Raw genomic sequence first — 115,343 nt, forward strand, 5'->3', positions numbered from 1 at the left:
TCCATACCTTGCAGTAACTCAGCAATTCCAGCGCGATCCATTAACTCATCGTCCGAACGATATTGTTCGAAGCTTACCCGCTCCAATCCACCATATTGACTCAACAAACGCTTGTCTGCTTGCTGGGGAAGAATAACAAAATAACGATCATCATAGCGATACGTGTGCGGCACCTCATAGGGCGAAATCAGCACCTCATGCAGCTTTTCCCCACCACGTATACCAATTTCTTTCACTTTTAACTTAGGCTGTCCCGCCTGTTCTTTCATCACCTCTGCCAAATCCGCAATATTGCAACCCTTCATTTTCATGACTAGCGTCTCTCCACCAATCGCCGTAACAGAAGCCTTTAGCAGCAAGCCAATTGCCTCTCCGAGCGTGAGGAAGAAACGTGTCATATCTGGGCTCGTCAGCGTTAAATCCTGACCTTCCGCGATCTGGCGTTTGAACAGGGGCACGACACTTCCACTTGTCCCTAGCACATTGCCGCCGCGAATACACACAAAGCGAGTACGCTCACTTAAGGCGTTGGCGCGGATCATCATTCTTTCGCCAATCGCCTTCGTCATCCCATATACATTCACCGGGTCCACCGCCTTGTCTGTAGAAACATCAATGACCTTGGCGACTCCCTGCTCTATGCTGGCCCGAATCACATTTTCCGTACCATGTACGTTCGTCTTGAAAGCCTCTTCCGGCTGTTTCTCACACACAGGGACATGCTTTAATGCCGCCAAATGGAACACATAATCTACCCCGTGACAACCCTCCTGCAATGCCTGAAGGTCCCGAATATCTCCAATCATGAAATTCAGCCGGGGATCAGACTGAAATTGCCGCTGCATGGCAATCTGTGCAAATTCGCCGCGTGAGAAAATACGAATTTCCGTCGGTCCCTCCTTCAGCAATTCAGCCGTTAGGCGTTGCCCCCAAGACCCTGTTCCTCCGGTCACCAGCAGTTTTTTTCCTTTGAACAATATAATCTCCTCCTGACCGTTACGAATTGGCAATGCCTGTGCCCAAAAATTCAGCCAGCACCGCGTTCATTTCATTTTCTGAGAGTCGATCCTTTGCCGGCACCTTTTTCACCGAAGTATTGGCGGCATGAATGACATTCACATAGTTGCGAAGTGGAATCACCTCATGTGGCAGCTCCGTTACATATCCGTGTGTGCCTTTCCCAGGAATAACGACACGGTAATCATTCAGAAATTCCTCTACTTGATAGCGAAACACATAAAAGGAAGGCGAGCGGTGAAACACCGGTGCCATCTGTCCCTCAACCGCATCCCATAAGTACCCCATTTGATTTACCAGTGCAACTGTATCCGGTTGAAACTTGTAATCATGCAACTGCTGTACAAATGACTGGTGGTACAAATCGTCGGAATCAATTCTAGCAATAAGCAGTTCGTCCGCGCCTTCGATATACGCATTGATACGACGTTTACTTTCAATGCTCGTACCAAAACGGATGTGCTCGGGAATAGTTTCACGTTGGGCCAGTTCCTCTTCCACAATGTCGCTGCATCCACCCGCCAACTTGACGACAGATAAAAAATCCGCATTCGTCTGATTGAGCAGACTCCGCAGTGTAAAGGTTCTGAATATATCCAATCGCTCGCTAATCCACTCACGTGTCAGGCGGTTGGGATTCATCCCATAGTTATTAAAGTTAATTTCAATCACAATCTTGCGATTCATTGAACTTCCTCCCTTTCATCCGTCTTCTCTCAAGTTATGAAGACGCTCCTGAAACGGCACGTACAGATGCAACAACTCTTGCAAAAATAGGTAGAATCGAAAAAGAATAGCCGTTCATACAAAAACCTTTTTACTTTCGACATATGATAGAATACGAAGTTTTTGGCTCTATTTGAAAAGTCGAACAAGCAGGACTGACAGGGAGGAAACAAGATATGACATATCCAAAATATCTGGAGATTGACGAGGTATTGAAACGTTTGAAGCTAGCACTCGATCAGCACCAGCCCTTCTCACTCATACGTATTGGAGATGGCGAAAATTTGGTATTGGCTCAAGACACCGTCTGGCCGATGGAAAAGGTGTTACAGGAACGCTGGGCAATCAAAGCCAATCTCGGCCAAAAGGGACTATTTCTGCCGAATACGGAACTACGAGACGCAGTGGCAGAGGCAGTGAGCAAAGCCAGCATAGCTGGCATTTTGCCTTATGATGACGAATCTATTAAAGCACCATCCTATATGAAGCGGGAGCTGACCGATCAGGTCTTTGCTCACTATGATCTTTCTCCCGCGCTGACTTGCCATGCCTGCCTGAATCGATATTTGGCGGAGACACCCGCTTTCTGGAACATCCTGAGAAATCGACGCATTCTACTGGTGACCCGGACAGCTGCTGAAGTAAAGCCTGTTCTTGAAGCCGATCCGTATGGGCTGCATATCGCGCACACGATCGCATTTCATCAATATGAACAGATGCCGGAAACACTCGGGTGGATCGCAGCACACAAAGATGACTTTGATATTGCGCTGTTCTCTTGTGGTGTCAATGCAGTGGTATTGGCGCAAAAAACAGCAGAATTAACTAGCAAAGTAGGTATAGACTTCGGCAAGGCGATTAATATCGTCATGTTCGGCAAAGCTAATTAAATAATGAAAGTAATATCTGAAAAAAAATCAAATTCGGTAACTGTGCTCTGAATATCAAAAAAGCATCAGTAAAATGAAACCTGCTGGTGCTTTTTGCTATCCATTGCTGCCATAAAGTTCGTATTTGCTCAAAATCATTCATATAAAGCCTTAAACCCTGACTTCTTACAATAGAATTTGAGATTCCCTGTCACTTCTTTTACAATATTACAGAAACTAGCATTCATTCGAAATCATGAGGAGGATGTTGAGTATGTCGCATAACAAGAGATTGAAGACATATCCACTTGCAAAAGCAAAGCAAGTAAAGGTTCATGGCCGAACTACGCCAACACTTACACCTCTCACTCTATTTTGGACAGGCAGCGGCATTGAATTGAATATGAAAGGCTCAGAGCTATGGATTGAAATCGAAGCCGATTATCAGATCTATGAGTCTTGGATCAGTATTGTCGTCAATGGTGTCCCGATGAGTCGCCTGATGGTGACCGCTGGTCGGCATTGGATCTGTCTTTTGAGAGGTTCGAACTCTGACACGATCAAAAATGTTCGTATCGTCAAGGATGTCCAGCCTATGAGTTCGGACTCACGCTGCTTGTTGCAAATTCATGCCCTGAAGGTTGACGGAGAATTGCTGCCGGTCCCGGATAAACCTCTTAAGATAGAATTTATCGGTGACAGCATTACTTCAGGAGAAGGAACAATTGGAGCAAAGGAAGAGACAGACTGGGTTCCTATGCTGTTCACGGCCCTACGCAATTATACAGCCATAACAGCCGAGGCACTGAATGCGGATTACCGAGTGTTCTCACAAAGCGGATGGGGTGTGCTAACAAGCTGGGATAACAATCCACATGGGAATATACCGGCATATTATGAGCAGATATGTGGTGTACTCACCGGCGAGAGAAATGAAGCATTAGGGGCCTTTGCCGATCATGATTTTACCTCTTGGCAGCCGGACGTGGTCGTAGTGAATTTGGCGACTAATGACGGTGGGGCCTTTTATTCTCCAGCATGGACAGACCCGGTAAGTGGGAAAGTGTATAAGCAACGTTTGAATGAGGATGGCACGTTCAATGAAGAAGATTTACAAGCTTTTGAAAACGCTACCGAATATTTCCTTGTCAAGCTTCGGAGCTGCAATCCTACTGCCCATATTGTGTGGGCTTATGGAATGCTTGGTACTCCAATGATGCCAGCGATCTACCGGGCGGTAGACGCGTACAAGAAAAGAACGAAGGATCGGAAGGTGTCGGTATTCCAACTGCCTAACACGACAGAAGAAACGATAGGGTCTCGCAGCCATCCCGGACTTTCCGCCCATACTAAAGCAGCAGAAGAGTTGGCTGGGTATTTGCAAGAAATTTTAAAGAATTAAAAGCCGGGAAACACAATCAAACTTTATAGAATACACTTCGAGAGAAATCACAACAATCAGATCATTTGTGTTCTGAGTGTTGTGGTTAAAGATCATAGCCACAGCCTGCGGCAAATATCTGCCTCAGGCTGTGGCTGGTAGGCTTGAAGCGCAGCCGCCTAATCCAGGAAAACCATGAATAGGTAGCAAACCTGAACCAGGGAATACTTGTCTGATATATTTTACAAAAACGGAGTTGAAGCGATGCCCGTGAATACCTCAGGACCATTACGAACAGTGGTCGATACACCCGAAATATAAGAAGAATATACCGTTTGTATTGCCCAAGGAACGGACAAATCCTGTGCATTAAAAGCTTGCGTTTCATTTGATCCTGTCACGCCCAGCACCCCCTCGGCGCGGTAGACTACCTCGCTCGGATCATAGTCGGCTCCACGCACGATTTCAACCGCATACGTATCACCAAGCTCACCGATCAGACCAATCGAACCACTAAAAGACACAATCGGATTCGGCACAAGAAAGGTTCGCAGCGTAATCATACCGAATCGCTCTGGTACAGGACCCAATTGAATATCGGGACCCCCCCCTGTTTTTGATGAATTGGTGGAGCTTCTCATATCTAGAAAAAAACCCATACCTTATCCCTCCAATTGCAAGATACTCCATGCTATGCAAGCAATTTCTTAGACGTATTGGACAAATTAGCAATAAATCTATCAATTCAGCTCGAAAAAACCGATAGTAAATACATATGGTGTAAGCTTTTGAAATGAATATATAGATAGAAAGCAGGGGTTTGATGAAACAACTGAAACGACTGAAAACTTTAACACTACGCAAGAAATTGACAGCAGCATTCCTGCTGGTCATGCTTGTTCCTAGTATTATTGTGGGCTCTTTCTCTTATCAGGCAGCATATAACCAGACTGATCGCCAATTACAGGACAGTGCGACATCTAGCGTTACCGCATCTGATCGTGCAGTTACTCAAACGATTCAAGCCAAACTCGCCGATCTGGAATATTACTCTACAACGTTGACGGCTAGTGATGACAGCGCTGAGGCAGATGATGCCATTCTAAAAAGATTACAAGTGTATTTGAAAATGCATGCAGAAGTTGTTGATATGTTTGTAGGAACTCCCGAAGGTAAACTTATCATTGGCAAAGCCGTAGGCTCCACAAACGATCCTCGAGAGCGTCCGTGGTATAAACAGGCCATGGAGAAACCCGGTCAAACCGTAATCAGCCCTGTCGGGCTCAATACGGCCAAGGTCCCCGTTGTGTACATTTCACGTACACTTCCCGACAACAGCGGTGTTCTCGGTCTTTCTCTGAATTTGAATAATTTAAAAGAAATCACAAAGCTAAGAATCGGACAAAATGGATATATTGTGATATTTGATAGTACCAAACGTATCGTTACCCACCCGACAGAAGTCAGTGGGAGTACCGAAATGGGAGAAAAAACGCCTGAATTGTTTGCCTCCAAGGAAGGCAGCTTCGATCACAATGATGCTGGCGTAGCTAAACATCTGATCTTCAAAACCAATGAGCTGACAGGCTGGAAAATTGCCGGAACGATGGACAAATCAGAAACCCGTGCCTCCGCCCAACCGATTCTTCTCACGACAATCGTAGTGTTGGTCATTGCAGCCATCATCATTGGTGTGCTCGCAATGTGGCTAATCAGCAGCATCCTTAAACCTATCCATAGATTGCGTAACTCTATGGATGCCATCAGCCAAGGTAATCTATCGATTAACGTGGCTACGAACAGCACAGATGAAATTGGTGAACTATCAAGATACTTCCAGAAAATGGTGGATAATCTGCGTAACATCATTAGAGAAATTCAGGCAATGACAGGCAATTTGTCAGCATCCTCGCAAGAGCTTGCCGCAGGTGCAGAACAAACGACCCGTGCCATCGAGCATGTGACCATAGCCATTCAGGATGTCGCTGCCGGCAGCGAACGTCAGGTGGACAGTGCTAAAGATAATCAGGAACGAGTTAGCGGCATGTCTGCTGACATTACAGCTATGACCGACACCATGGCAGAAATGACCACTTATTCCGCACAAGCTATTCAGGCATCGGATGCAGGCAGTGAGCATATCGGCAATAGTGTCATCTCCATCGATGGTATTCGCACTACCGTAGAAGAGCTCGATACGATTATCAGCGCTTTGAGTGACCGGTCCGGACGAATCGGAACGATTGTCACCGTCATTACGGAAATTGCTAGCCAGACTAATCTGCTCGCACTGAACGCTTCTATTGAAGCAGCACGCGCAGGAGAGCACGGCAAAGGTTTTGCTGTCGTAGCAACAGAGGTTCGCAAGCTGGCTGAAAACTCAGCTTATTCCGCACAGCAAATTCGTGAACAAATTCAAGGGATACAGAGCGGTGTATCTGAAGCTCTAATCGCTATGGAATCTGCCAAGGAACGTGTAACTGAAGGCATCAATTCCATTGATCTATCCGGTCGTTCCTTCTCGCGCATCCGTAGAGCGGTAGCCAAATCAGCGAAGCAGCTCGATAACGTGGCCGCTTCTACCGCCGGAGTTGCTAATGGAACGAATGCAGTCGTTAGCAGCATGGAGGAAATTACACGCATCGCTGAAGAAGCAGCCTCTCATACAGAGACTGTGTCCGCAGCCGCCGAGGAACAGCTCGCCTCCATGGAAGAGATCGGCTCGTCTGCCGCAGATTTGACCCGTCTGGCAGAGCAGCTTCAAGATTTGCTGACACAATTCCAATTGGATGAAACAAAATAACCATTCCTACCGATAAATACAGAGAAAGCGAATTATCAAAATGAAGGAGGATGGGACATGGATATCGCAGCATTATCCACAGGTATGAGTCAGGCCAGCTTGGCTCAAGCCGTAAGTGTGAAGGTATTGGGTATGGCTAAGGATCAGGGTAGTGAACAAGGACAAGCTTTGGTACAGATGATGGAAAAAAGCGTACAACCACATCTTGGGGGTCAACTGGACATCCGGGCATAAGTACATCCTATTCATGATGAAAGACGATTCTACTCAGGTCTGTACAGACCCGGGCAGAATCGTTTTTTTATCTCCCTATTTTTCGTTCAGCATAAAACGTAGTAAACTAGACATATCGTCCACGACCTCGGTTCGGAGGATAGCGCAATATAAACACAATTTACATTTAAAAGGAGGATACATAGTTTATGAGTTATACTGAATATTTTGAAAAAGCCAGAGAACAACAACTGGGCGAACTACAGGAATGGCTATCCATTCCCAGTATCTCCGCATTATCGGAGCACAAAAAAGACATTAACCAAGCAGCCGAATGGCTAGCAGCCAAACTGACTGCTGCAGGCTTGGAAAACGTTGAAATTATTCCGACCAAAGGCCACCCGCTGGTGTACGCCGACCATTTGCATGCACCTGGCAAGCCAACCATCCTCGTGTATGGACACTATGATGTACAACCTGTAGACCCGCTTCACCTGTGGGAAACGCCACCGTTTGAGCCATCTATTCGCGATGGAAAATTGTATGCGCGCGGAGCGACAGACGATAAGGGGCAAGTTTTCTTGCACATTAAGGCGGTTGAGGCCATTTTGAAGCAGGAAGGCAAATTGCCGCTGAACATCAAATTCTGCATTGAAGGCGAGGAGGAAGTGTCCAGTCCGAACCTGCTTGAGTTTTTGCACACCGGCGCTGAACGTCTGGCAGCCGACGCTGTACTGGTGTCTGACACCTCTCTAATCGAAAAAGGGAAGCCTGCGATTTGCACAGGTTTGCGTGGACTGTGCTCACTGGAAGTCGCCATTCACACGGCGAACACGGATCTGCATTCCGGCTCCTTCGGTGGCGGAGTGCCGAATGCCCTGCATGCTCTGGTGTCCCTGCTGGCAACCCTGCATGACGATAAAGGCCGCGTTAGCGTCGAAGGATTCTACGACGATGTTGCTCCATTATCGGCAGACATGAAAGAAGAATTCGTGAAGCAAGGCTTCAATGAGAGCAAACTGCAACAAGATCTTGCACTTGATTCCCTCTATGGCGAAGAAGGATTCAGCTTCGTCGAGCGTGTTGGGGCTCGTCCTACACTGGAGCTGAACGGCGTATATGGCGGCTTCCAGGGTGAAGGTACAAAAACCGTCATTCCGAAGGAAGCTCATGCTAAGATCACCTGTCGCCTGGTAGCTAACCAGAATCCACAAGATATTCTGGACAAAATCGAGCGCCATTTACGCGCCCACGTTCAGGCAGGAGCTACCCTGGATATTCAACAAGGTGAGAAAGCGAACGCCTTTAACATCGACCCGTCACATGCGTTTTTACAAGCAGCAGCGGATGCCTTTGAGAAGGTATACGGTGTACGTGCCCTATTTACCAAGGATGGAGGCTCCATTCCGATCGTGGAAACCTTCTCCCGTGTACTGAGTGCTCCAGTTGTATTGATGGGCTTCGGCTTGCCGGATGAAAACCTGCATGCACCAAACGAGCATTTTAATTTGGAGAATTTCGATAAGGGTATGCTGACGATTGTGGAGTTTTTGAAATCTGTGTAAGCATATGACAACTTCTAATAGCTAAGTTACAATAGAGAGGGCGAAAGCCCTTTCTATTTTTTTAGAGGAGCGCTGCACAATATGATTATTCAGTTCATTCGTTTACGGTAATGTGAGGTACAGTTCATGATAACTCAACCATTTTTTTCGAGGATGGGTTGGGTTTATTTGGCTGTGCCTTTTTTCATTCACCCAATACGAATGAACGAGGTGCTTTTCTATGTCCAAATGGAATAAACACGAGATGAAGGCCAGCCTGATCGGGAAGCATCAACATCTTTTTAGTTGTCCTGTATGCTCTCAACCCATGTGTATGGTGGAAGGCAAAAGCCTCCTATGTACGAATCAGCATTGCTATGATCTTTCAAAACACGGGTATTTACATTTATCCGCCCGATCCCATAAAACCAAGTATGATAAACAACTATTTAACTCCAGAAGAATAATGTGCAATAACGGATTTTTCGATCCTTTAAATAAAGCCATAAGCTGCACGATGATGAAGTTGATGAAGCCACTGTTCGATCAAAAATCACATCTGTACTTGCTCGATGCAGGTTGAGGGGAAGGCTCCCATTCAACCCACATTCAGGACAAGCTTACCGGGAAGGGAATCACCGAGCTTACAAGCGTAGGTATGGATTTGTCTAAAGAAGGTATTGTGGCCGCAGCCAAAGCATATCCCCATGCTCTCTGGTGTGTTGCTGATCTGGCTCATTGCCCATTTGCAAATCAACAATTTGACAGTATACTCAATATTCTGTCCCCTTCTAATTATGCTGAATTTAAAAGGATTCTATCGGAGGACGGCTGCATCCTAAAGGTCATTCCCGAACAATATTATCTTGAGGAATTGAGATGCTTGTATGAACAGAAAAAGCCAGCTTATTCAAATGACAATATAGTAAGCCGATTTAAAGATCAATTTAATCTTCTATCCGCCGAACGAGTAACCTATCGCTTTATGCTAAATGCCGACCTCGTGGAGCCTTTGCTCCATATGACTCCCTTATCGTGGAGAGCTACGAAAGCAGACTGGCAGCGAATGCAGGCAATAGATTTACCGTATGTAACAGTAGATTTGCTCATCTTATGCGGTAAAAAATAACATACTAAAAAGCATTCACGGCATGTGATTATATATGCTTCGTGAATGCTTTTTTTCGTTAATGCTGTCGCTTAAGAAAAACGAGTGTAGCGCAACAGGTGAACCAGCCGATTTAACCGTTCTATCTCCCGATCCAACTCATGCAGCGGCTGTCCGGCCAAAGCAGCGTTCGCTCTCTGATCACGTAGCGGGTTTATTTTCCGACCCATGAGTTTCAGCACCGTGGCCTTTCCCAAGTTATTGACCACCACATATTGCGTTAGCGGATCAAGCTCAAGCCACAATACATGATGCTCTTGAAAAAATGACAGTAATTGCTTTTTTAACTTCTCCAGCTCAAGAGGCTCACCTACAATATGTGGATGATGATGAAAAGCCACATAGCCCATCACGCGCAGGTCACTTATGATTTGTTCCAAATGAAGCTTTTCGTTTATGTACACATGGTTCGTGCTCACGCGATTTCTTACACCATTCGTATGATGTTCCCGGATGATATTCACCACCTGACTATCGTTTATTTTAAGGTTTATCTTTCCCCTTGTTCACTATAGCGCAATCGGCTTTGAACAAAAAAACAACCGGCTTATACGCCAGTTGTTTCCCGTTCCACAAAATACTTATTGGTCATATAATGAGCCTTGCCTCTGGAAGTATCAACCATTCCCTTTTTATTATCGAGAAAAACAATCTCCCGGCATTTGGTACAGTACCACTTGGTCCGCTTAAAGGGGGATTCTGTTACATACGATGTACCACATTTGCAATCTACTTTAATTAAGGTTTCTGTTGATTTGTAAGCTTGAGATAGCTCTCTTAAGCCAGTATCCGGCTGTTGAATCGGGATAATGACCTCCTGATAGCTTGAATACTGATTGTGCACTTTAAAGTCAGCCACCAGTTCCGCATGCAGTCCAAAGTACTCTTTGCCAATCTCGGTTACAAATTTCTTGCCGATTCTGTAACACTCAAGCCATTCCTGTATCTGTTGATTAGACAAAGGCACCGTGCCCTTGATACCACTATTTAATGTGTAAGTCATGATGTATAAAGTATCATCTTGTCTATGTCCGTACATGAGAAGCCTCCTTATAATACACTTGATAATGTACTACAAAGCGTACAAAACATCAATTTTATTATTTGGCAAAAGATATAGTAGCATTTCCAGGTATGGATTTAATATATCGTGAAATGCACCAAAGATGCGTGCAAGTCTGTTAGAAAAGCAACTGACAATCCGTCAGTTGCTTTGTCTTTCTACATAGTATTTGTTGGTCATGTACCAGGCCTTGCCTATATTCGTATCCACCATGCCCTTTTTACGATCCAGGAACACAATATTGTTGCATTCCTTGCATGACCACTTGGTTCTCTTATGAGGTGATTCTTCTATATAGGAAGCACCACATTTACATTCTACCTGAATTAATGTTTTATACTGACTATACGCTTCTACCAGTGGGTCCAGATCTACAGCTTTGTGTTCCATTATAGGCTGTATCATGGATATGTGCTCTCTCTGCTCCGAGTATTCATTATGTACCTTGAAATCTGCTACCAACTCAGGGTTTAAACCAAAATATTGTTTGCCCACAACCGTTACAAATTTACTGCCAATTCGATATGCTTTAATCCATTCCTGCACCTGTTTACTGGTCAGGTCGACAGTTCCCTTTATACCGCTGTTCAGCGTATAAGTCATCAAGTGTTGGTTGGGTGTCATGTGTCTTATTGTTCACCTCCGATCAAGAATATACCACAGGTAGGCTCTAGGCAAAAACCTGATTCATCTTCCATCCTGTCGCCATGCTGAGTACTGCTTTTGTAGGAATTTATATTCTTAGACTATCACTAGATGCATTTCTATCTAAACATAACTTTGTGATACAGCTTTCCATCTCAATTATTCATATAATTTATTGGCAAACACATGGTATTTTCTTCCTTATCTATATAGTACACCACTTACACACAAATTCCCATATATTTCAGCGGTTTAATCGTTTTTTTCGTTATATATTCACCTTTGCTAGTTTAGATATATTGTGTCAGCTGATTTATCACAAAACAAAAGCCTTCCCGACCATCCTTCATTGTTGAAGGATCATTGAGAAGACTTTGTACCCCGCAAGGAACGAGAGGTCAGATTTTTAATTCGCCAAGCCTGATTAATTCTACGACCGCCTGTGAACGACCTTTTACGTTCAGTTTCTGCATTACGTTGGAAATATGGTTACGCACCGTCTTCTCACTAATAAATAGTTGTCCGGCGATGTCACGCGTCGTTTTGTCCTGCACGAGCAGTTCAAATACTTCACGTTCACGGTGAGTTAACAAAAACTTGTTTTTCTGGTCGTTACCCTTCGTCAATTTCACCCCTCCTTGCTCGGGTTTTGTGTGGTGTAACAAGGTTAAGGGATACAGTCAACACATTTTATGTCATGTGCTCAGGTATGGTTCAATGTGCGGATAAAAATGGGCATAGGCACCTTACTTGCAGCTTTAATGATGAGTTGAACTTTGTGTCTAAAATATGTATTGACAGGCATATAGGGCAGCCTTATGATAAGAAAAAATGCGACTGATAATCATTATCAAAAAATGATAATTCGATATAGAGATCGCGCTATAGACTATGGTTCAGGGCCAGTTTGGCCAGAAAGGGTGTTCATTAATTATGAAACTACGTTATGCCGTGCCGGCCGGAGTGCTGGTCTCTTCTATTCTGTTTACAGGTTGCGGACAAGCCGGAACTGCGGATCAGCAACCCGCTGCAACACCCAAAGATACAGGAGCAACAACACAGACCACGACTCCTGCGGCGACTGCTCCCAATTTTGATCAAGCGGTTGCGGCTTATCGTACCTATGCAACTGAGCAGTGCGATACGTTTGTGAAAAAGACAGAAGAATTCACGAACGCAGTCAAAGCTGGCGAGCTGGACAAAGCCAAGGCTTTGTATGCTCCAGCACGTATGTACTATGAACGAATTGAACCGATTGCGGAAGCACTAGGCGATCTGGATCCGAATATTGACGCTCGTGACGGTGATGTGGAGGCAGCGGATTGGCGCGGCTTTCACCGTATTGAGAAAACATTATGGGAAGAAAACACCACCAAAGGGTTGGACGAGTTTTCCGACCGCCTGCTGAGTGATGCCAAGCTGCTGCGTGCCAAAGTAGAAACAGTTAACATTGATGCCAGCTTAATGGTAACAGGTGCAGTCGAGTTGCTGAATGAAGTATCTACCTCAAAGGTAACGGGTGAAGAGGAGCGTTATTCTCATACAGACTTGTACGACTTTGCGGCCAATGTAGAAGGTGCTCAAAAGATTTATGACATTTTGAAAACAGATCTGAACCAAAAAGACGCGGCGTTGGAAAAACAAATTGGTGAGCGCTTTACAGCCTTACAGCAGGAGCTGGCTCCTTTCAAAGACGGCGAAGGCTATGTATCGTATACCAAACTGAAACCGGAAGAAATTAAAAAACTAAGCCAGAACCTCGATGCTTTGGCAGAACCGTTGTCCCAAATGGGGAAATTGTTAGGAGTGTAATGATATGAAAGGCTTTAAGCGGCAAAAAGGACAAGAAAAGCCGCAGTATGCGGAATCCCGTAATGAAGAGTCTGATCTGACAGAAAAGGATGCTCAGTCCGCGGATGATGAGCGATCAGGAAAAAGTAAATCCGTATCACGTCGTGATCTATTGAAGCTGGCCGGGGTAGGTGGATTAGGTCTACTGCTTGGCGGCGGTGGCGTGGGCGCTGTGCTGTCAGCCAGTCAACGCCTCGAAAGCATGATGACGGAGGCAGATACCAAGGATGTGGTTCCTTTTTACGGCAAACATCAGGCGGGCATTGTAACTCCGGCACAAGATTTTATCTGTTTCGCTGCTTTCGATCTGACGACTCGCGACAAGGAACAGGTGCGAAATCTCTTCAAGGCCTGGACGGAAGCAAGCGCTACAATGACTTCTGGTGTGCTGCTTGGCACTGATAATGAAAATCTCAACCTCCCTCCTTCCGATACGGGCGAGGCAGCAGGATTGTCTCCGTCCCGGACGACGATCACCTTTGGTGTGGGTCCATCCTTTTTTGATGGACGGTACGGCCTGGCAAGTCTCAAGCCTGCCGGGTTCCGTGAGCTGCCTCGTTTTCAAGGAGACGCCCTGGATGAGCAATGGTGCGGCGGTGATATCGGAGTGCAGGTATGTGCCAATGACTTGCAGGTAGCTTTCCATGCCCTGCGTAATTTGGCGCGTATCGCCAGAGGAACAGCGGTACTTCGTTGGACACAGGAAGGCTTCCAGCGGACGGCACAAGCTGATCCTGCAGGAAGCACCCCGCGCAATTTGCTTGGCTTCAAGGACGGCACGGGAAACCCGGACACGTCCAAGGCAGACGAAATGAACCGGTTGGTGTGGACACAGACCAATGACGGACCGGCATGGATGGGCAATGGTAGCTATATGGCTGTACGCCGTATTCGTATGCGGGTAGAGGTATGGGATCGTTCAACATTAGGTGACCAGGAGGATACCTTTGGACGCCATCGCAGCAGCGGTGCCCCACTGGGCAAAAGCAAAGAGTTTGACAAGCTGGATCTGGCGGCTACAAGTCCGGAAGGCAAGCCGCTTACGCCCCCTACCTCTCATGTGGCATTGGCTCATGGGAACGGGAGTATTAATATTTTGCGGAGGTCTTATTCCTATTCAAGCGGATTAGACAAGCAAACAGGACAGCTCGATGCCGGACTGCTGTTCATCAGCTACCAGCGTGATCTGTTTAAGCAGTTCGTTCACATTCAGGAGAAGCTTGCACGCAATGACAAGCTGAACGAATATATTGTTCACAAAGGCAGTGCGGTGTTCGCCTGCTTCCCAGGTGTATCGCAAGGCGGATACATCGGGGATACGTTATTTTAGCAGCAGGCAAGGAAGGGGATTTATATGAATCGGCGCAATAAAAGCTTGGGGTGGATGTTTGTACTGGTAGCAGCTCTGCTGCTGACAGTAACTCCCTTCATATCCGGCTCCGGGTCGGCCGCTTTCGCACAATCAAATGCTAAAGCTGTCTCTAATGATCAGCTAATGCCTGTGGTCGGCGGAGCACTGGTGGAGGCGGGACAAGACCAATGGACGGAAGCCTCCAAGGACCTAAAGGAATTCCGTGGTTTGTGGCAAGCCGCCAAAGCAAATGGCGGGGATTCAGCCCATATCGCGGCCGTAGATCAAGCTCTGACCGATGCGGAAGAGGCTCTTTCCCATGGCGGCGGGGATTCAGCAAAAGCTGCGTTATCCGTGCTAGCGCGCTCGGTCAATGAGTTCGTGACTGCTGCCGAAGGAAATAAACCGGCTCCAGCCGGAGCCAAAGCAGCGGAAAAGCTGCTTCCTATGGCGAAGGGCAGTCTGACTGCCATGCAAAAAGGCGATTGGGCTGCTGCGCGGGTGGATTACGACCGAATCGTTAAAGCCTGGTATCAGGTGGAGACACCGATTCGTCTGGATCATTTTTCAGTATACAGTTCGCTTGAAACGAAAATCAGCCTCATCCGCATCTCTATGCAAGCAGAGCCCATACGTCAAGCACAGGCTCTCAAGGAAATGCAGGAGTTAACGACGCTGTTGTCTGATTATAGTCAGGGCAAACTTAAGAACACAGATCAAGGAGCAGATGCAGGCAATGCCGCTGCCGGAGCGGCGAATGGTTCAACAGCTTCCCTGGGCGATGCAGTCACCCTGCTTGAATCCGCACGCCAAGATGTTGTAGCTAATCAGCCAGAGCAGGCCGCAGACAAGGTAGGACAGTTTATCGCTCTATGGCCTTCCGTCGAAGGACATGTACAAATTTCCGATCCGGCGTCTTACACTGCAATTGAAAATCAAATGACCGAGACTTCCGGATATCTGCTGTCTTCTCCACCGAATACGGATAAAGCCCTGCAGACTCTTGATCAGATGCTGGACAAGCTCCGTCCGTTGACCGAGGAACGTTCTTATACTGCATGGGATGCCGCACTGATTTTGCTGCGCGAGGGCCTGGAGGCCATTCTCGTGCTCGCAGCTCTGCTGGCGTATGCCAAAAAAAGCGGTGAAGTCGTGGCTGGACGCTGGATATGGGCAGGAGCTGGTACAGGACTGGTGCTAAGCGGAATACTGGCGGTGCTGTTCACCTCGCTGGTGGCAGCTGCTGCATCGGGCAGCATGCGTGAGCTGCTGGAAGGTGTCACCGGGCTGGTAGCTGTTGTGCTGATGCTAACTGTCGGTAACTGGCTGCATAGCAAATCCAATGCTGCTGCGTGGAACCGCTTTGTGGAAAACAGCGTAGGCAATGCACTGGCACGGGGTAGCCTATGGTCGCTCTTTGCGGTTTCTGCGCTCGCGATTCTACGTGAAGGGGCCGAGACAGCTATCTTTTATATCGGTATCGCTCCAGCCATCGAAACCTCGCAATTGCTGATCGGCATTGGCTCGGCAACGGTTATACTGGTCGTTCTTGCATTTGCAATCATCAAGTTCAGTGTACGGTTACCAATTCGCGCCTTTTTCCTGACCGCCACTGTACTGATTTACTATCTCGTATTTCGTTTTCTGGGTGAAAGTATTCATTCGCTTCAGGTGGCTGGCAAGCTTCCGGGACACACCGCGTCCTCGCTTCCATCCATTAGCTGGTTGGGAATGTATCCAACCTGGGAAACATTTATCCCACAAGCCCTTGTGCTGATCTTTATGGTATGGCAGCTTGTCCGTCAGGAAATTCGCAGTTCCAAATCACGTTAAATCGATACTATAATACTCAAAATGTAAAAAACGCCAAATCACAAGTTCGATTGATATCGACTCCCATGATTTTGGCGTTTTTACATACTTACATTACATCCTCAGGCAACGCAATCATGCGCTGATGATGCAGAAGGTCCGTGCGATCACCGTGTTCACGAATGATATGCACTTTCCCGCGATAATCGAGCAGTTCCGCCGGAGTAGCATGTCCCAAGAAATATAATGGGCTGTAGCTCAATCCATAGGCACCTGCATTCGGAAAAGCAATATAATCGCCCTCTTGAATCGGGGGCAGCTCCGCTTTTTTCACTATACAATCCTCGGGTGTACACAGCGGACCAACAATGCTTACCGTCTCCAGCTCCGTAGAAACCTCTGCTGATTGTCTGCGCATAATTCGCACAGGGTAATTGTCCCTTAAACGGCGTCCCCGAAAGGTAGCTGCGACGTAGTGGTTCATGCCGCCATCAGCTACGACAAACTTCTCTCCCTTGGATTCCTTGGTATACAACGCCCGGCAGACATACATGCCTGATTGAGCGACCAGATACCTACCGCTTTCGATGATCAGCCTAACCCCCGGCATGCGGGATCGGGTCTGCTCCGCGAGTGCATTAAGTCCATCAATGACGTGATCCATATCAAGCGGCTGCTCATGGGCAAAATAAGGTACACCAAACCCGCCGCCCAAATTGATCGTATGCATCGCCACACTATACTGAGCCTGCACCCGTTCTGCCAACTGCAAGGTATTCGCAAATGAAGCTAAAATCTGATCCGCTTTCAGCATTTGCGTACCTGTATATACTTGAATGCCTTGAAAATATACGTGCGGGCAATCTTCCAGCACCTTAAAAAAGTGATCCAGCTGCCCTTCATCGACTCCAAAAGGGCGCGGAACACCGCCCATTTTAATCGTTGCTCCCGACAGGTCATTATCGGGATTGATTCGAACCGCAGCCCTGACAAACACGCCCGTTTGGGCGGCAATGTCCTCCAGTAGGCGCAGCTCTCTCACCGATTCTACATGAATGCAGCCGATCCCACAGGTTATCGCCTCACGCAGCTCAGCTATTGTTTTCCCCGGTCCAGCGTACAGTACGTCCTCCGCAGCATACCCGGCCTCCATGGCGACGAACATTTCTCCAGCCGAAGCAATCTCGACACCGCAACCTAACGAGCGCAGCAACCCAGCCAAGGCTACGTTACCATTAGCCTTGAGCGCGTAATGTACACGCACGGCCGGGTGCAGCCGGGCCAGCAACGAGCTGACGTGAGCATGCAGCGCGTCTCCATCATAATAATAAAAGGGTGTCGGATGCTCGCCGAATCGCTCCAGTAAAACTTCGTCCTTTTGATCCATCTGCTGAATCCCCTCCTCTCTTTGCTTGGATATTCCGTATTTTGTATTATTCGAATCTCACCGATTGAAAACCACGACCATACTTATACTGCATAGATCGCCTCGCCTGAGCGCGCTGCTTTATGAATAGCTGCCAGCAGTCTGACGCGTTCAGCAGCCTCATGAAATGGAATAGGCTCCGTTTCACCCCGGATGATGCTGCAGAAGGCATCCAACTGATTGACATAATAGTTCATAGGCTCAAAAACTGTTTTAGTAGGCAAGGATGACTGTGATAACGCAGACCGTACTTCCACATCCGATATATTCACCGCGATATCCTTCTTTATTATTTCCGTCTTGAGTGTCATTTTATAGAAACCCAAATTCGCTCGAAAGCAATCCTTTAAGGTGACTACTGCCGAATCAAAGGTCAGTACATGAGCACAGCGATAAGGACGCTCAAATGAGAAGAGGGCAGATGCCTCTAGTCCGCTCGGGTAACGGGCTTGCGCATGAAATGTCCAGTCACAACCATGAGGGCCAGCGAAATCCGATTGACTGTGGAATTCCGCCTGCTCCAATCCAACAACGGCCTGAAGAAACTGGAGCCAGTACACACCCAAATCCCAAAAGCATCCCCCACCCTGCTCCGGACGGGATCGGTAATTGTCCGCATGCCCTTCTTTTGCCGGAATGCATAGACTCGTTTCTATGGAGCATAAGCGACCATAACGACCTGATTCTATGATTCTTCGCAGTTCACGCTGCCAAGGGTGATGCTGCACCATGACTCCCTCCAGCAGATAAGCGTTGCTCTGTTCGACGATAGCCGCCAAGGGAGCCAGATCAGCTGTATTCAGGCATAACGGTTTTTCCACCAGCACGTGCTTGTGAGCTTGTAAGGCTCTGCCAATCCACTCAGCATGTAAATCGTTGCTGAGCGCAATATATACAGCGTCGATGTCCGGGTCTTTAAGCATATCCTCAGCATGACCATAAACGACATTGACTTCATAACGCTCTGCCATTTCTTGGGCCTTGGCAACCGTACGATTCGCAAGCGCGGTCACGCGTGCTCCTGCAACATGTCGGATCGGTTCCAGCAACGCACGAGGGGCAATGGCAGAACAACCAATGATCCCGAAGCGAATATCTTGCATCGCAGGTTCTTGCGCAGCCGCGGCAGCGTTCATGATCCCTGCTCCATTCCTGATGGCACTTGAATGCTCTTCACATAGGATTCTATATAACGTGGCGTCCGACTGCGCAGCTCTACGATTCTCCGATGCATTTCCTCCAGGATCTGGGCACTGCCGCCATAGGTTTCTATCCATGTCTCGTAGCGCATACCTAACCCCAGACGTTCCCATAGATCCGCATTATGCTTCTCATGTACACCAAACGGCTCCAGCATAATCAGCGGAGTAGCTGTAGCGAACGAATCGGTCAGGCTGCCGCCACCGGGCTTGCTGACAATGGCCTGGGCATGACATGCTCGGTCCAGCATGCAATGGTAATCCGGTCCGATCTGATACACCGTTTCATCACCTATTTTCACCTCTCCGAAAGGTGGAAATGTATGCTCCCCGGCTTCATTTCGCTGCCATGTTCTCCACTGCGGGTCCATCCGAAAATAGCGTATACTGTCCCGCTCTTCATCTGGTTGATCCTGATCATACAACAACAGATCCAGTTCCCAGCCCGCTTCTTCTAACCGTCCAACCTTCTCACGGTAGGTGCCCATCCCCCAACCGCCGCCATGTACGAATAAACGGGCTTGCCGTGCTTCAAAAGGGATATGCTCCACTGCCGGGATGTCAATATAGTGATTGACTCTATTTTTATCATTTTCAAACAGGGTCGTTTCTTCACAGCCATCAGCAAAATGCGGGTTATGCTTGGCTAGATTTTTCCAGGAAGGAGAAGGTGTCGAATCCATATACACAATGTCCGCATGCACCGACTCCGACTCTCTGCGCTTGCGATACTCCTCCAGTACATACATCCAATGACCGGATAAGCATATAAAATACTGCCGATCCTCTTCTATCCATTGGTTCAGCAGTACTTCCATCGCTGCAGGGTCCAGTGAATTACGCATATCCTGCGGAACCTTCTGCGACATTAAGGCCACTGCAAAATTGTCATGGTAAGCTTTCCGGCTTTTGTCGACCTTGAGTCGGGCCGATTCCGGCAGTACATTTTCAAATACATGGATCGCCGTATCCATGCCCAGCCTGCGAAGACCCGCTTGCAGCAGCAAGCCAGGGGTATAAAAGCCCAATCCGAAACCGGAACACAAAATCGTTACCTTCAAAAGCTTCTCCGTACTCTTACGCATGCTTATACGCCTCCCGTTTAATTCAGCACTGTAAAATGTCGCTCTGCCAAAAAACGCTCCAGCTTTGTAGTCAATCGCATTTTTTCCTCATCATTCGCAGCAACCAGTTCCAAATAAAGCCGGCCTTTGCCTCGTGCCCGTTCATTTCCATCAGCTTCTTTTGTACCACTCAAGTCAGGCTGACCCATGCCGTTCCCTTCTGATCCGCCATCGCCGGCTCCAATCCCACTTATACGAACCTGCTTGGCAGATGATCTGCCTCCGCACCCGGTTGCATTTCTGCTTGGCACAGGGGTATGGCCTACAATCCTGTTCTCACCGTCACGTCCACCTGTGTTTACATATAACGTATTGGCTCCCAGAGGCATGACACCTTCCTCACGTTCACCTGTAAACAGCAATCCCTCGCCTTCTAGCCCTAACAGCAGTTCTTCATAAGATAGACTGCCATCATGGGAAAGCGAATAATTCGTCAACGTGCCACGCATATTTTTCCCAGCCAGATAGGTATCAAGCTGATGCTTAATCAAACTCATCGACTTTCTAGCATTAATTTCGATAATGGGCTCCAGCTTTCCACCACGAAGTGTCATGGAGTCTATGCATACATCGCCGTAATATCCATCCCGATACAATTGCTGTCCCACATCCTGCATTAAGCTAAAATAGCCGTCACGCTCCAGACGCTCCATAAAAGCCCTGTCCGGCGATAGGGATTCCCGATAGGCGAATTGAGTATTAGCCAGCCATTGCACAGATACGATGTCGACACGCCCATCATCGCCAATCGTAAATTGGCATGAAAAATCCTGCTCTTTCTCCAGAAAAGGCTCCAGCAAGAACAGTACCCGTTTGCCTTTGCGCTCCTGTCCACGCAAATACGATACGACCCGGTCCAGCATTTGTGTCGAAGTGATGTGCAGATTGCCTTTGCCCGATACGCCAAAATCATCCTTGATTAAAAAGCTTCCATCCCGCAGCAGTTTACGCCCTGCTTCAGCGACATCCGCAAACGAAGTCACAATATGACCAGGGTTGCGCAGACCAAGACTGCGTTTCAGCTCAGAGGAATAGGTTTTGGCATTTACCTTGCGAATCGTTTCCAGCGGCGGCTGATGCAATGTAATTCCCCAAGCACGCGCGGCCTCTTCCACATGCGGCAACCCCGCAAACGGGCTAAGCACACAGCCTTCCAGTTGAGGAAAACCTTCTCCAGTATCACTCTTGCGACTACTCAGCAGCTCGAAAACGGAAGCGGCCGACACATTGCCCGCCTGTTCCATTCCGTCGGTCAAATCCCGTTCGTTTACAGCCGGATGAAAGCCCAGCTGCGCAATATACTGACGATGTACGGGCGAAATGGCAAAACGTGTCAACAAGGCGTCTCCCGGCTGACAAAAGCTAAATAGCAATTCATCCATAGCCGCTACAATGGCAGAAGAAGCCCGGTCAGGCAGGGCGGGCAGGGAAGCTAGCTCGGTATCTCGCCAGTAAGCCTCCGCTTCAAATGTTCCCATATATAAATGACGCTGGTTCGGTATCGCATTCATATGATTCGCTTCCTTTCCTGCTTCATTATGAACCTACTACACGGTAGCGCTACTGGCTCGCGCTCGTATAATCACGTAGAGCAAACTGCCATATCAAGCGAATAATCGCCAGCAGCCAGAGAGGTGCGAGAAATGCCCATAGCATCAAACCGGGTTCCATTTTGCCGAGAATGAACATGGGCGGAAAATTACAGATGACAAACACCGGGAGCACAAACAAGCCAATACGCTGAATCAGGTTACTGTACACGGCCATTGGCACATAATTTGTCTCGAAAATGCTGTTGGATAGCTCTGTAACACCGTTCGTGCGAATAATCCAGAAGGCCAGCAATTGGGGCAGCAAAAACACGGAGTATGCCGTAAGCACTCCGCATCCGAGCAGCACGGAGAACCCTCCTACGGTTTCCAAATTAAATGGCAATCCGAGTCGATGCCAGCCGACCCCCGTCATAATTCCGCCGCCAATTACATTCGGCAAGGTATAGCCCAGCTCAAATTGACGCAGTGTCACCATAAATTGCAGCGATACGGGTTTGGTCATGAGCACGTCCAGTGAGCCGGTACGAATTTTGTCAGGCAGGCTTGTAAAATTACTGTAGAACAATCCACTATAAAAGCCGCTCATCATCGTAAACACGCCGATATATAACAACATGGCGTCAGGAGACCAGCCGTTAATGTCTGTCCCAGCGCGGTATGGAAGCGATGCGTACAGCAGCTTGATAAACAAATAAGCTGTTTCAACCAGACATGCACTTATAAAATTAGTGCGATATTCCATTTGCGACATGACGGAAAACTGGACAAATTTCCAGTACAGTCTAATGTAGCGCCTAATGTTTTGGAAAACATTTTTCATGTTAACCCCCCACCGAGACAAAGCGTTTGACCCCGGCTTGCCACACCCAGCGTGATACGGCCGCCAGCACTACAATCCAGAGCCATTGCACGCCAATGCCTTTAGCGGCTTCCAGCACAGTCAGCTTGCCCGTCAACGCATTCACCGGAAAAAATACGGTGTAGCTGAAAGGTAGCAGACTGAACAGACGGGCCAAAGCATCTCCAAAAATCGTCAGCGGAAACACGGTACCGCTAGCTACATAAATGACCAGCGACAGCGTATAAAAAAGTCCCGCCGATTCCGTCACCCAAAAGGCTATGCCGCTCAGCGCATAATAGACCACAAAATTAAGCACAAGTGCTCCCGGCAACGCCAATATGTAAAGCAGGATGTACGATAGCTCGAAGCTGATTTGTCCTTCCAGGCTAAGACATAACAGCAAAATAGCAGCCGCCAGCAGCACAACTGCGGACTGTATGACTTTGCCTCCAATAAACCGGCAAAAACGGTAAGCAAAATAATGCACAGGCTGTACCATGAATTTTGCCAGTCCACCTTCCTTGATATCTGTAGCAATTTCATATTCAAAGCCCGTCGCAATCAATTTTCCAGTTACTCCTGCCATGACCACATACACCAGCATTTCCGGCAGAGAATAGTCCACCACTCTTGCTTGTCCCGAAGAACCAAATACAGCTAGCCAGAGAAAAATTTGCGTCATGATCGGCAGCATAAATCCCGCCATTTGCAGCCAATAATTAGCCCGATACTCCATTTCGTTTTGCATGCCAAGCTGGAGTACCTTCACATATTTGTTATTTCGCATCAGCCAGCCTGCCCCCATCGTACAAATTGGCTATCCCCTCTTCCAGCGGGACGTCCTCAATCGTAAAATCAACGACAGGCAGTGCGTCCAAAATCTTTTTGGACCAAGCCAAGGTATCTTCTGCATCCAGCTCAAATACCGCCTCCAGCTCCGAGTTGGAGCGAAGTTTGCCGAGGCTCGCCAATGTTAGGTTGGATACGGGGTTCTCCAGTCGAACCTTAAGTAATTTACGGGCACCGATGACCTCATTCACCTTGTGTAAGTCTCCGTCATACACCAGTCTGCCCCCACTGATAATGATGGACCTAGTGCATAGATCCTCAATGTCCTTCATGTAGTGGCTTGTCAGCAAAATGGTCGTCCGGTGGGTGCGGTTATAGGCTTTGAAAAACTCTCGAATTCGCCGCTGAGAAACAAGGTCCAGTCCGATGGTCGGCTCATCCAGTAAAATGACCCGTGGACGATGCAGCAGCGCGGCGATCAGTTCCATTTTCATACGCTCGCCGAGCGATAGCCGCCGAACCTGCACATGAAGCTGCTCCTCCACCCCAAGCAAAGTGACCAGTTCATCCAGCGCCTCTTTATAACGATTATCATCGATTTCGTAGATAAGCTTGTTCAGCTCGAACGACTCGCTTGCGGGCAAATCCCACCAAAGCTGGTTTTTCTGTCCCATCACGATGGAAAACTGACGTTTAAACTCTTTTTGTCGCTTCCAGGGAGTAAAGCCGAGTACCGATGCCTCCCCGTCCGTGGGATGGAGAATGCCGGACAGCATTTTGAGCGTTGTTGTTTTGCCCGCCCCGTTGGGACCAAGAAATCCGACAATTTCTCCTTCCTCAATGCTAAAGCTAACATCCTGTACAGCCTTCTTGGTCAGCTGTTCACGCTTAAACAAATTTTGTAGCGATTTGCGCACGCCCGGCTCCTTTTTGTAGTACGTAAACGTTTTCGACAATTGGTTTAATGTAATGGACGGCAATGAATTCCCCTCCTCTTTCCTCTGTGCGTGATACCTGGATGAACGCGCCTGGTACAACTGAAGGCTTTTGACTACTCGGCTGCTTGCTCTGTCAAAATCATCAGTTCTTCCAGCATATGACGCTGTCTTTCAATCAAATGCAGAGCCCGTTCTGTAATCTCAGGCATCCGATGCTTGCGCAATTGGAGTCCTGTTTTGTAAATATGCAGATTAAGCTTGTGCCAATCCGCGTACAACGCCTGTGCCAATTCAATGATATGCTGTGCTTGCTGCCCCAGCGTAGCTTGATGCAGCAGGCAATAATCAGCTGTATAATCCGCCAAATGAAGAGCGCTACCCAATCGCAGATTGTAATAAATTTCATGGCAGTACGTCCGAAACTCCTGATCCTCCATGTCTTCTAACAGATGGAAGTCACCGACAAATGCCCGGTAACCCGCATCTCCCCGCTTGACATGCTGGTCTGTTGTAACTTTTTCACCCGTCACATACTGACGAATATGGTAAGCACACGCAGCATGCATCTCCCTCGGCGAAAGCGGGACAGGCTGCTCCACCAGCCATGCATACTCAATAATGCCCTGCATGAGGTCGTCGAGCCGGGCTGAGCCCACATAAGTCATCGCATGTCCCGAGGAATCGAGCAGGAAGCTATCATTCACCTGTGCTATCCGTTCTTGCAAGTCCAGTCCGTACAACTCAATCACATGACCCCTTGGGTAATTTTTCACATATACATCGTGATAGGTTAAAGCGGTGCTCGATGTGTGCAGCATCGTACCATAACCAGATGTGAGCACCCGCAACAGATCGGTTTCATTGCTGACTCCTTCGACCCACGGTTCTACTCGAATAACCGGTCCGCCACTGGCGGCCATTTCTTGAAGCTGCTCCGGATATTTCTCCGGTCCGAAGCGCTTCAAATCTCCACCATACTCCGCGCACATACTCCCACACAGCATGAACAGCTCGGCTTCGGCCATGTTCACCCCATACCTCTGCAATGAAGTACGCAGGGAAGAATATACACAATGCTTTCCTGGGAGAGCATTTGCGATTTCCTCTGCACTATGATCAACAATGGAATTATGACGGGTCACCATATCGGACTGCAGCATAGGTCTTGTCTGTTCAGCGCCCTTATGCATATTTGCCCAGCAGACGCTCAATGCCTTGCAGTGTAGATAGATGCTCCAGCACCAAATCGTCGTCCTCCATCGTAATATCAAGCTCATTTTCCAATTCTACAATTAATTCAACAGCGGATAAGGAATTCAGGCCCAAGGTTCGCAGGTCCTGATCTGGAGTCAACTGTTCCAACTCGCCGGGAGCCAGCTTCAAAACCTTTTCCAGCAAAGGTACTACATGGTATACGTCTGTTTTCATTCTCAATTCCCTCCTATTTATGAGCATCCTAATCCAGCAATGATACCTTCCAATTTGTGTGCATAAGCATCCGCTTCCTGCCAACTGTCTGCCAAAATAAGTGTGAAAATCCGGTTCACATAGCCCCGCTTTACAGGAATGCCAGACAAGGTACCCGCCGTATAAACAAACACCCCTTCAGGCCGTTCGGGTGTATAGAGCAAGCCTTCCTCCGCCAGCAACCCGCACAAACGGCTGTAGGTGAGAGGTGTAGCGGTCACGTTGCGGTAATAACGGGACAAGGTCTTATGCCGTTCTCCCAAGACAGAGGACAGGAACGAGATGTAAGTAGACAGGGTAAATCTGCCATTAATCTCGATCACCGGAATCAGCAAACCATCTTCGTCAACAAAACCGTCAATGGAAGCCATTCCCGTATACCCGATGGAATAGAGATACGTTCCCAACAGATAAGCACATCGTCTCACTTCTTCCTCCAGCGTCTCGCCAATATCAGCGGGAACCTGGGAGCCGATATAGACTGTACCGTCTACGTTTTGCCTTTTTAGCGAAAACATCGTCACCCCACCGCCCTCGTCAATGCAGAGCTGGTAGTTCAGATCCATTTGCTTATTATGCCAGCGCTCCACCAGCCAGCCGCCAGAAGACGATGACGAGCCTCCGAAGCGTCTCATTACACTCAGCAGCGTGTCCAGCTTGGACAGCTCGTCCAGCATATACATCCCTTGTCCCGAGGCCCCGTGTGGCTGCTTGATAATCAGCTTCACAGGCTCGTCCGATAAGCCAGCCAGTCTCTCACATTCTCTGCGAATTGCCGCTTCGTCTGCACATACAGCGCCTTCGCTGACAGCAAAACCAAGCTTTTGTGCGGTCAGACGGCTAAATATTTTATCATTCACCTGGGCGCATACCGCAGATGGAGCACCGATCAACTCCAGCCCACAACGCTCCGCAATCGCTTCCTCCTGCGGTGTGACCGCATAGGGTACGAGCCACGCTTTGGCTCCGCCGCTGCTATGGCCTGCATCCGCAACCGCACGTAGTCGTGCCAAAAGCGCGTCATCCGCCAGTACTAACTCTGAAATCGGCGTTAGCGGATCAGAAGGCTCTGGCACCTCAATACGCGGCAGGCTGAAACCTAACCGCTCAAGCATGTCCAGAAATGCCTCATCCGGCTGTTCACGGAGTACAATGACATCCTGACTTCGGCATAGCAGGAGATTCATTTCCTCCATCCGGTTTACGACCTGCTGTTCATCCCGGTCTACCATGCCCCCCTTCCGGGGGGATGGATGCCACACTTGCTCTGCGCCGATATTAAACAGCCAAATCAGGACCCCATGATCCCGTTCATGAGCAAGTGCTTCCACAAGGTTAATCGTTTTAGTCGTCACGTCTTGTCATCATCCCTCTCTCTTCCATCTAGTAGCAAACAATATTCCATAGGAGATTCATAGGAGATTCATAGGAAACTAAATGTATTTCAGAGAGCCTGCCCCATGCAGATACAGCACACTGCATTTGGAGCACACTGGCGTCAATCCTTCATGATTAATCTTTTGACGGGTTTTTTCATACGCATCCGAATTCCATATTTCCTTCAGACTGTGCTCACGCAAACTTCCAATCGTGAACTCACTGAAAAATTTACAAGGCATAACCTTTCCGTCTGGTAAAATATCTGTTCTGGAGGTGAGCGCCAAACAATGATTGGAACAACGGCTGACCATTTCCTCGCCATGTATAAATTTATCAATTTCCTCATAATCCAAGCCGGGCTGATAACGCACGCGAATGTTCCATACCCGCTCATTGATCCGCTGTAATTCCTGCATCAGGGGGTCGATGTTAGCCGGGTTGATTTTATATTTGAAAGCATGCCAGCTACTAATATTTTTTTCTTCAAGTTGTCGGAGCCAGGAGAAATTACGTGTAAAATATTCATCCATTTTAAAGGAGGTTTCTTTGGAAATGTACCAGGGGAACGTTAGCAGAACCAGATCCAGCCTCTTATCCTCCAGCATTTGCAGAAATTCGTACATCCGTCCGATCATGTTATCGTTAATGACCGCATGGACAGTTACCCGTCCCTTGTACAATCCCTGATCGCGAAGTTCAATCAGCTTATCCATCTGCCGCATTGTTTTCTGAAAGGTGCCTTTACCGCGTATTAAATCGTGTTCTTTTTCAAAACCCTCAATCGCTATTAACAACTCCAGATTTTCGGACAAATCCAAAATCCGGTCCAAATATTTATCAATGAGTAGTCCATTTGTACAAAAGGTCATTTCACGCCGATCTTCCGCCAGCACGTCCAAAATTTCATCAAAGCGCCGGTGAAACATCGGTTCACCACCCCACATGTACAGTCTGGACTTCACTTCCTTCGTTTCGCTCAAAATCTGCCGAAGCATATCCGGGGCAAGATCCATATTCTGTTCTTCTTTATCCATTTGGTGATGATAGCCTTCCTCGTTCCATTCAAAGCAGTGCGTACATCTTAAATTACAACGGTTGGTCAGCTTAATACCGATCGTCTGGGGCATGTCCGTTTTGAAAGCCGGATCCTGTGTTGCGTTACGATAAGACACGGAAGCGTTTTTCAGGTTACGCTTGATGAGCTTGAAAGCCTTCTCATCAATCAGCACATTGCTTTTGGGCTGCATGCTAACACCTCGTTTAATGGATTTTCAGGCAAAGTCTACCCTGCGTTCAGACTGTCTCCATACCTTCCGGGTGCGACACTTGCTCCGCATCGCTAATTCCTTGAATGTAACTGCAAAACGCATCTACTGAACGGAGATGTTCCAACTCAAAGGAATCAAAATCAATCTCCACATCAAATGCATCCTCCACTTGCAGCATGAAATGAACCAACTGCAACGAATCCAGTCCCGCATCATGAATAATGTCCGAATGTCCATTCAGCTTAGCGACCAATTCAGGATCTTCCTTGACCGCGCTGATCATTTCAATCACTTGGCTTTGCATAGCAAACTCCTCCTTGTGAATGAGATCCTACTCTTCCGTCCAACGATGCCCTTTGAAAAGCTCCTAGTAAAATTCCTTGATTGGAACTATATTCAATTATACTCCTCCATTGAAGAGACAAGTCAATAGGTTGTTTTGTAAGTAAAAGTCGCAAAATGTAAATTAATGTATGATAACTTCTACAAATTTTTCTGCATTTATTATTCATTTATAGAAGCTACACTTGAAAGTGATCAGCCTCTCCCCTCTTGTATGAAGTGCGTAATTATTTTACAATATACACGAAAATATTTTTCTTAATTCCATTTAATTAAATGATACTTTTTTTCACAGAAGCATTATATAGCTAAAGGAGCACAGCTCATGTCCCCCATTCTTCATACATTATCCCATCGACTGGAGCAGTTGCCTGTACAAGAGCGTAAGCTGGCGGAATCTATCCTGCAAGCCCCGGAGGATGTGCTGCATCTGGGTATTCGGGAACTGTCAGAGCGTTGCGGTGTGAGTGCCGCAACCGTTACACGGTTTTGCAAATCACTACATTTTAAAGGGTATCCCGATTTCAAAATGAAGCTGGCCGCCGAGTTGTCCCATTCCAACCTTACAGGTGAAGAATCCTATCAGGACATTGTGGCTGGAAATTCACTTTCCCGTATCGTGCAGGCTATTCAGGCAAACCATACGGCCTCCATTGCAGACACGACCCGGTTGCTGGATTTGGGCAAGCTGGAGCAGGCCATTGCATGGCTGTCAGCCACAAGCCGCATTGATCTCTATGGGATGGCAACATCCTCGATTGTGGCACAGGATTTTTACCAGAAGCTGATCCGTATTGGCAAGAATAGCACTGCCTTCGCAGATTCTCACATGCAGATTACCTCTGCCTCCTCGCTCGGAGCTGAGGATGTGGCCTTTGCCGTCTCTTATTCAGGAGAAACCCATGAGACCATTGCGGCTCTACGCTGTGCAAAGGAACAGGGTGCCAAAACATTATCCCTGACCTCCTTCGGAAACAATACGCTGGCAAGCCTTGCGGATATTGCGCTATTTTCCTCCTCATTGGAGGAAGGAATGCGACGTGGAGACATGGCCTCCCGCATCGCCCAGCTTCATATTATAGATATCCTGTTTACAGGTATGGTGAGCGCGAATTTTGACAAATATATTCCGAGATTGGAAGGTTCATATCAACAAGTGAGTAAGCTTAAAAAACAACCAGGGGGGCACTAAAGATGAACATTCGCATTTTGAACAGCCGTGAAAACCTGAACGCTACTGCTGCCACTGTGATCGCCAGCTTGCTGCTGTCCAAACCACAAGCCATGCTGGGGTTGGCCACCGGTAGTACGCCGATTGGCATTTACCGACATCTTGCGGATATGTACTGCAAGGGACAGGTGAGTTTTGCTCGCGCCTACTCCGTCAATCTTGATGAATATGTTGGTCTCTCCCCAGAACATCCGCAGAGCTACCGAAGCTTTATGAATGAGCACTTGTTTCAGCATATCGACATTCCCATATCTCATACACGCGTCCCTAACGGGAATGCCCTAAATCTCACAGCAGAATGTGCAGCGCACGAGCAGGCCATTCTGGATCATGGACCTGTGGATCTCCAATTGCTTGGCATTGGTCATAACGGCCATATCGGCTTTAACGAACCCGGTCACAGCTTGACCGGAGTCACACATGTTGTAGATTTGAAAGAAAGAACGCGCTCAGCGAACGCCCGATTTTTTGGCGATATCAATGCAGTGCCCAGACAAGCAGTGACGATGGGGGTTGGCACCATTCTTAAGGCGAAGCAAATTATGCTGGTGGCCTTTGGCACAGAGAAGGCCGACATTATAAGGCAGGCTTTAACTGGACCCGTCACAACGGAGTGTCCGGCTTCCCTGCTGCAATGCCACCCCAACGTGCTTATTTTACTGGATCAGGAAGCAGGAGGATGGTTCAAATGAAGTCAGATGAAATGAACGGTAACATACCGCAGCTATTGTATGGTCAAGTCGTCGTTGGGAATGACATCATTCCCAACGGAGTTGTCATCATTGAGGGGCAATCCATTGTATACGCTGGTTCAGAGGAGGATATGCCCGTGGACTGGACCTCATTGGTCTTAGGCAATCCTGAAGAAGTTGCCACACAAGCGGCGAATGTTGTTCGTCAGGAGGAGGGGTACCTGCTGCCAGGCTTTATTGATATTCATGTTCACGGCGGTAACGGTGAGGACTTTATGGACTCTGATCCGAGAGTGCTGGATGCAATCACCTCTTTTCACAGTTTGCAAGGAACGACGGCTATGCTGGCTACTACTATGACCGCGCCCAAGGAACGAATTGACCGGGTATTAAAAGAAGTTCACACATACATGGCATATCCCATGCCCCATGCGCAGTTGGAGGGGGTGCATCTGGAAGGACCTTTCATTAGTCCGAACTGGGCAGGAGCACAAAACCCGGAACATATCGTGCCTCCGAACCTCGCTTGGGTGGCAGAATGGGAGCAGCGCTATCCGGGCCTTGTTCGCCAGGTCACACTTGCGCCTGAACAAAAAGGCGCCCTTGAACTCATCGCATGGCTGCGTAGCCATGGCATTACCGCGGCGCTCGGTCATACGGATGCTACGTATGAAGAGGTTGAACAGGCAGCATCGTCGGGCCTGAACCATGCCGTGCACACTTTTAATGCCATGACTCCGCTGCATCACCGCAAGCCAGGAGCTGCGGGAGCCGTACTCGCTGATCCGCGCATTGAAGCAGAAATCATCGCAGATGGCATTCATGTGCATCCTGCTGCTATTTCCCTGCTTGCCAAGTTAAAGCAGGACCATAATCTCATCCTCATCACCGATGCCATGTCAGCCACCGGGCTGGAAGACGGTCATTATACACTCGGCGATTTGCCAGTGATTGTACAGGATGGTGTCGCACGACTGGAGGATGGCGTCACTTTGGCAGGAAGCACACTAACGATGATTGAGGGCTTCCGTTATCTAGTTCAACATGTAGGCTTGAGTATCCCCGAGGCATCACAAATGGCTAGCCTGAATCCGGCTCGATCCCTGAACATAGCTGATCGAACAGGCTCACTTGAAGCAGGTAAACAAGCAGACGTCTTGTTGCTGGATGCCGACTTAAATCTGCAAGGTGTATGGATTAAAGGAGTGCGCAAATCGTCATAGTTATATAATCCCCGCAAAAGAAAGAGCTATTCCATCAGCGTAACTCGCCGAGATGGGATAGCTCTTTTTGGGATATTCACAATTAAGGGTTTGAATTAGCGATGATTCATCGGTGCGGGCGTATTATTTTGTGGACGTGTTGGTGTTGTATTTTCCATTGGACGGTTTGTATCAGCCGCCGAAGTCGGGAATACACGTTCAATCACATCCACCATTTCATTGCTCAAGCCTCTGATCGGATGACCATTTTGTACACTGCGTGTAAAGTCAGAGGTTTGTCTAACAAAGTCCGGGTTAGCCGATACATGCACCTGTTCAATGGAAGGAGCAAATTGCTTAATCTTGTTAGCAATACGGCTCTTGACTGCATCAGTTGGTTCATATGCAGTTCTTGCTCCCTCGATGGTGTTATTGCCGTTATCTGTGCGATTGTTGTTGTCCGTCAAGCCACGCAACATACCGTACGAGCCTGTACCCATCGTACCGAACAAACCGTCATCACGACGTGCAGGTGTTCCATTCCCGGTAACTCCATTGTCTGTCATTCCAGGCGTTGTAGTACCTGTAGTTCGGTTTCCTCTGGTGCCATTAACGCCATTCACGCTCGGTACATTCCCGTTACGCCCGATATTATTAGCACTCGGAGTACCGTCAATGCTTGGAGCACCGACACCCGTTCCGTTAGCTTGGTCTTTCAAGGAAACGGCTACATAGGCATGTCGTTCACCTACCAATACTGTCGCAGACTTTACATCCGGCATCTCGGATATACGTTTGGACAAGTTGCGATCGACTTGCAGATTACGGATTGGATGTCCGGTTCTGTTGCCATTTTCATTCAATGACATCCCGTCCATACCGTTGGATTTAACCCCATAACGATTCACACCATCCATACGGTTTACACCATCTAAGCCATAACGATTCACACCATCCATACGGTTTACACCATCTAAGCCATAACGATTCACACCATCCATATGCTGTGTGCTTTGCGCGTTATAGCGTGTACTGTTCGTACGAACGTTATGATCAGCATTTCCACACCCGGTTAAAGCAGCCATGCTGGCAAGTAAAGCAGCTGAAATCGTAAAACTGATGACTTTTTTAGTTCCTGGCATGAACTCATCCTCCATACATATAAAATGTGTGACGAGATTAGCATGCGCCATCAATCTTAGGGATATCCTGACTAAAAAATGACTGAAAAAATAAAATTTTAATGTAAATATGAAATACAATTGATGATTTACCACAAGATGGCATGTATAATAAGTTTGAAATACTTAATTTTACAAAAAGGAGGATTTACAGTTTGAAGAAGCTCACCGTTTTGATGCTCATTTTTTTGTTATCCGTCACTCTTATCCCCGCCGGTGCTTTTGCAGGCTCCACTACACCTGAAGCACCGAAAGCTCCCGCCGGAAGCTGGACAGAAGGCCCACCACCTAATCGCGTTGATCCTACCAAACCCGCACTATTGTTTGTACATGGTTTGAACAGTAGCGCCGAAGTGTGGACCAAGAATAATAATGATATGCTTCAGCAAGCACGTGACGCTGGGTACCAGACGGCCACCATTAATTTGTACGATGCGAATGGCACATCCCAGGATATGTGGGACAATGGCAAGCTTCTAGCCGACAAAATCAAAGTCATTAGTAATCATTTCGGAAAAAAACTCATCATCATCGCCCACAGCAAAGGTGGAGTGGATACTCAAACCGCTCTCGTGTATAACGGAGCAGCTCCTTATGTACAACGTGTCATCACCCTCAGCAGTCCCCATCATGGTTCACAACTTGCAGATCTCGCCTACAGCAGCTGGGCCGGATGGCTGGCAGATATCGTCGGCTCACAAAATCCCGGCACCTCTACGTTACAAACATCTTATATGAAGTATTTCCGAACCAAAACGGATGCACTCAGTAACGCGACTACAATTCCATTCTTCACGTTTGCAGGTGATAACTGGTCTGGCGGCACTGCTTCCTACATACTGGGTGGAATGTATCTCTCATCCTTCGGCAAAAATGATGGAGTGGTCACAGTCGACAATGCTAAGCTTCCCGGCGGACGTGTAGTTAAAGTCGGTTCCTGGGATCATGCCAAGGTTCGTACCGGTTCTTACGTCTTTTCCCTAATCCTACCTTACCTCCAAGCGAACACTCCAGCATTGAATCAGGAAACTGAGGCATTTTCAGCGGCGTCTTCCCTGACTGCTTCTGCTGTACAATCCACCTATAACGAGATCGATAATTCATATTTTATTCGAGGCGGCGATTATAATGGAAAAGCCTCCGAAACCCTCACGGTTGAAAATGGTGTCCAATCCATTGATCTGGACTGGATCAGCAATAAACGTGTAAGTCAGCTTGAGCTGACCAAACCTGACGGTACTAGCGAATTGCTTAATGTGAAAGCAGGTCGTGATGAAGAAATCTTTGCTGGTGCCTGGCATCATAGTGCAGTAGTTACCAATCCCCAACCAGGCATCTATAAGTTGAACGCCGTAATTCCTGATCATGGTGCATATCTCCTGATTGCACGCTATCATGCCGCTCAGGTCCCTGAGCTCAAATACAATCTAAATGCAGTGGGCCCGAGACTAAATCTGAAGTCCCAGGATTCCCCAACTAGCGTTACACAAGTCACTTACCAAGTTCAATACTATGGTGATCCGCAACAAGGAATGACTACAGCGTCCAAAGGTCTGACATTGCAGCAAAAAACCGTTACTCCTACTGGGCAAATTGAGCTTTCCAAAGCGGACAAGCCAGGCATCTATTCCGTAACCTATGAAATTAACGGCACCACAGCAGCAGGATATCCTTACCGCCGTACAGCAGTTCAATCCATTTATATTGACGCTGACGGCAACAAGTATGTTGACTAAATAAATCTACAACCTAAAAAGCCTGCAAACACCTATCATAGTGTGGCGTTCGCAGGCTTATTTATTATTCCAAACATCTTTTATAGAGAAATTACAGTGTAATCCATGTATTGTGTTCAATCCGTTGTCTGATTCCTCAGTTTATGAAGCCAATAATAGCGGTGCAGCTCCATAATAAAATGAAAAAGAACAAATGCAAGCATGGAGTATACACACATCAATACTGTAGCAACGAATTGTTGTGTAGCAAATCCGAGGGAAAGATTGGCTATCAAATAACCAGCCCCGGTAAATGTGGTCATCGTTACTACAGCTTCTCGCTTGTGTTTTTTCTTCACTTTTGGTTCTTTCTTATAATTTGAAGGATTTTTGAATTTCGCTAGATGATATTTGATATAGCAGTACAAGGCGATTCCATAAGCGGCAAAAGAACTTATAAAATACCATGGAGTATTCAGACCCAACATACCATAAGCAAACTTTTGTGTCATAATCATGAAGCCAATAGAGCATACCAAACCAAATACACCACGGAATAAAACATAATTCAACTGCAATTTGCGTGGCATTATGACCAGTACAAGCGCCCAAATATTAATCAGAACAATCGGTGGCATCAGCACATAAACATAAACTGCAATGTAGGGATTTCCCATTAAGGGAATAGTCAAAAACAGATCTAACAGCAATAAAACAAGAATGATAACATTGGAGCGAATACTGTTAACTGGATACAACTTCATATTTTTTTCGAATAAAGCCCTGCTATCACTCATAAACATATAAGCCCTCCGTCACATAAGTTAAACCTACCGATAAGGATAGACAAGACTACATCCATTGTCCACTTTTCTATATCTCTGTCTTCAGCTCTTGACGTAGTTCTTCAATAAAATCAACCACGATACTTTGAACAGCATCTTCACGGGACATACGTATATACCGACTCGTCCTCTGAATGTCTTCCTCGAACAAATAAAGTATCCTGCTCATGGCCTCCTGATCCCCACTTTGTGCTAATTTGAGCCATTGGACGAACTCAGCATCCGAAATAACTCTTTGAGCATTTTCTTTTTCCATTTATTCACCGCCTGTTGGGATAGCTTTAACTCTTTTGCAATCTGTGCTTCGGTTTTGTCTAGTATGTAAAGGTCAAAGATGATCATTTTTCCGATCTCAGAAGATAGAGAGTTGATAAGCTGTAGTGTGTACATATTAGAGTTTGCAGATTCTGTAAAAGATGGAGCGATGACAGTTTCGTTCTTTTCCATTACAAATTCATGATTGGTTTGTACCCGAGCACGATACTGGATTCTCCAAGCAATGCGGTACAACTTCTTTCGGTATTGTTCGACCAATGTTAGCTGAGATTTTTCCAATATAAATCACCCTTTCTCTTTGGATTTGACTTTTTCTAAATCCTCATATTATAGGGTAATTTGCAATTCTATTTTACAACCAAAACAGAACACTTGTTCTTATTTATTATACTATTTTTACAATCAGTTGTATATGGTTCTTTTAATTTACCTTCCTTTATATATGGCTAAAAAGGAGGGAAATACATTGCAGATGGATGATGCTCTTTCTTTGGTTACCAACGTAGGCTTTCCGGCTGGACTTTGTTTTATTTTATTGCGGCACATCCTGCACACGATGGAGGAAAAGTTGGATAAGCTGGATCTCTCACTTCATGAGCTGATTCAGGTCATCCAAGATTTAAACGACAATAACAGCCCTTCTTCCAAAAGCAGCAAGCCTGATGAATAACGAACACAAAGAAGCTCCACACGACGATTATTCGCCGTTGGAGCCTCTTTGTTCAGCTATTATAAATGTAATGATTATTGGCTAGCCTTAGCCTGGTCATGACCACTCTGTTCAGCACGGTTCACATCAGATGCAGACAGGCCATAAGCCCAGTTGCTTTGTGGCGGTACAACCCACACGGTATCTGGATCATCGTTAAGTGTCCAACCCTGATAGACCAGCTGGGAATCTTCCTTGCCCAGCGATATGCTCAGCGTAAAGCGGTGAACAGGCTTGTTCAGCTCGGAGGCTTTGCGCAAGGCCTGACTGCTAGCCAGGTTCTTGATTTGCTGTGAGAGGGAAGTTGCCGTATCACCGGCTAATGACTTGCCGTTTAGCGTCCAAGATGCGGAAGCACTATCTCCAGTTCCACTGTTACCGGAGGATCGGAGCATCCATGAGGCATTCTGGCCTTCCCACTCTATTCCGCTCAGCTTGGTATCATCCCAATCAAACGGCGTTGTATCTGTAAAATCATCAGCACCCAGCAGCAAACCCGAAAGTGTATCTATAGGTACGGAAGCTATCTCTTTTTGGTCTGAAAGTACATAGACAGCATCTCCGGAAGGCAGCGTTTCACCGAAGGCAAAGGTGCGAACGTCACCCTTCTTGGTCTTAATCTCAATCCGGTCATTGGTAGCGCTAATTCCATATTTGGCTACGTCTGTGGGGGATGATTCCACGACATCACCCAACTTTACATTTTGAATCGCAGCTAGCCAATTGTCTATTGTATATTGATTTAACGGGTAAGATCGTGGCTTACTCATGCTCCATTTGCCATCACGTTGATTAAGTTCCACTGACTTGCCGTCCTTTCCAGTGATCGCAAAAGACGTAATATCTCCTTGCGTAAGCTGAACGAGCTGGCGAGCCGCCGGGGCTTGTTCACGAAAGAAGTTTTGGCTCTTGGCATAGATTATACCCGCTCCCAATACAACTAGCAGCAGCACTGTGGGTATCCATTTTCTCATGCACTTTTTCGCCTCCACCATAATAAGATTCCGATCACCGCGAACAGCAGCGGCAATCCGACGACAGATATGGCCAATACCGTTTTCGCTTGTGCAGCAGTTAAATAAGCTACCTTAAAATCCTGCTCCTGACGAGGACGAATAGTGAGTCCATCAGAGTGTTCCTGAACATAATTCAAGCTATTCAGCACAAAGTCTCGATTCCCTCCTGTGCTGATCTCCGTGTCGCTTAGAAGGGCTGACGTTCCGAGAATAACCGCTTTGGGCTTGCCGTCTTTCCCTTCTACCGCGTAACCGAGATCAAGCGGACCCTGTGGGTCCTTGTCATCCTTCTGCGTTTCATTGTTCAGCAGTCCCTGGATATTCGTTTCGCCATAGCTTGCTGCAGAAGATTTCATCAATAGCGTCGTCTTCCAATCCTTCTGCTCTCCTGCCTGCAAAGCAATAGACAGCGAAAGAACAGGATATAGATTAGAGGCCGCCAGTTTATCAGTAATCGCATGACTGCCAAAGGTAGGAACCGTCCATAGAGGGCCCAGCGTATTCGTCTGTTCCTGATCCACCACGATAGCATGAGTATCTTTCACTCCATAATCAGCCGCTAATGCGTCAAGATTTTTCCAGTTGGCCCCCATGTTCGGGTGAAATCCTAACGCCATAAAAAGCTTTCCACCATCATTCAGATACGTACGAATACTTTTCAATTCCGTCGCGCTAATATCCCGCTCTGGTCCAACAATAGCCAGTACAGACGCATCTTTGGGCACACTACCCGCTTGATTAAGCTGAACTTCCTCTGTTTTCACATTATCTTGCGCCAATGAGCTGCTTAATTCGGTCATTTGGGACAAAGGAATTTCCTCATGCCCTGTCAGAAAAACCACTTTTCCTTGACGGGTAGATGACAATGCCAGCAGTCCACTAGTCAGCTTTTCTTCCCCTGTAAATTGGTATGCCCCTTCACCACTCCCCTGGGCTTGCGTAAATAGGCTTCCAATATCTATAACCCGCTTTTTCTCTCCCTGCACCAGCACAATGGAGGCTGCAGTAACACTATACTGCTTAGCCAGTATCGGTTCCTGATTCAAATCGTATTGCTCGACTTTGAGCTTCTTGTTACGCTTGGCATATTCATTCAGCATATCCGTAACATCCCGGTTCAGCTTCTGATTCTGCGAAGTGGATACGGTAAAGGCAATTAATCGTACGTCTTCCTTTACACCCTGAATGGTCGTCAACGTCTGATCAGACAGCGTATACTGCTTGCCTGCCGTCAAATCCAGTTGAAAGCCTCCCAGCGAGCGCAGAAATAACGTCAATAGAATAAAAATACCTACAGCAGCAATTGATAGTACCATACTATTGGTATGACCCAGCCATTTTTTCATATTCATTACCTCCACCGTTTCCGTTCAACCACTTGGATGCTAAATAGCAAAAAGAGCGCCGCCACCGTCACGTAGTACAATACATCGGCTCCATTCAGCAATCCTTTGGTGAAACTATCAAACCGTGCAGTTAGTGAAAAAGGTTCCAGCCACTGCTGCAGCGCCGCAGATGCGCCCGTTTGTCCACCAAACGAATCCAGCATCCAGAACACGAGTAAAAGAATAAAACTGACGACCGCTGACATCATCTGATGCTGTGAAAGCGTTGATGCGAACAAGCCGATTGCCATCATGGCTGCGCCAAGCATAAACAGGCCGATCACGGATGTAAATACCAGCGTCCAATCCAGCGTCCCATAAAAGGACATCACGACCGGATACGCCAGGCTGCACAGTACCAGTATGAGCAACATGCCTAGCGATGCCAAAAATTTACCCATCATAATTTCCGTTACACTCACAGGTGAGGTAAGCAGCAGCTCATCCGTACCCTGCCTGAATTCCTCTGCAACCAGCCGCATCGTGAGTAATGGGACAACAAACACCAGCATGGACAATGTATCACCGAGTACCAGCCGATAGTCCAAAATACTAGGCTGATACATCACAAAGTTCGTGTAAAATAGTAACCCCGTCAGCAGCATGTACACCGCAAGCGCAAAATACGTCGTTGGGGTCCATAGATAGGCTTGCAGCTCCTTTTGACAGACTGCGAACAAACGCCTCATGACCGATTACCTCCTGTATCCTTGTCTTCTTCAACCTTGTTATCGCTGGCCGAGGCTTCTCCATGATCCGCCGTGATGACCGTTGCTTCATTCTTAGAGCTATGTAGATCATGAACCGCTGGATCGCCGCCCTGACCTTCTTCCGTCTCGCGAGTCGTTAACTGCTGGAAGATATTTTCCAAGCTTAAGTTTTCTTTTTTCATTTCCAAAATCGGAAGCTTCGCATCCGACAGCACAAAAAACAGCTCTTGGCGAAAATCCTCATCGGAAGCTCCTGTAAGCAACAATCCGGTCAAATCCTGCTCTGTGGCAGTCAGCTTCGTATTCACTGATGGCAGAGTAGGCGCCAAAAATTCAACTTGTACTTTTCCCCAAGCTCGTATAACATCCATTACCTGCTCACGCTTGCCTTTGACCTCCAGTTTCACCTTGAATCCGTCTTCCATCGAACCGCCGAGCGCGTCAGGACGCCCGTCCATGACCAGTTTCCCCTCGTGGATGATCAAAACCCGATTGCATAAAGCATCCACCTCGGGCAAAATATGCGTGCTGAGCAATACTGTATGATTTTCACCAATCTCCTGAATGAGCTGACGAATCTCTAAAATCTGATTGGGGTCTAAACCCGAGGTCGGTTCATCCAACACTAATAAATCCGGATTATGAATAATTGCACCTGCCAGCCCCAGGCGCTGTTTGTACCCTTTGGACAAGCTACGGACCAATTGTTTTTCACGTCCATTCAGGCCCAGCCGGGAAATCATCTCCGAAATACGCAGCTTCTGCTCTCTCACAGGCACGTCCCGAATACTAGCTACAAACTTTAAGTAGGACCTTACAGACATATCCCCATACAAAGGGGGCGTCTCCGGCAGATAACCGATTTTGGAACGAGCCTGTCTGCCTTTATCCTGAATCGGGATACCATCAATCGTAATTACTCCCTCGTTTGGCTGAAGATATCCTGTAATCATGCGCATCGTGGTCGTTTTACCCGCACCATTTGGCCCCAAGAAACCAACAATTTCACCGCGCTGCATTTCAAAATCCAACTTATGTACGCCCCGGTTGCCCTCATACCACTTGCTCACCTGCTGCACTTTGAGCACATGTTTCACCCTTTCTTTTATCATATTGACAAATCATTTCGAACTACACACATATCAAAAGAATTTCATAGCGAAAGAACGGAAGACCAAATCCTTGGGTCAGCGCTCTCCTTCTCCTATTCTCCCTATCCCAAAATGTTGCATGGGAAGCAAGTAGCAGCGAAGCGGAGGATTTGAAGCTGGAGAAGCGTCAGCGTTCGCCTTTGCTGTAGGATTCTTACCTTTACATATCTTAACTAATCAAAAAAGAATCCTACAGCAACAGCGATCGGAAGCTCAAAGCCTTCGCGGAGCGGTCTCCTCGCACTTCATGCTACACTTTTAAATTCTAATGATAATCCCCCACATATAGCTTCAGCTTAACATCACTTAAATAGAAGCTTAAAATAATGTGTCTAAAATGTGAACATAAAATACCACATCTACTATCATTACGTCTACCGTTGGGTACGCCCGGTTCATAAGGTATTGAATATATTGTGGAAGGTGAAGAACACAGCATCCGATTAGACCAGCTCCGCTTGTATCATGCCCGTTGGGACGAGTGCATCGCTACGCTGCAACAGCATCTTGCCATGCCGCAGGCGCGCTGGGCCGATAAACGCAGTGCACTATATGATCTTGGAACCCTCGCTTGCTACGAGTTGGGTCTAATGCACAAAGCATGTGAGTTTGCGAAAGAAGCAACAGAGCGCTCCCCGGAAGATTCTCGCCTCAGCCATAATTATGCGCTGATTCGAGCCAGGCTTCCGTAGAAACCCACACCCCGTCCTGTAGGTTGAATAACTTGGTATAAGAGCTTGTGGTTGGCAAAGGAGGTTTTTGATATCAAAGTTCTATTTACTTTTTATATACCGAGCGGTGGCGTGGAAACCTTGAACCGTCAACGCTGTAGAGCGCTCATTCAGGACGGGATTGAATGTCATCTTCTCTATTATCGGCAGGGTACAGGGATGCAAAACCTGCACGGCGATATTCCGGTGTTCATGACTTCCTCTGAAGAAGAAATTCGAAATCTGGTGGAATCTCATCGGTACGATGCAATTATTGTCTCTTCGGACTATCCTATGCTCCCCAGACTGCGAATGTTGGGCTACCAAGGGATACTAATCTATGAATCACAGGGCTTTGGCACTCACGAAGAAGCAGCAAGGATTGTCGCAGATGCCGTTCCGTATCTTCATAACCATGCCAATGCGGTACTTCTACCGGAAACAACTCACCTCGTACAGCTATTTTCCAGCATATGTCCATGGCTTAATCGTTTTGTATTCCCAAATGTTCTGGATACTAACGTATTTAATTATGTACCTAACACTCCCCCGGCTAATCCGGTCATTGCATGGGTTGGGCGATTGGAGCCCAATAAAAATTGGAGGCATTTTGTCGACATCTCTTACTGGATGCTAAAAAATCGTGCCGATCTTCGGATTTGGATGTTCTATGATGACACCTTGTCTCAGCCAGAGGATAAAATACAATTCGAGGACATGCTTGCTCAGCTTGGTATGTCCACGATTATCGAGCGTCTTAAAAGCGTACCTCATGCTAAAATGCCTTTGTATTATTCCATGATTGGCGACTCAGGCGGGTATCTGCTCTCGACTTCGCTGGTGGAAGGATTCGGCTATGCGGTAGCTGAGGCGATGGCCTGTCGTTGTCCGGTGTTAAGCTCTGATTCAGACGGGGTACGAGCATTCATTGATCACAATGAAACCGGTAAATTTTATCAGCAGGGAGACACTTTACAGGCGGTACTGCAAGGACTGGAACTGATGAACAACGTACCTCATCGCGAATCTATCCGCCAGAAGGGGCGTACACGGATCGTTAACCTGTTGGCGCCGGATAAATATGTGCGCTCCTTCCGACAGATGATGAACTCGTTGGGGGTATGGTAACCTGTTATTGTAGTACATGCTGCAAAATCTGTTTCCATATTCAAAAAAGCTGACGACAACCCTATTTTTACACAGGGTTATCGTCAGCTTGATGAGTTATCTCTCTATTATTGTATTGGGATTCTATCTGATCCTCAATAAGCGATCTCCTACATGAATATCCTTAGATTCTTCAGCTAAGATATCTGTGTACACCGCAGTATTGGTTACAATAACAGAGGTGGTGAGATCATATCCTTCATTCACTATAGCTTTTGGATCAAATTCAATCAGCTTGTCCCCTTTTTGAATCGTATCTCCTTCAGACACAAAAGAAGTGAAATGTTTTCCTTTCAAGCTGACCGTATTAATTCCAATGTGAATGAGCAGTTCAACTCCATCCGCAGAGATCAGTCCAATCGCATGCTTTGTTTTGAAAACGGTAACAACAGTTCCGTTAAAAGGTGCGTAAGCTACTCCTTCTCGGGGGATAATCGCGGCTCCCTGACCCATCGAACCACTGGAGAAAGCCTCATCTTTCACTGCGGTCAAACGAATTAATTCACCGTTTAAAGGACTGAATACCGTTTTTTCTTCCTCTTTGCTTTCATTTGCAATTTTAATATCAGGCGAAGGTTTTGCATTTTTATAGCCGAAAAGATAGGTCAGTATAAATCCGACTACAAAAGCTACAACCAAAGATATGATAAAGCCTATGAAGCCTGTATCTACCCCCTTTGGATTAATGAATAAAGGTATACCAAAAATCCCGCCTGAAGCAAATCCATATGCTGTTGAGCCGAGTAAGCCCGCTACAGCTCCTCCTATACCCCCAGCGATCGAGGCTAAAATAAACGGTTTTTTGGTAGGTAGCGTAACTCCGTAAATAGCTGGTTCCGTAACCCCCATCAAACCCGCGATTGTGGCAGAAGTGGCAATGGGTTTTAATTTAGGGTTCCGTGATTTCAAAGCAATGGCAAAAGCCGCACCTGTTTGCGCAAACGTAGTACAGAACAGCATACCGTTAATCGGATCAAACCCGTTCGTAACTACATTATTCAGGAGAATCGGAATGAACGCCCAATGCAAGCCGAAGATAATAATGCCCTGCCAGAACCCGGCCAGAATGAGACCAGCTATAGCCGGACTTAACTGGTAAATCCACATGGAGCCTTTGGCTAACCCATCGCTGATTATAGTTGCTATCGGCCCGACAACCAGAAAAACAATCGGTGATATAATGACCAAGGTCAGAAAAGGCACAATGAACATTTTAATGGAAGCAGGTGCATACCTACTTATAAATTTTTCAACCTTAGCTGCCAAGAACGCCCCAATAATGATAGGTATAACGGAAGAAGTATAATTAATCAGAACGACAGGTATGGTCAAAAAGGACAGTGCCGTTTTATCCGTAAAGGCGGAAGTCATGGTTGGGTACACCAAGGCGGCCCCTAAAACAGCAGACAGATACGGGTTTCCTCCGAATTTTTTACCTGCTGAAAACCCTAGAATAACCGGAAAGAAATAAAACATAGCGTCTGCTGTGGCATATAAAATTTTATACGTACCCATCTGATCAGTCATCCAGCCCAGAGATGTGCATAATGCCAACAGTCCTTTTAAAATCCCGACAGCGGCGAGCACGCCAACAACGGGCATAAACACACCTGAGATTACATCGACAAATCGACTGAACAGGCTCGCTTTTTCATTCTTTTGATCGTCTTCAGCCGCCTGGTCTCCAGGCTTTACTCCCATCGTATCCAAAAGAGCCTCGTATACTTTGGGAACCTCATTCCCGATCACCACCTGGAATTGGCCGCCACTTTCCACGACGGTAATAACACCGTCAATCTGTTTGATTTTTTCTTTATCTGGCAATTGATTATCCTTCAGTTTAAATCTCAAACGAGTGACACAGTGAATGACACTGTTCACATTGTCGTTTCCCCCCACCGATCTAAGCACTTCTTTGGCTGTCTTTTGGTAATCCATCATGATCACTCCTACTTGGATGCGTTATCTACTTTTCTACTCCACCTGTTGCCTTACTCCTATTCTTTTCCTGTTTTATTTCGTTCCGATGATCACAACATCACTTTCAAAACCATGCATATCAATGACAGATTGATTAGCCTGGACATCTACCTCCGTTTGGGCAAATCGTCTCTCCGCTAAATCAATGGTTGTAAACTTGTAGTCCTGCACATTCATACTTAGCCGCACCTTCGTGTTAACCGGGATATACAAGACGATGGTATTCTCGTTCCCCGCAGCTCTGATCTCCTCATTCTTGTTTAAAACAATATCCAGTGGCTTTATGCCGATCAGATTGTACATTTCAAATAAATATTTAATAAAGGAATAATCCCATGCGCCCTCAAAACGCAGTGCCGTTCTCCAATCATAGGGACTATCAAAGCCCTCTCCTTCTACAATTCCGAACTTCTTGCCTTTTTTATGCCAGCTCCAAATGCCATGCGCTCCATAGGTAATTCCCGCTCCCCCGCCTGCGAGTAGACTTTGCCATGCTGCTTTCCTGGCATCCAGTGCGGTGTATCTACCATACACATTGCGGCTGTAACTGATCTGTTCATAGCAAGGTTCTCCATTGATGACGGGACGGATCTCTGGCTTGTGGTAAAAATGCTGGGCAATCTCGTGGGCGACATGCTGAAACTGAGAATTATGTCCTGATTGATACATATAAAATCCAAGACCCTTGTGTTGCTCAAAAGCTTCAGGAATTTCCCTCAATCTTCCTTGGATATGCAGTGCAGTTAGGCTTGCCGGGCTTAATTGCTGTACCGTTTCCAGCGCCTTCAAATAGTATGCATTAGCACGTTCTGTAGGAAAATCAGTATCCCCGCTGATCAAATAAACAGGCTCGAAGCGGGAATAACGGTTTACAACATAAGTTACATAGCTTTCAACGCAATCCAGCGGCATTTTATTGCCCTTCTGGAACATTTCAGCCCATGTATCCGGTACATAATTACACCACAGAAGTACCAAGGCTGGAATAAAGCCGCGCTCTACAGCCATCTGGATCATGACTTCTGCCCGGTCAAAATAGGCTACGCTTAATGTGTGATAGTCGAAATCTCCATTTTCCAGTAATGCAAACGGCTGTAGATTCAGGTCTGATTCGCTGGCATCCCATTGCTGGAGCATGTTGATTTGCAAAACGTTGAATCCCTGCATCTTTCGATAGTCCAGGTAATCGCTCCACTCTTCAATCGTGGCGTTGGTAAATACGCTCCAGACGGTATCTGCCAAGTAAAAGAAAGACTTGTCCTTTTCCACAAAACTTCTTTGATTTTTAGCAATACTTAAACTCAAATAAATCACCCTTTCGCTCATAAACAAAACTAAACTAATGTATAATTTTATACGATATCGAATAAAATAAACTAAATAAAGCGTTCACAATTGAATATTAACACTATGTATCTGAAAAGGTCAACTCATTTTATATGTCATTTGTTTAGTTTGATTTATAAACTAAACTTTATTATATAATCATGATATAATTTATATAGTTTAGTCCAATGGGAGGTTCCATGTTGAAAATAGATGATATTGCAAAGCTTGCCGGTGTTTCAAAATCAGCCGTCTCTTTAGCATTTAATAACAAACCCGGTGTTAGCGAAGAAACCAAAGAGCATATTTTAAGAATTGCCCACGAGCATGGATATAGACCACGTACCATGAAGTCAAATAAGGAATTTACGAAGAGTCACCATGTCATTCGTTTTGTTGCATGCAAAAATACAGGCATCGTGACCGAGCAATACGAATCACTTCCATTTTTCAATGAATTGATCCATCATATTACCAATCAAGTGAGAGAACATGGCAATACTTTGATTTTTTCATCATTTGATAGCCATAGCCTGGAGGCAGAGTTGTCTGCTCTGGAAAAGGACCAGCCTTCTTCAGGTATACTTCTGCTGGGCACCAATCTAACTGCCGAGATTATTCATTCCTTACAATCTATTCATTCCAATATCGTAGTTTTGGATACCTGCTTTGAACACGTTGATGCCAGTTTTGTATCTATTAATAACTATCTTGGAGGGTACCAGGCAGGCCAATATTTAATCCAGTCCGGTCACAGAAATATAGGATACGTACAATCCAGTACCAGAATTCTTAACTTTACAAAACGGAAAGAGGGGTTCATGGCTGCTTTAGAGGAGCACAATCTTGCCATAGATCACGGGCTTACATTCGATATGCATCCGATGCTTGTAATGTCACAGGAATCATTTAAAACAGCTATTCATGAACTGAATGAGCTGCCTTCAGCCCTATTTTGTGAGAATGACTATATGGCAATCAGTGCTATTAAAACGTTTCAGGAAATGAACATTCGAGTGCCTGAACAAATTTCTGTCTTGGGGTTTGATAATATTCATGAAGCCAAGGTCATTAGCCCGGAACTCACAACCATTCATGTGAAAAAGGATATTTTGGCCCGAACGGCTGTAAATTTGCTGATGGAAAGACTTAATCACAATCAGGAGCATCATACTCAGGTTCTCGTGAATACAGAGGTTATTGAAAGAAGGTCTTGTGTAGCCTTAAAGTAACCTTCGACCAAGTGAGCGGAAGGAAGTACATCGAAGATACAAGAGGTGATATAGAATAAAGCCGCCATATAGGCGGCCTTTTCTATCATCGGGATTCCACATTGGACATTTCAAATGCTCAACACTCGTTGAAATCTTCCTCTGTCAAATCCAGATTTACGCTCGCAGCAGTTCGACTGCCGTCGGCCGCAGCAAAAATCAACTGAGAAGGCATGAAGTACGAAGAATCCCCGGCAGCATATACACCAGGTATGGAGGTTCTCCCCGCTCCATCCGTTTGGATCCCGCCCGACTCTGTCCTTTCACAGCCCAAACGTTCTCCAAACGGTGTACTTTGTACAAATTGGGGGGTCACAAAGCCGCCGACTCTCGGGACTTGAGTGCCGTCCGTAAAGGACGCATACTCCAGCTGCCCGTGGTGACCGATGAACGCTGCAACAGGCTGCTCCATGACCACGACTCCTTTAGATTGAAGTCGTTCTTTTTGCTCGTCCGACAAGAATGCCTGACCGTTCGTGCAGACAAGCAAATCCTTACTCCAGTTCAGGAGCAGTTTGGCTTTATGATATATAGCTGGCGACTCAGAGACGAGGACAAGCGGTTGATCCCGTAGCTCCCAGCCATCGCAATAAGGGCAATTAAACAAACTTTTCCCGTAAAACGTATAAAAACCTTCGATCTCAGGGAATACCTCCTTTACGCCCGTCGCCAGTATCAATTTTCGCGCTTGAACACGAAGGCCTGAAGAATCAAACACCTCGAATACAGATTCTTTTTTCGTAACCGAAATAACCTCGGTTGGCAGATGATGGACAGACGGATAACGTAGTACTTCCTCATAAGCTACACGGCGGAACTCGGCCGGCGTTACGCCGTCTCTCGTAATGAAACCGTGCGACGCATGCGTAACCGCATTTCTGGGCCGGTTATTATCGATCAAAGCCACACTTCTCCTTGCCCTGCCAAGCACAAGGGCTGCATTCAATCCGGCGGGCCCTCCGCCAATAATAGCGCAATCGTACAACATACATCAGCTCCTTTTCAAAGATATTAAAGACTCTTTATATCTACAATAAAAACAAAAAAACACTTCACATCACTGACAACCACCCTCTTTCTATATCTAGCCGTTACCTTTATATTTGCGCTTGCTTTTGCGCCAAATCGACCAATTTTGTATGTTTAAGATGGCTCTCCATTTTCTCCTCCGCTTCCCTCATTACAGCTTGAATCAGACATTCTGATCCATGGACAAAATCACATTCAAACAAAGAATTCGTCCCTTCAATCGCATGGATAATATCCAAAAAGGTAATATCGTCTTTATTACGGGATAATCTATAACCTCCATTGGCTCCTGAGACTGATTCGATCATTCCCGCCTTCACAAGCCTCGTCAAAATTTTTGAAAGATACGTGGGTGAGACTTGTTGCGCTTCGGCCAATTGCTGAACACCTATAGGCTTAGGCTTCACCGACGAATCCGTAACAAGCATAAGCATGGTATGCAGAGCATAATTGGTTGCTTTGGTAAATTTCATAACTACACCTCAATCAAAGACTTATTGTATCTATAATATCTTTGAATATACTGGGGTGTCAAGATCATAGGTGATTTGCGCTGTGGTTAGTTCTTCTTTTGGTTACGCTCTAAGCATTGTATACTGTTCATCAGAACAGCTCAGGAAGGGGGTTCGTTTTGCGTATTTTTGATATTCTGCGTATATTGGTTGCTGAACAGATGATCAAGGGTGAACATTTGGCGAATGCATTGAAGGTATCTTCTCGAACCATACGAACAGATGTAAAGGAATTGAATGCACTGTTGTCACGGCATGGAGCGGTTGTCAAACCCCTTAAAGGAACAGGCTACAAGCTAGAGATTCAGGACGAACAAGCATTTCATCATCTGCTGAAGCAATTAAAGGACTATGAAAACAATGTGCCCCATCTATTAGCGAGTTCTTCTGAAGCCAGACATCGTTTTTTAATAAAAAAACTGCTGCTTACTCATGCATACGTCAAACTTGATGATTTAGCTGAGATGCTGTATGTTAGCCGATCTACTTTACAGAATGACCTCAAAGAAGTGCGCAAATTATTGTCAACTTATGGACTATCTCTGGAAAACAGACCGTATCATGGTATTCGAATTAAGGGTAATGAGGCCAAGCTGCGTTATTGCATTTCCGACTATATATTTAACAGGACAGATGAAATAGGCGGGGAACAGATGCCCCACCCCTCTTTGATCTCTAACGAAGAGCTGGAATTCATAAGAGAAGTGATTCTGGATCGGATTGAATATCATGATATTCAGTTATCAGACATTGCCCTGAATAATTTGGTCATCCATATCGCTATAGCATGTAAGCGTATTCGCGAAGAGAAGTATGTCTCGTATTATCCACAAGAGATGAAAAAAATCGAAGCGCAAAAAGAGTTTAGGGTCGCGACTGAGATCGTATCTGCTCTGGAACAGAACATGAAACACTCCTTTCCACTTGTTGAAATTGCGTACATTGCTGTGCACTTGCTGGGTGTAAGGACCGTTGTCAGGGTCCATATGAATGAAGTAGAGATTAAAAAAATTATTGATAAAAATATTTACGAACTGACGATCGAAATATTAGACCGAATCGATCAGCAGTTGAACATGAACATTCAAAACGATCAAGAATTGCTGATTGCATTTTGTCTTCATCTCAAACCAGTCCTGAATCGTTATCAATACGGAATGAATTTGCGCAACCCCATGCTGGATGAAATCAAAGCCCATTACCCGCTTGCTTTTGAAGCAGGCATCATTGCTGCGGAAGTTATCAAACAGCGACTTCATATACACATCGAGGACAATGAAATTGGGTATTTAGCCATTCATATCGGAGTCGCAATGGAGAGAAAGAAAATGGAGGGCACACCCAAAAGATGTATGATCGTATGTGCTTCCGGACTCGGCAGCGCAAAGCTGCTGTACTACAAGCTTCAATCCGTTTTCGGTTCCAGGCTGGAGATCGTAGGAACCACTGAATTTTATAAGCTGAGGCAAATGCCGTTGGATGCATTGGACTTTATTATTAGCACGATCCCCATATCAGAACCGCTTTCTATCCCCATGATCCATGTGAATACATTTTTGGGCAGTTCGGATATTACTAAAATTGAACAAGCCATCTCAGAGTCAAAACTTCCTGCTGTACAGTATATTCGAAAAAAATTGATCTTTCTTCAGCAGAAGTTTGATAACAAACTGCAGGCACTTGAATTCATAGCCGAAAAGATACAAGAAGCAGGTCTTGTAAAAGGTCCATTGTTGCAATCTGTGATAGAGCGTGAAGCTGTTTCCCCCACTTCATTTGGCAACTTTGTCGCGATTCCGCATCCGCTGGAACCTTTTGCTGATTCCACGTTTTGGGCCATTTGTACATTACAAAAAGCTATCGACTGGGATGGCAAGCCCGTACAGTTTATTTGCATGCTCTGCATACAGCGCACCAAATCAGAAGATTTACAAAGTATGTATCATATTTTGCTTAACATTTTAAATCATGAAAAGCTAGTCCAGCAGCTTATTCGCTGCAAAACATACACGGAATTCGTAGAGGTGCTGCATAAAAATAGTTGAAAATTAGCAGGATGCAAGTAAAGGAGAAATCAGAAGCCTATATGGCAGGGATTTCTCTCTTTTTATGTTTAGTAATAGAGATATCAACTAGAAAGACCGATTGATTTCCGTTAAGAAGAGGAAATAATATGCGTTATGTTGAAAGCGATTCCAAATTATAATGGCGATACGAGCAAATGAATGAAAGGAGTCAAGAGCATATGAATAATGATGAATCAGTAGAACACGCTGTGAACATGGAGGACATGGATGATACAGAGATCGTATTCCAAATTATATTATACGCTGGGAATGCGCGCAGCTCGGCGATGGAAGCGATTGAGCTTGCAAAGGCGGGCAAATTTCGGGAATCCAAAGAAGAACTGGCCTCAGCTAAAAAAGAACTGGTGTCTTCCCACAAAATTCAAACCAGAATCATTCGTAAGGAAGCAGCCGGTGAAAAAACAGAGATGTCCGTCATGATGGTGCATGCCCAAGATCATTTGATGAATGCCATCACCATTCACGATATGGCCTCAGAATTTATAGACCTGTATGAACGCATTGATCAGCTCGGATTAAAATCGTAGAGGGAGGGCGCTAGCCATGGCTTTCAAAGACAAACTGATCGATGGTCTCACCTCGGTGGCAAATGCAATTAACAATTTTAAATATATAATAGCAATCAAATCGGCTTTTATCACCTTAATGCCTGTCATTATTGTGGGTGCCTTTGCTGTACTGATCTCCAATATGGTCATGGACCCAGTCAATGGTCTAGCCCATTTTAAGTCATTCTCATTCCTGGCAGAGTACAAACCGATTTTCTCAAGCATTAACTATGCCAGCTTGAATATCCTCACCATTCTAGCTATTTTTATGATTGGTCTGGAGCTAGGAAAAATTAATGGAGAGAAAAATCTTTTTCCTGGTTTACTTGCCCTCATCTGTTTTATCTCTGTGACACCAACCACAATCGAGCTGATGGTTAACGGAGAAATGCAAAAAGTAACGGACGTCATCGCCCGTCAATTCACAGACACCAAAAGCTTATTTTTGGGTATTTTCATAAGTATCCTATCCGTTGAGCTATACAACAAACTGGGCAAGTCCGATAAGCTAAAGATTAAAATGCCTGAAAGTGTTCCCAGCAATGTAGCCGTTTCTTTCTCCGCACTCATCCCTTCCATTATTACGGTAACTGTTTTCTCGATGCTTGGATTCTTTTTTCATAAATTTACGGGGCTCTACCTGTACGATGCTGTCTATAATGTGGTGCAACAACCTCTGGAGACCATAGTCCAAGGGCTGCCAGGTATACTGGTACTCATGCTGGTTGCGCAAACCTTCTGGGTGATCGGTATCCACGGAAACCAAATGGTAAAGCCCATCCGTGAACCTCTGCTGCTTGGAGCGATTACGGTCAACATGACTGCATATGATCAAGGGCTCCCCATTCCGAACATTATTACGATGCCTTTCTGGGATGTATACATGAGTATTGGAGGTTCAGGAGTTACGCTGGCCCTTTTGATCAGTATTATGATCGCTTCCAAGCGTGAGGATATGAAGGAAATTACCAAGCTTTCACTTGGGCCAGGTCTGTTTAATATTAATGAGCCTGTCATTTTCGGACTTCCGATTATGCTGAATCCATTGATGGCGATTCCTTTCATTATAACTCCACTCATCACAGGAACAATTGGTTACTTCTCGACGTTGCTTGGATTCGCAGGTAAAGCTGTCGTTATGGTTCCGTGGACTACTCCGCCTATTATTAATGCCTACCTGTCTACAGGTGGAAGCATTGGCGCCGTTGTAACTCAAATTATTTGTATTATGGTAGCCATTATCATCTATTTTCCGTTCGTCAAAATTGCCAACAAGCGAACGACTGAATAATGCGCTACTGTAGAGATACACCCGTAGAGGATCGCCTTGGGGAATCTATAGAATGAAAAGGAGAAGCATGTCATGGCTAAACACACAATACAAATTCCGCCGAATTTTATTATGGGAGCAGCTGCTTCCGCCTGGCAGACAGAGGGCTGGAGCGGTAAACAGGAAGGTCAAGACTCGTATCTGGACTTATGGTACAAAAATGACCGCTATGTCTGGCACAATGGATATGGACCCGCGGGTGCAACCGATTTTTATAATCGTTATGCCGAGGATATTGCCTTGATGAAGCAGATTGGGCTAACTCATTATCGCACTTCTATTAATTGGTCCCGCTTCTTAACGGATTATGAAAATGTTGTGGTGGATGAAACCTATGCGGATTATATGGGCAGGGTCATTGACGAGTTGATTGCAAGCGGAGTCGAGCCGATGATTTGTCTGGAACACTATGAATTACCTGCTTATTTGCTCGACAAATATGAGGGCTGGTCTTCCAAGCATGTGGTAGAGCTGTTTGTGAAATATGCGGAAAAGGTGTTTGAACGGTACGGGGATCGGGTCAAGCACTGGTTTACGTTTAATGAGCCCATTGTTGTACAGACTCGCGTCTATCTGGATGCCCTTCGCTATCCCTATGAACAAAATACGCGGAAGTGGATGCAATGGAACTATAACAAAACGCTGGCTACCGCGAAGTGTGTACAGCTTTTCAAAGCCAAAAATTATAGTGAGAACGGAGCTAAAATAGGGGTTATTCTGAATCCCGAAGTGACTTATGCCCGCTCCAGTGCCCCTCATGACCAGTATGCAGCACATGTGTATGATTTATTTTACAATCGAATATTTCTGGACCCGCTTATTAAAGGCGAATACCCGCAAGAATTGTTCGAGCTCATGAGCAAGCATGATATTGCCTTCGAAGCTACGGCGGAGGAACTGGCCTTGATTAAGGAAAATATCGTTGACTACGTTGGAATCAATCTCTATTATCCCCACCGGGTCAAAGCGCAGAGTAAAGCGTGGAATGAAAACATTCCTTTTCACCCCTCTTACTACTACGAGCATTTCGAACTTCCGGGTAAAAGAATGAACAAGTCACGAGGCTGGGAAATTTATCCCAAAATTATTTACGATATGGGAATGCGTATCAAGAACGAATATAACAATATCGAGTGGTTTGTTGCGGAAAATGGTATGGGGATTGAAAATGAAACTGCTTTTAAAAATGAGGAACACATCATTCAGGACGACTATCGCATTGACTTTATAACTGAGCATTTATACTACACGTTACAAGCCGTAGCAGCAGGCTCCAACTGTACAGGTTATATGCTGTGGGCCTTCACAGACAATGTTTCTCCTATGAATGCTTTTAAAAATCGCTATGGACTGGTGGAAATCAACCTGGAAAACAATAGAAGCCGCTATTTGAAGAAATCCGGCTACTGGTATCAAAGTGTTATCAAGAAACGCTTGTTTGTTGCTAATCTGGATGAAGAGTATAAGTAGTTAAAATAAATTTCTGGAGGCGCTTTTGATATGAAAAAAATTATTCTGGCATGCTCTGCGGGGATGTCGACATCCATTCTGGTTTCCAAGATGAAAAAAGAAGCCGCAGCGAGATCCATAGAATTGAACATCGAAGCGATCCCCGAAAGCACTATTAAGGAAGAGCTGGAAGGCATGACAGAGCCAGTGATTGCTATTTTACTCGGACCTCAGGTGCGAATGCGTAAAAAGCCAGTAACTGAAATTGCAGCTCCCTATGGCATCCCTGTAGATGTTATTGACACGTTGGCCTACGGTAGAGGAAACGGTGCGGCTGTCCTCGATCAAGCCTTCAAGCTGGCTGGCGAGAACCTATAATTTCTGTTCAAACTGAAAAGAGGCTGAGAGTTCCCTCAGTCTCTTTTTTGATCCTCGCGCTCGTTAGCCCTAGATGCCTTCTTTGTCCGTGCCCATACTGCTCACATACGTTTCCTTTAGACCCGCAGAGATGCCAAATAGCGGTTCCCAATGAAGCCAATGTCTGGCGACTGCGTTGCTCAGACAGCTATGATGAATGTCTCCCGCCCGCGCCGGTGAATACACAGGCCGCACAGACGAACCGTGCAGCTTTAGTAAATCGTAGGCCAGCCGATTGATGGACGTCGTTCGTCCCGTACTTACATGCACTGTGCGTTGATCCGCTGCATGTATAGCCGCCATATTGGCTCGGACTACATCCTTGACGTACACAAAGTCACGGGTTTGCGTCCCGTCGCCGTGAATGAGCAAGGGGCTGCCTTTTTTCAGCCGGTCCATAAAAATAGCGACTACACCGCCCTCTCCCTTCGCGGCCTGGCCAGGACCATACACATTTCCGTAACGCAAAATCGTGTAGTTTAAGCCATACAAGCGATAAAAAAGCCGAATATACGATTCTGCGGTCAGCTTGGACAGCCCGTAGCCTGAAATAGGCTCCACGGGATCGTCTTCCTGAATACATTGCTTTTGCAGCTCTCCGTATACGCCGGATGTGGAGGCAAATATGATTTTCGACACACCCGCTTCACGACAAGCCTGCAACAAATGGATCGTCCCCAGCACATTCACATCCGCATCCTCATCAGGGTGATGGATGGAATGCTGCACATCAGCCTGTGCAGCCAAATGAAACACAATGTCCGGGCTTTCCCGAATTAGCAGCGTCCTGGCTTCAGAGCTGCGAATATCTGCAATATGCATGACCGCGCGCGGATCTACATTTGCAGCATTCCCGGTCGTCAGATTATCCAGCACATGTACTCTGATGCCCGAGTCAGCAAGCGCACGTACCAGCTGGGAACCAATAAACCCTGCTCCCCCGGTGACCAAAGCCTTCACTAGTGCCCCTCCTTTCAAACCTGAACGGGTCGGCGCTTGGGCCTTACCAGCAACTACGGAGACAGATGCATCCCTCACGTTGTTATGACAGCATGACAGGCCCATATGTGCTCCCCTCACATTATTTTATGCGTTGCTCCATAGCTTGGCGCAGGCGCAAGCACACACAGGCACCAAAAACGATCATTTCACACGTATGAGTGCTCACATAAAAATTCAAACTGTTATATATGACTACCTTGCAATGAATAATACATGGGTGAATGGTCGTGTCGACAGATAGACATTGCTCATATAGTAAATTACCTATCCAAAGGAGGTGACAATCATACCCGAGAAGTGCATAGGGTATGTAGCCCGTGAGCGTAAAGTCTAAGGTTATGTTATTCTCACATATTTGCCATCCGGCTCGAATGTCGGGTGCCGAGAAATGGCTACTTTTTTTAGCTAAAACCCTTAGCGAGCAGTATGAGGTTGTGCTGGTTGTTCCCTGTTGCGGCATGCTGTCAGTAGAAGCAGAAACTAAGGGGATACGTATAGCCATTCAAGATTCCCCACTGCTATGGTCTTTGTATGAATCATCGCCAGCTATGCATCAGGAATTTGCAAAACAAGAATCTTCTAATTACTACCAATCCCTATTAACACTTCTGCACGTTCACAGGCCGGATTGGGTGATGGTTAATACATCGGTTAATGCATTGCCTGCGGCTGCGGCAAAAAAAGCAGGCATTCCCGTTGTTTGGATAATAGACGAAATCTTATATCCAGGTGTACATCAGATTGATGCAGTACGGATGGTAAATCATTATGCAGATTGGATTATCGGTATATCGGAAGCAGTACTTGCACCTTTTAAGGGTTCAATAGTTAATAATAAAAATAGGCTTATATATCCTTCCTGGAATGATGCTGAATTGCACCCTGAAAGGTGGGAGGAAAATCGTCGTTGTCTGAGAGGAGCCCATAATATCGGCGACCACGAAACGCTAATAGGACTCATAAGCGGAATGATCTCCGTCCATAAAGGAATTGATCAATTTATCTATATGGCCGATATGCTAATGTCACACTTTCCTCAAGTAAAATTTCTTATTGCTGGAAGTCCAGAAATAACAGAATACTTCAATAAATGCAAAGCATTGGCTTATTCAACATTAGATCCATCTCGCATTATATTTCATTCGTTCGAAAGCCACATTGAACAATTATACCCTGCGCTTGATGTCGTAGTCGTACCTAGCATGATTGATGAAGGATTTGGAATGACTGCTCTTGAGGGGATGATATTCGGCAAACCAGTAGTTGCTTATGACTCAGCAGGACTTGGTGAGCTACTCAAAAATACGGGGAATGAGAAGTTTTTAGTGCCTAAAGGTGATGTGGGCGGACTTTGGCAAATAGTTGTTGACCTCCTTCAAAATAAAGAGCGCATGTTGGAAATAGGAACTAAAAATCGCAAGGCATCCATAGAATCTTTCGGCATAGATAAATTCCAAAACCGGTTTAATAACTTGCTTCAGGAAATTGACGCTGTCGTTTATGGTTTGAACCAGCAATAAAAAGTTCAATCCAGGCATTCCGAACTTTTTCTTTAGGATTTTCACCAATTAGTCATAACGTACATCTGAGCACTCTAATCTAAAAAAGGGGCAGTTACATTAATGAGATGTAAATTGCCTCTTTTTCCTTTAAATAAACTCCCCAAAATGAAGTACCACGGGCAATCGTCCACAATTATGAATTCGTTTTAACATACCGTATGGTGGGGAGAAAGCACATAAAGATTGCGGGGTGAGGAAACGTGGAATCGTTGCCGAAAGTGAGTGTCATCATTCCCTTTTTCAACTGTCCGTACGTAGATCAGGCTGTAGCCAGCGTCTTAAATCAAACTTATCCGAATATCGAAATTATTGTTGTAGATGATGGGTCAACTATGCACCAGGAACGTTTGATCCCTTATATGGATCGCATTTATTATCTAGGAAAGATGAACGGCGGCACGGCAACCGCGCTCAATTATGGTATACAAATGTCCACCGGAAAGTATACTGTTTGGCTTAGTTCAGACGATATGTTTTATTCGACCAAAATTGAACGTCAAGTGAATTTTATGGAGCAACATCAAGCTGAGGTCAGTTTCACTGATTATCATGTCATTAACAAAGCAAACGAGGTAATATGTCGCAATGCAACTGCCAAATTTACGACAGTACGTTCCTTTATTGAGGCATTTTCTTCCTACTGCCCGTTAAATGGCTGTACGGTGATGATGAAAAAGGATTATGTTCGTAACATTGGATACTTCAATGAGAAGCTGTTATACACTCATGATTATGATTTTTGGATTCGTGTAGTATTGAACCATACAGAATTTCACTATTTAGATGAGCCTCTCACTGCCTACCGTCGTCATGAACAAATGGGTACGGTCCAGCATTACCAAGCTATTGTACAGGAATTAGAAACCATCAGACAGATATATCAGAACCAATTACAAGTGGTTCTGAATACTCTTTAAGGAGAGAATTTTATGCTGGTCAGTATCGTTATCCTTACGTTAAACAACTGGAAACTAACAGAACGGTGTCTGGATAGCATCGTGCGCTACACTACCATTCCTTACGAATTGATCTGTATTGACAATGGATCGACAGACGGTACTCAACATCAACTACGTCGTCGGGAGAATGTACGTTTAATTGAGAATGAAACTAACCGTGGATTTGCAGCAGCTTGTAATCAAGGTATTAAGGCATCTATAGGGGATACTATTCTCCTGCTCAATAATGACACGATGGTATCTCACCATTGGCTGGAAAATTTAATTCATGCACTTTTTAGCTCAGCGGATATTGGCATTGTCGGTCCTGTGTCCAATATGGTGATGCCAATGCAACGCCTTCCCATGTCCTATTCAACCACAGAGACATATCATGAATTCAGCAAAAATTTTAATGTCACTAATCCCTCACTTTGGCGGGATGCAACGGCTTTAAGCGGATTTTGTATGTTGTTCCGTCGTCAATTGATAAGTCAGATCGGGTATTTAGACGAAGCATTCCCGGGAGGTGGCTATGAAGATATTGATTTCGGGTATCGGACACTAAAAAAGGGATTAAGGCTCCTCATCGCAGGAGACAGTCATGTCCATCATGAGGGTAACGCAAGTTTTACACATAATTCAATCGATATAGTTGAATGGGGACAGAGAAATCGCCGAATATTTCTAAGAAAATGGAATTTTAACCCTGAACGCCTCATTTATACATTAGATGAATACTTTTTCCCCGGACAGTTTGCTGCGGGGCATCCGCACCATCGACCTAAGGATTCTTCCTTACCTAATGGAATACTCATTCGAGATTCCAAAGGAAATATTTATCAAATCGAGAAAGGACTGAAGCGGCCTGTCGAGTCGCTTGATACTTTTCATGCTCTTCATTTTCGTCTTGATCGGGTAATCCAGTTGTCGGATACCACGGTGACCAGCATCCCCGACGGCAAGCCGTTACTGCATAATGGCCAACTTCGAGAGCATTTCCCAGCGGTTTACATCGCCAGAGATCCCATGAACGGTATGCACCTGATCAGCCATGGTCTGCGCTATCCCTTCCGCGATTTCGAATCGTTCCGTTTGCTGGGCTATGAGGTCAACGAATCGATTCCTCTTTCATTCGCGCAGCTGGAAACTTTCCCTATTGGTCCACCTATTGATACCAATGTTTTCGAAGAGCATGAGCTGATCGATTACCGGTTGTATATGGGCCCGGATCACGGACTATATTATGCAGAGGGCGGATGGTTGCGACCCATTCCCAGTAAAAGAGAGCTTCATGTGTTCAGATGGCATACACAGCCTCCTATTCCCCTTCCGACGGATGTATTTAACCGAAGCCCACAAGGTCCAATGATCGTGGCTTTATGATGATTAAACTACAGGCTGGTTCTTTATAGAACCAGCCTGTAGTTTAATCATCTTTTCGCGACATACAGCGGTAATAAAAGTCGATGGGCAATGTTAATTGCGGGTACTGGACAAGCCGGGATTCCTTAATTTGTACTAAACACCTCTATATATTAACACACTCTATTACTACTCTTTCTTCATATATTGGTATTACAAGGAGGTGAAAAATATGGCCGTTTTTTCGTTAGGAGCCGTTGAAAACCTTAATCCAGATGGTAGTTTCCATTCGAGTTCTGTTACACTACGTATCACTAATACAACAGCTCTTCCACTCACTCCCATCGTTGTTACTGCTTATAGCGCACCTGGTAGTGCACCAACAGGTACAGTGGCAGTACCGTATTTTACAACCACATTTGCCTTGGGTGCACCAAGGGCAGTAGTCACACTTACGATTCCTACTGTAGTGGCAGCATATCAGATTAACGTTTCATCTCCAGCCGTAGCCGCCGCAATTATCAGTGATATTTCGATTGCGGCGCAAGGAAGAGACGCTGCTGGCAATTTCGTACCAGAGCATGTCTTCCCGTTCGGCGATTGGGCAGTAATTGCTACTGTATAATGGTTTGAATCATGACAAAGTTATTGTTTTCTAACTAACATGGTCTCTCTCCCTATCATCATTAGTAATTTGTAATTGGCCTGTGAATCTGCGTGCTCTACACAGACACTGCAGGTCACAGGCTGAAAATTTTTCAATATTCTGATTTGTGTACTACATAGCTGCAAATCTGTTCAGCAGCTCAGTTAAGCTGGTTCTGTAGCGTGCCTGGGTAATTAAATATTCCTGTTCAATGACGTGTCGATGCTTGTTCGTTCCCATCTCATCATGCCAACGGTAGTTTACCAGCACTTCGTTTAAAAAAGGAAACTCGTATCCTGCCAGTATAACTCTGTACCACATATCCAAATCGTGGGTATACGTCAGCAGCTCATTAAACAACCCTATCTCCGTAAACAGTTCTTTTTTGAACATAACCGTGCATCCGTTTACCGGGTTACCCTTCAGAAAAAAACGATAAAATTCCTGTATCGACGGAAGTACCGGTCCCGCCTGGTATCTTGTGATTTGGCTGTATTCATTGATTAAGTTGAAGTTGGTGTGGGAGATATGTGCACCTTGATCCAGCATAAAGGAAACCTGATTGTTAATTTTATCCTTGTGGAAGGTATCATCCGAGCTGAGCCACGCAATGTATTCACCGTTGGCATGTCGGATGCCGTGATTAAGTGCACTGGCCGTTCCACCGTTTAATTTACCTAAATAATAGATATATTTACGGTAAGGATGAAGCATTTCAGTATGTGTGGTTGAACCATCATCGACGACAATGATTTCAAGCGGGCCGTAGGTTTGCTCTAGTGCGCTTTGCAGTGCCTGATCGACGTACCTGCAGTTATAAAACGGAATTACGATCGTTACACTCGGTCTCATCTCGTTTCTTCCTTTCTGGCTCGACTGTAGCCAATCATATCCTTCAGTGATTGTCCTAACGGAATGGTTGGCATCCAGCCCAGCTCCTCTAGTTCCTTTGCCTGATATACATCCGTGGACACCTCTTCTGTCACATCTCCCCATTGTATGGCAACAGGGGTGTCTGCCAACGCAATCATACGTTCTACGATATCCCCCAACTGCATCATCTTGCCTGAGCAAACAGGGTATACACGCCCCGGAACACCTCGCTCCAGTAGCACGCTATACGCTCGGACAGCATCGCGCACGTCCAGAAAATCTCGCAGCGCATGCCGTGAAGAAACCTGAAACGGAGTCGGTGCAGAAACGGAAGCAAGGGCAGGGGGCTCTACATTCTGTACGTCTCGCACGCTCTGCTCGGTCCGTGCGATATAGCCTGCCAACAGTGCACAGAAACCGGTGGAGGGACCCGGGCCGATCAGATTGCAAGGCTCCGCCAGCATGACGGATTGATCGAACAGCGCACCCCACGAAAGCGCGACTGCCTCTTGAAGGCTTTTGCTGAGGCTGTACGGGTGCGGAGGATAATACGGTGCCTGCAAAACCGTCTTTAGGCGAGAACCTGCCACTACAATTCGGACTTTGGGGAAAGAGCGCAGTACATCCAGCAGATACAATGTGGACAGTACATTGGATTCCATGTACAGCAGTGGACTTTGCCATGATTCAGGCACCGAATTTTTACCGCCCAGATGAAGCACATAATCCGGTGCAATTTGGCGGATTACTTCGTCAAGACGTTTCTTATCAAGCAAATCACATACATAAGGCGTGATACAGACGTGAGTGCCGACATCCCAACTAGGATACTCATCATCTCCAGCCAGTGAGGTCAGCTTTGATGCGGAAGCGGCAGTGCGAGTCAGCGCCGCCACCTCCCAGCCGAGCTTTGCAAAATAGAGGCAGGCGTGCATCCCGGTATAGCCTGCCGCTCCGGTAATGACTATGACAGGCCGACGTTGTTCCGCTGTGCTTCTGTCCATTCCAGCAGCTCCTTCAGCATGATGCTGTAGTGAGGAACATCGTAGAGCAGATCGGCCCGGGTAGAACGAAGCGTCCGATCTTGCACCGGCTCATCTTTCGGCACGATCCGAATATCCTCCCTCTTCCAGATGTCTTTGAACAGCAGTAGCAAATCATGTTTACTGATCGGTTCGGGGTGAACCAGATGAATGAGTCCGTCTAGCGGCTCATTCATAAGCACCTGTATCGCTTTAGCCAATTCCAGTGTCGTGACCCCGTTCCAAAAGACGCGGCGATATCCGTCAACATCTCCGCTCTGCTGCAAAAACCAGTGCAGCAGACCAATGCCTTCCCTCCGAATTTCCGGACCGATAATAGAGGTACGAATAGTCAGATGCCCTGCCGCCTTTACTTCTCCGATTATTTTCGTCACAGCATAGGCGCTTGTCCCGTCAGGCTGATCCGTCTCCTTGTACAAACCAGGAGCACGCTTTCCCTCGAATACACAATCCGTGCTGATATGAATGAGTCGGGCACCGATGCTGTCCGCCGTCCGCCGGAGAAGATGCGGCAACAGTCCGTTGATTTGGTATGCTGTAATCTGATCCTCCCCGGCATACTGATTCAGCACACCCACCGCGTTGATGATGACGTCTGGCCGCACACTGCGAACCAACTGCTCCACCATAAAGCTGTCTCTTACATCCAGTAGCAGACCGCCTTTATTTTCGGGATCACGGGTGGTATAGAAGACGTTATGCCTGCCCTGATTTTGAAAATAATCGACCAGGACATGGCCCGCCATACCGTTACCACCCAAAATAAGCAGCTTCATTTAATGAACCCCCCGCTCCGGAGGATAGTTCGAATTTCCTCTTTTGACATCAGATTAAACTCCGAGCTAAAGCTGCTGAATGATACCGGAGGACACTGACTATAACGGTCTCTTAATTGGGGGATGTTCAGCGTTGGGAGAATGACCAAATATTGCTCGTCATACACAACCGTTGTCAGGCTTTCAAAGTTACTCATCAAAATCTCATGAATTTTTTCGCCGGGACGGACACCTTGCTCTACAATTTCTACGTTTTCCACGCCCGAATCTTCAATGAGCACCTCAGCCAAATCCAAAATGCGACAGGTTGGCATGGTCATGATAAAAATTTCCCCGCCGACACTTTCCACCGAAGCTTTGAACAGGAGACTGATCGCATCACGCAGGGTCAGGAAAAAACGGGTCATTTTCATATCCGTAATAGAAACCTTCCCCTTTTGGCGAATCTGGTTTTGAAACAGATGCACTACGCTTCCGTTTGTGCCCAATACATTACCGCCTCGCACCGTCACGAACCGTGTATCACTATTCAGCAGATTGGCGTAGACAATCAATTTTTCTCCAATCGCCTTGGTCATACCGTAAAAATTGGACGGATTCGCGGCTTTGTCAGTCGATATATATATAACTTTCTTTACCTGATTGGCGACAGCGGCCTCAATCACGTTTTGGGTCCCTACGACATTGGTTTTGAGTGCTTCATAGGGCTGATCCTCACAGACAGGTACGTGCTTGAGAGCCGCCAAATGAAACACATAGTCCACACCCTGACAAGCGGTAACCAGCGCGTCCTTATCCCGGATATCTCCAATACAGAAGCTGAGCCGTTCATCCTCAAACTGCCTGTTCATGGCAACCTGACTCGATTCTCCACGTGAATAGATAATGACCTCTTTGGGGTTACGCGGCAGTAACTGGGTAACCAGCTCATGCCCCCAAGAGCCGGTACCGCCGGTAACCAAGATACGTTGGTTTTCAAACATGCCGTTTCCCTCCAAGCAAAAATTTGACTACCTTATCCGATACATCTTCCGCCAGATAGCCTGCGGGACACTGCCACTTATGGTTCATCCCGGTCATTATAGCTACCGCGGTTGCTATAACCTCGCCATCAAGACCGGACACGATATTGCTGCCGCAATCTACCGTTTCCGGCCGTTCGGTCGTACGACGCATCGTGACGGTCGGCACCCCCATGACACAGCATTCTTCCTGTACGGTGCCGCTGTCCGTCAAAGCGCAGCGGGCATGCCGCTCCAGCAGAACGAAGTCAAAAAAGCCGAACGGCTCGTGAAATTCTACCAGCGGATCAAGCTGGATCGGCGGGTGGCTTGCGATCCGAGCGGCGGTGCGGGGATGGATACTGCAAATGACCCGCTGCCCGAACTGCCGGGCTACCCGGTTAAGACCATCCAAAATAGCCAGCAAATGCGGTGGATGGTCGACATTTTCAGCTCTGTGGGCAGTGACCAGGAAATATTTCCCCGGCGACAATCCTAACTTTTTCAAAATTTCGCTTCCAGTTATCTCTTTCTCATAGTGCTGCATGACTTCATAGATCGGATTTCCAGTCAGTATAATTCGTTGGCTTGGAAAGCCTTCACGTAGTAGGTGCTGCTTGCTTTGCTCTGTATAAGGCATATTAATGGTAGAAATCGCGTCGATGACGCGCCGGTTCTTCTCCTCCGGCACATCCAGATCATAACAGCGGTTCCCAGCCTCCATATGCACAACTGGGTAACCCATACGTTCCGCAAGCAGGGCACATAAGGCGCTGTTCGTATCACCGAGCAATAGTACATGATCTGGGCGTTCCTTGTTTAAAATGTCCTCCATCTGCGAGTACATGGCAGACAGTTGTTTGCCCAGCGTTCCCGCTTTCTCCTGAAGCACATAATCCGGGGCGCGCAAACCCAGCTCGCGGAAGAATTGTCCGCTCAGGCTTTCCGTATAATTTTGGCCCGTATGCACAAGCACATGTTCATCTGCATAGTGGTCCAGCTTCGGAATAATCAGGCTGAGCCGTATAATCTCCGGTCTTGTGCCGAGCACGGTCAATATTTTCATGGTTTTGGAACCCACCTTTGCTGTCTTTGTTTCATTGAATTGTGGAGTTCAATGAATAATAGCCATCCAGCAGACTGGCTGTGCTCCGACTTATCGTTCATCTCGACGGTCCGGCGTATTTCACCCGGACCGTTGTTTGGAATGCTATCTGGCCTTGAGTGTGACTCGCTTCTGCTTGTGCGCCTTCGACCGTCTTGACTGGAGCTTGAATTTCCGCTTGAGCTTCTGTCTGGACTTGGATCTTCGATATAATGGGGACCCGTGAATTTTCTTGAGACGGCTTCTGCCAGCGCTTCTCTTGTACCTGCGACTCCGCAGTTTGGTATGCTTGCGGCCCTTTGGGCATCTTGCCCGAATACTACGTTTGCGGCGAGGCAACTCAGATGTTGGCTCAGGCAAAGAGGGGACTGGTTGTGGCAAACCCTGAATGGCTGCATATTCGATTGGCGGCAGACCCAGCACTGGCAGTTGATTAACGACCGATTCGGGAAATTCTCGAACGGTGTTGAGATAAGCCTCCGGTATTGCAGTGACCTGACGCAGGCCTTCGCCTTCCCTCGTCCATACCGGACCACCCGGCTGCTGAATCAACGGGAACCAATGCGGATGATGACATACCCATTGACTGACCATGACGTGCAGACTGCTTCGGTAGGAATCAGGTCCGTAGACACGCGTAGCCGCACTGTTGTTACGCACACCAATTCGTTCCGCTTCCTCGGAATGATCGAGCAGATAGCCTACTTTTTGCGCCAGCATATCGCTGTTGCCTGGCTCTACCAAAAAATCTGCATTTCCGGTCGCCTCCATTAATTCCACAAGTCCGCCCTGCGCAAAGGCTACGACGGGCTTGCCGTACACCAGACCCTCCAGAGCCGTCATACCAAAGCCTTCCTCCACCATACTAGGGATCACCACAATATCCATTGCGCTATAGGCTGTTGAAACGGATTCCTCGAATGAACTGAATTGGAAGCGGCGGCTATAACGAGACTGGCGAATCAAAGAGATACATTTTACGTAATACTCGGAATCCACTGAGCTACCGATGATCCAGAAACGGCACCGCGAATTGGTTTCACACAGCTTTAGAGCCATGTGGACAAAAGGCAATAGCCCTTTGGCTTCGTAGATAAAGGAAGAAATATAACCAATGCAGATATGAAAATCTCGCAGTCCCAGCTTTTCACGTTTCCTTCTCCGTTCCAGCACATACTCTTTGGGAGACGGCATATTCATATCCCGGCAAGGAGGCAACATCGTATGCGGACGTGTCAATCCCCCGCCATGCAAAGGGCGCATAACAGCCTGCGAAATGCCAATGACCCACTGGCTATAACGCTCGATAATCGAAACAGAAATCGGCGTATGCGCATTCTGGTTAATGACCTCGGTTATTTTCCAGATCACCGGGATATTAAGCTCTTGGGCAACCATTGCGGGCATGACGTTCACACAGGTATTGACCAGCACCACATCAGGTCGAGCATGTCGAAGCATCTGGTGCAGTGGTGCATACGCCACATGGTTCCGCAAATTCTCCGCATCCTGCGCCAATCCCTCATATGGGGTATACATGCCATGCAGCATGAACAAATTCTGAGTCTGAACAGCTATCCCGCGCTTGCGGGCCATTGAGGTCAGCCGCCCTTCACCAGGGGTTACGAGAATGCAATCGAAATACGTACGCATGTCTAGACAAAAATGCAGTAGCAGCTTTTCCGCCCCTGTAATACTGCGGACGTTGCTGACATGGCTGAATAGCATCATTTTCGGCTTGATCGGAGTTCACCTCCTTTAAAATAGCAACCATCGTCATGTGAATTATCTTATGGGAAGATGACCGATAGCATTTGGTCAATCCGGTGACCATACGTGTGCTCCCGCAGGGTTCGTTCCAGAGCACGCAGAGCAATCTCACGGCGCTCCTTTTCATGCGTCAAATAAAACTCAACCTTCTCCAGTAGTTCCTGCTGAGAACTGTAAGTTTCAATCTCTTCCCCTGGCTTGTAAAAACGAGCCAGATCGTCTCTTGTATCCGTCAGTTGCAACGTGCCACTGGCGGAAATTTCAAACGTGCGTGGATTTGGCGAAACTCCTGGAATTTTCAGTGAGTTGTTGTTCACCGAATCATCCTGATGGGAACGATGAAGATTAATTACGATTTTGCTGCCGTTATACGTATCATTGGTCTCGCCCGGAGACATCCAGCGGCCCAGCTCAATTTTGTCACCATACGACTGATAATCCGGAAGACGATCCCACCAGATTCCGTTGATTTTAATGTTGCGGGCCATGAGCTGTGGCATAATCGGATTGAAGAAATAGATGCGATTCCAGTAGGCTGAGCCTGTAAATCCAATCTCACGTCGCACTGAAGCAGGCGAGCTGAGTGGAAAATAGTGAGTCAAAAATGCCCCGAATGGCAAGTAGTGCACCGACGTACAGCCCAACTGACGATACAGTTCTATACAGTTCATCTCTAAGGTGAACACATAATCATAATTCGTCACCATTTTGGTCGTCGTATCGGTGTAATAGGGATCGTCCGTCAGCCAGATCGCAGTGGGAATGCCCAACTGGCGTACTGCAGCAACCTGCTCTAACGGTAGGTCCATCCCATCCAGTGCCAGCATCAGATTCGGACGAAGCTGAGCAGCAATATCTCCTACCGGCTGGCGCGGGTCTGTTACGGTAACCTGAGCCGTCATGCTCTGCAATGTGGTAATGACCGCCTCATCCAGCGGAGAATACGGAAGGCCTTTGCCCGAGACGACATACAGTACATGGATCTGTCGAAAAGGGAACGTTGCTTTTGTGCGCGAGACAATCGCGTTAGCACGTCCGCGCAGGTATCCCTCGTCGTATCCGTCATGGATCCCCGCAGCTCTCCCCTTCTCCCAGGAGGCCGCCGCCGTCTGGTGAACAGCTGGGTCATACGGTCCTGTCGTAGATATCGTCATCACTTTCACTCCTCACTGTTTATGGTGTTTACTTTAGGCCATCGCCTTGTCCAGCAATTCTTCCATACGATTCGAGTACCTATGCTTTTGCATGGTGGTGTGCAGTGCGCGCCAAGCTATGCGTTCGCGTTCCCAGTCATGCTTGAGATAATAGTCCAGCTTCACTTTCAGTTCCTCTGCTCCCGAGAAGGTCTCAATGTCATAGCCTGGTTGGTAATAACGGCTCAGATCCTTCCGCACATCCGTCATTTGAAGCGTCCCGCAAGCAGAAATTTCGTATGTCCGAGGATTGATGGACTCCGCTGACAACTGGTGTGTATTCCGATTATCCAGTCCGGGGTCTGTCGGGCGGTGCATATTGATGACAATTTTGGAACCGTTATAATATTGAGCGGTCTCTTCCGGCTCCATAAAACCCGGACGGATAAAGCGTTCCAGCACATCCAGCCGGCTCAGCCGATCCCAGTGTCCACCTATGATCAGCACTCTTTTATCCGCCAAGAAGGGAGCAAGGTAGTCAAACAGCTTCACACGGTTCCAGAAGGCATTTCCAATGAAGCAAATATCATGCTGATGCTCACTCTCTACCCGCCGGGGATAAAAGATACGGGCTGACACAGCAAGCGGCATATAGTGAACCCTCGTTACTCCCTGATCACGATAAAACGGCAGACAAGAATTTTCATGCGTAAAAACGACATCGTAGGATTGACAGATCAACGCCGTATCCTCCGTAAAGTAGGGATCATCTACAAACCATATGGCCGTCCGAATACCCATGGCTCGTATTTGTTGTACCTGCTCCAGATGATCGTCCGGAAACACATGCAGCCCATTCATGACCAGTACGAGATCTGGACGGTGAGCCTTAGCGTCAGCCAGCATCGTGGCAGGAGTACCGATGGCGCACGAGCTGCATATTTGGCTTAATGCCTCTTGCACACCTGTGTCTATAGCTACGAAACCTTGCGGAATATACAACACTTTCAACTGGCGAACAGCAGGTTGTATTGCCACGACCTGTGACAGAGCAGCCGTGCAACCGCCCATTCTGCGTCCTTCCCGATAGCCGCATCGGTATGCTTCGCGTTCATTTCCGCTTCGTTGATCATTCACATCCTTCACCCTGTCCTGTTGTAGAATAAACTTCTGTCACTCCTAAACTATATGCACAGGGGTCAAACGCATCATGGACGACTGCCACTGCCCGGACAAAATTGGCGTTTGCCCGTCCAACTGCCCAAACGCAAATAACCCCGAAGCTGCTAGGCTTCGGGGGGTTAACCGTAATAGATGATTTTCATAGTTTACTGTGCCTTGTAAGCGACCTGGTGGCCATCTTCATAACCTTTGGCAAAGCCTGAATTGAAACCCTCATTGTAAGCAGCATCATATCCCTGCTGGAATGCCTGCGGGTCATGCTCTAATGCAACAGGAACGGGCTGTGGGTTCTCCGCAGAAGGAGCTGCGGCCGGGTTAGCTTGAGGTTTTTTCCGCCGCCGCAGAAGAGAACGTCTTCTACGTACTGAATTAAGCCCCCTTTTACGGCGTCTAAGAGCAAGCAGACGTCTTCTTCTCCGTTTTAATCTACGAATGCTAGAACGCCGGGCATCTTTACGTCTTTTGCGGGCTTTGTCTCGAGCTGTGCGTTCCCACCTTGTACTCATTTTCACTCCTCCTTTGCTTTCTCGTCTTGGTTTCATTTTTTTGAACAGGCACATGGAGCCATGGCTTCGTTGGTTTCCCATATACCTGTCTTCTCAAAGGAATACCCGCCAACATTTTCGTGATTTCTCCCTGGTAGTTGCTGAGTATACGGATGGTCTCTTCCAGACGGGGAGCCGACATATCCGCATGGGGCGTCAAGTCCGCAAGACTGGTCAGCATCCGGGCAACGGCGTGCTGGCTGGCAGCAATAGACTCCATCATATCCAGCTTAATCTCACGTTCACGCCTCATGCTCATTAGTTCATATCCCCCGAGCCCATGCCTCCCATCATCCCTTCCATTCCGCCACCCTGCTGCTCATCCTGGTCCAGCAATGCTTTGAGATTACTGCATAGTCCAGTCTGAAGCCGGGTTAATCCCTCCAGCATTTCCACCATCTGCTCGTGAATTTCCAAAGGCCGTCCCAACTGCTCTTCATCGGTGTCAAATGCGTGAGGCGCCAGATGGTTCAGCGTCCAATTACGCATTTTTTCTGCTTCGACCGCCTTGGCCTCCAGAATCATAGACACATTCCGCTGCATCTTAGAGGCTGCGTCCAGCATGTGAATCATTGCTTTTTCCCTACTCATGTGTTCACTCCCTACCCTCGATTGTTACACTACTCCTCTTCCGGGTATGCCGTCTCCTTCACGACACGAACGAGCATTTCAGCCATTGCTTCCTGAAGGTCGGCAATACCGTTCAAATAGGCAACAATGCTTTTGTTTACTTGTCCCGAGCTATCAATAATGCCCGGAATTCCATCAAAACGCGGCTCCTCATCCGGCAGTTCATGTATGATCTGTGCCATGCGCACGACCACCTGCCGTTCCGCATCCAGCAACCTCGACATCTGCTGCTGCGAGTGCGAAATATGGATCAGCAAATCATCTAACTCGTTATGCATAAGCCCCTCCTTTATGTGTTCCGCCGTGCGGAACGCACGAAATACCTACGGGCTTTCCGCTACTACAGCGTATGCCGCAGCGAGTAGTCGGTTCCGCCTAAAAAAGCCTATTCGATCATCACAAATGCCCTCGTAGCACTGGTGGAGCAATAATAGGTTGCTTCTCCGTCAATGCCGACAATTCTTCGGAGGACAAAAACTGAATTGGATAGTCCTCAGCCCGCCAGCTCATCACAGCGTAGAGGGTCAGAAACGGTCTTTTCCAACCGTTGCCGATTTGGTACAGCTGCCCACCTTCAGCATACAGTAATTCGATCCATCGCTTGCGTTGAGCCGGGATATGAAGTGTGGGCAACATGGACATGTTTCCCAGCTCAGGAGCCGCCAGCACAGGCAAGGGTTCCTCATGCGCCACAGCTACAGGGGGGGCATCAGCGGCGCCGGACACCATCGCCTCCGGCTCATCTGCCAAGGGAAGCGCCAATAAATCAAGCTGGGACACTCTAACGGGACGCACGTATTTACCTCCCGCAGCACTGGCTTCATGCAACAGCCGCCTACTTTCCGGCTCTATCCGAAATACTGCGCCGGACGGTCCCTGAACAAGCGCTCCGACGGGATAAAAGCTTGCTGCTGATAAGTGTGCTTCCTTACTTGATAATTCTTGGCCGTCCGGCTCTGCTGTTCCAAATTCCGGGTGGTGGAACAGCTTATCCGCGTCCCCCCACTTTTGGACAAAAAAGGATCGGTTCCGGCTTCTTTCCTCCGTTGAACCGATTCTTTCGGTCGTTTGAGGAAAACCATAAACCGTATCCCGATCACTTTCTACAAAATGGATAAACGCATCTCCGGCAATTGTCATGCGTATCCCCAACAAGCGTACGCGCAGCAACCAATCTGCATGGGCTTCCTCAATACTGTGGCAGCCTTCGTCCCAGTATCCCGTCTTTACCAAAGTTTCTCTACGTAGTAGTAGACAAAATGCGCCCAGGCTTTCCGTCTCTCGCCATGCATCCGGGTTGGGAATATTATGGGCCATGGCAAATGGACGTACTTCATTTTCATTCATATCAGGAACCTCAACCTGCTGTTCTCCGAATGGACCATTCGTTACAGGACCGACAACTCCCATACGCGAATCGCTGTATAAACAGCTCATCAACCGGTCCAGCCAGCCAGGAGTCACCATCGAGTTTGGGTCCAGTACGACAATAGTTGTACCTTTTGCCATCATCAGTCCCTGATTCAAACTGCCGATCATCTGAACATCCTTTGTTAACAGCGCATAGCGTACAGCGATGCTTTTACGGAGCAAATAGGTAGGTGTCCCGTCCGTCGAGCCGCAGTCTACCACAATAATTTCGTGAGGATGGCTCGTATTCTCCTCAATATGGTGAATGCAAACACGGAGCTGTTGAAGCTGATTACAGGACGGAATGATAATACTTACGCCTTCAAAAATCTTGCCGAACGAAGCCTGCCCCAACTTCCTGCCTTGCTCCTGGCCCCTGTTATATCCTGACCAATAGCCCTTCTTTCCGAGCCGTTTGCTGTGTTTCCTTTGCGTACTCAGGCGTTTCATGCCGTTCACTCCTCCGGGTGGCATTATGCCTATACTATATGCCTGGCCCGGCTGGATGGTGTTTCATTGAAATCAAGGTAGAAGTCCCTTCATTTTCACTCCAGCTTCCTGAAGGGAATCGAAGGTTCCTGCGTCGCTCCAGTAGCGCCGTAAAATGTCATATTCCAGCTTGCCTTCAGCAGCATAACAGTTGTTAACATCGGTGATCTCAAGCTCACCACGTGCCGAAGGCGCTATTTCCCGGATCTTATCGAATACGGCAGTATCATACATATAGATACCCGTAACGCAATATTTGGACTGGGGATGCTGCGGCTTTTCTTCAATCCGCGTAATACTCTCCGGGCGCTCGGGGTCAAACACAGGCACCCCGTAACGACGGGCATCTGCCACCTTTTTCAGCAAGACTCTGGCGCTCCCCGGTGGCTGTTGTTTGAAGCGTTCGATGACAGGTCCCAAGTCTTCCTTGAACAAATTATCACCTAGCAAAACAGTGAACTTCTCTTCTGACTGCATGTAGCTTCTTGCCAATTCGAGAGCTTGCGCAATGCCGCCCGCTTTTTCTTGAATCCGGTATGTCAATTGGACACCATAATCACTGCCGCTGCCTAAAAAATCAGTGTACAGTCCGGCCGATTGTTTACCAATAATAATGAGCATATCGGTAATCCCCGCTTGCCGTAGCCTTTCGATACCATATACGATCATGGGATACTTGCCGACTGGAAGCAGATGCTTGTTGAGTAATGTAGTCAACGGATGAAGACGCGACCCGGTTCCTCCTGCGAGAATAATCCCTTTCATATCTTCCTTCCTCCTTCGACAGCATGTTCAGTGCATGGGATCGCAGCGTTCCCAGTTTCAATGAACATTCTGGGATCTATGCTCCATTTTTCTATAAATAATCGATAGTTCCGCTCGATCAGCTCTTCGAGCCAAGAAGTTTCCGAGCGCGAGAAACTCGCATTTCCCTGGTGATAGACAAAACAGTCGTTGCACATGAGCAGCTTATAGCCATGTACGCGTGCACGCAGACAATAATCGTCATCCTCATAATGTCCGGGGCTGAATCGTTCATCCAGCCATCCAATCCGTTCCAGCAGCTCACGCCGGAACAACAGACAAAACCCGACTAGCCGCTTGACCTCTTGCCATCTGGAGGGATTGCTTACATTATTCTGCTCCGCATACCTCAGACAGCTGGCGAAATCTCCTTCTATTCCATGAATCTGCTGAATACCGCTGATGTAATTCGTCACCGGTCCCACCAGTCCCACTGTGCTTTCACTGTGCAAAGCAGCCAACATATTCGATAGCCATCCCCGTGTAACCGTCACATCATTGTTTAAAATGACGAATTGATCGCCCGAAGCCAGACGGAGCCCCATATTACAAGCTGCCGGAAAGCCCCTGTTTTCAGGAAGACGTACGCTGATTAGCCGCTCGGATGCACAAAAATCATCCGTCCCGTCATTCGAAGCGTTGTCCACAACAATAATTTCATACGGTGCATCTATCGTATGTGTTCGAATCGCCTCGATACACGGCTTTAATAAATGAAGGCCATTATAAGTCGGAATAATGATGCTCGTCAGACTCATCGTGCATTCCTCCCTTTGGCAACGTCTACCCGTGTTGGAACAGGCCCGAGCGGAGAATACCCGGCTACCTGAAACACTGCCGTCAGCGCCTCTGCATGATCGCCGATGATTAACTGCTCCATAGCGTTCCCTTTCCCGACATTGAAGGTCCGCTTGCGGTTTGTATTAATAACGTCGACAGCATGTACTGCCTCCACGATCATGCCATACAAAATTGCCATGGCGTGGGCCTTCGGTGGGACTGCTAGCACAGCTGGGCCAAGCTGATTCAGCACACGCCGTGATAATGCATGCGGTACAGCGGTCAATGAGCTTGCTCCAAGATCCGACCTGCGCAATACTCGGTTCAGAAACCCTTTGCACCGTGTTACGCTGTCCTGTTGGGTATAAGGAGGCAAATGTCTGCCCAGATCATTAAGCGCCACATCCGTTCCCTGATCGACCGCTTGAAGAAAAGGCAGCAAATCAGACGCTGGGATCGGCAAATCTCCGTCCACGAACAGCACAATATCAGCCTGCGTCAGACGTGCGCCTATCGCACGGCCAACATCATGTCCCAGGCGATCCGGTACGTCAACGAGAGTCGCACCAGGATGACGTTTGGCTACGGCGGAGCGCGTACCATCCGTACAGCCGTTCAATACGACAATGATATCCGCAAGCGGAAGTTTCTCCAGCTCGCCCAGTACCCGGTCAATCGTAGCCTCCTCATTACAGACGCTGACCACGGCTGCTGCAGTCCCCTGCAATACTATATCACTGGGGGCTTCACGTTCCTCGGTCAGATTGACTTCGGGTATTTCTTGCGCCCGAGGGGTGGGTTTTCTCACCCGGCGGCTATGCATCGAAGCCGTCGTTTCTCGTTTTCGCTGTACACGTCTTAGCCCCCAGCCCGGGTCTTCACGCTTTCTTCTGCGATACGCTCTAGTCACGTTTTCACCTCATCTCTGATCCGTTTGCGCTCCAAATCCGTATATCCCGCACGTGCTCCCAGACGTGATGTAAGCCAGGCAATGGCATCCAGGTGATCCTGGACAATTACACCTGCCAGCGGGTCCTTGCCGTTCTGTTTTTTACGTGTTGCGTTCATTCTACCGACAGCTATTCCATGTACAGTCACCACTCGCAACCCGGAGACGATGGACATCACTTGAAATAGCGGAGGTTTCTCCAAGGACTTTAGACCTATTTCCTTTAAAGCCTTTTGACTTATGGCATGTGGAATACCAGTCATAGAGGCTCCCCCTAAATCAGCACGATTCGACAAGATATTCAATACATGCTTTGCCTCAACTACAGGATGTATGGGCGTGCGATTCACAGGTCCATGGTAATCATTCAGCACCACATCCGCTCCTGCACATACGGCCTGTATAAATGGCCGAAGTCTGACGCAGGGAATGACGATATCACCATCCAGAAAAAGCAGGATCTGTCCGGATGCCGCCTCCGCTCCAATACGACGGCCAACATCATGTCCGAGCGGTTCTGGGAAGGAAAGTACACGAGCCCCCGCCGCCGCAGCTACCTTCGCCGTTCTATCGCGTGATCCGTTCTCAACAACGATAACCTCTGTTTGTGGATGGACATGGCGCGCTTCGCGAATCACAGCTCCGATTGTTCTTTGCTCATTCATGGCCGGAATAATGACAGATACGAGAACCTTTCCCACTGATGGCGGTTCAGATGGCCGCGCTCCGCCGATCTGTGTCCCTCTCTCCGTATCGAGAACCTCGCTCTTATCTGGGGTTATCGGCTTCTTATCCATGTTCGGCATTCGGAATGGCAGCCACATCTTAGAATGATAGTAAGCCCTGGAATGCCTCCTCCGATTGATCTTGAATCCAGCTCTTCCACGCTTTTTCATGCTCCCGTCTCACCCCCCTTGCTGCTGTATAGATGAACAGCATGATTAGGACAGTTCAACATAACCTATGCGGTCCAAACGCCGTGTGTAACGGCAAGCGTGGAGTCTTTTCGACACAGCAATTTTCGACTTTATTTTACAAAACTTATTATTCCTATTAAATAAATGAGTTTTTAGGGTCTAAAGAATCATTTTGGATAAATTTGTTACATAGATCTTCTCGTCCGTCTTTCTCTGTGCTAATATCAGAGCCAGATGATGGGAGTTCGAAAAATCAACTTTTGTTTTTTTTGCATAAGGCAACTTTTTTCCATTATCCGCTTTTATTCCACTATCTTTGTATACGACAGGAAGGGAGGAGTTTGTTACCTTTTTAGGCTACTTGCTTCAAATGCAGTACCCTCTTTTCACGCACGCTTCATGAATAACACTTCGGTATTTCTCTTCATGTTCCATTCTTCTACCCCAGACGACAACACGACCTACATAAATGGCGTAATGCCTTATTCAAAACAGGATAATTCATCCTGACATTAATCGAGGAGAGTGAATTTTAATGAAAAAAGTATGGGTTTCGCTTCTTGGAGGAGCTATGTTATTAGGGTCTGTCGCGTCTGGTGCATCTGCGGAGAGTTCCGTTTCGGGGCCAGCTCAGCTTACACCGACCTTCCACGCCGAGCAATGGAAAGCACCTACCTCGGTATCGGGGGACGACATTGTATGGAGCTATTTAAATCGACAAAAGAAATCGTTGCTGGGTGTGGATAGCTCCAGTGTACGTGAACAATTCCGAATCGTTGATCGCACAAGCGACAAATCCGGTGTAAGCCATTATCGACTGAAGCAGTATGTAAACGGAATTCCCGTGTATGGAGCTGAACAAACTATTCATGTGGGCAAATCTGGTGAGGTCACCTCTTACTTAGGAGCGGTGATTAATGAGGATCAGCAGGCAGAAGCTACGCAAGGTACAACTCCAAAAATCAGCGCTTCTGAAGCGGTCTACACCGCATATAAAGAAGCAGCTGCACGGGTTGAAGCCCTCCCTACCTCCGACGATACTATTTCTAAAGACGCTGAGGAGCCAAGCAGTGTAAGTAAAGATACTTACGCCGAAGCAGCTAACAACGACAAAACGATTTCTGTTGATAAGGACGAGCTGAGTCTTGATCAGGCATCTGTCCTGAAAGATAGCAAAATTGAAGCAGTGGAACCAGAAAAAAGTTCCATTGCCAAAATCGCTAATCTGCAGCCTGAAGTAGATCCTAAAGCAGAACTCTACTACTACCCTAAGGGGGATGACCTGCTGCTGGTTTATGTAACAGAAGTTAATGTTTTAGAACCTGCCCCACTGCGTACCCGCTACATTATTGATGCCAATGACGGCAGCATCGTATTCCAGTATGACATCATTAATGAAGCGACAGGCACAGGTAAAGGTGTGCTTGGTGATTCCAAATCGTTCACTACTACCGCTTCCGGCAGTAGCTACCAGTTAAAAGATACAACACGCGGTAACGGAATCGTGACTTACACGGCCTCCAACCGTCAAAGCATCCCAGGTACCATTTTGACAGATGCCGATAATGTATGGAATGATCCAGCTGGTGTGGACGCCCATGCGTATGCTGCTAAAACCTATGATTACTATAAAGCCAAATTTGGACGCAACAGCATTGACGGACGCGGTCTGCAACTTCGTTCGACGGTCCATTACGGTAGCCGCTACAACAATGCCTTCTGGAACGGCTCCCAAATGACTTATGGAGATGGAGACGGTAGCACATTTATCGCCTTCAGCGGGGACCCCGATGTAGTAGGACATGAACTTACGCATGGTGTCACAGAGTATACTTCGAATTTGGAATATTACGGAGAGTCCGGCGCATTGAATGAAGCTTTCTCAGACGTTATCGGTAATGACATTCAGCGCAAAAACTGGCTTGTAGGCGATGATATTTACACGCCAAACATTGCAGGCGATGCCCTTCGCTCAATGTCCAATCCAACCCTGTACGATCAACCAGATCACTATTCCAACCTGTACAGAGGCAGCTCCGATAACGGCGGTGTTCACACCAACAGCGGTATTATCAATAAAGCTTACTACTTGTTAGCACAAGGTGGTAATTTCCATGGCGTAACTGTAAATGGAATTGGCCGTGATGCAGCGGTGCAAATTTACTACAGTGCCTTTACGAACTACCTGACTTCTTCCTCTGACTTCTCCAACGCACGTGCTGCTGTGATCCAAGCCGCAAAAGATCTGTACGGGGCGAACTCAGCAGAAGCAACTGCAGCTGCCAAGTCTTTTGACGCTGTAGGCGTAAACTAAATCATATACACTATCCTCCTCAAATTCTCGTCCATAGACCTTTGCCATTGTGCAACTGTCACTTGGCCCTGCCCATACCATGGACGAAAAATAGGGGTGCAGTGTACAAGTCTGCACCCCTTCCCCCCCTTATTTAGGGCGCCCCCTCAAGGGGGCGCCCTTTTCTCTTACAAAAGTAATCCTGTATCTCTTGCTTTTTGCACGGCTTCTTCTCGATTGTTGACTCCCAGCTTGTCATAGAGAGTGGAGGCGTAATTTCTTACTGTGCCGTTGGATAGGTAAAGTTTCTCAGAAATTGTTTTATAACGGTTTCCTTGAGATAGAAGATTCAAAACCTCTAGTTCACGTTTCGTTAAGCCATACTCTTCTCCATCTGACCTCGGTCCGACTGACTCTTCTTCATCATTTCCGTCCCACATTCTATGGAACAAATCTTGGTTAATTACCGTGCCTCCCCGATAGACGAGGCGAATCGTTTCAGCCAGTTCACGTGACTCTATGGATTTCAGCAAATACCCGTCAGCACCGCTTCGCATGATTTCCTTCGCCCTCTCTGTATCCTGAAACGTTGACAGGATGAGGACACGAATGTCAGGCCATGTTTCCTTGATTATTTTGGCCGCACGAATCCCATCCTGATTGGGCATCTCCAAATCCATTAATATCAAATCTGGATTCAGGCTTCTGCACAATTCCACTGCTTGTTCTCCATCTTCAGCCACCCCCACTACCTGTAAGTCCTCCTGTCCGTCCAAGATGGTATGGAGACTGTCTCGGATAAACGAATGATCATCGACGATACACAAGCGGATTCGTTCATCGGACAATTGTATCAGTCTGGGTAACACACATGAGATGAACGTCCCTTCGCCCTTTTCGGAGTATACAGTGACTCTCCCTTGTAACTGTGTCGCACGTTCTTTCATTGCAGTTAATCCGAAGCCATCCTTCCACTCCTCCACTCCGCGACCATTATCCTGTACATCCAATCTTGTTTGTTGTGGCTCAAAATGCAGTGACACAATGATTTCGGTGGATTGTCCGTGGCGCACAGCATTAGTCAGCGATTCCTGCAAGCACCGATAGAGCGTCATTTTCGCTTGTTTGGAGACTATGTACTCTTCCCCTATTATTCGAGTGCGTACATTTACTTTTGCATGTTTCTGGAACTCCTCTGCTAATTGTTGCAAAGTAACAGTCAAGGGAAGCGATTCTTGTGGTGAATCTATTTGATGCAAATAGGCTCTCACTTCCTCCATACTGTTACGGGCTAATTGCAATAATGAGTCGATTTTCTGCTCTCCATCTTTTGTTGCTAATTCCGTACGCAATATTTCCAACCCCATAATGATCGAGGTATAGGAATGCCCCATCGTATCATGCAAATCTTTGGAAAGTCTGTCGCGCTCCTCTAACAAAGTAATCTGCTCAATCTGAGATAGGTACTGTTCCAGCACAAGCTTCTGATTGCGTATAATTTCATTTTGGCGGTAATTAGAAACTAGTAAGTGGAAGGAAAATCCTATCGCAAAAGCCAGACCGATTTGTGGGATAATCGCCCATAGATCTGTTCCTGGGGAAAATATTGCAACGAGCAATGGAAACAAAACAACCGTGATAGAACTCGACCAACGGAATGATTTATGAGCACTATTTGCCGCGATCATGAAAGTTGGCATTAAAAATGCAAGATATGCCGCCGGAAATAATAAGGTTAAGTAAAAGCACACTCCGCCAAACAAAACCATCTCAGTAAGCAGATAGTAGCGATAACTGAACATTAAACAAATCCAAGGTATTGAAAATGCGGCAATTTCCCAAAGAACGATGATCCAAAGGGGCACAGTTAAATGGTCTTGGTGTTGGATAGTAGTTATCATCAATGAAAACCAGATGACAAAACGTATACAAAGCAATAACCAGTCATACCAGAGCCATTGTTTCCAGGTTGTAAACAAATTATCACCTCTTAATAGCTTTAAACATGGAATGCGTGTACATTCCGACTATTTTAACTAAGCTGTTTCCAATGCGAGTATTGATCCAGACGAGAATACACCCAGCGAGCATAACACATATAGCCTTTTCCCATGAATCTACAGCGAATCCCCATAAGTATATATCAAGATGTTGAAAAAGTATCGGTGTAACGATAAATACGATCGGAGCTATGTACAGTATAACGGCACATATAAGGCTGATCACCCCAATAAAAAATTTCTGCATAAGCCAAAAAACCGCCCTCCAATTGCTACTATTAAGAATGGCTTCTCTCGCTTTCATCCATTTATCCCTTCCACTGTTTGTCCTTGTCAGGATTGGCTCTATCGATATATCCGTATAAACCTTCGTCTGAATGCGTTCAAATTGGACAAACGTGTGAGTTGTTCGCAACACACACGCCAACAAGGGAATACCCACGAAGATAACCGCCATCCCCAACGCAAATGTAATGCTGACCAAATAGAAGCAAAAATAAAACAGTCCCGATCCGAAGGTAAACAACAAAAAGTAGAAATCTTGCAACCTTTTGCGAGCTGATTCTTTCGTCATTTGATTCTCTCCTACTCTTTATTTTATTTGCTAATACGTTATGAATTGCCCTTCGAATCTAACTTGTTATCTGTCACATACGGTAGTGTCAAAGTGTCATATTTGTAGGTCATGACTATAAAACAAGCTGTACTAAGCTCTTTTTTATGTCATGCATTAGCTCCTTTACCTTCCCTCGATTTAGCTTTTGGCTATTATGCTCTGCCGAAAAAAAAGAAGTAAAAAAACGCCATTCTTTCCTTATAATCATAGGAAAGAATGGCGTTTTTTCATTCCTGTTTCAGTGTCTGAGGTTGTTCTAACATTACCTTAAACAAAAGCTGTGTATATTTATTATCTATGATGTCCCCATCGCAATCCAGAGAATCCATCCCTCACATATCTGACCCGGTTGTCTGCGTTCCACTGTAAGCACTGCCGAATGCCTCTGTCGTTGTGTGACGGACACTATCACTCCCGGTACGCTCGCATTGGCGGTGATTGCATATTGCGTGTCTATAAAAGGCTTATCAAACACAACGTTCACTTTGCTTGTAACTTCTTGTGCAGAAAGATAAAAAGAAGTGCTGCCAAATTGAGGTAAAGTCACTTCACTGTCAGTAGTCCCGTCATCGGTCACTGAGCCAACATGAATGGCATTCCGACCTAATTCTTTTTCAGTCTGAGAAACTAGATGGGTATCTTGCTCTGGCAAGCGCATTCGCTGCTTTGGACGCTGTCTTCCTTCCGCAATATGAATACTGGTTATAGAGCAATCCAATAACGAATCTTGCTCGGTCTGACCTTCCGTCTTCATAGACGCCATGTCGTGATCCGTTCCGTATTCGGTATCTGAGTCAGGCACAGACAACAGCAGCACAGATGCTCGATTCATCTGCATCGCTTCCTCCAGCGTTTTGGGAAGCTTATGCTTTTTCCATGCTGCTTCCTCTATAGCTTGCACCGGGGTATCCTTCTCTACGGGAACAGGTACCCTTGCTGTTCCACGCTGAGTGGGTCTGGGACTGCCAGCAGGCGAAGCCGTTTTTTCCTTGTTTACACGGGGAGAGGGGACTGTATTGGAAAGGTTACGCCGTGCTATTTTTTTATCCTTAGGGCTATGGTTCGTGCGATGGTTCATGATGACCGCTCCTTTGACACAGGAGTGAACCAGCGGTCGCTCCGCTTCATTCACCCAGGTGGGAATCATGGCCTAATGCCTATGAGATAGCCTATGCACGTAACCGCGACCACGTCACTCAGTTGCGCAGTCTGTTATAAATTGAGCCCAGCGTTGGGCGGAGTGCTGCCATAAAAATCGCCTCCGTACCTCGTCCAGCCCGGCTTCTCCCATTTGTCGCCGTAAGTCGTGCTGCTGGAGCAACCTGGTGATGGCGTCGGCCATTTCCTGCTCGCCGCGTGACGGATAAACAAGCCAGCCTGTCTTGCCGTGTTGTATAACCTCCGGAATACCACCGATTCGTGATGCTACCACAGGTACTCCTGCCGCCATGGCTTCCAGATTGACCAGCCCGAAGGCTTCAGCTTCAATAGAAGGAACAACGGCTACATCGGCTAACTGATATAACGAGGCCAATGCCGGATGCGGCACATAGCCGAGGAAGTGCACATGCCTCGCCAACCTTAGTTTACGGATCTGCCGATGCAATGCTGCGGTGTACGGCGTGAGGCGGTCGTGACCGTAATAGGCACTCCCTGCTATGAGCAGCAGCGCGTCCGGACAGTTATGGACGATACGCCGCAGAGCCTTTAGCAGCCGATGAACTCCCTTTCCTGGCATCAGTCTGCCTGCATATAACACGATTCGGCGGCCTGACCAGCCGAAATCGTCCAATCGTGCCGACCTAATCGCTTCTGCTGCAGGAGTCCACCGTGGCAGGAAATCGCCAGGATGAATACCCAGCTTGTTGATGACGATGCGTTCTCTGACCGCATCGGGACTGTCAGAGGCCACGATTGCCCCCAAATACGCACTGTTCACAATAATACGATCCATCGACAACAGCAGCCTACCCATGTCCTTCCGTTTGAGGTGAGGCTCCCGGATGAACGTGGTGGAATGCAAAGTCAGCACAATTTTGCTATCGGGCAAAGCCTCGCGAATGGCATACGCAACTGCGGGGCGGTTGTGTACATCTATTACCGCAGGTAACCATCTCTTCAAATCAGCGATTACCTCGGGAATATAACCTGCCCCCCGCGTATAGCGCATACAAGGAATTCCGTCAACATCGCCGTGATCCGGTGTTTCTGCTCCTCTTATGCCATAGATCTGTGCCTGAAGCTTATGGCTAGCCAGCGGTACCATACGAGCAATTACCCGCTCCACTGAACTGCTGCGGGGCGAAGGTATAACAAAAGATCCCGGTGTAATGACTGCTACCTTCAGCCTCTGCATCACCTCACCTACTTTCCTTACCTTATTCCCTCACCCTTCAACACTCATCTTGTATCATATCGTTTCTTGCTCTGAAAGGTGCTTGGCTTATGACTTTGGGCATATCGCAAGGCTAGCGTCCATGCCTGGCCGACCTTTGATACATATGATGGACTAGAATCACAATATGGTCAGTTGGATTGACGATAAGGAGGGCGGACATACTCATGTTGCATGTCGGCGTCATGCTCAACCCGGCAACTTACCGGGGCATTCCCGTCATGAGGACGCGTTATGAATCTATCGCCAATTACGAGGAGGCCGGGTTAAGCTACGAGCTAATCCCCTGCTTTCTTCGTCTGGAAGATATTCATATGTCGACCGGAACATGCCGGGCTTTTGTTAAAAACGGCAACGAGTATCGGCAGATGACTCTTCCGTTGCCGCCAGTCATCCACAATCGGACTCTCTATCGGCAAAATGAAAATGCCCGCGATATCAACAGGCTGGTACACAAGGGATTCTATATTTTTAATGAACAAAACCGTTTCGGCAAAGACCATATACATGCAATTCTACAGGAAGATCCTCTGCTACATCCCCACCTTCCCAAAACATTGCAAGGCAACCTGTCTTCCATCCGTACCTTGATGGAGCAAACCGGGGATGTTGTAATTAAACCCAGTAGCAGTAGCATAGGTAGAGGAATTATGCGGCTGAGGCATTCCAACGGAAGCTGGACATTGCAATGTGCTCATCCAACGATATCTGAACGTTGGTCCACCCTACGGTTGAAGGTCGGAGAGCTCCCTTTATTTCTGCATAAGCGACTGATGCATGTGCCTCATATCGTACAGCAAACCATTCCGCTTGCTTTGTGCGACAATCGTCCATTCGATATCCGTGTGACCGTTCAGCGTGGGTATGGCGGAATCTGGGGGGTGACAGGCATGTTTGCCAAAATTGCTCCATCCCACACTTTCGTCTCGAATGTAGCCCAAGGCGGTACGGCTTGTTCCCTACCAGAGGTGTTATCACGAACAGAGACAGTTCAAAACTCAAACATAGCCCGGCTGATGAATGAGCTAGAGAGACTCTCATTGCAAATCGTCCACCGATTGGCACAACACCTGCCCCGTCTGGCCGATGTCGGACTGGATCTGGGAATTACCCATGAAGGCAAGATTGTTTTTATCGAATGCAATGGTCGTGATCAGCGCTATGGCTTTAGCCAGGCAGGCATGAGTAATGTCTGGAAAGAAACGTACGCTCAGCCAATGGCTTACGCACGTTGGCTTCTCGAACGAATGTCTTCGTCAGGCACTGAACGTTCACCAGGCCGTCCCCTGTATTGATTTACGTCACATTCTGTGTCAATATAGTTCAGAGCGGCCGGACAGGTTCCGGCCAAGACGGCTCGGAAATGAACAAGGGGGATCTGTAATGGCAAAACAGTGGCTGCGGCTTATGACGGAGCTATCATCGCGCAAGTGGGTGTGCCGGATTGTGGGCTCCTTCGCGCAAAGCGGTGCAAGCCGACTTTTTATCCCCACCTTTATACGTACGTACCAGATCCAGACGCATGAGGCGGAACAGGATTGGAAAGAATATCGCTCCCTGAACGCCTATTTTACACGCAAATTAAAAGCGGGCATGCGCCCGATTGATACGAACGCCGAGGTGATGACCAGTCCGGTGGATGCACGGATTACTTTTACCGGCCCAATTACGTCTGGTACTCTTTTGAACGTCAAGGGGCAAGACTATACGCTGGAAGAGCTTCTTAATCGCTCTCCGCGTCTTGAAAAGTACACACACGGTTATGCTTTTGTGCTCTATCTCAGCCCGACTGATTATCATCGCATTCATGCACCGGTATCCGGTACACTGGTAGAAAAGGAGCATCTGCGCGGCAAAGTATACCCAGTGAATGACTTCGGCTTGCAGCATATGAGGGGAGTTCTTAGTCGCAATGAACGACAGATTACGTACATGGCCCACGAATATGGTGAGGTGGCGGTCGTCAAGGTTGGCGCAATGAATGTGAGCAGCATCAAATATACGGATGAAAAAGCGGTCTCATGGACAAAAGGTGACGATCTCGCCTATTTCGAATTTGGCTCAACCGTCGTTTTATTGACTGAAAACGACACATTTGAGCCAGACCCCGCATTGAAGCTGGGGGATGTGGTGAAAATGGGACAACGTCTTGGTAGCTTTCAACACGATCCTAAAGCATAAATGAAGGATTGCAACAAAAAAATAGCTGCACATTTAAGCATTCGGATCGAATGATTCAAATGGCTCATATGAAAAAGGACCCAGCGTAACTGCTCTGGTCCTTTTTGATTTATCCTTTATATTCGTCATGCGTTAATAGCCTTATCGAATCTCAGACGGACTTTTTCCTGTATACTGCTTGAATTGGCGGCTGAAGAAAAAGATGTCGCGGTATCCCAAAGCCTCCGCCACCTCAGTCACATTCATTCCGGCATGTAGCAGTAGGTGCTGCGCGCGCTCAATCCGCATACTGATAATATGAGATTGCACAGAAACACCTAGCAGCTCCTTGAATTTTATCGAAAAATAACGCGGTGACAGCCCTGCACGTGCTGCCAAATCCTCGACTCGATGAGGAAGTCCCGGATGCTGCCGCACGTAGTTAGCCGTTTCTCGAATGACCTCGGTGAGCTGGTTACTGGCCTGTTGCTCCTGCGGTTCCTTCCGGTCTGCACGCAGCAGATGAATCATCAGTTGCTTTAGGATCAGCCTGCCCTCCTCATCAGCCCCATAGGCACGCTCCAGACGCAGACGGACATATCTGGCAAGCATATGCTCCACCTCGAACGTTTCCTCCAGCATACGGTAGCTGGCTGGTATTTGCTTGGGTTGTTCGGTGAGATCAAAATGAATATAAGTAAGTATGAGCGGCTTTTGCGGATTATGTGTGGCACGAGTATCGTCTCCCGGTTTGAACAGAAAGCAGCTGCCCTTGCTCACCGGATAGGCTTCCCCATTTAAGACAACCGTCCCTTCTCCGCTCCATACATAAAATAAATCATAGTTTGGCATCGGCTTCTCGCGTACCTGCCATTTCCAGCCCGGCTCGCACACAATTTTGGCAAAGGCCGGCAGCAGGATAAACGATGACGCAGATGTATCCAGCAAAATCTGCACCTCCTTTTGTTCATCTCTGGTTGTCCTGTTATCCCGTTATTTTATAATATAAGCGCAGCGCCACGATTAAGCAAAAAATACGCTCTTATGGTCCCTAATGCTTGTGCGTGACGCTTACCGTGTGTAATGCTATAATATGTAATCAAAATGACTTGGAAGGATGAAACGGGAATGAATCCACTGGCAGCGCAGTTAAATCAAAACATTCAGACAGGCAACGAGCATGTATATCAAATGCTTTCTCTTTTAGGTAAAGAGATTTATTTTCCAAAAGAAGGGATCTTGAGTCAATCTGCCGAGGCAGGGAAACTTGCCAAAAAATATAATGCTACGATCGGGATTGCTACTGAAGGCAATGGCCCTATGCATTTAGAGGTAATTCAGGAGAAGCTGTCCGCTTATAGTCCTAAGGATTTATATCCTTACGCTCCCCCTGCGGGCAAACCTGAACTTCGTAGCGTATGGCGTGACAAAATGCTGAAAGAAAATCCTTCGCTGGCTGGAAAAGGCTACGGCCTTCCTGTAGTTACGAACGCGCTGACCCACGGTTTGAGCATCGTTGCCGACCTGTTTACGGATGAAGGAGATGCTGTCATTTATCCAGATAAAAACTGGGAGAACTATGAACTGACTTTCGGTATTCGCCGTCATGGACGTTTGGTGAATTTCCCGTTGTTCACAGAGGATCACCGTTTTAATAGTGAGGGTTTACGCGAGGCGCTACTAGCGCAGAAAGAATACGGCAAAGCGATCGTTGTACTGAACTTCCCGAACAACCCGACAGGCTATACACCGGGCATTGAAGAGGGTAAAGCTATTGTCGCTGCCATTCAGGAAGCGGCGGAAGCAGGCATCAATGTCGTAGTTGTGACAGATGACGCTTATTTTGGCCTGTTCTTCGAGGACTCCCTGCATGAATCATTATTCGGTCAGCTAGCCGGACTTCATCCGAGAATTTTACCAGTCAAAATTGACGGAGCTACCAAAGAAGAATTCGTTTGGGGCTTCCGTGTCGGATTCATTACCTTTGCTTCGGAGCATCAGGATGTACTGAGTGCGCTGGAACAAAAAACACTAGGGATTATCCGGGCAACGATTTCGAGCGGGCCTCACCCATCTCAAACCTTCGTACTGGATGCCCTCAAATCACCCGATTTTGAGCAACAGAAGAATGAAAAGTTCCAAATTATGAAGGGGCGGGCTAATAAAGTCAAAGCGTTGCTCGATAGCGGAAAATACGGGGATGTATGGAGCTACTATCCTTTCAATTCAGGCTATTTTATGTGTCTCAAGCTAAACGGCTTGTCTGCTGAACGACTGCGCACTCATTTGCTGGAGCAATATGGGGTAGGCACGATTGCATTGGGTGAATACGATCTCCGTATTGCGTTCTCATGTATCGAAGAAGAGTATCTGGAAGACCTATATGACATTGTTTATCGTGGCGCACAAGATTTGTTAAACGCCTAATCTGTCTGTATCAGGTTAAATATATAGGATAACTAGCGGTATGCCAGATATTAGGGCATACCGCTTTTGATTGGCTGACTATTGTCCATCACACGTCCGCACAATTATCCTTCCGCAGCGAGCAGAGATTCCTGTGCCAGTGGTAGGAGGATGACGACCTCCGTTCCGACTCCGGGCTCACTTTCATAGCGTATACTCCCGTTCATGGCTTCAATAATTCGAAAGGAAACGACCGTTCCCAGTCCTGTGCCTACCTCTTTGGTTGAAAAAAACAATGTACCCACTCGTTCGAGATGCTCCTGGCTCATGCCTTTTCCAGTATCCCTAATACTTAGACATGCCTGCTCTTCCTGAACCGTCAGCTTTATGTATACCCTGCCTCCATCTTCCGCAGCTTCAATCGCATTTTTCGTCACATGTATTAACGCCTGTAGCAGCTGGTTACGATCTGTATGTATGTAAATTTCATTCCTTAGCTCTGTATACAGCCTTACGCCTTGCTTGTTCGCCATTGGCTTCAGAAGCAAAACGATCTGTTGAACCATGCCAGACAGATCCATCCGTTCTGTGTTTCCAATCTGCGGTCTGGATAAGTTCAGATAATCGCTAATAATTCTTTCAGCCCGATCCACTTCTGCCAGTGCCAAAGCAACATATCTGCGATTTTTCCCTTCTAATCCTGACTGGACCATTTGCAGAAACCCTTTTACGACGGTTAAAGGATTCCGTACTTCATGGGCCATAGAGGCTGCCAGTTCACCCAACGTATTCAGACGCTCGGCATATTTAATTTTTCTTCTCATTTCTTCTCGCTCCAAACTAAACTCCATCCAGAAAGAAGAAGCTCCAATACTTAGGAATTGAATCACACCGAACCAGAGTATTGAACGGATCAGCTCAATCTCATCCTCATCCAGTCTGCCATTGATCCAAGAATGTATTAAAAGAAAAATCAGCATGACCCCAGTAATCCATATACTCATTACCATATTCATGCCCACTCGAAGCAACATGCTTTTGAGCTGCATAAATTTGTTTCTTACCAAGAGAGGTCCCAAATAACACAACATCATGCTCGGAAGCCCCACCACCATAGACTCAGGGCCTACATACATGCGAGCCATTACCATTAGCGTCACATTCATTAGACCTGCCGTAGGACCAAAATATAAAACAGAAAGGATCAAAGGAACATAGCGAAGATCCCAATATAATCCGTACCAAATGTACGAAAACATAAGGCAAAGCACAGAAGAAACACCCAGCACCCCTCCCATAAGCAGCGGGGTATGCTTCCTATGCCGATGATCCGACAAAGCACTATATACGAGTAACGGTACAAACACAAGAAATATGTTCACGAGCAGCTTATCTACCAGCATCTCGTCTTTCCCACTTTCCAAGTGATAATGATTACATACTTCTTCTATTCTCGGTAATACGTACCTTTTCCTCTCTCACTTCGTGTATCTGATGAAAAATATAGGGCGATTCGGCAACACACCAGAACATTGGCCCACGCAATCCAAAAACCCACTTCATAAGATACGATGTATCCTTTATCACAATGACCGAGAGGAGAATGAGCATGGGAGCAGAAGAAACAAGAGGCGGTTACGGTGGTTATGGCGCATTCACAAGCACAGGAACAATTTTGGTATTGTTCATTTTATTAGTTATCATCAGCAAAACGATCTTCGTTTAAGCAGACGGATATCTGCACCCACGACTACCATAGCAGCGAATGTACAAAAAAAGGCTAATCCGCAGGCAGCTCAGCTTTTGCTGCTTGCGAATTAGCCTTTACTTTATTCACACAGATATGGGTCACACTTCTTCCTCATCCTGTCCGTCCAAACGCCATTTTTTGGCTTGAGTACCACGGAGCAGGAACACAACAAGGACTCCCCCAACCAATATAAGCAATGTAGACAGTAGATCCTCCGTTCCTTTTGCCAGAAAAGGAAGCCACAGCACCACCGCAGCCGGCAACGTTAACCGAACAACAAAGTCAAGAAAAGACGCACGGCGACTATGCGCAGGAATCGGATATAACTGAAGCCACAACGAATCCCTGTGATACTGTCTTAAAGAAGTGATCTGAACACCTATGAGGAATATAAAAAATAAATATACGGCAATACCAATCCAACTAGCATGGGTGATATATATAATTAACAGACCCAGAATACCTAACCGAATGACAATGCCTGCTGGCTCTGTACGCAAGAACGTCTTAAACAGCAAGTAACGATACGCTCCCCTTCTGTTCCAAGGTATGTTACCACCCAGCCAGGACAGCCAGCGGCGCGGCGTCACTCTCTGCGTAAGGGCAGGCACATCGACAAACCAGCCCAACGTACGCATCACGCGAGCAGCCTGCATGCCCTCTGTGCGGATCAGTTTTTCCCAAGCCACTAGCAGTTTGACCGGTAAACGCAGAACAAGCACGTACACCACGCCAACCAACACGATAAATGGCAAGCTGTGTAGCGGAGGCTGCCATAGCCATGCGGCTACCATCAGCACAGCCAGAACCCACCGCAGGAGACGATAGCCTACACTCCCGCCAATCGATACCATGCGAAGCTCCTGCCAGCCGCCGTAGCTAAATAGCACCTTCAGCAGCACGAACAGCAGCAGAGTCAATAGCAGCGGCTTAGGCGCAGCATCACTGCGAATATACAGCGGCCACAAAATAATGGACAGCAGCAGCAACCCGAATATTTTATATACCACGCCTCGAATCCGGCTGGCCTTGAAATACTGGGGCATCGCGTGCTCCTGGGGACGAAGGAAGACAATATCTGCCTCATTCAAATACGTTCGAAAGCTCGCATGCGCGATTGGAATAGCTACAATAAGCATGATCCAGCGGATGGGCAAATCCGGCGGAATATGCATCAGCAAGGACGTGTACCATGCGGCAAAGGCAATCAGCGAAAAGCCGAAGACCACTGCAAGGCCGCTCTGAATGACATAGCCCAGATAAGGCAGCACCTGTCCCCAAAACGCTAGACGTCTTTCTTTATGCAAACGTTGCAAATCCATGCTCAATCCCTGCCCTGTACCAGCTCATAAAATGCATCTTCCAGCGGCATGCCCGGCTTACCCGCCTGTGCTGTCACTTCGTCCAGCGTACCCTGAGCGATGATGGCACCCTGATGAAGCACAATGAAACGATCGCAATAATTTTCAATCGTGGACAAAATATGAGAACTGAGCAAAATAGACGAACCCGAACGCTTCATCTCCAACATAAAGTCAAGCAGGGAACGAATGCCGAGCGGGTCCAAACCCAAAAAAGGCTCATCTATGACATACAACGGCGGCCCCGCTAAAAATGCGCACATAATCATCACTTTCTGGCGCATCCCTTTGGAGAGATGCATCGACATACTTCCGCTTTTATCCCGCATACGGAACAAGTCCAGCATTTGATCGCTGCGCGTCCGGAAATCTGCTTCGCTGACTCCGTATGCTCTAGCCGTAAACTCCATATGCTCCATCACTGTCATTTCAGGATACAGCTCTGGAGCTTCGGGTACAAAAGCAATAGCTCCCTGATACGCTTCGGGATTCTCATCCTGCTTATGCCCCTGTACGCGAATTTCTCCGGCCTGCGGTGTCATCAGTCCCAAAATATGCTTCATGGTCGTGCTTTTCCCGGCCCCGTTCAGACCGATCAGTCCCACCATTTCTCCCGGCTTCACATCGAGCGAAATCTGATGTAGTACCGGGCGTTTGGCGCTGTATCCACCGGTCAGTCCGTTAATTTGCAACACAGGCTGTTGTTCCATGGCTCCCCCTCTTCTCCCTTACTCGTTCGGTTTTGATCCTTTTTCCTTCAGCCATCTTGGCGCACCCTTGTTTTTACGATCACGCTCGCGCTGTGCCTTTCCTGCTTTGGATAAGGCTGCTCCTTTGCTCTTGCCTGGAGCTGAACCGTTCACGGAATTCCTGCCTGGACGCCCTGCTTCAGTCCGAACAGGTGTCTTGCGGTTTTCCGTCACCGTTCCATTGGAAATGGATCTAGTCTCAGATGGCCTTACAGGGGCACGCTTGGCATCCGCCGGGCGCGGCACTACAACTCGACCTCCGTACAACGCACGCTCTGCAATATCGATTCCCAGCTCACGGGAAAACTTACGCATGATGAACGTTTCGCGGTCGGTCACCACCGACACCACCAGTCCTTTGCGTCCCATACGTCCTGTCCGCCCTGCGCGGTGAACATAAGCTTGACTATCCGTAGCCGGGTCAAAATGAATGACCATTTCAAGCCCCTCAATATCCAGACCACGGGCTGCCACATCCGAAGCGACCAGCACTTTGAGCTTGTCCTCGCGGAACCGAGCCAACACGTTGCTGCGCGTGACTTTATCTGCATCTCCATACAAGGATGCCGTAGTTAGGCCCATGTGCTTGAGCTTGGCTTCAATTTCCCCGATGGCATTGGTCGTATTTACGAACACCAGCGCTTTTCTCGGATTAAAATGCCGCACCAGACGGCGCAGCATATCCACCTTATCCCGTTCTTCGGATACAAAGTAGTAATGTTCCAGTCCACTGGCCGTCTTCTGATCAGGATCAATCCCGATTTCTACGTAATCAGGCATCTCCCGTTGTGCCAATGACTGAATTTCATTATTCAGCGTTGCGGACAGGAATACCAATTGACGATCACGTTGAGCAGAGCCCAGTATATGGGTCACATCGCCGGCTCCGCCGAGCTGGAACATCTGATCCACCTCATCAATGACAATTGTTGTAATATTGTGCATCTTCAGCTTTTTCGAAGCAATGAGTTCCCGTACACGTCCTGGTGTGCCTACCACAAGCTGTGGATGATCCTTTAGCTTATCGATTTGGCGCTTGATTGCCGCCCCACCAATCAAACCTAGTACACGGATTCCACGATGCTCTCCGTAGCGCTGACCCTCACGTACAATTTGCATGGCCAATTCCTGGCTTGGAGCCAGTATCAGCTTTTGTGTAGCCTTTTTCTGTGGGTCAATGGCTTGTAGCAGCGGTAGCAAATAAGCCAGTGTTTTGCCTGTACCGGTTTGTGAGCGCGCCAATACATGCTTTCCCTTCATTATTTCCGGTATAGCCTCTGCCTGAACTGGCGAAGGCTGTGTAATTTCATGCTCGGTCAGTTTGTCTAACAGATCTTGTTCAACGCCGAGCGCTTCAAAATTCAATGTCATGAAAAGGTCCAACCCCTATACGTAAATTCGTTACTCTCCATTATATGCGAAAATAGCCCTGTTACCAAATCACCAAAATAAAAGATGTCCCTCACCACACCTAATGGCTACGGGACATCTATTATTTCTTATTCATCACACCATGCCCCAGCCTGTCGATCAGTCTGGGAGCTAATTGATACAGCTTGAGAAAAGGAGATACCCACTGTGGCAGATTAACCTCCTCCTTGCGGAGCTCCATCGCCCTTACGATATGCTGTGCTACCTTATCAGGTTTTAGCATAAACCAGCCAACATTCCGCACATAACCCCCTGAAGGATCTGCCAGCTCAAAAAACGGTGTATCAATCGGCCCGGGGTTAATCGTCGTTACGGTCACTCCACTTCCGCGCAGTTCTTGCCGGAGCGCATTGCTGAAACCGAGCAACGCATGCTTTGTGGCCGTATAAGAAGCCGATTTGGCTGTCCCGATTTTCCCAGCCATCGATGCTACATTCACAATCTGCCCATCGTTCCGCTCTGTCATTTGCGGCAGAAATGCCTTGATGCAGCGAACAACCCCCATATAGTTCACGTCCATCATTTGTTCAAACTCTGTCAGGTCGGTTTCATTAAAATACTCAAACTTTCCGTAACCTGCATTGTTGAGCAATATATCAACCCGTCCGTATTCTTCCAATACCCGTGCAGCAACAGCCTCTACCTGCTCCTGGCAGGTAACGTCCAATGGGATCAGCTCATGCCTGCCGCTGATTCCCGCAGATACTTGCTTCAATCGCTCCTGCGAACGTGCTGTTAAAATAGGAATCGCGCCCTTTGCGCTCAACAACTGAGCGCAAAGGGCGCCAATCCCACTGGATGCACCTGTAATCACAATTACCTTATCCTGCAATGTACTCATGGTCATCCCTCCACATTAAAGAAACTTACTCCTTTAATATTAAGAGATCATCACCTGAATATCCAGCTCACCGATTCCTTCCACCGAAAGCGGAATACAAAGGGCGCGCTGGGGCACAAAAGTGGTCAAGTTTTCTGATTTCATGACCTGCGGAGGGGTGATATCCACGACAATTCCCTGACTGGACAAAATTGTACTGGCATTGCCACTAATCATATTGCCCAATTCCGAAATTGCGCTTTTGCCCATCTCATCAATTTCAGTCAACACAAATCCGCCCATCATCGCCGATACCATACGTAGCGCCACCTGCTCATTCAGGCCGAACACAATATTTCCGCTAAGCTGTCCAGTCATCCCGATCATAATCCAGATATGGTCGTCCACCAACTCGACATTTTTCACACCGAGATTTCCGGGTAAAGGAGAAACTTGGATCAATTGTTCAATGACCCGTCTCGCCGACTCCAAAAAAGGATTTATCACTTCTGCCTTCACGATCATTGCGCCCCTTTACGATGGGCTTTTAGACACACAACAAAAGTCCCATTTAAATTTGAATTTTTATTTAAATAATGCTGGATAACGACTCAACCTGCAATAAAATACTCTCTCTATCACTTATCGACAGCAGTCCGGCAATTTTTTATAGCTAAAGCACAAAAAATGTGAATAATGTCCTATATCTTTACTACAAGCCGAATCTAGACTGGTTATTTTTAAAGTATATCAGGACTTTAGTCTTTATTCCCCAATATACCACACTTTACGGTGTACTGCTTCGATTCATTGCCCTTCCTGCTCGAATAACCTATAATCTAATGAAATAAAGCATAACGATGGTTTTACATATAAACAAGTAGATTGGCTAAACTCAGTTTATACAGCTGCGACAAGCTAAAGAAAAGAGAGGAGGAACTTCATGAACATCAGTCAACTTGAAACACTTATCATGATTTCCAAAACGATGAGCTTCCGTAAAGCCGGAGAACTTCTCAATTTGACGCAGCCGGCGGTGTCCGCCCAAATCAAAAGTCTAGAGGATGAGTTCAAAACCATTCTGATTGACCGCAACCAGCCCGTCACCCTGACCGACCGGGGAGTTGTTTTTTTGGAACACGCCGAGCGCATATTGGAGGTTGTTGAGGAATTAAGACAGAGATTGTATGACTTGAACGAAACACCGCAGGGTCACATTGCGCTGGGTACCACAACATCCATCGCCATTCAAATTTTACCGCGTGTGCTCTCCTACTTTCAGGATCAGTTCCCTCTCATCAAAACCTCCATTCAATCCATGGCCTCCTCGATGATCTATCAGCAGGTGGAGAACGGACTTATTGATGTTGGTATCGGTTATCTGATCGAACGTAATCCCAATCTAAGCACTTCAGTCCTGTATTATGATTCTTTTGAGCTTGTCGTGTCTCCTACACATCCGCTGGCCTCGCAACCACACGCTACTATTGAAGCCCTTCGGGAAATTCCGCTCATTCTGCTCTCTCCCGATACGGTAGGACGGAAATTCGTGGACGATGTTTTTAAAAAGCACCAAATTGTGCCCCATGTCGTGATCGAGTTGTCCAGCAGTGAGGAAGTCAAACGGATGGTCGAAATCAATCTCGGAGCTGCCATAATTTCCAGACTGTCAGTCACTTCTGAACTGCGTACAGGCACATTAAAAATGATCCATATTCCCGAGCTGGAAGTTAGTCATCCGGTAGGGGTGATTTATAAGTCCGGCCGTTATCTAAACTCGGCAATGCAGCAATTTTTGAGCGATCTGAAGGGGATGCCGGAGACGAATTTCACCAATTCTGAATAACGTAATTCGCTATGAACAACATACACAATATAAACCTTGGTTACGAAAGGAAGACAGTCCATGAAATTTGATCTGCACACCCATCATTTCCGCTGCGGTCATGCAGACGGCAACATTCGGGATTACATCGAAGCAGGTATTCAATCAGGCTTACAAGCTATTGGTATTTCCGACCATTCCCCCTTCCTATGTAGCGAAAAGGATCAGGCTTTTCCTAAAATTTATATGGCCAAGTCACAGCTTGCTGGATATGTAAAAGAAGTACAGGAGCTTAAGCAGGAATACGAGGGCCGTATTGACGTGCTCCTTGGATTGGAAACGGATTATTTCCCTGATTTTGCTGAATTGTATCGTTCCACTTTGGCTCCTTATCCATTTGATTACCTTATCGGGTCGATTCACAATGTCGAAGGGGACAGCATTTTTAACCGCAACCGTTGGAAAAAATTAAGTGACGCTCGTAAAGTCGAGGTTAAACAAGCCTACTATGCGCTCATACAGCAATCTGCGCGAAGCGGCATGTTTCAGATTTTAGGTCATATTGACGCCATGAAAGGGAATTTCCCTGCCTTTTCAGACATTCCTGCCGATGAAGCCATTGACGAAACCTTGCGAGTGATTGCGGAATCCAATGTAGCGATTGAAATTAATACTTCAGGTAAAACCAAGCTGAGTGGCGGATGGTATCCCTCTGCTTCTATTTTAGAAAGAGCGCACCATTTTGGTGTGGAGGTCACTTTTGGTTCGGATGCCCATAAGCCTTCACGGGTAGGCGACGATTGGGAAGACGTAAAAGCGATGCTAAAGGATATCGGCTTCCAGGAATGGGTTTATTTTAAAGAAAAACGTAAAATTCCTGTGGCGCTTTAAAATGTATTAAGGGTGGGAATCGCTGTTGCAATGGGATTCTTGGGAAACCCTTATATAGGGTAACAATCCCATTGCAAAGGCGAACACTAACGCTTCTCCAGATTCAAATCCTCGCTCTGCTACCAATCGCCTTAAAACCGTACAACCCCACTATTTTAAATAAACAACATCTTTGTGTGAGGAGAATTACATATGCAATTGGAAGATCCTATGGACAAGATCAAAAAGCTAAAGCATGACATCACGCGATTTATGCTCATCTATAAGTTTGCACTCGACGAAATGGAAACCAAGATTGAAATATTAAAGCAGGAATTTCAAGCGCTGCACGATTACAGCCCTATTGAGCATACCAAATCACGCCTTAAATCTCCTGAGAGCATCATGAACAAAATGCTTCGTAAAAATAGCGAATTATCGCTGGATGCTATCAAAGATTCTATCAAGGATATCGCGGGCTTACGTATTACTTGTTCTTTTATTTCTGACATTTATGATGTCAGTAACATGCTTCAGAGACAGAGTGACCTCAAGGTGCTGGAAATCAAGGATTACATCAAGAATCCCAAGCCGAACGGTTATCAGAGTCTGCATTTGCTGGTTCAAGTTCCTGTATTCATGTCGGACTGTGAGGAACTAGTCTGCGTAGAGGTGCAGATTCGAACCATTGCGATGGATTTTTGGGCAAGCCTGGAGCATAAAATCTTTTATAAATACAACCAGTCTGTTCCCGAGAGTCTGACACGTGAATTAAAGAACGCAGCGGATTCCGCTAATGCGCTGGATCTGCAAATGGAACGTCTGCATCGTGAAATCAAGGAGATTAAAGATGCCAGAGGTGAAGAAGACTCTATGGAAGAGCTTCGAAAGATTATGATTAATAATCAGCAAATTACGGTGCCAGCCAATTTTTTGAAGCTTCTAGGGGAATAATTTTAATCAACCAATAGCATGTTTATTCAAAAATTGAAGAATAGAATCATTGATTAAAATGGGATGTTCTCTAAGCATGTGCGGTCGATGACTACAACCCGGAGCAACTAGATAACGTGAATCTTGGACCCATGAGCATAATTTCTGAAGCTGCTCTTCTGTGGCGAAATCGTCATGTTCACCAGCGATAAATAATGCAGGGCACGTAATGCGGCTTAACTCATTACGTGTCAATTGCGGATATTGGCGCCAATCCTGAGCGCTCTGACGCATAAATTCCTGCCAATTACCTTGATGCGCTTCCTCATGGCGTTCCATCATTTGATGGATCATTTCATAACATTCGTTTTGGATGAGCCACTCCGGCTCAAACTCATCTGCCCCCTCAGGACATGCGACTCCACTACAGCCAATGGTGGTAAGGGTTGCGAACATTTGAGGGTGCTTCACCGCACAGTATAAAGCCACATTGCCTCCGCAGCTGTACCCAATAAGATGGGCCTTGGAGATATGTAGGGCCTTCATAAAATTAATCACATCTTCTGCAAGTTGAGGGGTACTCCATTCCAGGCTGTCACATTTCGTTCTGCCATGTCCCCGGTGATCGGGAAAATAACATGTATACTTTTGCTGAAAATCAAGTAATTGAGATGAAAAAGCCAGGATTCCCCTTGAATAATGACTGTGCAAAAATATGACGGGATCTCCTGTACCCATTTTTTCATAATAAATCTCTAAATCCTGAATTTTTACGTATGGCATGTGATCCTCCTCATTTTCATTGCGTCCTGTATCTTTTACATTCCTTAGTCCGTCTATCTTAATATAAATGAAAACCATTCCATGAGGAGTGATGTAAGTATGAAAAAGGCACTTGTTTTGGGAGGAACGCGCTTTTTCGGCAAGAGACTGGTGGAACGTCTGCTGGACAGTTCCGAGAACTCCATTACTATTCTCACGCGGGGCCACACAAACGATTCGTTTGGTGACCGCGTTCAACGGATCTGTGCAGACCGTACGGACCCGCAAGCGCTCGCAGAGGCGGTAGGTGAGCAAGTGTGGGACGTTGTTTATGATAATATTTGCTATTCCCCAGATGAAGCCAGCGAAGCCTGTCGTATTTTTGATGCTAAAGCCAAAAGGTATATTATGACCTCAAGCCTATCTGTCTATGATCCAAGCCCGGAAGCGGTGACAGAGAATATCTTCGATCCTCAGGCTTATCCAGTTCGCCAGGGCGGAAAGGACGATTTTACATATCAAGAGGCTAAACGGCAGGCTGAAGCAGTTTTTACGCAGCAAGCTACGTTCCCTGTAGTAGCTGTTCGTTTTCCGATTGTATTGGGAACAGATGATTATACGAAAAGACTTCATTTTCATATTGAACATGTTCGTGCAGGCCAAGAAATTGGAGTACCTAATCCCGCAGCCCATATCTCATTTATTCGTTCCGATGAAGCTGCAGATTTTCTGCTTTGGCTTGGTTCTGCTCATTTAACAGGCCCTGTAAATGCTTGTTCCGACGGTACAGTAAGGATTGGAGATATCATTTCCATTATCGAGCAGGTCACGGGAAAACAAGCTGTGATCCAAGAAAAAACAGCAGACGAGCATATGTCTCCATTCGGTATTACACAGTCGTGGTACATGGATACATCCAATGCCCAGTCAGAGGGATACTCATTCCTCTCCCTAAACGAATGGTTACCAGAGCTGGTAATCAGCCTGAACCGTACCTATGAATCATAAAAAAAGAGGACCCGAAGCTTCGGGTCCCAGCAAAATATATTATTCAAAAGGGGGTCATGTCTGTATTGTACCCGTCCTGTGTTAGAGTTGTTTTGCAGTTATATTTCATCTTTGTAACAAAATATTCCAATGTCATTTCTAGGCATAATCCCCTTGGGTCATTGAAAATACCAATACACTCGGCACCTCTCCTGAGGGATCATAGGCACCAATGGTGCGCAGCAGGCGCATCTTATTTTTCATAAGCACACGCATAGAAGCCTGGTTATTCTCTTGGCAACGGCTTTCGATCCGCTTGAGCTTCAAAGACTCGAAACCAAATTTTAGCATTTCTCCTACGACTTCTGTAGCCAGTCCCTGTCCCCAAAAAGGCCGATCCAGAATATAGCCCAGTTGTGCCTCACCCGTTCTTTCATTCCATTGCTGAAAAGAAACAATACCGAGCAACGATGAGGAGGACCGTTCGTTGAATTCATCATGCAGATTGCTCTCTCCTGTATTTCTCCGATGCCATTCCACCGCAAAATGTAGGGAGTCCAGTGAGTCAGCTGATATTTTAATTTGCGCAACCAGGCGTCTCATTCTTGCATAGACTGGCTTGCGAATTCGATTCACATATTGGATTACCAATGGATCGGATAAGATCCGCTCCAGCGCAGGATAATCCTCCGCTTTTAGCTGGCGCAATCGGACTCGGCGAGTGTAAAGCTCCGGCAATCCGAGACGAAGCATTTCTCTGGTCAGCACAATGTTCCCTCCTGCGGATGGATTCTGCTTTTAGCCATGCATATTTCCATACTTAATCCAGGTCCTGAATTCCCCGATAAATTCCGGTACGCAGCTCTCGAATATAATATGCCAAAGAAGGCACATCTGCCTCCTCTGCTTGTTTTACTGCCAATTCTATATCATAGGGTACTCGTACAAAATGAATGGAAAAAGGCGTGAGCTGCTCCTCTCCCCATCGCCCCTCTAAAATGCAGTAGGAAGCCTGGGTAATATCCAACGGATTCCCGACACTCCCAACGTTAAAAAGTGTTTTTTCCTGAAAATGCTGGATAAAGGCATTATGCACATCCCCATATCCCACAACCTCTGGAGCAAAAGGTACTTTTCCACTTTCTTCAGCTAGCGGATCGAACATGGCAAGCCTTTTGGCTGGCTCATCCCATGGCTGTACGCGATGATACACACTTTGCGGCGAGGCATGCACCAAGCGGAAACGACGTCCGCTCATTCTGAAATCATAATGAAACGGCAACTGTGCCAAATACTGCACTCGGTCTGCACCCAAACGTTCGGCTTGCCAGCTAAAATTGAGATCATCCGTTATGCTAACCAGCTCATCCCAATTGCCCCGAACGACGACTTCACAATGTTGACGGATAGCATCCAGAACCTCGCACGGGCTAGGCCCTTTGCCGATCAGATCCCCCAAACAAAACACACGGCTGATGCCTCGGGAAGCAATATCCTCCAGCACCGCCTCACAAGCAGGCCAATTGCCATGAATATCTGAAATGACAGCAATACGATCCATCTGAATCTCACTCCTTTGTCCGAAACGGCTACATCTCTACACTACATTCAAGCCAACATTATGTAGTTCCAACATATATGATGAAGATGAAAAAAAGATCATGACCTATTGGCCAGATTTTAACGTAATAACACTAAGCTCCGGTCTGCACAGCACCCGTATTGGCAAATGTGTCATACCAATGCCTCGGCTGACATACAGTGGCATTCTATCCGTTCCCACATGAAATAATCCCTGAATGTACTTGCGTCCACCAGGGGGCGGCATCGGTGCTCCAATGACAGGCAAACGTACCTGTCCCCCATGTGTATGTCCTGACAATTGAAGATCAAAGGACATTTGTGCCGCCACATCTGCATAGTCCGGCTCATGCATCAGTAGCAGCTTGCACATCTCATCAGGCAGTCCGTGGATTGCACGCTGCGGATTGGGCTTGCCCATGATGTTATCCTCCAAGCCGACGATGGCCACACGTTGTCCCGCGCGCTCTACAACCGCATGCTCATTTCTCAGCAGTGTAAATCCGGTTTTTGGATATAGCTCCTGAACGCCGGCGGGTAAGCCTCTATAATCATGATTGCCCAGAATAGCAAACTTACCGAGGGTAGCGTGCATGGAAGCCATAACTGGAACAGCAGCCTTCATCGATACGGAATAATCATCTACAATATCGCCTGTAAAACAGAGCAAATCCGGCTCCAGACCTGCTATTCGGTCCGCAAGCTCGCTCAGATCCTGCTCATCCATGTGAAACCCCAAGTGCACATCGCTGAAATGCACCACCCTAATTCCGTCAAATGCAGACGGAAGACGAGGGAGAGACAAGTTGAAGCGTGTAATCTCCAAATGATTAGGCTCCCATAAGGAGGCATATCCTCCAGCCAATAGTGCAGTTCCTGCTGTGGCTAAAGCCGCCTTTTTCAAAAAACGGCGGCGGGAAGGATTGGCTGGCTCATTTGATAAGGAACGCCGCGAAGAACCGGGAGGGATAGTGGCCTCCTGATGTGGGCCATCCTGACTCTCGCGGCGGATTTGCGACATCTTCTTCATTATGCGTTCCCCCTTGCGTTCTGTCCTTTCTATCTCATTTCTCAGCACTTCCTACTGTCCAAATGCTTTAGCGATGAGTGGACAACCACTGCTCTGCATAGTCAACCAAATCTCGTTGCCTTGCGAAAAAACATGAAGCCTCTCCAATGTTCACCCGCATAAAGGATGTGGGACATTCCCGTTCAAAATCAAGTCCCAACTGCTCAAAATCATCCGAGGTAATATTATAATCCTGAAAAGACACCCACGTTTTGGCCCCATCCACAATCATAGGGGCTTGATGCGTGACAACTTCACGTCCATTGTAGGCTGTTCGATATTCTGCCAAATGTAAGGAGGTGTTGCTGTCATGTCCGCAGCCCAGCAGCAGTACATAGGCATCTGCCTCATACAGCTTTGCCAAGGGCGAATGCTCACCCAGCCCAAAATCAAGCTCATGCGCTTCCAGCAAGCCTATAGCAGCAGGTCCACGCCCCGCCAGAGAAACGTGCGGGTGCCCGCTGCGCACTGTTCCCGGCAGGCCACGGAACGTTTCTACAATGACGCCCATCCCTCCGGTCAGCGTCCAGGCCGGATCATAAGCGGGCATTTCCTCGCGGACCAGTTCCCACCACGACTCATCCAGAGGCGGGTTCATCCAGGTGGACGGATCTGTCAAGTCGTGTGACTGTGTTGGCATCACCAGGGTCCCTTCCCGGCCAATCGCTTCGGTTAATGCGGCAAGAATGGTGGAGGCCCCGCCTGGAACAAAGCGCCCAAAGCTGCGCATCGACGAGTGAACAAGCAATGTCATGCCGCTCTGAACTCCCAGCTCCTTTAATCCTTTCATTACATCCGACCTCGTGACAGGTCGATTCGTTATCGGTTGCACAGTCACCTGTCCAGCCTCCTTTTCTCCAAAACGATACACAATATTATAATTATACCATAAGTGCTGTCCCTCGCTCCTTCCTCCATGTTACCCTCCATCATTCCTGAGCGCAAAAAAACAGGCTTTCTCCGGTTGGGAAGAAGCCTGTTTGAGTACAACCTATGGGCTGGCTCTGCTACACAGTCAGCCAGCGCTTAAACATATGCTTAGTCGTTTGCTTGTTCATTTCGGCAATAGAAGTTGTCAACGGAATGCCTTTCGGGCAAGAGCGTACGCAGTTTTGCGAATTACCACAGCCTTCTAGCCCGTCGTCCGTCATCAATGCATCCAGGCGCTCTTCCTGATTCATTTCCCCTGTCGGATGGCTGTTAAACAGGCGAACCTGAGATATCGCCGCAGGACCGATGAACGTCGTCTTCTCATTGACGTTCGGGCATGCTTCCAGACAGACACCACAGGTCATGCACTTGGACAGCTCATACGCCCACTGACGCTTTTTCTCTGCCATTCTAGGACCCGGTCCCAGATCGTAGGTACCGTCAATCGGAATCCACGCTTTGACCTTCTTGAGCGCGTTAAACATCCGGCTGCGGTCAATGACCAAATCCCGTACTACCGGGAATGTACTCATGGGCGCAATCGTAATCGGCTGCTCCAGCTTATCGACGAGCGCTGCGCACGCCTGACGTGGCTTGCCGTTAATCACCATAGAACAAGCTCCACATACTTCCTCCAGGCAGTTTGACTCCCAGCACACCGGAGCCGTCTCTTTACCTTGGCTGTCTACCGGGTTACGCTGAATTTCCATCAGCGCGCTGATCACGTTCATTCCCGGTCTGTAGGCCAATTCAAATTCTTCCGTATAGGAACTAGCATTAGGCTCATCCTGACGAGTAACCACGAACTTCACTGTTTTATTCGACTTCACTGCTTGCTCCGACATCTAAATACACTCCCTTCTGTTATTTGCTCTTGGAATAATCTCGAACACGCGGCTTGATCAGTGAAACGTCGACCTCTTCATACGAAATTTGTGGTCCTTCCGGTGTCCAATCTGCAATCGTCGTTTTCAGATAATCTTCATCGTTGCGGTCCGGGAAGTCCGGCTTGTAATGGGCCCCGCGACTTTCGTTGCGCAGCAGCGCCCCTTTGGTCATCGCTTCAGCCAGTTCCATCATATTCCACAACTGCCGTGTAAACGCTGCACCCGCATTATTCCAGCGCGAAGCGTCATTAATGTTAATGTTCGAGTAACGCTCCTTCAGCTCCTTGATCTTGTGAATCGTAGCCTCCAGCTTGTCATTATAACGAACCACGGTCATATTGTTCGTCATCCACTCACCCAGCTCTTTGTGAAGAACATAGGCATTTTCTTTTCCGTCCATATGCAAAATACGCTCATACTTCTCCGTCTGCTGATTGACTGCGGCATCAAATACCGAAGAAGCTACATCCTGTGCAGACTTTTTCAAGCCCTTGATATATTCCACAGCCTTTGGTCCAGCCACCATCCCGCCATAAATGGCCGACAGCAGTGAGTTTGCACCCAAGCGGTTCGCTCCGTGATACTGGAATTCACATTCACCAGCTGCGAACAGACCCGGTATATTTGTCATTTGGTTGTAATCGACCCACATGCCTCCCATTGAATAGTGAACAGCCGGGAATATTTTCATTGGGATTTTACGCGGATCGTCGCCGACAAATTTTTCATAAATCTCAATAATGCCGCCCAGCTTTACATCCAGCTCTTTCGGGTCCTTGTGAGACAGATCCAGATAGACCATGTTCTCGCCGTTAATACCCAGTCCATCATCAACGCATACGCTGAATATTTCACGTGTCGCAATGTCGCGAGGGACTAGATTTCCATAAGCCGGATATTTTTCTTCAAGGAAATACCATGGCTTTCCGTCTTTATACGTCCAAATGCGACCGCCCTCTCCCCGTGCCGACTCGGACATGAGACGCAGCTTGTCGTCACCGGGTATAGCCGTTGGATGAATCTGTATAAATTCACCGTTCGCATAGCGAACGCCTTGCTGATACACTGCACCGGCAGCCGTGCCGGTATTAATGACGGAATTTGTGGTTTTACCGAAAATAATCCCGGGACCACCAGATGCCAGAATAACGGCATCCGCTGCAAAAGTCTTCACTTCCATCGTACGCAAATCTTGCCCGCAAATCCCTCGACAGATGCCTTCATCATCCAGTACAGCCTGTAAAAACTCCCAGTTCTCGTACTTGGTCACCAAACCAGCAGATTCCCAGCGTCGTACCTGCTCATCGAGAGCATACAGGAGCTGCTGTCCTGTCGTCGCACCAGCAAAGGCTGTGCGATGATGCTGGGTACCGCCAAAACGGCGGAAATCCAGCAGTCCTTCTGGTGTCCGATTGAACATAACACCCATACGGTCCATGAGATGGATGATTCCCGGAGCCGCTTCGCACATCGCTTTTACCGGCGGCTGGTTTGCCAGAAAGTCACCGCCATAGACTGAATCGTCAAAGTGAATCCAGGGTGAGTCTCCCTCACCTTTGGTATTTACCGCACCGTTAATGCCACCTTGCGCACAAACGGAGTGGGATCTTTTGACCGGAACCAAAGAAAATAAATGAACGTGGACTCCCGCCTCTGCCGCCTTGATCGTAGCCATTAGACCTGCCAGACCGCCGCCCACGACAATAATATTGGATGCTGCCATTTCTGCTCACTCCTTCTTTTCAGGATTTGTACTAAATCCCCTTTTACCATTCAAAATAGAATCTCAACACGATGTATAATTTAAATAACTCGTTTACAGTAGCTGTTTAAAAGCGCTGCAATGCACCAAGACTGTTGCCGTTTCTTGGAATTCCGCGCTACGGAATGCAAGCAGGGAAGCAACGAAGCCGATCGACACCACCACGAACAGGGTCATACAGATATAGGAAGATACTTTTTGGGCACGTGGTCCCACGGTAATCCCCCAACTGACCATAAATGCCCACAATCCATTAGCAAAGTGAAATGATGCCGAAACGACACTGATTAAATACAAAATAAAATAGACCGGGTTCGTTACTATGCCATGCATTACGCCGCCTAGCTCCTCATGAGTGACATTACCCAGGGCCACCTGAAAGCGTGTGTCGTATACGTGCCAGATAATAAATACAAACGTAATGACTCCGGAAATACGCTGGAACAAAAAGCGCCAGTTACGCGAATAGCCAAACCTTTTGACATTCGGATCAGCCTGATAAGCGATATACAAGCCATAGATCCCGTGGAACAGTAATGGCAAGTAGATGAATAACGTTTCTAACACAATAACCAGCGGCAAACCATTCAGGAAGGCCACGCTGCGATTAAAACCTTCCTTACCGCCCTCCACCGCTGTGAAGTTCGTCACCAAATGCTCAACAAAAAATAGAGCCAACGGAATGACGCCAAGAAGCGAATGCAGCTTTCTGGAATAAAATCCTCTCATCTAGGTCATGCTCCCTTCTCCCAATAATAGCGTTTTCAATAGTAATATAACATATAAAATGACAGTTCCCGACAGGGAATGTTCAACAAGGTGTCCCTTATAAGGAAAAACAAAAGTGTGAACATCTTGTGTCGCTTTCATGTTACTCCTTTTCGGCTTATAATGGAATTGCAATATACGTATTAATTATTATGTCTTTTTTGCATATAGAGAGGAAGTGGAAGATTTGTTTGAGGATTTGAACGCTTTTGCCGTCGTTGTCGAGCAGTCCAGCTTGAATAAAGCCTCAAAACTGCTGAATTTGTCCCAACCCGCCCTGTCTCGCAAAATTGCCAAGCTGGAGGAAGAGCTGGGTGTCCATCTCTTTGATCGTCGGGGCAAACGGCTCGAAATTACATCAACTGGCCGATTTGTATATACTTTCGCGCTGGAGCAACGGCAACGTCAGCTTCGCTTCTTACAAAAGCTGTCACAGCACAAAAATGAAGCCCAGAGCATGCTTACTCTGGGCGCAAGTCTTACGACACTCCAAACGACGTTGCCTACCCTCGTCGAGGCTTTCATGAGCAAGCATCCTCAGACTGAGCTAAAGCTGCTCACCGGCAAAACGCATGAAATCGTCGCCTTTGTACGCGACAAAAAAGCAGACGCCGGCGTTGTCGGGTCTGCCATTCATGAAGCTGGATTACGCTGCATTCCGTTATTTGACGATCATTTGGAGCTAGTCGTCCCCATCGGACATGAATTAACTGTCAAGACAGGAACGGCTTCAATGAAGGACCTGCAAGGATTGCCGATGATCATTTTCTCCAAAGGAACCTGGTACCGCAGCCTGACGGATGACTTGTTCCAGCGCAGCGGTATTATGCCGGATATCCGCATGGAAATCGACTCCTTCGAGGCGATTGTACGTCTGCTTCCAACCTGCAAGGCATCCGCTTTGCTGCCCAAATCCTACTTGCGCAGCGAACTGCTGCGAGATAATGGACTTACTGCATTGTACTTGCCTGATTTGAAGGAGACACGCCGAACGACCTCCCTCATATACTCAGAAACGGCCGATCTCGGCCCGACAGCACGACGCTGGATTAGCGAGACACGTGCATCGTTTGCAGGCTACCGTATGGTGTAGAGAATTTAACCCTCTTCATTGACATTAACGACCTCATCCTCAAAGCGGCCGATATTGTCATTGGAGCCGATAATGACCATAATATCGTCTGCTTTCAGCCGATCCATAGCTGTCGGCGCGATCAAAATACCATTCGCCGTATGAAGTGCCACGATGCTGCAACCAAAGCGGGTACGAGCATTTAATTCTGCTAACGTTTTGCCATTCAGACATGCAGGCACATTGAGTTCCACAATGCTGTATTCCTTGGACAGCTCCAAATAATCGAGCAGATTAGGCGTGACCAGCTGATGCGCTACCCGAATACCCATATCTCGTTCCGGATAAATGACTCGGTCCACCCCAAGCTTCTCTAACGCACGCCCATGCAGTACAGATATAGCTTTGGCTACGACTTTTCTCACACCCAGCTCCTTCAGCAAAATGGCGGTCAGGATGCTTACCTGAATATCATCACCGATTGCAACAATGCCGCAATCGAAATTACGGATGCCCAGTGACCGCAACGCATCCTCATCTGTAGCGTCTGCCACGACAGTATGTGTCAGAATCTCACTCATACTGTCCACAACATCCTCATTCCGATCAATGCCCAGTACCTCGCACCCCATATCCACCAATTGCAAAGCCAGGCTTGAGCCAAACCGTCCCAAGCCAATGACTACAAACTGCTGCGTTTTCATATCTACTCGAAAACTCCCTTACCCTATAATTATTTTACCTTCTGGATGACGATACAATTCCTTACCCTTTTTCGGTCCCAGTGCATAAGCTAGCGTGAGTGGACCCAGCCTGCCTGCAAACATCGTCAGAGTAATCACCAGTTTGCCTACAACTGTCAAATCAGGTGTAAGCCCCATGGACAGTCCTACCGTACCAAAGGCAGACACCGTCTCGAACAAGATCATCAGAAAATGATGATCTTCGGTTGCGGACAGAATCATCGTCACCCCAATCACGAACAGCAACCCCAGCAAGGTAATAGTCAAAGCCTTATAAATGCGTGCCTGCGCAAGTCGGTACCGGAACAGCACAATGTCTTCCCGTCCCCGCAGCATCGAAAACACCGCTCCAATGAGCAGAGCAAATGTAGTGGTCTTAATCCCGCCTCCAGTGGAGCCAGGCGAAGCCCCAATAAACATGAGTATGATGATAAAAAACTGCGTAGCCTGCCGCAAGCCTGCAATGTCCAGCGTGTTGGCACCTGCGGTGCGAGGGGTAACGGACTGGAATAAAGAACCCAGCAGTTTACCACCCCAATCAAGCGAGCCAAGCGTCTTCGGATTCGTAAACTCAAATACAAAAATGACAAGCGTCCCGACGACAATCAGAGCAGCTGTCATGCTGAGTACCACCTTGGTATGCAAGGATAGTCTCTTACGCTTGCGATAATCTGCCAGGTCAGACATCACTACAAAACCAATACCACCCGAAATAATGAGAAACATGGCTGTAAAATTAACAATCGGATCATATACATAACCTGTCAGGCTGCGAAATTCACCGAATAAATCAAAACCAGCGTTATTAAACATGGAAATGGCATGCCAGATTCCAAAATAAATCGCCCTGCCGACAGGCATATCAAATGACCAGCGAATCGAAAAAATAGCTGCACATACTCCCTCAATCATCAGCGAGTACCATAGCACCTTGCGGATCAATCCAACAATTCCTTCGACAGAGGTCTGATTCATCGCTTCTTGCAAAATAAGGCGCTCCCGCAAGGAAATGCGACGTTTGAACACCAGCGCGATCAAGGTAGCCATGGTCATAAAGCCAAGACCACCGATCTGGATCAGCGCAACGATAACGATTTGACCAAAGGTTGTAAAAAAGAGCCCTGTATCCTTAACGACAAGTCCGGTTACACAGGTCGCGGACGCGGCAGTAAACAAAGCGTCTATAAACGCAAGTGGTTTTCCAGTTGTATTAGAGATGGGCAGCATTAACAATAAACTACCTATTAGAATGATAATGGCAAAGCCTGCAACGAATATCTGCGGTGGAGAAAGCCGAAGCCAGCGTGCATTGGGATTCATCTATTCATCACTTCTCTCCTAATCCTTAAAACTATAAAAACAGTGACTTAATACGGTGTAAGCCCGCTACGCGTTCCATTTATCTTCCGATCGTCGTTGCCCCTGATTTTTTTGATTTTCCAAACCTTAAGTAGCTATAATTAACATTCCCTGAATACAGGAAGAATGCATGTCAAACACTACTCGGCTCCCTGTGCTATTGGCGAGCAGCAGCGAAGGGGGCAGAATTGTTCTGAAGAAGCGAAGCGTTTGCCTTTATCTCCGGATTTTAACCATTAAAGGGTTTATACAATCAAAAAAAATCCGGGGATAACAGCAATCAGAAGAATAATCTGAACCCGCAGCGGTCTAACCAATCCAAACACTTTTATACACACAAAAAAAGACACCGGAAAACCGAGTGCCTGACTTGGTTCCTGCCCACAGCCTACGAGGTTAGCTGACGGATTCGGACAGCACAGTATGCCCTATTTACACTTCCGGTCCATCAGGATCGGCTGTAAAATTCACCCCAGTAACATGGTTCCCCCGTTTTCTCATAGAAATTCGGCTTAAATGTATATCATTACCCATATATTTCATAGGCATTGCCTCAAGATTATAATCCTTCTCTATCCAGATCACAAAACCGATTTCGCCGAAAAAACGTGAAATTGGCTTTAATTCGCGAATAGACATCGGTTAATCACAGCTTATCTAATTTTATTAAAACTTTAAAGTGCTTTCACTCTGTTTTCATGAATATCGCTGGTCTGTTGGCGGGAACCTGTGCAGTATGATATCTTTAATGGATGTTCTTATTTACAGATTAAGGAGGAAACTCATGAATCCTATCGGGAAACCGGTCGTGCTCACGGCCAACTTCAAAAAATTAGGCTTGCTGGGCGGGGTTGGCCTGATTTGCTTTTTTATCTTTCAATTGCTTATTCCCTCAATTAGCAATCCAAGTCCGGAATCATTGGTGAATGCAAAGGTCATCAGCAAACAAGAAGCGGTCATACACGCCCTGGACTTCGCCCGTTCCGAGCTGGGCTATACGGAATCACAGCCAGAGAAGCCCGTCGTAACCTATCAGGCTGAAACAGATTTGTACGGGTATTTATCCAGAGAAAAATTGGTTCAAGAGTACGATCGTACATGGAAAAAAAATTATCCATATGAAACCTTTCGGGTTGATTTGCCTGACTCCTCAGCGAAGGGCAAGCTGCAAATCCATGTGGATTTATCCACTGGGAAGGTCGTTAGCTTTAAACGGATCACCTCCAGCACCAATTACACACAGGCTGATGTTTCTACAGATGAACAAGCACGAAGCAGACTTGTACGTGTAGCTGAGGGTGACATGACGCTCGAAGCCAAGGAACAGGCTGCAGCAATATGGATCAAACGCTTTGGCTTTAAGCCATCTGAATTGAAGCTCGCGACCACTGAGGGAGAAGGTGGATTAAAATATACCGTGGACGGAAAGAAAATCGGCGCCTCGGTACTTACGCTGGCTTTTACTTTTGAAGACGGGGATGTTCGCTCGTTTACCCAAAGCTTTTCGGCCCCTTCGTCCTATACCGACTATGTTAAAAAGCAAACATACTGGGCTAATTGGATGACTTATGCGGGTTATGCCCTATTTAGCTTTGTCCTGGGCGTACTTGCCATTGTGTATGCGTCACTCACCCGACGACATACTTCATTTGTTCGCGGTATTATTCTGTCCATTGTATACTTTATTGCTAGTATAGCTGGGACAATGAACATGCTACCTTTATTGCAAGCTGAAGCAGGCAGTAAGGGCATGCTTATATTTCTTATGGTATTCCAGGTTGGTGTTACCTTCTTCATGGCTGTAGCTATCTATTTCTCCTTGGTAGGCGGTGACGGGCTTATGCGTCAGGTTGGACTAAATGCATGGCCACGGGCCAAAGAGCCAGGCTACGGACTGTATGTGCTTCGCAGTATGTATGTTGGTTACTTGTGGGCCTTCATTTTACTGGGCGTACAATCCATTTTGTTCTTTGTATTGGAGCGCACATTTAATACGTTCTCCACTACAGACGCCACGCAGTCCCCTTACAATATGGCTTATCCATGGCTATTGCCGATTATGGCTTGGATGGCAGGTATTGGAGAAGAAACTGTTTACCGTCTATTTGGTATTCCGATGGTAAAAAAAATAGTCAAGAATACGTTTGTTGCTTGTCTGATCACTACGCTTATTTGGGCACTGGGACATACGCTTTATCCGATCTATCCGGTGATTTCAAGACCAATTGAACTGACTTTTCTTGGTTTGCTGTTTAGTTTCGTGTTCCTGCGTTACGGCTTTATCGCTGCCATGTTCAGCCACGTTATTTTTGACAGCATATTAATGGGACTTAGTGTGATAAGTCTGGGAGACACCGTGAATGTGAGCGCCGGCCTATTCTGGATCTTACTTCCGGCTATTGTAGGCTACATCATTTACTGGTTTAGTCCCAAAAAACCTAATCGAATCATGTTTGAACCCATGAAAAAAGAGGAGCCGTATTCTACGACTCCTCCTCCCGAAGGGCAGCTATAATCTGACGAGCAAGTTTATCCCCAATAGAGAGAGGCCGGAAGTCTTCGACGCTGGCCTCTCTTATTTTTTTGAGCGACCCAAAATGCTTAAGCAGCAACTTACGCCGTTTCTCTCCAATGCCCGGAATGGAGTCCAACTGGGAAGTTACCATCGATTTGCCGCGCTGCTCCCGGTGGAACGTAATTGCAAAACGGTGAACCTCGTCCTGAATCCGTTGCAGCAAATAAAATTCCTCGCTATTGCGCGCAAGCGTCACGGCTTCAAATGTTTCTCCCATCAGTAGTTGGGAAGTTCTGTGTTTGGCATCTTTCACCAAACCACACACAGGAATAAACAAGCCCAACTCATTTTCCAATACATCGGTTGCCGCTTTAATTTGTCCACGCCCGCCATCGACAATGATCAAATTGGGACGTTCAAGATTTTCCTTCAGCACACGTTCATATCGACGCCGAATAACTTCACGCATCGTTTCATAATCATCTGGTCCCTGCACAGAACGGATCTTGTATTTTCGATACTCTTTCTTGGCAGGCTTACCGTCAATAAAGACGATCATGGCCGACACTGGATCGGAACCCTGAATGTTGGAATTATCGAACGCCTCTACCCGATGCAGACTATCCAGCCCAATGGCACGTCCCAGATTGCTTGCAGCTTTGGAGGTCCGTTCCTCATCCCGCTCGATCAGTTTAAACTTCTCATCCAAAGCAACACGTGCATTTTCCGTCGCCATACCCGTCATTTGCTTTTTCAGCCCACGCTGTGGCACAAGTACTTTTACATCCAACCATTCAGCCAGAGCGAGAGCTGCCGTAGATGGGTCCTCCAGTCCACCGGATAGTTGAGTTTCTGTTTCTGTTTCCCCGGTTTCTTGGTCACCAACTTGAGCTTGATTCGTTCCTTCTGCATAAGCTGCCCGTGCTTCGGCTACCCGCAGTGGATCAGCAGAACGGTCTGACTCCGTTTGTACTGCTTCCTCATCTGTAATCCCGGTTGTCTCAGCTGTAATTGCACTGTAAAGCTCAGTTTCTGTTGCAATCGGTTGATCGACATCAGTCGATTTTGCTTTCATCAGCTTAGGAGAATCCGGCAACAATATCTCCTGCGGCACTGCCGGGTTGTCACTGTAATATTGCGTCACATAGGACATAAAATCACTGTAAGCTTCACCGTAGAAAGGGAAAGTCGACATATGGCGCTCAATCATTTTACCCTTACGGACATATAGAATCTGTACACACATCCAGCCCTTATCTACCGAAAAGCCGAATACATCCCGGTCCTTCGCATCAGATGTGGTGATTTTCTGCTTTTCCATCATCGCGTCGATGCTAATAATCTGATCCCGCAGCTCCTTGGCACGCTCAAAGTACAATTCCTCTGCGGCCTCCTGCATTTTACGTTGGAGATCCTTTTTAATTTCCTCATGTCCTCCACTCAAAAAGGAACCAATCTCCTGACTGATCTGGTCATATGTTTCCTTCTCAACCTCTTTCACACAAGGTCCCAAGCACTGATGCATGTGATAATACAGACACACTTCTTTTGGCATCACACCGCACTTGCGCAGCGGATACATACGATCCAGCAGCTTTTTCGTCTGATGTGCCGCGTAGGAATTAGGGTACGGTCCAAAATATTTCGCTTTATCTTTCAGAACGCGACGGGTTACCTCCAGCTTGGGGTGTGCCTCGTTCGTAATTTTCAAGTACGGAAAGGTTTTATCATCCTTCAACAGCACGTTATAACGCGGCTGGTGCTTTTTAATAAGGTTGCACTCCAGAATGAGCGCCTCCATATTGCTGCCTGTAACGATATATTCAAAATCACGAATATCGGCAACCAGTCGTTGCGTCTTGCCGTTATGGCTACCTGTAAAATAGGAACGAACCCGGTTTTTCAACACTTTGGCCTTGCCGACATAAATGATGGTGCCTTCGCTGTTCTTCATCAGGTAACAGCCTGATGCATCCGGCAGCAATGCTAATTTGTGCCGTATATTCTCCAGCGCCTTCTCCTGGTTCTGCAAGTCCTCCGCATAGGATTTCATTCGCCCGGTTCCTCCTTCCATTCTTAATGACTACTCAACTAACTACTTATATTATATAGGAATAATGCACAAAAACGCCCCCGGTATATATAACCGGAGGCATTGACTGTTCATGGCGCTCCACCAAGCCCCCGCAGGAGCATGGGTCACATTCCATGATTATTGGTGTTTAGTAAGCATGCTTTTCAATGCTTCTTTAGAGTTCAAGCCTACCACTTTATCAACAGGCTGTCCGTCTTTGAAGACGATCAGGGTAGGAATACTCATCACGCCGAAACGGGAAGCAGACTCTGGATTTTCATCCACGTTCACCTTCGCGATTTTGACACTATCGCCAACTTCTGTGGACAGATCCTCCAGAATTGGAGCGATCATTTTGCAAGGACCGCACCATGGCGCCCAAAAATCAACCAAAACGGTTCCTGTGCCTTCGACTTCTGCGTTGAAGGATTGATCGGACACGTTAACAATTGCCATTGTATGTTCCTCCTTTATAGAAAAGTCAAGATTATTATAACCTGTAATGTCTGTTTCGACACCTTTTAATTATATCACAATAGTCTTTTAATTGTAAGATATCAAAAGAGCAGGAAAATACCGCTTATCCTCGCTGATTTTTCCCCTTGACGGTAATGACATCTACAAAAGGACGAATCCGGTCCATCAAGCGTTGTCCCTTGTACATTTCCTCTCCGTCTTTGCTTGTAAAGCTAAGATGCTTCTCTAGCCCTTGCAGCGAGTAATTGGAAGTATAAAAGGTCGGTTTGCGGTTCATTCGGTAATTCAAAATGGAGCCCATTACATGGTCCCGTACCCATGGACTCAAATTTTCAGCACCAATATCGTCAAATACAAGTAGATCACAATTTTTAAGCATTTCAGTCGTTTCCTTGAGCTTCTGTCCATCCTGAATCATGGATTTTAAGTCCTCCACAAAATCAGGCATGTACACAATCACACCGTTGAAACCCGACAGAGCCAACTCGTGCAACAGATAGCCCATCAAAAAGGTTTTTCCCGTACCAAACGTACCTTCCAGGTACAGCCCTTTTTTTAATAAACCCTGACTTTTGGTTTCCTCAATATAGCGGAATACCTGATTTACTGCAGGCACGCGTTGCAAATCCTTGCGCGCAATTTCAACGGCATTATAGCCTTCCAACAGCGCGCGCTCATCTACATAAAAGCTTTTAATTCGCTCGCGCACCCGTTGTTCATGCTGAGAAGCAACCAGCTTGGCGCACGGGGTCCGAATGTCCACCATTTCCGCTGTTCCATTTGGGTACTCCACGCCCAGCTTGCAAAAGTGACCCTGAAAATCGTTAGGACACCGTTCCAGTCCCGGACAGTTGTCGCAATTTCGACGATCCCGGGTATACTGAAAGAGCATACTCATATTAAGTCGCAATTGCGTTTCGTCCACATCAGGATGGGCAGCACAAAATTCCTTCACCAGCGGATCATTTAGAACCTGATCGGCTACGCTGCGAGTGCGTTGGCGAAACGAAGGGTTCTGCATCTGCTGTAGCAAATCACCGAGTGATTCCAAGGACACTCCTCCTTTCTAAAATGTGCAGAGTTATGGAGGGCGATTGACGCTTCGCTGCCGACCGCCAT

Annotated in this window: 111 protein-coding genes and 1 riboswitch (1 of these 112 cut by a window edge); of the genes, 38 read left to right on the forward strand and 73 right to left on the reverse strand. The window is 47.0% G+C overall.

Annotated features, from left to right (window positions below; genetic code table 11):
- Both OIU26_RS16770 and OIU26_RS16775 read right to left on the reverse strand, forming a co-directional pair.
- Nucleotides 1-977: the 5' portion of a polysaccharide biosynthesis protein gene (locus OIU26_RS16770; RefSeq protein ID WP_264217457.1), read on the reverse strand. Its footprint begins 4 nt before the window's first position; the window shows 977 of its 981 coding nt (coding positions 1-977); its start codon is at nt 975-977; its stop codon lies beyond the left edge, outside the window.
- 19 nt (nt 978-996) lie between these two features.
- Nucleotides 997-1,704 (reverse strand): glycosyltransferase, encoded by a 708-nt coding sequence (locus OIU26_RS16775; RefSeq protein ID WP_025678774.1) that lies wholly within the window; start codon nt 1,702-1,704, stop codon nt 997-999.
- Between the two features lie 215 nt (nt 1,705-1,919).
- Here OIU26_RS16775 and OIU26_RS16780 point away from each other — a divergent pair, with 215 nt between their 5' ends.
- Nucleotides 1,920-2,633 carry a GT-D fold domain-containing glycosyltransferase gene (locus tag OIU26_RS16780; protein ID WP_264217458.1) on the forward strand — a complete coding sequence of 238 codons (714 nt, stop codon included), beginning with the start codon at nt 1,920-1,922 and terminating at the stop codon, nt 2,631-2,633.
- Between the two features lie 253 nt (nt 2,634-2,886).
- Nucleotides 2,887-4,014, forward strand: a complete 1,128-nt coding sequence (locus tag OIU26_RS16785; protein WP_264217459.1) for an SGNH/GDSL hydrolase family protein — start codon at nt 2,887-2,889, stop codon at nt 4,012-4,014.
- Nucleotides 4,015-4,235: 221 nt separating this feature from the next.
- On the opposite strand, the gene OIU26_RS16790 is transcribed toward OIU26_RS16785, so the two are convergent.
- Nucleotides 4,236-4,652, reverse strand: a complete 417-nt coding sequence (locus OIU26_RS16790) for a hypothetical protein (RefSeq protein ID WP_264217460.1) — start codon at nt 4,650-4,652, stop codon at nt 4,236-4,238.
- 164 nt (nt 4,653-4,816) lie between these two features.
- Here OIU26_RS16790 and OIU26_RS16795 point away from each other — a divergent pair, with 164 nt between their 5' ends.
- The 5 genes from OIU26_RS16795 (at nt 4,817) to OIU26_RS16815 (ending at nt 9,682) form a co-directional block, all read left to right on the forward strand.
- Nucleotides 4,817-6,796, forward strand: a complete 1,980-nt coding sequence (locus OIU26_RS16795) for a methyl-accepting chemotaxis protein (protein WP_264217461.1) — start codon at nt 4,817-4,819, stop codon at nt 6,794-6,796.
- A gap of 57 nt (nt 6,797-6,853) precedes the next feature.
- Nucleotides 6,854-7,030 carry a YjfB family protein gene (locus OIU26_RS16800; protein ID WP_090738398.1) on the forward strand — a complete coding sequence of 59 codons (177 nt, stop codon included), beginning with the start codon at nt 6,854-6,856 and terminating at the stop codon, nt 7,028-7,030.
- Nucleotides 7,031-7,218: 188 nt separating this feature from the next.
- Nucleotides 7,219-8,574: a dipeptidase gene (locus OIU26_RS16805; RefSeq protein WP_025678779.1), complete on the forward strand. Its 1,356-nt coding sequence runs from the start codon at nt 7,219-7,221 to the stop codon at nt 8,572-8,574.
- 244 nt (nt 8,575-8,818) lie between these two features.
- A complete protein-coding gene (locus tag OIU26_RS16810) occupies nt 8,819-9,136 on the forward strand; it encodes a putative RNA methyltransferase (RefSeq protein ID WP_436449163.1) in 318 nt (105 codons plus the stop codon).
- Between the two features lie 75 nt (nt 9,137-9,211).
- Nucleotides 9,212-9,682, forward strand: a complete 471-nt coding sequence (locus OIU26_RS16815; protein ID WP_264217462.1) for an rRNA (guanine-N1)-methyltransferase — start codon at nt 9,212-9,214, stop codon at nt 9,680-9,682.
- A 71-nt stretch (nt 9,683-9,753) separates the two neighbouring features.
- On the opposite strand, the gene OIU26_RS16820 is transcribed toward OIU26_RS16815, so the two are convergent.
- The 4 genes from OIU26_RS16820 to OIU26_RS16835 all read right to left on the reverse strand — a co-directional run bounded on the left by OIU26_RS16820 (nt 9,754) and on the right by OIU26_RS16835 (nt 12,055).
- A complete protein-coding gene (locus tag OIU26_RS16820; RefSeq protein ID WP_264217463.1) occupies nt 9,754-10,188 on the reverse strand; it encodes a hypothetical protein in 435 nt (144 codons plus the stop codon).
- Nucleotides 10,189-10,268: 80 nt separating this feature from the next.
- On the reverse strand, nt 10,269-10,760 hold the full coding sequence (locus tag OIU26_RS16825; protein ID WP_013372771.1) for a hypothetical protein: 492 nt from the start codon (nt 10,758-10,760) through the stop codon (nt 10,269-10,271).
- A gap of 165 nt (nt 10,761-10,925) precedes the next feature.
- Nucleotides 10,926-11,408 carry a hypothetical protein gene (locus tag OIU26_RS16830; RefSeq protein ID WP_165081689.1) on the reverse strand — a complete coding sequence of 161 codons (483 nt, stop codon included), beginning with the start codon at nt 11,406-11,408 and terminating at the stop codon, nt 10,926-10,928.
- A 419-nt stretch (nt 11,409-11,827) separates the two neighbouring features.
- Nucleotides 11,828-12,055, reverse strand: a complete 228-nt coding sequence (locus tag OIU26_RS16835) for a helix-turn-helix domain-containing protein (RefSeq protein WP_013372773.1) — start codon at nt 12,053-12,055, stop codon at nt 11,828-11,830.
- Between the two features lie 307 nt (nt 12,056-12,362).
- Here OIU26_RS16835 and efeO point away from each other — a divergent pair, with 307 nt between their 5' ends.
- From efeO to OIU26_RS16850, 3 genes are read left to right on the forward strand one after another with little or no spacing between them, the layout of a single operon-like run.
- Nucleotides 12,363-13,241 carry an iron uptake system protein EfeO gene (gene efeO / locus OIU26_RS16840; protein WP_264217464.1) on the forward strand — a complete coding sequence of 293 codons (879 nt, stop codon included), beginning with the start codon at nt 12,363-12,365 and terminating at the stop codon, nt 13,239-13,241.
- Nucleotides 13,242-13,245: 4 nt separating this feature from the next.
- Complete coding sequence (efeB, locus tag OIU26_RS16845) at nt 13,246-14,610, forward strand: iron uptake transporter deferrochelatase/peroxidase subunit (protein ID WP_264217465.1); 1,365 nt, start codon at nt 13,246-13,248, stop codon at nt 14,608-14,610.
- Nucleotides 14,611-14,634: 24 nt separating this feature from the next.
- Entirely contained in the window at nt 14,635-16,464 is a 1,830-nt protein-coding gene (locus OIU26_RS16850; protein ID WP_264217466.1) for an FTR1 family iron permease, read from the forward strand.
- An 88-nt stretch (nt 16,465-16,552) separates the two neighbouring features.
- Here OIU26_RS16850 and OIU26_RS16855 read toward each other — a convergent pair whose 3' ends face one another.
- From OIU26_RS16855 to OIU26_RS16910, 12 genes are all read right to left on the reverse strand, one after another.
- Entirely contained in the window at nt 16,553-17,830 is a 1,278-nt protein-coding gene (locus OIU26_RS16855) for a type III PLP-dependent enzyme (RefSeq protein ID WP_264217467.1), read from the reverse strand.
- Nucleotides 17,831-17,913: 83 nt separating this feature from the next.
- Nucleotides 17,914-19,005 (reverse strand): Gfo/Idh/MocA family protein, encoded by a 1,092-nt coding sequence (locus OIU26_RS16860; protein ID WP_264217468.1) that lies wholly within the window; start codon nt 19,003-19,005, stop codon nt 17,914-17,916.
- Nucleotides 19,002-20,153, reverse strand: coding sequence for a UDP-glucuronosyltransferase (locus tag OIU26_RS16865; protein ID WP_165081677.1), 1,152 nt, complete (start codon nt 20,151-20,153; stop codon nt 19,002-19,004). Before OIU26_RS16865 ends, OIU26_RS16860 begins: the two co-directional genes overlap by 4 nt.
- Nucleotides 20,154-20,170: 17 nt before the next feature.
- On the reverse strand, nt 20,171-21,703 hold the full coding sequence (locus OIU26_RS16870) for a hypothetical protein (protein ID WP_165081675.1): 1,533 nt from the start codon (nt 21,701-21,703) through the stop codon (nt 20,171-20,173).
- Between the two features lie 49 nt (nt 21,704-21,752).
- A complete protein-coding gene (locus OIU26_RS16875; RefSeq protein WP_013372781.1) occupies nt 21,753-22,565 on the reverse strand; it encodes an ABC transporter permease in 813 nt (270 codons plus the stop codon).
- Nucleotide 22,566: 1 nt separating this feature from the next.
- On the reverse strand, nt 22,567-23,391 hold the full coding sequence (locus OIU26_RS16880) for an ABC-2 family transporter protein (protein WP_264217469.1): 825 nt from the start codon (nt 23,389-23,391) through the stop codon (nt 22,567-22,569).
- The gene (locus OIU26_RS16885) at nt 23,363-24,355 is read right to left on the reverse strand and encodes an ABC transporter ATP-binding protein (protein WP_040102991.1); all 993 of its coding nucleotides are present in this window, start codon (nt 24,353-24,355) and stop codon (nt 23,363-23,365) included. The genes OIU26_RS16880 and OIU26_RS16885 overlap by 29 nt, the downstream gene beginning before the upstream one ends.
- A gap of 71 nt (nt 24,356-24,426) precedes the next feature.
- Nucleotides 24,427-25,503: a BtrH N-terminal domain-containing protein gene (locus tag OIU26_RS16890; RefSeq protein ID WP_264217470.1), complete on the reverse strand. Its 1,077-nt coding sequence runs from the start codon at nt 25,501-25,503 to the stop codon at nt 24,427-24,429.
- A complete protein-coding gene (locus OIU26_RS16895) occupies nt 25,496-25,741 on the reverse strand; it encodes an acyl carrier protein (RefSeq protein WP_016818498.1) in 246 nt (81 codons plus the stop codon). The genes OIU26_RS16890 and OIU26_RS16895 overlap by 8 nt, the downstream gene beginning before the upstream one ends.
- Nucleotides 25,742-25,758: 17 nt before the next feature.
- Nucleotides 25,759-27,135 carry a peptide ligase PGM1-related protein gene (locus tag OIU26_RS16900; RefSeq protein WP_264217471.1) on the reverse strand — a complete coding sequence of 459 codons (1,377 nt, stop codon included), beginning with the start codon at nt 27,133-27,135 and terminating at the stop codon, nt 25,759-25,761.
- 78 nt (nt 27,136-27,213) lie between these two features.
- Nucleotides 27,214-28,407, reverse strand: a complete 1,194-nt coding sequence (locus OIU26_RS16905; RefSeq protein ID WP_013372787.1) for a radical SAM/SPASM domain-containing protein — start codon at nt 28,405-28,407, stop codon at nt 27,214-27,216.
- 46 nt (nt 28,408-28,453) lie between these two features.
- Nucleotides 28,454-28,732 carry an acyl carrier protein gene (locus OIU26_RS16910; RefSeq protein ID WP_013372788.1) on the reverse strand — a complete coding sequence of 93 codons (279 nt, stop codon included), beginning with the start codon at nt 28,730-28,732 and terminating at the stop codon, nt 28,454-28,456.
- 363 nt (nt 28,733-29,095) lie between these two features.
- Here OIU26_RS16910 and OIU26_RS16915 point away from each other — a divergent pair, with 363 nt between their 5' ends.
- Genes OIU26_RS16915 through nagA form a run of 3 tightly spaced genes read left to right on the forward strand, consistent with a single transcriptional unit; the run spans nt 29,096 to nt 31,916 of the window.
- The gene (locus OIU26_RS16915) at nt 29,096-29,962 is read left to right on the forward strand and encodes a MurR/RpiR family transcriptional regulator (protein WP_264217472.1); all 867 of its coding nucleotides are present in this window, start codon (nt 29,096-29,098) and stop codon (nt 29,960-29,962) included.
- A 2-nt stretch (nt 29,963-29,964) separates the two neighbouring features.
- The gene (nagB, locus tag OIU26_RS16920) at nt 29,965-30,693 is read left to right on the forward strand and encodes a glucosamine-6-phosphate deaminase (RefSeq protein ID WP_264217473.1); all 729 of its coding nucleotides are present in this window, start codon (nt 29,965-29,967) and stop codon (nt 30,691-30,693) included.
- The gene (gene nagA, locus OIU26_RS16925) at nt 30,690-31,916 is read left to right on the forward strand and encodes an N-acetylglucosamine-6-phosphate deacetylase (RefSeq protein WP_264217474.1); all 1,227 of its coding nucleotides are present in this window, start codon (nt 30,690-30,692) and stop codon (nt 31,914-31,916) included. The genes nagB and nagA overlap by 4 nt, the downstream gene beginning before the upstream one ends.
- A gap of 95 nt (nt 31,917-32,011) precedes the next feature.
- On the opposite strand, the gene OIU26_RS16930 is transcribed toward nagA, so the two are convergent.
- Nucleotides 32,012-33,037, reverse strand: coding sequence for a YhcN/YlaJ family sporulation lipoprotein (locus OIU26_RS16930; RefSeq protein WP_264217475.1), 1,026 nt, complete (start codon nt 33,035-33,037; stop codon nt 32,012-32,014).
- 194 nt (nt 33,038-33,231) lie between these two features.
- Here OIU26_RS16930 and OIU26_RS16935 point away from each other — a divergent pair, with 194 nt between their 5' ends.
- Nucleotides 33,232-34,812 (forward strand): alpha/beta fold hydrolase, encoded by a 1,581-nt coding sequence (locus OIU26_RS16935; protein ID WP_264217476.1) that lies wholly within the window; start codon nt 33,232-33,234, stop codon nt 34,810-34,812.
- A gap of 116 nt (nt 34,813-34,928) precedes the next feature.
- Here the strand turns inward: OIU26_RS16935 and OIU26_RS16940 are convergent, their stop codons facing one another.
- The 3 genes from OIU26_RS16940 to OIU26_RS16950 form a co-directional block, all read right to left on the reverse strand.
- Complete coding sequence (locus tag OIU26_RS16940; RefSeq protein ID WP_264217477.1) at nt 34,929-35,594, reverse strand: hypothetical protein; 666 nt, start codon at nt 35,592-35,594, stop codon at nt 34,929-34,931.
- A gap of 70 nt (nt 35,595-35,664) precedes the next feature.
- On the reverse strand, nt 35,665-35,805 hold the full coding sequence (locus OIU26_RS16945) for a hypothetical protein (protein ID WP_230493740.1): 141 nt from the start codon (nt 35,803-35,805) through the stop codon (nt 35,665-35,667).
- A gap of 23 nt (nt 35,806-35,828) precedes the next feature.
- A complete protein-coding gene (locus OIU26_RS16950; RefSeq protein WP_040102982.1) occupies nt 35,829-36,191 on the reverse strand; it encodes a hypothetical protein in 363 nt (120 codons plus the stop codon).
- Between the two features lie 187 nt (nt 36,192-36,378).
- Here OIU26_RS16950 and OIU26_RS16955 point away from each other — a divergent pair, with 187 nt between their 5' ends.
- Nucleotides 36,379-36,582 (forward strand): hypothetical protein, encoded by a 204-nt coding sequence (locus OIU26_RS16955; protein WP_013372797.1) that lies wholly within the window; start codon nt 36,379-36,381, stop codon nt 36,580-36,582.
- A 74-nt stretch (nt 36,583-36,656) separates the two neighbouring features.
- Here OIU26_RS16955 and OIU26_RS16960 read toward each other — a convergent pair whose 3' ends face one another.
- Genes OIU26_RS16960 through OIU26_RS16975 form a run of 4 tightly spaced genes read right to left on the reverse strand, consistent with a single transcriptional unit; the run spans nt 36,657 to nt 40,844 of the window.
- Nucleotides 36,657-37,595 (reverse strand): DUF4340 domain-containing protein, encoded by a 939-nt coding sequence (locus OIU26_RS16960; RefSeq protein ID WP_264217478.1) that lies wholly within the window; start codon nt 37,593-37,595, stop codon nt 36,657-36,659.
- Entirely contained in the window at nt 37,592-38,983 is a 1,392-nt protein-coding gene (locus OIU26_RS16965) for a GldG family protein (protein WP_264217479.1), read from the reverse strand. The genes OIU26_RS16960 and OIU26_RS16965 overlap by 4 nt, the downstream gene beginning before the upstream one ends.
- Before the next feature lie 5 nt (nt 38,984-38,988).
- Nucleotides 38,989-39,711 (reverse strand): ABC transporter permease, encoded by a 723-nt coding sequence (locus OIU26_RS16970; RefSeq protein ID WP_013372800.1) that lies wholly within the window; start codon nt 39,709-39,711, stop codon nt 38,989-38,991.
- Nucleotides 39,708-40,844, reverse strand: a complete 1,137-nt coding sequence (locus OIU26_RS16975; protein WP_264217480.1) for an ATP-binding cassette domain-containing protein — start codon at nt 40,842-40,844, stop codon at nt 39,708-39,710. The genes OIU26_RS16970 and OIU26_RS16975 overlap by 4 nt, the downstream gene beginning before the upstream one ends.
- A gap of 497 nt (nt 40,845-41,341) precedes the next feature.
- On the opposite strand from OIU26_RS16975, the gene OIU26_RS16980 reads away from it, so the two are divergent.
- Both OIU26_RS16980 and OIU26_RS16985 read left to right on the forward strand, forming a co-directional pair.
- On the forward strand, nt 41,342-41,575 hold the full coding sequence (locus OIU26_RS16980) for a hypothetical protein (protein WP_264217481.1): 234 nt from the start codon (nt 41,342-41,344) through the stop codon (nt 41,573-41,575).
- Nucleotides 41,576-41,626: 51 nt separating this feature from the next.
- On the forward strand, nt 41,627-42,721 hold the full coding sequence (locus tag OIU26_RS16985) for a glycosyltransferase family 4 protein (RefSeq protein ID WP_058830463.1): 1,095 nt from the start codon (nt 41,627-41,629) through the stop codon (nt 42,719-42,721).
- 123 nt (nt 42,722-42,844) lie between these two features.
- Here OIU26_RS16985 and OIU26_RS16990 read toward each other — a convergent pair whose 3' ends face one another.
- Together OIU26_RS16990 and OIU26_RS16995 are read right to left on the reverse strand one after the other, a co-directional pair.
- Nucleotides 42,845-44,698, reverse strand: coding sequence for a beta-glucoside-specific PTS transporter subunit IIABC (locus OIU26_RS16990; RefSeq protein WP_264217571.1), 1,854 nt, complete (start codon nt 44,696-44,698; stop codon nt 42,845-42,847).
- A 75-nt stretch (nt 44,699-44,773) separates the two neighbouring features.
- Nucleotides 44,774-46,054, reverse strand: a complete 1,281-nt coding sequence (locus tag OIU26_RS16995) for an apiosidase-like domain-containing protein (protein WP_264217482.1) — start codon at nt 46,052-46,054, stop codon at nt 44,774-44,776.
- 215 nt (nt 46,055-46,269) lie between these two features.
- Here OIU26_RS16995 and OIU26_RS17000 point away from each other — a divergent pair, with 215 nt between their 5' ends.
- The gene (locus tag OIU26_RS17000; RefSeq protein WP_264217572.1) at nt 46,270-47,298 is read left to right on the forward strand and encodes a LacI family DNA-binding transcriptional regulator; all 1,029 of its coding nucleotides are present in this window, start codon (nt 46,270-46,272) and stop codon (nt 47,296-47,298) included.
- A gap of 118 nt (nt 47,299-47,416) precedes the next feature.
- On the opposite strand, the gene OIU26_RS17005 is transcribed toward OIU26_RS17000, so the two are convergent.
- On the reverse strand, nt 47,417-48,325 hold the full coding sequence (locus OIU26_RS17005; RefSeq protein WP_264217483.1) for an NAD(P)/FAD-dependent oxidoreductase: 909 nt from the start codon (nt 48,323-48,325) through the stop codon (nt 47,417-47,419).
- Between the two features lie 109 nt (nt 48,326-48,434).
- Nucleotides 48,435-48,839, reverse strand: a complete 405-nt coding sequence (locus tag OIU26_RS17010) for an Rrf2 family transcriptional regulator (RefSeq protein ID WP_264217484.1) — start codon at nt 48,837-48,839, stop codon at nt 48,435-48,437.
- 158 nt (nt 48,840-48,997) lie between these two features.
- Here OIU26_RS17010 and OIU26_RS17015 point away from each other — a divergent pair, with 158 nt between their 5' ends.
- From OIU26_RS17015 to OIU26_RS17035, 5 genes are all read left to right on the forward strand, one after another.
- Nucleotides 48,998-50,923 (forward strand): BglG family transcription antiterminator, encoded by a 1,926-nt coding sequence (locus OIU26_RS17015; RefSeq protein WP_264217485.1) that lies wholly within the window; start codon nt 48,998-49,000, stop codon nt 50,921-50,923.
- A 200-nt stretch (nt 50,924-51,123) separates the two neighbouring features.
- On the forward strand, nt 51,124-51,492 hold the full coding sequence (locus OIU26_RS17020; RefSeq protein WP_013372812.1) for a PTS lactose/cellobiose transporter subunit IIA: 369 nt from the start codon (nt 51,124-51,126) through the stop codon (nt 51,490-51,492).
- Between the two features lie 16 nt (nt 51,493-51,508).
- Complete coding sequence (locus OIU26_RS17025) at nt 51,509-52,804, forward strand: PTS sugar transporter subunit IIC (RefSeq protein ID WP_216975347.1); 1,296 nt, start codon at nt 51,509-51,511, stop codon at nt 52,802-52,804.
- A 72-nt stretch (nt 52,805-52,876) separates the two neighbouring features.
- A complete protein-coding gene (locus OIU26_RS17030) occupies nt 52,877-54,313 on the forward strand; it encodes a glycoside hydrolase family 1 protein (protein ID WP_264217486.1) in 1,437 nt (478 codons plus the stop codon).
- Nucleotides 54,314-54,343: 30 nt separating this feature from the next.
- Nucleotides 54,344-54,670 (forward strand): PTS sugar transporter subunit IIB, encoded by a 327-nt coding sequence (locus OIU26_RS17035; RefSeq protein WP_013372815.1) that lies wholly within the window; start codon nt 54,344-54,346, stop codon nt 54,668-54,670.
- A gap of 69 nt (nt 54,671-54,739) precedes the next feature.
- Here the strand turns inward: OIU26_RS17035 and OIU26_RS17040 are convergent, their stop codons facing one another.
- The gene (locus OIU26_RS17040) at nt 54,740-55,669 is read right to left on the reverse strand and encodes an NAD-dependent epimerase/dehydratase family protein (RefSeq protein ID WP_129550355.1); all 930 of its coding nucleotides are present in this window, start codon (nt 55,667-55,669) and stop codon (nt 54,740-54,742) included.
- 413 nt (nt 55,670-56,082) lie between these two features.
- On the opposite strand from OIU26_RS17040, the gene OIU26_RS17045 reads away from it, so the two are divergent.
- From OIU26_RS17045 to OIU26_RS17060, 4 genes are all read left to right on the forward strand, one after another.
- Entirely contained in the window at nt 56,083-57,231 is a 1,149-nt protein-coding gene (locus OIU26_RS17045) for a glycosyltransferase family 4 protein (protein WP_264217488.1), read from the forward strand.
- A 242-nt stretch (nt 57,232-57,473) separates the two neighbouring features.
- Nucleotides 57,474-58,190, forward strand: coding sequence for a glycosyltransferase (locus OIU26_RS17050; protein WP_264217489.1), 717 nt, complete (start codon nt 57,474-57,476; stop codon nt 58,188-58,190).
- Between the two features lie 12 nt (nt 58,191-58,202).
- The gene (locus OIU26_RS17055) at nt 58,203-59,597 is read left to right on the forward strand and encodes a glycosyltransferase family 2 protein (RefSeq protein ID WP_264217490.1); all 1,395 of its coding nucleotides are present in this window, start codon (nt 58,203-58,205) and stop codon (nt 59,595-59,597) included.
- A 211-nt stretch (nt 59,598-59,808) separates the two neighbouring features.
- The gene (locus tag OIU26_RS17060; RefSeq protein ID WP_264217491.1) at nt 59,809-60,201 is read left to right on the forward strand and encodes a hypothetical protein; all 393 of its coding nucleotides are present in this window, start codon (nt 59,809-59,811) and stop codon (nt 60,199-60,201) included.
- 153 nt (nt 60,202-60,354) lie between these two features.
- Here OIU26_RS17060 and OIU26_RS17065 read toward each other — a convergent pair whose 3' ends face one another.
- From OIU26_RS17065 to OIU26_RS17145, 17 genes are all read right to left on the reverse strand, one after another.
- The gene (locus OIU26_RS17065; RefSeq protein ID WP_090738369.1) at nt 60,355-61,074 is read right to left on the reverse strand and encodes a glycosyltransferase; all 720 of its coding nucleotides are present in this window, start codon (nt 61,072-61,074) and stop codon (nt 60,355-60,357) included.
- On the reverse strand, nt 61,071-62,099 hold the full coding sequence (locus tag OIU26_RS17070) for an NAD-dependent epimerase/dehydratase family protein (protein WP_264217492.1): 1,029 nt from the start codon (nt 62,097-62,099) through the stop codon (nt 61,071-61,073). The genes OIU26_RS17065 and OIU26_RS17070 overlap by 4 nt, the downstream gene beginning before the upstream one ends.
- On the reverse strand, nt 62,060-62,914 hold the full coding sequence (locus OIU26_RS17075) for a dTDP-4-dehydrorhamnose reductase family protein (RefSeq protein ID WP_264217493.1): 855 nt from the start codon (nt 62,912-62,914) through the stop codon (nt 62,060-62,062). Before OIU26_RS17075 ends, OIU26_RS17070 begins: the two co-directional genes overlap by 40 nt.
- Nucleotides 62,911-63,897 (reverse strand): polysaccharide biosynthesis protein, encoded by a 987-nt coding sequence (locus tag OIU26_RS17080; RefSeq protein WP_013372825.1) that lies wholly within the window; start codon nt 63,895-63,897, stop codon nt 62,911-62,913. The genes OIU26_RS17075 and OIU26_RS17080 overlap by 4 nt, the downstream gene beginning before the upstream one ends.
- A complete protein-coding gene (gene wecB, locus OIU26_RS17085) occupies nt 63,890-64,981 on the reverse strand; it encodes a non-hydrolyzing UDP-N-acetylglucosamine 2-epimerase (protein ID WP_264217494.1) in 1,092 nt (363 codons plus the stop codon). Before wecB ends, OIU26_RS17080 begins: the two co-directional genes overlap by 8 nt.
- Nucleotides 64,982-65,125: 144 nt before the next feature.
- Complete coding sequence (locus OIU26_RS17090) at nt 65,126-66,751, reverse strand: glycosyltransferase family 4 protein (RefSeq protein ID WP_264217495.1); 1,626 nt, start codon at nt 66,749-66,751, stop codon at nt 65,126-65,128.
- A 59-nt stretch (nt 66,752-66,810) separates the two neighbouring features.
- Nucleotides 66,811-67,944, reverse strand: coding sequence for a CgeB family protein (locus OIU26_RS17095; RefSeq protein ID WP_025675922.1), 1,134 nt, complete (start codon nt 67,942-67,944; stop codon nt 66,811-66,813).
- Nucleotides 67,945-67,977: 33 nt separating this feature from the next.
- Nucleotides 67,978-69,069 carry a glycosyltransferase family protein gene (locus OIU26_RS17100; protein ID WP_264217496.1) on the reverse strand — a complete coding sequence of 364 codons (1,092 nt, stop codon included), beginning with the start codon at nt 69,067-69,069 and terminating at the stop codon, nt 67,978-67,980.
- A gap of 182 nt (nt 69,070-69,251) precedes the next feature.
- A complete protein-coding gene (locus tag OIU26_RS17105) occupies nt 69,252-69,611 on the reverse strand; it encodes a hypothetical protein (RefSeq protein ID WP_155617182.1) in 360 nt (119 codons plus the stop codon).
- Entirely contained in the window at nt 69,559-69,909 is a 351-nt protein-coding gene (locus OIU26_RS17110) for a hypothetical protein (protein WP_129549923.1), read from the reverse strand. Before OIU26_RS17110 ends, OIU26_RS17105 begins: the two co-directional genes overlap by 53 nt.
- Nucleotides 69,909-70,241: a hypothetical protein gene (locus OIU26_RS17115; protein WP_013372833.1), complete on the reverse strand. Its 333-nt coding sequence runs from the start codon at nt 70,239-70,241 to the stop codon at nt 69,909-69,911. Before OIU26_RS17115 ends, OIU26_RS17110 begins: the two co-directional genes overlap by 1 nt.
- 29 nt (nt 70,242-70,270) lie before the next feature.
- Nucleotides 70,271-70,558, reverse strand: coding sequence for a hypothetical protein (locus OIU26_RS17120; protein ID WP_013372834.1), 288 nt, complete (start codon nt 70,556-70,558; stop codon nt 70,271-70,273).
- 118 nt (nt 70,559-70,676) lie between these two features.
- The gene (locus tag OIU26_RS17125) at nt 70,677-72,140 is read right to left on the reverse strand and encodes a glycosyltransferase (RefSeq protein WP_264217497.1); all 1,464 of its coding nucleotides are present in this window, start codon (nt 72,138-72,140) and stop codon (nt 70,677-70,679) included.
- Between the two features lie 72 nt (nt 72,141-72,212).
- Nucleotides 72,213-72,944, reverse strand: a complete 732-nt coding sequence (locus OIU26_RS17130) for a sugar phosphate nucleotidyltransferase (protein ID WP_090738364.1) — start codon at nt 72,942-72,944, stop codon at nt 72,213-72,215.
- On the reverse strand, nt 72,941-73,741 hold the full coding sequence (locus tag OIU26_RS17135; protein WP_264217498.1) for a glycosyltransferase family 2 protein: 801 nt from the start codon (nt 73,739-73,741) through the stop codon (nt 72,941-72,943). The genes OIU26_RS17130 and OIU26_RS17135 overlap by 4 nt, the downstream gene beginning before the upstream one ends.
- Nucleotides 73,738-74,673 (reverse strand): glycosyltransferase, encoded by a 936-nt coding sequence (locus OIU26_RS17140; protein ID WP_264217499.1) that lies wholly within the window; start codon nt 74,671-74,673, stop codon nt 73,738-73,740. The genes OIU26_RS17135 and OIU26_RS17140 overlap by 4 nt, the downstream gene beginning before the upstream one ends.
- Nucleotides 74,670-75,608, reverse strand: coding sequence for a glycosyltransferase family 2 protein (locus OIU26_RS17145; RefSeq protein WP_165081621.1), 939 nt, complete (start codon nt 75,606-75,608; stop codon nt 74,670-74,672). Before OIU26_RS17145 ends, OIU26_RS17140 begins: the two co-directional genes overlap by 4 nt.
- A 556-nt stretch (nt 75,609-76,164) precedes the next feature.
- Here OIU26_RS17145 and OIU26_RS17150 point away from each other — a divergent pair.
- Nucleotides 76,165-77,943: a M4 family metallopeptidase gene (locus tag OIU26_RS17150; RefSeq protein ID WP_264217501.1), complete on the forward strand. Its 1,779-nt coding sequence runs from the start codon at nt 76,165-76,167 to the stop codon at nt 77,941-77,943.
- A gap of 167 nt (nt 77,944-78,110) precedes the next feature.
- Here OIU26_RS17150 and OIU26_RS17155 read toward each other — a convergent pair whose 3' ends face one another.
- From OIU26_RS17155 to OIU26_RS17170, 4 genes are all read right to left on the reverse strand, one after another.
- Entirely contained in the window at nt 78,111-79,901 is a 1,791-nt protein-coding gene (locus tag OIU26_RS17155; protein WP_264217502.1) for a helix-turn-helix transcriptional regulator, read from the reverse strand.
- Between the two features lie 4 nt (nt 79,902-79,905).
- Nucleotides 79,906-80,496: a sensor domain-containing protein gene (locus OIU26_RS17160; RefSeq protein ID WP_165081617.1), complete on the reverse strand. Its 591-nt coding sequence runs from the start codon at nt 80,494-80,496 to the stop codon at nt 79,906-79,908.
- A gap of 337 nt (nt 80,497-80,833) precedes the next feature.
- Nucleotides 80,834-81,685 carry a WIAG-tail domain gene (locus OIU26_RS17165; protein ID WP_081317883.1) on the reverse strand — a complete coding sequence of 284 codons (852 nt, stop codon included), beginning with the start codon at nt 81,683-81,685 and terminating at the stop codon, nt 80,834-80,836.
- Between the two features lie 45 nt (nt 81,686-81,730).
- The gene (locus OIU26_RS17170; protein ID WP_264217503.1) at nt 81,731-82,894 is read right to left on the reverse strand and encodes a glycosyltransferase family 4 protein; all 1,164 of its coding nucleotides are present in this window, start codon (nt 82,892-82,894) and stop codon (nt 81,731-81,733) included.
- A 206-nt stretch (nt 82,895-83,100) separates the two neighbouring features.
- Between OIU26_RS17170 and OIU26_RS17175 the strand changes: the two genes are divergently transcribed.
- Both OIU26_RS17175 and asd read left to right on the forward strand, forming a co-directional pair.
- The gene (locus OIU26_RS17175; RefSeq protein ID WP_264217504.1) at nt 83,101-84,228 is read left to right on the forward strand and encodes a YheC/YheD family protein; all 1,128 of its coding nucleotides are present in this window, start codon (nt 83,101-83,103) and stop codon (nt 84,226-84,228) included.
- An 88-nt stretch (nt 84,229-84,316) separates the two neighbouring features.
- Nucleotides 84,317-85,114: an archaetidylserine decarboxylase gene (gene asd, locus OIU26_RS17180; RefSeq protein ID WP_264217505.1), complete on the forward strand. Its 798-nt coding sequence runs from the start codon at nt 84,317-84,319 to the stop codon at nt 85,112-85,114.
- A gap of 141 nt (nt 85,115-85,255) precedes the next feature.
- Here asd and OIU26_RS17185 read toward each other — a convergent pair whose 3' ends face one another.
- Complete coding sequence (locus tag OIU26_RS17185) at nt 85,256-86,041, reverse strand: helix-turn-helix domain-containing protein (RefSeq protein WP_016820055.1); 786 nt, start codon at nt 86,039-86,041, stop codon at nt 85,256-85,258.
- A 180-nt stretch (nt 86,042-86,221) separates the two neighbouring features.
- Here OIU26_RS17185 and OIU26_RS17190 point away from each other — a divergent pair, with 180 nt between their 5' ends.
- The gene (locus tag OIU26_RS17190; RefSeq protein ID WP_025674060.1) at nt 86,222-87,520 is read left to right on the forward strand and encodes an aminotransferase class I/II-fold pyridoxal phosphate-dependent enzyme; all 1,299 of its coding nucleotides are present in this window, start codon (nt 86,222-86,224) and stop codon (nt 87,518-87,520) included.
- 104 nt (nt 87,521-87,624) lie between these two features.
- Here OIU26_RS17190 and OIU26_RS17195 read toward each other — a convergent pair whose 3' ends face one another.
- Entirely contained in the window at nt 87,625-88,902 is a 1,278-nt protein-coding gene (locus tag OIU26_RS17195) for an ATP-binding protein (RefSeq protein WP_013372851.1), read from the reverse strand.
- 206 nt (nt 88,903-89,108) lie between these two features.
- Here OIU26_RS17195 and OIU26_RS17200 point away from each other — a divergent pair, with 206 nt between their 5' ends.
- Complete coding sequence (locus OIU26_RS17200; RefSeq protein ID WP_013372853.1) at nt 89,109-89,225, forward strand: hypothetical protein; 117 nt, start codon at nt 89,109-89,111, stop codon at nt 89,223-89,225.
- Nucleotides 89,226-89,347: 122 nt separating this feature from the next.
- On the opposite strand, the gene OIU26_RS17205 is transcribed toward OIU26_RS17200, so the two are convergent.
- The 5 genes from OIU26_RS17205 to OIU26_RS17225 form a co-directional block, all read right to left on the reverse strand.
- Nucleotides 89,348-90,571 carry an ABC transporter permease gene (locus tag OIU26_RS17205; RefSeq protein ID WP_165081607.1) on the reverse strand — a complete coding sequence of 408 codons (1,224 nt, stop codon included), beginning with the start codon at nt 90,569-90,571 and terminating at the stop codon, nt 89,348-89,350.
- A 2-nt stretch (nt 90,572-90,573) separates the two neighbouring features.
- Entirely contained in the window at nt 90,574-91,320 is a 747-nt protein-coding gene (locus OIU26_RS17210; RefSeq protein WP_025674065.1) for an ABC transporter ATP-binding protein, read from the reverse strand.
- A gap of 18 nt (nt 91,321-91,338) precedes the next feature.
- On the reverse strand, nt 91,339-92,730 hold the full coding sequence (locus OIU26_RS17215) for a DEAD/DEAH box helicase (RefSeq protein WP_264217506.1): 1,392 nt from the start codon (nt 92,728-92,730) through the stop codon (nt 91,339-91,341).
- Between the two features lie 121 nt (nt 92,731-92,851).
- A complete protein-coding gene (locus OIU26_RS17220) occupies nt 92,852-93,631 on the reverse strand; it encodes an SDR family NAD(P)-dependent oxidoreductase (protein WP_013372857.1) in 780 nt (259 codons plus the stop codon).
- A gap of 39 nt (nt 93,632-93,670) precedes the next feature.
- Entirely contained in the window at nt 93,671-94,129 is a 459-nt protein-coding gene (locus OIU26_RS17225; protein ID WP_025365744.1) for a chemotaxis protein CheX, read from the reverse strand.
- A gap of 424 nt (nt 94,130-94,553) precedes the next feature.
- Here OIU26_RS17225 and OIU26_RS17230 point away from each other — a divergent pair, with 424 nt between their 5' ends.
- From OIU26_RS17230 to OIU26_RS17240, 3 genes are all read left to right on the forward strand, one after another.
- Nucleotides 94,554-95,456 carry a LysR family transcriptional regulator gene (locus tag OIU26_RS17230; RefSeq protein ID WP_013372859.1) on the forward strand — a complete coding sequence of 301 codons (903 nt, stop codon included), beginning with the start codon at nt 94,554-94,556 and terminating at the stop codon, nt 95,454-95,456.
- A gap of 60 nt (nt 95,457-95,516) precedes the next feature.
- Nucleotides 95,517-96,326 (forward strand): histidinol-phosphatase, encoded by an 810-nt coding sequence (locus OIU26_RS17235; protein ID WP_264217507.1) that lies wholly within the window; start codon nt 95,517-95,519, stop codon nt 96,324-96,326.
- Between the two features lie 192 nt (nt 96,327-96,518).
- On the forward strand, nt 96,519-97,259 hold the full coding sequence (locus tag OIU26_RS17240) for a GTP pyrophosphokinase (RefSeq protein WP_264217508.1): 741 nt from the start codon (nt 96,519-96,521) through the stop codon (nt 97,257-97,259).
- A 6-nt stretch (nt 97,260-97,265) separates the two neighbouring features.
- Here OIU26_RS17240 and OIU26_RS17245 read toward each other — a convergent pair whose 3' ends face one another.
- On the reverse strand, nt 97,266-98,021 hold the full coding sequence (locus OIU26_RS17245) for an alpha/beta fold hydrolase (RefSeq protein WP_264217509.1): 756 nt from the start codon (nt 98,019-98,021) through the stop codon (nt 97,266-97,268).
- Nucleotides 98,022-98,120: 99 nt separating this feature from the next.
- On the opposite strand from OIU26_RS17245, the gene OIU26_RS17250 reads away from it, so the two are divergent.
- Nucleotides 98,121-99,008 carry an NAD-dependent epimerase/dehydratase family protein gene (locus tag OIU26_RS17250; RefSeq protein WP_264217510.1) on the forward strand — a complete coding sequence of 296 codons (888 nt, stop codon included), beginning with the start codon at nt 98,121-98,123 and terminating at the stop codon, nt 99,006-99,008.
- Between the two features lie 138 nt (nt 99,009-99,146).
- Here the strand turns inward: OIU26_RS17250 and OIU26_RS17255 are convergent, their stop codons facing one another.
- The 7 genes from OIU26_RS17255 to OIU26_RS17285 form a co-directional block, all read right to left on the reverse strand.
- Entirely contained in the window at nt 99,147-99,755 is a 609-nt protein-coding gene (locus OIU26_RS17255) for a GNAT family N-acetyltransferase (RefSeq protein ID WP_264217511.1), read from the reverse strand.
- A gap of 52 nt (nt 99,756-99,807) precedes the next feature.
- The gene (locus OIU26_RS17260) at nt 99,808-100,548 is read right to left on the reverse strand and encodes a metallophosphoesterase family protein (protein WP_264217512.1); all 741 of its coding nucleotides are present in this window, start codon (nt 100,546-100,548) and stop codon (nt 99,808-99,810) included.
- Between the two features lie 105 nt (nt 100,549-100,653).
- A complete protein-coding gene (locus tag OIU26_RS17265; protein WP_165081594.1) occupies nt 100,654-101,598 on the reverse strand; it encodes a metallophosphoesterase in 945 nt (314 codons plus the stop codon).
- Between the two features lie 67 nt (nt 101,599-101,665).
- Nucleotides 101,666-102,475 (reverse strand): AAC(3) family N-acetyltransferase, encoded by an 810-nt coding sequence (locus OIU26_RS17270; protein ID WP_264217513.1) that lies wholly within the window; start codon nt 102,473-102,475, stop codon nt 101,666-101,668.
- 169 nt (nt 102,476-102,644) lie between these two features.
- On the reverse strand, nt 102,645-103,412 hold the full coding sequence (gene sdhB, locus OIU26_RS17275; RefSeq protein WP_013372870.1) for a succinate dehydrogenase iron-sulfur subunit: 768 nt from the start codon (nt 103,410-103,412) through the stop codon (nt 102,645-102,647).
- A 19-nt stretch (nt 103,413-103,431) separates the two neighbouring features.
- Complete coding sequence (gene sdhA / locus OIU26_RS17280; protein WP_013372871.1) at nt 103,432-105,177, reverse strand: succinate dehydrogenase flavoprotein subunit; 1,746 nt, start codon at nt 105,175-105,177, stop codon at nt 103,432-103,434.
- 93 nt (nt 105,178-105,270) lie between these two features.
- The gene (locus OIU26_RS17285) at nt 105,271-105,945 is read right to left on the reverse strand and encodes a succinate dehydrogenase cytochrome b558 subunit (protein WP_264217514.1); all 675 of its coding nucleotides are present in this window, start codon (nt 105,943-105,945) and stop codon (nt 105,271-105,273) included.
- 226 nt (nt 105,946-106,171) lie between these two features.
- Between OIU26_RS17285 and OIU26_RS17290 the strand changes: the two genes are divergently transcribed.
- A complete protein-coding gene (locus OIU26_RS17290) occupies nt 106,172-107,077 on the forward strand; it encodes a LysR family transcriptional regulator (protein WP_058711984.1) in 906 nt (301 codons plus the stop codon).
- A gap of 5 nt (nt 107,078-107,082) precedes the next feature.
- Here the strand turns inward: OIU26_RS17290 and OIU26_RS17295 are convergent, their stop codons facing one another.
- Together OIU26_RS17295 and OIU26_RS17300 are read right to left on the reverse strand one after the other, a co-directional pair.
- The gene (locus OIU26_RS17295) at nt 107,083-107,760 is read right to left on the reverse strand and encodes a potassium channel family protein (protein WP_013372875.1); all 678 of its coding nucleotides are present in this window, start codon (nt 107,758-107,760) and stop codon (nt 107,083-107,085) included.
- An 18-nt stretch (nt 107,761-107,778) separates the two neighbouring features.
- Nucleotides 107,779-109,119 (reverse strand): TrkH family potassium uptake protein, encoded by a 1,341-nt coding sequence (locus tag OIU26_RS17300; protein ID WP_264217515.1) that lies wholly within the window; start codon nt 109,117-109,119, stop codon nt 107,779-107,781.
- Between the two features lie 409 nt (nt 109,120-109,528).
- A riboswitch (cyclic di-AMP (ydaO/yuaA leader) is annotated at nt 109,529-109,681 on the reverse strand.
- A gap of 261 nt (nt 109,682-109,942) precedes the next feature.
- On the opposite strand from OIU26_RS17300, the gene OIU26_RS17305 reads away from it, so the two are divergent.
- The gene (locus OIU26_RS17305) at nt 109,943-111,673 is read left to right on the forward strand and encodes a type II CAAX endopeptidase family protein (protein WP_264217516.1); all 1,731 of its coding nucleotides are present in this window, start codon (nt 109,943-109,945) and stop codon (nt 111,671-111,673) included.
- On the opposite strand, the gene uvrC is transcribed toward OIU26_RS17305, so the two are convergent.
- The 3 genes from uvrC to dnaI form a co-directional block, all read right to left on the reverse strand.
- Nucleotides 111,642-113,726 (reverse strand): excinuclease ABC subunit UvrC, encoded by a 2,085-nt coding sequence (gene uvrC / locus OIU26_RS17310; protein WP_264217517.1) that lies wholly within the window; start codon nt 113,724-113,726, stop codon nt 111,642-111,644. The two genes, OIU26_RS17305 and uvrC, sit on opposite strands and share 32 nt — an antisense overlap.
- 159 nt (nt 113,727-113,885) lie before the next feature.
- Nucleotides 113,886-114,203, reverse strand: coding sequence for a thioredoxin (gene trxA / locus OIU26_RS17315; protein WP_010347861.1), 318 nt, complete (start codon nt 114,201-114,203; stop codon nt 113,886-113,888).
- A gap of 124 nt (nt 114,204-114,327) precedes the next feature.
- Nucleotides 114,328-115,275, reverse strand: a complete 948-nt coding sequence (dnaI, locus tag OIU26_RS17320; protein WP_013372880.1) for a primosomal protein DnaI — start codon at nt 115,273-115,275, stop codon at nt 114,328-114,330.
- Nucleotides 115,276-115,343: the final 68 nt, after the last annotated feature.

It is taken from the genome of Paenibacillus sp. BT-177 (assembly GCF_025846815.2).
GTDB classification, from domain to species: Bacteria; Bacillota; Bacilli; order Paenibacillales; family Paenibacillaceae; genus Paenibacillus; species Paenibacillus polymyxa_C.

Coding starts and splice junctions, on each gene's coding strand:
- OIU26_RS17030 (WP_264217486.1), top strand. CDS start 52,877: ATGGCTAAACACACAATACAAATTCCGCCGAATTTTATTATGGGAGCA.
- OIU26_RS17190 (WP_025674060.1), top strand. CDS start 86,222: ATGAATCCACTGGCAGCGCAGTTAAATCAAAACATTCAGACAGGCAAC.
- OIU26_RS17285 (WP_264217514.1), bottom strand. CDS start 105,945: ATGAGAGGATTTTATTCCAGAAAGCTGCATTCGCTTCTTGGCGTCATT.
- OIU26_RS16910 (WP_013372788.1), bottom strand. CDS start 28,732: ATGCAAAGCCAAGTGATTGAAATGATCAGCGCGGTCAAGGAAGATCCT.
- OIU26_RS17020 (WP_013372812.1), top strand. CDS start 51,124: ATGAATAATGATGAATCAGTAGAACACGCTGTGAACATGGAGGACATG.
- OIU26_RS17245 (WP_264217509.1), bottom strand. CDS start 98,021: ATGCCATACGTAAAAATTCAGGATTTAGAGATTTATTATGAAAAAATG.
- OIU26_RS16810 (WP_436449163.1), top strand. CDS start 8,819: ATGAAGGCCAGCCTGATCGGGAAGCATCAACATCTTTTTAGTTGTCCT.
- OIU26_RS17240 (WP_264217508.1), top strand. CDS start 96,519: ATGCAATTGGAAGATCCTATGGACAAGATCAAAAAGCTAAAGCATGAC.
- OIU26_RS16790 (WP_264217460.1), bottom strand. CDS start 4,652: ATGGGTTTTTTTCTAGATATGAGAAGCTCCACCAATTCATCAAAAACA.
- OIU26_RS17160 (WP_165081617.1), bottom strand. CDS start 80,496: ATGACGAAAGAATCAGCTCGCAAAAGGTTGCAAGATTTCTACTTTTTG.
- OIU26_RS17145 (WP_165081621.1), bottom strand. CDS start 75,608: ATGAAAAAGCGTGGAAGAGCTGGATTCAAGATCAATCGGAGGAGGCAT.
- OIU26_RS17170 (WP_264217503.1), bottom strand. CDS start 82,894: ATGCAGAGGCTGAAGGTAGCAGTCATTACACCGGGATCTTTTGTTATA.
- OIU26_RS16965 (WP_264217479.1), bottom strand. CDS start 38,983: ATGAAAAAATGGCTGGGTCATACCAATAGTATGGTACTATCAATTGCT.
- OIU26_RS16870 (WP_165081675.1), bottom strand. CDS start 21,703: ATGAATGCGATACCGAACCAGCGTCATTTATATATGGGAACATTTGAA.
- OIU26_RS17215 (WP_264217506.1), bottom strand. CDS start 92,730: ATGACATTGAATTTTGAAGCGCTCGGCGTTGAACAAGATCTGTTAGAC.
- OIU26_RS16780 (WP_264217458.1), top strand. CDS start 1,920: ATGACATATCCAAAATATCTGGAGATTGACGAGGTATTGAAACGTTTG.
- OIU26_RS17265 (WP_165081594.1), bottom strand. CDS start 101,598: ATGAAGAAGATGTCGCAAATCCGCCGCGAGAGTCAGGATGGCCCACAT.
- OIU26_RS17080 (WP_013372825.1), bottom strand. CDS start 63,897: ATGTTTGAAAACCAACGTATCTTGGTTACCGGCGGTACCGGCTCTTGG.
- OIU26_RS16945 (WP_230493740.1), bottom strand. CDS start 35,805: ATGAGCAGGATACTTTATTTGTTCGAGGAAGACATTCAGAGGACGAGT.
- OIU26_RS16970 (WP_013372800.1), bottom strand. CDS start 39,711: ATGAGGCGTTTGTTCGCAGTCTGTCAAAAGGAGCTGCAAGCCTATCTA.
- efeB (WP_264217465.1), top strand. CDS start 13,246: ATGAAAGGCTTTAAGCGGCAAAAAGGACAAGAAAAGCCGCAGTATGCG.
- OIU26_RS17210 (WP_025674065.1), bottom strand. CDS start 91,320: ATGGAACAACAGCCTGTGTTGCAAATTAACGGACTGACCGGTGGATAC.
- OIU26_RS17125 (WP_264217497.1), bottom strand. CDS start 72,140: ATGAAACGCCTGAGTACGCAAAGGAAACACAGCAAACGGCTCGGAAAG.
- OIU26_RS17055 (WP_264217490.1), top strand. CDS start 58,203: ATGCTGGTCAGTATCGTTATCCTTACGTTAAACAACTGGAAACTAACA.
- OIU26_RS17205 (WP_165081607.1), bottom strand. CDS start 90,571: ATGGATTTGCAACGTTTGCATAAAGAAAGACGTCTAGCGTTTTGGGGA.
- OIU26_RS16830 (WP_165081689.1), bottom strand. CDS start 11,408: ATGACACCCAACCAACACTTGATGACTTATACGCTGAACAGCGGTATA.
- wecB (WP_264217494.1), bottom strand. CDS start 64,981: ATGAAAATATTGACCGTGCTCGGCACAAGACCGGAGATTATACGGCTC.
- OIU26_RS17095 (WP_025675922.1), bottom strand. CDS start 67,944: ATGACGATATCTACGACAGGACCGTATGACCCAGCTGTTCACCAGACG.
- OIU26_RS17150 (WP_264217501.1), top strand. CDS start 76,165: ATGAAAAAAGTATGGGTTTCGCTTCTTGGAGGAGCTATGTTATTAGGG.
- OIU26_RS17060 (WP_264217491.1), top strand. CDS start 59,809: ATGGCCGTTTTTTCGTTAGGAGCCGTTGAAAACCTTAATCCAGATGGT.
- OIU26_RS17065 (WP_090738369.1), bottom strand. CDS start 61,074: ATGAGACCGAGTGTAACGATCGTAATTCCGTTTTATAACTGCAGGTAC.
- OIU26_RS17045 (WP_264217488.1), top strand. CDS start 56,083: ATGTCGGGTGCCGAGAAATGGCTACTTTTTTTAGCTAAAACCCTTAGC.
- OIU26_RS17165 (WP_081317883.1), bottom strand. CDS start 81,685: ATGATTCCCACCTGGGTGAATGAAGCGGAGCGACCGCTGGTTCACTCC.
- OIU26_RS16990 (WP_264217571.1), bottom strand. CDS start 44,698: ATGGATTACCAAAAGACAGCCAAAGAAGTGCTTAGATCGGTGGGGGGA.
- OIU26_RS17305 (WP_264217516.1), top strand. CDS start 109,943: ATGAATCCTATCGGGAAACCGGTCGTGCTCACGGCCAACTTCAAAAAA.
- OIU26_RS16775 (WP_025678774.1), bottom strand. CDS start 1,704: ATGAATCGCAAGATTGTGATTGAAATTAACTTTAATAACTATGGGATG.
- OIU26_RS16850 (WP_264217466.1), top strand. CDS start 14,635: ATGAATCGGCGCAATAAAAGCTTGGGGTGGATGTTTGTACTGGTAGCA.
- OIU26_RS16960 (WP_264217478.1), bottom strand. CDS start 37,595: ATGAGAAAATGGATACCCACAGTGCTGCTGCTAGTTGTATTGGGAGCG.
- OIU26_RS16930 (WP_264217475.1), bottom strand. CDS start 33,037: ATGCCAGGAACTAAAAAAGTCATCAGTTTTACGATTTCAGCTGCTTTA.
- OIU26_RS16880 (WP_264217469.1), bottom strand. CDS start 23,391: ATGGGGGCAGGCTGGCTGATGCGAAATAACAAATATGTGAAGGTACTC.
- OIU26_RS17090 (WP_264217495.1), bottom strand. CDS start 66,751: ATGATGCTATTCAGCCATGTCAGCAACGTCCGCAGTATTACAGGGGCG.
- OIU26_RS17035 (WP_013372815.1), top strand. CDS start 54,344: ATGAAAAAAATTATTCTGGCATGCTCTGCGGGGATGTCGACATCCATT.
- OIU26_RS17130 (WP_090738364.1), bottom strand. CDS start 72,944: ATGAAAGGGATTATTCTCGCAGGAGGAACCGGGTCGCGTCTTCATCCG.
- OIU26_RS17075 (WP_264217493.1), bottom strand. CDS start 62,914: ATGAAGCTGCTTATTTTGGGTGGTAACGGTATGGCGGGCCATGTCCTG.
- uvrC (WP_264217517.1), bottom strand. CDS start 113,726: ATGAAATCCTATGCGGAGGACTTGCAGAACCAGGAGAAGGCGCTGGAG.
- OIU26_RS17115 (WP_013372833.1), bottom strand. CDS start 70,241: ATGAGTAGGGAAAAAGCAATGATTCACATGCTGGACGCAGCCTCTAAG.
- OIU26_RS16805 (WP_025678779.1), top strand. CDS start 7,219: ATGAGTTATACTGAATATTTTGAAAAAGCCAGAGAACAACAACTGGGC.
- efeO (WP_264217464.1), top strand. CDS start 12,363: ATGAAACTACGTTATGCCGTGCCGGCCGGAGTGCTGGTCTCTTCTATT.
- OIU26_RS16795 (WP_264217461.1), top strand. CDS start 4,817: ATGAAACAACTGAAACGACTGAAAACTTTAACACTACGCAAGAAATTG.
- OIU26_RS16865 (WP_165081677.1), bottom strand. CDS start 20,153: ATGCGTAAGAGTACGGAGAAGCTTTTGAAGGTAACGATTTTGTGTTCC.
- OIU26_RS17120 (WP_013372834.1), bottom strand. CDS start 70,558: ATGCATAACGAGTTAGATGATTTGCTGATCCATATTTCGCACTCGCAG.
- OIU26_RS17220 (WP_013372857.1), bottom strand. CDS start 93,631: ATGAGTACATTGCAGGATAAGGTAATTGTGATTACAGGTGCATCCAGT.
- nagA (WP_264217474.1), top strand. CDS start 30,690: ATGAAGTCAGATGAAATGAACGGTAACATACCGCAGCTATTGTATGGT.
- OIU26_RS16860 (WP_264217468.1), bottom strand. CDS start 19,005: ATGAACGCTGCCGCGGCTGCGCAAGAACCTGCGATGCAAGATATTCGC.
- OIU26_RS17250 (WP_264217510.1), top strand. CDS start 98,121: ATGAAAAAGGCACTTGTTTTGGGAGGAACGCGCTTTTTCGGCAAGAGA.
- OIU26_RS16800 (WP_090738398.1), top strand. CDS start 6,854: ATGGATATCGCAGCATTATCCACAGGTATGAGTCAGGCCAGCTTGGCT.
- asd (WP_264217505.1), top strand. CDS start 84,317: ATGGCAAAACAGTGGCTGCGGCTTATGACGGAGCTATCATCGCGCAAG.
- OIU26_RS17195 (WP_013372851.1), bottom strand. CDS start 88,902: ATGCTGGTAGATAAGCTGCTCGTGAACATATTTCTTGTGTTTGTACCG.
- OIU26_RS17260 (WP_264217512.1), bottom strand. CDS start 100,548: ATGGATCGTATTGCTGTCATTTCAGATATTCATGGCAATTGGCCTGCT.
- OIU26_RS16875 (WP_013372781.1), bottom strand. CDS start 22,565: ATGAAAAATGTTTTCCAAAACATTAGGCGCTACATTAGACTGTACTGG.
- trxA (WP_010347861.1), bottom strand. CDS start 114,203: ATGGCAATTGTTAACGTGTCCGATCAATCCTTCAACGCAGAAGTCGAA.
- OIU26_RS16785 (WP_264217459.1), top strand. CDS start 2,887: ATGTCGCATAACAAGAGATTGAAGACATATCCACTTGCAAAAGCAAAG.
- OIU26_RS17235 (WP_264217507.1), top strand. CDS start 95,517: ATGAAATTTGATCTGCACACCCATCATTTCCGCTGCGGTCATGCAGAC.
- OIU26_RS17010 (WP_264217484.1), bottom strand. CDS start 48,839: ATGAAATTTACCAAAGCAACCAATTATGCTCTGCATACCATGCTTATG.
- nagB (WP_264217473.1), top strand. CDS start 29,965: ATGAACATTCGCATTTTGAACAGCCGTGAAAACCTGAACGCTACTGCT.
- OIU26_RS16940 (WP_264217477.1), bottom strand. CDS start 35,594: ATGTTTATGAGTGATAGCAGGGCTTTATTCGAAAAAAATATGAAGTTG.
- sdhB (WP_013372870.1), bottom strand. CDS start 103,412: ATGTCGGAGCAAGCAGTGAAGTCGAATAAAACAGTGAAGTTCGTGGTT.
- OIU26_RS17200 (WP_013372853.1), top strand. CDS start 89,109: ATGGGAGCAGAAGAAACAAGAGGCGGTTACGGTGGTTATGGCGCATTC.
- OIU26_RS16905 (WP_013372787.1), bottom strand. CDS start 28,407: ATGCAGCCCAAAAGCAATGTGCTGATTGATGAGAAGGCTTTCAAGCTC.
- OIU26_RS17295 (WP_013372875.1), bottom strand. CDS start 107,760: ATGAAAACGCAGCAGTTTGTAGTCATTGGCTTGGGACGGTTTGGCTCA.
- OIU26_RS16855 (WP_264217467.1), bottom strand. CDS start 17,830: ATGGATCAAAAGGACGAAGTTTTACTGGAGCGATTCGGCGAGCATCCG.
- OIU26_RS17105 (WP_155617182.1), bottom strand. CDS start 69,611: ATGAGTACAAGGTGGGAACGCACAGCTCGAGACAAAGCCCGCAAAAGA.
- OIU26_RS17110 (WP_129549923.1), bottom strand. CDS start 69,909: ATGAGCATGAGGCGTGAACGTGAGATTAAGCTGGATATGATGGAGTCT.
- OIU26_RS17070 (WP_264217492.1), bottom strand. CDS start 62,099: ATGGACAGAAGCACAGCGGAACAACGTCGGCCTGTCATAGTCATTACC.
- OIU26_RS17005 (WP_264217483.1), bottom strand. CDS start 48,325: ATGTTGTACGATTGCGCTATTATTGGCGGAGGGCCCGCCGGATTGAAT.
- OIU26_RS16825 (WP_013372771.1), bottom strand. CDS start 10,760: ATGTACGGACATAGACAAGATGATACTTTATACATCATGACTTACACA.
- OIU26_RS16815 (WP_264217462.1), top strand. CDS start 9,212: ATGGATTTGTCTAAAGAAGGTATTGTGGCCGCAGCCAAAGCATATCCC.
- OIU26_RS16890 (WP_264217470.1), bottom strand. CDS start 25,503: ATGCATAAGGGCGCTGAACAGACAAGACCTATGCTGCAGTCCGATATG.
- OIU26_RS17230 (WP_013372859.1), top strand. CDS start 94,554: ATGAACATCAGTCAACTTGAAACACTTATCATGATTTCCAAAACGATG.
- OIU26_RS16975 (WP_264217480.1), bottom strand. CDS start 40,844: ATGATAAAAGAAAGGGTGAAACATGTGCTCAAAGTGCAGCAGGTGAGC.
- OIU26_RS16915 (WP_264217472.1), top strand. CDS start 29,096: ATGTCCCCCATTCTTCATACATTATCCCATCGACTGGAGCAGTTGCCT.
- sdhA (WP_013372871.1), bottom strand. CDS start 105,177: ATGGCAGCATCCAATATTATTGTCGTGGGCGGCGGTCTGGCAGGTCTA.
- OIU26_RS17025 (WP_216975347.1), top strand. CDS start 51,509: ATGGCTTTCAAAGACAAACTGATCGATGGTCTCACCTCGGTGGCAAAT.
- OIU26_RS17135 (WP_264217498.1), bottom strand. CDS start 73,741: ATGAGTCTGACGAGCATCATTATTCCGACTTATAATGGCCTTCATTTA.
- OIU26_RS16895 (WP_016818498.1), bottom strand. CDS start 25,741: ATGAAAACAGACGTATACCATGTAGTACCTTTGCTGGAAAAGGTTTTG.
- OIU26_RS17175 (WP_264217504.1), top strand. CDS start 83,101: ATGTTGCATGTCGGCGTCATGCTCAACCCGGCAACTTACCGGGGCATT.
- OIU26_RS17300 (WP_264217515.1), bottom strand. CDS start 109,119: ATGAATCCCAATGCACGCTGGCTTCGGCTTTCTCCACCGCAGATATTC.